92 protein-coding genes (2 of these 92 cut by a window edge) are annotated in these 115,343 nt (G+C 35.2%); 32 read left to right on the top strand and 60 right to left on the bottom strand.

Annotated elements, in window-relative coordinates; translation table 11 throughout:
* The 16 genes in view from J7604_RS10285 to J7604_RS10210 are tightly spaced (at most 51 nt apart) and all read right to left on the bottom strand, a layout consistent with a single transcriptional unit that may run on beyond the window.
* Window positions 1-2,215 carry the 5' portion of a contractile injection system tape measure protein gene (locus J7604_RS10285; RefSeq protein WP_293895118.1) on the bottom strand. The gene continues 545 nt to the left of window position 1, outside the view, so only the first 2,215 of its 2,760 coding nucleotides appear in the window; its start codon is at window positions 2,213-2,215; the stop codon falls past the left edge of the window.
* 6 nt (window positions 2,216-2,221) lie between these two features.
* On the bottom strand, window positions 2,222-5,080 hold the full coding sequence (locus J7604_RS10280) for a hypothetical protein (RefSeq protein WP_293895115.1): 2,859 nt from the start codon (window positions 5,078-5,080) through the stop codon (window positions 2,222-2,224).
* Between the two features lie 6 nt (window positions 5,081-5,086).
* Entirely contained in the window at window positions 5,087-5,308 is a 222-nt protein-coding gene (locus J7604_RS10275; protein ID WP_293895112.1) for a hypothetical protein, read from the bottom strand.
* A 12-nt stretch (window positions 5,309-5,320) separates the two neighbouring features.
* On the bottom strand, window positions 5,321-6,055 hold the full coding sequence (locus J7604_RS10270; RefSeq protein ID WP_028978416.1) for a hypothetical protein: 735 nt from the start codon (window positions 6,053-6,055) through the stop codon (window positions 5,321-5,323).
* Window positions 6,056-6,087: 32 nt separating this feature from the next.
* A complete protein-coding gene (locus J7604_RS10265; RefSeq protein ID WP_293895108.1) occupies window positions 6,088-9,837 on the bottom strand; it encodes a baseplate J/gp47 family protein in 3,750 nt (1,249 codons plus the stop codon).
* Between the two features lie 17 nt (window positions 9,838-9,854).
* Window positions 9,855-10,289: a GPW/gp25 family protein gene (locus J7604_RS10260; RefSeq protein ID WP_028978418.1), complete on the bottom strand. Its 435-nt coding sequence runs from the start codon at window positions 10,287-10,289 to the stop codon at window positions 9,855-9,857.
* A 1-nt stretch (window position 10,290) separates the two neighbouring features.
* A complete protein-coding gene (locus J7604_RS10255) occupies window positions 10,291-10,590 on the bottom strand; it encodes a PAAR domain-containing protein (RefSeq protein ID WP_293895104.1) in 300 nt (99 codons plus the stop codon).
* A gap of 29 nt (window positions 10,591-10,619) precedes the next feature.
* A complete protein-coding gene (gene vgrG / locus J7604_RS10250) occupies window positions 10,620-12,407 on the bottom strand; it encodes a type VI secretion system tip protein VgrG (protein WP_293895102.1) in 1,788 nt (595 codons plus the stop codon).
* Complete coding sequence (locus tag J7604_RS10245) at window positions 12,404-13,090, bottom strand: hypothetical protein (protein ID WP_293895100.1); 687 nt, start codon at window positions 13,088-13,090, stop codon at window positions 12,404-12,406. Before J7604_RS10245 ends, vgrG begins: the two co-directional genes overlap by 4 nt.
* A gap of 1 nt (window position 13,091) precedes the next feature.
* Entirely contained in the window at window positions 13,092-13,256 is a 165-nt protein-coding gene (locus tag J7604_RS10240; RefSeq protein ID WP_293895098.1) for a DUF5908 family protein, read from the bottom strand.
* Between the two features lie 3 nt (window positions 13,257-13,259).
* A complete protein-coding gene (locus J7604_RS10235) occupies window positions 13,260-13,769 on the bottom strand; it encodes a phage tail protein (RefSeq protein ID WP_293895096.1) in 510 nt (169 codons plus the stop codon).
* A 27-nt stretch (window positions 13,770-13,796) separates the two neighbouring features.
* Window positions 13,797-14,234, bottom strand: coding sequence for a phage tail protein (locus J7604_RS10230; protein WP_293895094.1), 438 nt, complete (start codon window positions 14,232-14,234; stop codon window positions 13,797-13,799).
* A 51-nt stretch (window positions 14,235-14,285) separates the two neighbouring features.
* Window positions 14,286-15,845, bottom strand: a complete 1,560-nt coding sequence (locus tag J7604_RS10225) for a phage tail sheath C-terminal domain-containing protein (RefSeq protein WP_293895092.1) — start codon at window positions 15,843-15,845, stop codon at window positions 14,286-14,288.
* Between the two features lie 18 nt (window positions 15,846-15,863).
* On the bottom strand, window positions 15,864-16,919 hold the full coding sequence (locus tag J7604_RS10220) for a hypothetical protein (RefSeq protein ID WP_293895090.1): 1,056 nt from the start codon (window positions 16,917-16,919) through the stop codon (window positions 15,864-15,866).
* 25 nt (window positions 16,920-16,944) lie between these two features.
* Entirely contained in the window at window positions 16,945-17,490 is a 546-nt protein-coding gene (locus J7604_RS10215; RefSeq protein WP_293895088.1) for a DUF4255 domain-containing protein, read from the bottom strand.
* 17 nt (window positions 17,491-17,507) lie between these two features.
* On the bottom strand, window positions 17,508-19,202 hold the full coding sequence (locus tag J7604_RS10210) for a glycosyl hydrolase family 18 protein (protein ID WP_293895086.1): 1,695 nt from the start codon (window positions 19,200-19,202) through the stop codon (window positions 17,508-17,510).
* Between the two features lie 288 nt (window positions 19,203-19,490).
* Between J7604_RS10210 and J7604_RS10205 the strand changes: the two genes are divergently transcribed.
* Window positions 19,491-20,033, top strand: coding sequence for a hypothetical protein (locus J7604_RS10205; protein ID WP_293895084.1), 543 nt, complete (start codon window positions 19,491-19,493; stop codon window positions 20,031-20,033).
* Window positions 20,034-20,089: 56 nt separating this feature from the next.
* Here J7604_RS10205 and J7604_RS10200 read toward each other — a convergent pair whose 3' ends face one another.
* The 5 genes from J7604_RS10200 to J7604_RS10180 form a co-directional block, all read right to left on the bottom strand.
* A complete protein-coding gene (locus J7604_RS10200; protein WP_293895081.1) occupies window positions 20,090-21,166 on the bottom strand; it encodes a porin family protein in 1,077 nt (358 codons plus the stop codon).
* Window positions 21,163-24,249, bottom strand: a complete 3,087-nt coding sequence (locus J7604_RS10195) for a High-affnity carbon uptake protein Hat/HatR (RefSeq protein ID WP_293895078.1) — start codon at window positions 24,247-24,249, stop codon at window positions 21,163-21,165. Before J7604_RS10195 ends, J7604_RS10200 begins: the two co-directional genes overlap by 4 nt.
* A gap of 9 nt (window positions 24,250-24,258) precedes the next feature.
* Window positions 24,259-25,632 (bottom strand): hypothetical protein, encoded by a 1,374-nt coding sequence (locus J7604_RS10190; protein WP_293895075.1) that lies wholly within the window; start codon window positions 25,630-25,632, stop codon window positions 24,259-24,261.
* A 28-nt stretch (window positions 25,633-25,660) separates the two neighbouring features.
* Window positions 25,661-28,933: a hypothetical protein gene (locus J7604_RS10185; protein WP_293895072.1), complete on the bottom strand. Its 3,273-nt coding sequence runs from the start codon at window positions 28,931-28,933 to the stop codon at window positions 25,661-25,663.
* Between the two features lie 179 nt (window positions 28,934-29,112).
* A complete protein-coding gene (locus tag J7604_RS10180) occupies window positions 29,113-31,689 on the bottom strand; it encodes a phosphoenolpyruvate carboxylase (protein WP_293895069.1) in 2,577 nt (858 codons plus the stop codon).
* Between the two features lie 320 nt (window positions 31,690-32,009).
* Here J7604_RS10180 and J7604_RS10175 point away from each other — a divergent pair, with 320 nt between their 5' ends.
* On the top strand, window positions 32,010-33,848 hold the full coding sequence (locus J7604_RS10175; RefSeq protein WP_293895066.1) for a 7TM diverse intracellular signaling domain-containing protein: 1,839 nt from the start codon (window positions 32,010-32,012) through the stop codon (window positions 33,846-33,848).
* 109 nt (window positions 33,849-33,957) lie between these two features.
* On the opposite strand, the gene J7604_RS10170 is transcribed toward J7604_RS10175, so the two are convergent.
* From J7604_RS10170 to J7604_RS10160, 3 genes are all read right to left on the bottom strand, one after another.
* Window positions 33,958-35,280 carry a DEAD/DEAH box helicase gene (locus tag J7604_RS10170; RefSeq protein ID WP_293895063.1) on the bottom strand — a complete coding sequence of 441 codons (1,323 nt, stop codon included), beginning with the start codon at window positions 35,278-35,280 and terminating at the stop codon, window positions 33,958-33,960.
* Between the two features lie 114 nt (window positions 35,281-35,394).
* The gene (gene nhaA, locus J7604_RS10165) at window positions 35,395-36,561 is read right to left on the bottom strand and encodes a Na+/H+ antiporter NhaA (RefSeq protein WP_293895060.1); all 1,167 of its coding nucleotides are present in this window, start codon (window positions 36,559-36,561) and stop codon (window positions 35,395-35,397) included.
* Window positions 36,562-37,063: 502 nt separating this feature from the next.
* Window positions 37,064-37,906: a DUF4412 domain-containing protein gene (locus tag J7604_RS10160; protein WP_293895057.1), complete on the bottom strand. Its 843-nt coding sequence runs from the start codon at window positions 37,904-37,906 to the stop codon at window positions 37,064-37,066.
* Between the two features lie 257 nt (window positions 37,907-38,163).
* Between J7604_RS10160 and J7604_RS10155 the strand changes: the two genes are divergently transcribed.
* Together J7604_RS10155 and J7604_RS10150 are read left to right on the top strand one after the other, a co-directional pair.
* The gene (locus tag J7604_RS10155; RefSeq protein WP_293895054.1) at window positions 38,164-51,087 is read left to right on the top strand and encodes a gliding motility-associated C-terminal domain-containing protein; all 12,924 of its coding nucleotides are present in this window, start codon (window positions 38,164-38,166) and stop codon (window positions 51,085-51,087) included.
* A gap of 70 nt (window positions 51,088-51,157) precedes the next feature.
* Window positions 51,158-53,386 carry a gliding motility-associated C-terminal domain-containing protein gene (locus tag J7604_RS10150; protein WP_293895051.1) on the top strand — a complete coding sequence of 743 codons (2,229 nt, stop codon included), beginning with the start codon at window positions 51,158-51,160 and terminating at the stop codon, window positions 53,384-53,386.
* Here J7604_RS10150 and J7604_RS10145 read toward each other — a convergent pair.
* The 3 genes from J7604_RS10145 to J7604_RS10135 form a co-directional block, all read right to left on the bottom strand.
* Window positions 53,376-54,995 (bottom strand): PAS domain-containing sensor histidine kinase, encoded by a 1,620-nt coding sequence (locus J7604_RS10145; protein ID WP_293895048.1) that lies wholly within the window; start codon window positions 54,993-54,995, stop codon window positions 53,376-53,378. The two genes, J7604_RS10150 and J7604_RS10145, sit on opposite strands and share 11 nt — an antisense overlap.
* A gap of 35 nt (window positions 54,996-55,030) precedes the next feature.
* Window positions 55,031-55,948: a hypothetical protein gene (locus J7604_RS10140; protein WP_293895045.1), complete on the bottom strand. Its 918-nt coding sequence runs from the start codon at window positions 55,946-55,948 to the stop codon at window positions 55,031-55,033.
* A gap of 200 nt (window positions 55,949-56,148) precedes the next feature.
* Entirely contained in the window at window positions 56,149-58,059 is a 1,911-nt protein-coding gene (locus J7604_RS10135) for an OmpA family protein (RefSeq protein ID WP_293895042.1), read from the bottom strand.
* A 126-nt stretch (window positions 58,060-58,185) separates the two neighbouring features.
* On the opposite strand from J7604_RS10135, the gene J7604_RS10130 reads away from it, so the two are divergent.
* The 4 genes from J7604_RS10130 (at window position 58,186) to efp (ending at window position 62,055) form a co-directional block, all read left to right on the top strand.
* Entirely contained in the window at window positions 58,186-60,171 is a 1,986-nt protein-coding gene (locus J7604_RS10130; protein ID WP_293895039.1) for a cation:proton antiporter, read from the top strand.
* Window positions 60,172-60,232: 61 nt separating this feature from the next.
* Window positions 60,233-61,204: a hypothetical protein gene (locus tag J7604_RS10125; RefSeq protein WP_293895036.1), complete on the top strand. Its 972-nt coding sequence runs from the start codon at window positions 60,233-60,235 to the stop codon at window positions 61,202-61,204.
* 68 nt (window positions 61,205-61,272) lie between these two features.
* The gene (locus tag J7604_RS10120) at window positions 61,273-61,410 is read left to right on the top strand and encodes a hypothetical protein (RefSeq protein WP_156026825.1); all 138 of its coding nucleotides are present in this window, start codon (window positions 61,273-61,275) and stop codon (window positions 61,408-61,410) included.
* 81 nt (window positions 61,411-61,491) lie between these two features.
* Entirely contained in the window at window positions 61,492-62,055 is a 564-nt protein-coding gene (gene efp / locus J7604_RS10115; RefSeq protein ID WP_293895031.1) for an elongation factor P, read from the top strand.
* Between the two features lie 244 nt (window positions 62,056-62,299).
* Here the strand turns inward: efp and J7604_RS10110 are convergent, their stop codons facing one another.
* Window positions 62,300-62,734, bottom strand: coding sequence for a PH domain-containing protein (locus J7604_RS10110; protein WP_293895028.1), 435 nt, complete (start codon window positions 62,732-62,734; stop codon window positions 62,300-62,302).
* Between the two features lie 154 nt (window positions 62,735-62,888).
* On the opposite strand from J7604_RS10110, the gene J7604_RS10105 reads away from it, so the two are divergent.
* A complete protein-coding gene (locus J7604_RS10105; protein ID WP_293895025.1) occupies window positions 62,889-63,167 on the top strand; it encodes a hypothetical protein in 279 nt (92 codons plus the stop codon).
* A gap of 50 nt (window positions 63,168-63,217) precedes the next feature.
* Here the strand turns inward: J7604_RS10105 and J7604_RS10100 are convergent, their stop codons facing one another.
* On the bottom strand, window positions 63,218-65,800 hold the full coding sequence (locus J7604_RS10100) for a DNA gyrase/topoisomerase IV subunit A (RefSeq protein WP_293895022.1): 2,583 nt from the start codon (window positions 65,798-65,800) through the stop codon (window positions 63,218-63,220).
* A gap of 135 nt (window positions 65,801-65,935) precedes the next feature.
* Between J7604_RS10100 and J7604_RS10095 the strand changes: the two genes are divergently transcribed.
* The gene (locus J7604_RS10095) at window positions 65,936-66,307 is read left to right on the top strand and encodes a hypothetical protein (RefSeq protein WP_293895019.1); all 372 of its coding nucleotides are present in this window, start codon (window positions 65,936-65,938) and stop codon (window positions 66,305-66,307) included.
* A gap of 434 nt (window positions 66,308-66,741) precedes the next feature.
* Here the strand turns inward: J7604_RS10095 and J7604_RS10090 are convergent, their stop codons facing one another.
* Window positions 66,742-68,640: a DNA topoisomerase IV subunit B gene (locus J7604_RS10090; RefSeq protein ID WP_293895016.1), complete on the bottom strand. Its 1,899-nt coding sequence runs from the start codon at window positions 68,638-68,640 to the stop codon at window positions 66,742-66,744.
* A 329-nt stretch (window positions 68,641-68,969) separates the two neighbouring features.
* On the opposite strand from J7604_RS10090, the gene J7604_RS10085 reads away from it, so the two are divergent.
* Complete coding sequence (locus tag J7604_RS10085) at window positions 68,970-70,529, top strand: leucine-rich repeat domain-containing protein (protein ID WP_293895013.1); 1,560 nt, start codon at window positions 68,970-68,972, stop codon at window positions 70,527-70,529.
* A 7-nt stretch (window positions 70,530-70,536) separates the two neighbouring features.
* Here J7604_RS10085 and J7604_RS10080 read toward each other — a convergent pair whose 3' ends face one another.
* Window positions 70,537-71,310, bottom strand: a complete 774-nt coding sequence (locus J7604_RS10080) for a murein L,D-transpeptidase catalytic domain family protein (protein WP_293895010.1) — start codon at window positions 71,308-71,310, stop codon at window positions 70,537-70,539.
* Window positions 71,311-71,411: 101 nt separating this feature from the next.
* Here J7604_RS10080 and J7604_RS10075 point away from each other — a divergent pair, with 101 nt between their 5' ends.
* Window positions 71,412-71,639, top strand: coding sequence for a hypothetical protein (locus tag J7604_RS10075; protein WP_293895007.1), 228 nt, complete (start codon window positions 71,412-71,414; stop codon window positions 71,637-71,639).
* Between the two features lie 71 nt (window positions 71,640-71,710).
* Here J7604_RS10075 and J7604_RS10070 read toward each other — a convergent pair whose 3' ends face one another.
* Entirely contained in the window at window positions 71,711-72,148 is a 438-nt protein-coding gene (locus tag J7604_RS10070; RefSeq protein WP_293895004.1) for a peptidylprolyl isomerase, read from the bottom strand.
* Between the two features lie 165 nt (window positions 72,149-72,313).
* Here J7604_RS10070 and J7604_RS10065 point away from each other — a divergent pair, with 165 nt between their 5' ends.
* Window positions 72,314-72,865, top strand: a complete 552-nt coding sequence (locus J7604_RS10065) for a hypothetical protein (RefSeq protein WP_293895001.1) — start codon at window positions 72,314-72,316, stop codon at window positions 72,863-72,865.
* 38 nt (window positions 72,866-72,903) lie between these two features.
* Here the strand turns inward: J7604_RS10065 and J7604_RS10060 are convergent, their stop codons facing one another.
* Both J7604_RS10060 and J7604_RS10055 read right to left on the bottom strand, forming a co-directional pair.
* Window positions 72,904-73,257: a hypothetical protein gene (locus J7604_RS10060; protein WP_293894998.1), complete on the bottom strand. Its 354-nt coding sequence runs from the start codon at window positions 73,255-73,257 to the stop codon at window positions 72,904-72,906.
* Between the two features lie 68 nt (window positions 73,258-73,325).
* Entirely contained in the window at window positions 73,326-73,532 is a 207-nt protein-coding gene (locus J7604_RS10055) for a hypothetical protein (protein ID WP_293894996.1), read from the bottom strand.
* A 103-nt stretch (window positions 73,533-73,635) separates the two neighbouring features.
* On the opposite strand from J7604_RS10055, the gene J7604_RS10050 reads away from it, so the two are divergent.
* Complete coding sequence (locus tag J7604_RS10050; RefSeq protein ID WP_293894992.1) at window positions 73,636-74,307, top strand: RluA family pseudouridine synthase; 672 nt, start codon at window positions 73,636-73,638, stop codon at window positions 74,305-74,307.
* Here the strand turns inward: J7604_RS10050 and J7604_RS10045 are convergent.
* Window positions 74,270-74,689, bottom strand: coding sequence for a DUF3224 domain-containing protein (locus tag J7604_RS10045; protein ID WP_293894989.1), 420 nt, complete (start codon window positions 74,687-74,689; stop codon window positions 74,270-74,272). The genes J7604_RS10050 and J7604_RS10045 overlap by 38 nt on opposite strands.
* 226 nt (window positions 74,690-74,915) lie before the next feature.
* On the opposite strand from J7604_RS10045, the gene J7604_RS10040 reads away from it, so the two are divergent.
* Together J7604_RS10040 and J7604_RS10035 are read left to right on the top strand one after the other, a co-directional pair.
* Window positions 74,916-75,374: a hypothetical protein gene (locus J7604_RS10040; RefSeq protein WP_293894986.1), complete on the top strand. Its 459-nt coding sequence runs from the start codon at window positions 74,916-74,918 to the stop codon at window positions 75,372-75,374.
* 311 nt (window positions 75,375-75,685) lie between these two features.
* Window positions 75,686-76,303, top strand: a complete 618-nt coding sequence (locus tag J7604_RS10035) for an RNA polymerase sigma factor (protein WP_293894983.1) — start codon at window positions 75,686-75,688, stop codon at window positions 76,301-76,303.
* Here the strand turns inward: J7604_RS10035 and J7604_RS10030 are convergent.
* The 8 genes from J7604_RS10030 to J7604_RS09995 are packed head-to-tail and all read right to left on the bottom strand — an operon-like array spanning window position 76,294 to window position 80,921.
* A complete protein-coding gene (locus J7604_RS10030; RefSeq protein WP_293894980.1) occupies window positions 76,294-76,710 on the bottom strand; it encodes a hypothetical protein in 417 nt (138 codons plus the stop codon). The genes J7604_RS10035 and J7604_RS10030 overlap by 10 nt on opposite strands.
* A gap of 12 nt (window positions 76,711-76,722) precedes the next feature.
* Window positions 76,723-77,118, bottom strand: a complete 396-nt coding sequence (locus tag J7604_RS10025; protein ID WP_293894976.1) for a hypothetical protein — start codon at window positions 77,116-77,118, stop codon at window positions 76,723-76,725.
* Window positions 77,102-77,863, bottom strand: coding sequence for a methyltransferase (locus J7604_RS10020; protein ID WP_293894973.1), 762 nt, complete (start codon window positions 77,861-77,863; stop codon window positions 77,102-77,104). The genes J7604_RS10025 and J7604_RS10020 overlap by 17 nt, the downstream gene beginning before the upstream one ends.
* A complete protein-coding gene (locus J7604_RS10015) occupies window positions 77,848-78,585 on the bottom strand; it encodes a DUF2071 domain-containing protein (protein ID WP_293894970.1) in 738 nt (245 codons plus the stop codon). The genes J7604_RS10020 and J7604_RS10015 overlap by 16 nt, the downstream gene beginning before the upstream one ends.
* Window positions 78,572-78,985 carry a DoxX-like family protein gene (locus tag J7604_RS10010; RefSeq protein WP_293894967.1) on the bottom strand — a complete coding sequence of 138 codons (414 nt, stop codon included), beginning with the start codon at window positions 78,983-78,985 and terminating at the stop codon, window positions 78,572-78,574. Before J7604_RS10010 ends, J7604_RS10015 begins: the two co-directional genes overlap by 14 nt.
* Window positions 78,986-78,999: 14 nt before the next feature.
* Entirely contained in the window at window positions 79,000-79,458 is a 459-nt protein-coding gene (locus J7604_RS10005) for a DUF2310 family Zn-ribbon-containing protein (protein ID WP_293895146.1), read from the bottom strand.
* Window positions 79,452-79,787, bottom strand: a complete 336-nt coding sequence (locus J7604_RS10000) for a hypothetical protein (protein ID WP_293894964.1) — start codon at window positions 79,785-79,787, stop codon at window positions 79,452-79,454. The genes J7604_RS10005 and J7604_RS10000 overlap by 7 nt, the downstream gene beginning before the upstream one ends.
* A 12-nt stretch (window positions 79,788-79,799) precedes the next feature.
* The gene (locus tag J7604_RS09995; protein ID WP_293894961.1) at window positions 79,800-80,921 is read right to left on the bottom strand and encodes a hypothetical protein; all 1,122 of its coding nucleotides are present in this window, start codon (window positions 80,919-80,921) and stop codon (window positions 79,800-79,802) included.
* A 264-nt stretch (window positions 80,922-81,185) separates the two neighbouring features.
* Here J7604_RS09995 and J7604_RS09990 point away from each other — a divergent pair, with 264 nt between their 5' ends.
* Together J7604_RS09990 and J7604_RS09985 are read left to right on the top strand one after the other, a co-directional pair.
* Window positions 81,186-82,637: an RNase adapter RapZ gene (locus J7604_RS09990; protein ID WP_293894958.1), complete on the top strand. Its 1,452-nt coding sequence runs from the start codon at window positions 81,186-81,188 to the stop codon at window positions 82,635-82,637.
* A 20-nt stretch (window positions 82,638-82,657) separates the two neighbouring features.
* A complete protein-coding gene (locus tag J7604_RS09985; protein ID WP_293894955.1) occupies window positions 82,658-83,374 on the top strand; it encodes a nucleotidyltransferase family protein in 717 nt (238 codons plus the stop codon).
* 50 nt (window positions 83,375-83,424) lie between these two features.
* Here the strand turns inward: J7604_RS09985 and J7604_RS09980 are convergent, their stop codons facing one another.
* Window positions 83,425-84,225 (bottom strand): SDR family oxidoreductase, encoded by an 801-nt coding sequence (locus J7604_RS09980; RefSeq protein WP_293894952.1) that lies wholly within the window; start codon window positions 84,223-84,225, stop codon window positions 83,425-83,427.
* A gap of 141 nt (window positions 84,226-84,366) precedes the next feature.
* Between J7604_RS09980 and J7604_RS09975 the strand changes: the two genes are divergently transcribed.
* On the top strand, window positions 84,367-84,756 hold the full coding sequence (locus tag J7604_RS09975; protein ID WP_293894949.1) for a tautomerase family protein: 390 nt from the start codon (window positions 84,367-84,369) through the stop codon (window positions 84,754-84,756).
* Window positions 84,757-84,819: 63 nt separating this feature from the next.
* Here J7604_RS09975 and J7604_RS09970 read toward each other — a convergent pair whose 3' ends face one another.
* Entirely contained in the window at window positions 84,820-86,142 is a 1,323-nt protein-coding gene (locus J7604_RS09970) for a DEAD/DEAH box helicase (protein ID WP_293894946.1), read from the bottom strand.
* A 666-nt stretch (window positions 86,143-86,808) separates the two neighbouring features.
* On the opposite strand from J7604_RS09970, the gene J7604_RS09965 reads away from it, so the two are divergent.
* Entirely contained in the window at window positions 86,809-87,720 is a 912-nt protein-coding gene (locus J7604_RS09965) for a hypothetical protein (protein ID WP_293894943.1), read from the top strand.
* A gap of 68 nt (window positions 87,721-87,788) precedes the next feature.
* Here J7604_RS09965 and J7604_RS09960 read toward each other — a convergent pair whose 3' ends face one another.
* The 3 genes from J7604_RS09960 to J7604_RS09950 all read right to left on the bottom strand — a co-directional run bounded on the left by J7604_RS09960 (window position 87,789) and on the right by J7604_RS09950 (window position 89,951).
* The gene (locus tag J7604_RS09960; RefSeq protein ID WP_293894940.1) at window positions 87,789-88,355 is read right to left on the bottom strand and encodes an RNA 2'-phosphotransferase; all 567 of its coding nucleotides are present in this window, start codon (window positions 88,353-88,355) and stop codon (window positions 87,789-87,791) included.
* Between the two features lie 20 nt (window positions 88,356-88,375).
* A complete protein-coding gene (locus J7604_RS09955; RefSeq protein WP_293894937.1) occupies window positions 88,376-88,879 on the bottom strand; it encodes an endonuclease V in 504 nt (167 codons plus the stop codon).
* A gap of 556 nt (window positions 88,880-89,435) precedes the next feature.
* Window positions 89,436-89,951 carry an HAD family hydrolase gene (locus tag J7604_RS09950; protein WP_293894934.1) on the bottom strand — a complete coding sequence of 172 codons (516 nt, stop codon included), beginning with the start codon at window positions 89,949-89,951 and terminating at the stop codon, window positions 89,436-89,438.
* A gap of 51 nt (window positions 89,952-90,002) precedes the next feature.
* Here J7604_RS09950 and hemG point away from each other — a divergent pair, with 51 nt between their 5' ends.
* Window positions 90,003-91,370, top strand: a complete 1,368-nt coding sequence (hemG, locus tag J7604_RS09945; RefSeq protein WP_293894931.1) for a protoporphyrinogen oxidase — start codon at window positions 90,003-90,005, stop codon at window positions 91,368-91,370.
* Window positions 91,371-91,392: 22 nt separating this feature from the next.
* The gene (locus J7604_RS09940) at window positions 91,393-92,127 is read left to right on the top strand and encodes a polyprenol monophosphomannose synthase (protein ID WP_293894928.1); all 735 of its coding nucleotides are present in this window, start codon (window positions 91,393-91,395) and stop codon (window positions 92,125-92,127) included.
* Between the two features lie 32 nt (window positions 92,128-92,159).
* Here the strand turns inward: J7604_RS09940 and J7604_RS09935 are convergent, their stop codons facing one another.
* On the bottom strand, window positions 92,160-93,377 hold the full coding sequence (locus tag J7604_RS09935) for an FtsX-like permease family protein (RefSeq protein ID WP_293894926.1): 1,218 nt from the start codon (window positions 93,375-93,377) through the stop codon (window positions 92,160-92,162).
* A 158-nt stretch (window positions 93,378-93,535) separates the two neighbouring features.
* Between J7604_RS09935 and J7604_RS09930 the strand changes: the two genes are divergently transcribed.
* From J7604_RS09930 to J7604_RS09920, 3 genes are read left to right on the top strand one after another with little or no spacing between them, the layout of a single operon-like run.
* On the top strand, window positions 93,536-94,750 hold the full coding sequence (locus J7604_RS09930; protein WP_293894923.1) for a DUF1343 domain-containing protein: 1,215 nt from the start codon (window positions 93,536-93,538) through the stop codon (window positions 94,748-94,750).
* Between the two features lie 30 nt (window positions 94,751-94,780).
* Window positions 94,781-95,710 carry a methionyl-tRNA formyltransferase gene (gene fmt, locus J7604_RS09925; protein WP_293894920.1) on the top strand — a complete coding sequence of 310 codons (930 nt, stop codon included), beginning with the start codon at window positions 94,781-94,783 and terminating at the stop codon, window positions 95,708-95,710.
* On the top strand, window positions 95,704-96,192 hold the full coding sequence (locus J7604_RS09920) for a dihydrofolate reductase (RefSeq protein ID WP_293894917.1): 489 nt from the start codon (window positions 95,704-95,706) through the stop codon (window positions 96,190-96,192). Before fmt ends, J7604_RS09920 begins: the two co-directional genes overlap by 7 nt.
* A gap of 22 nt (window positions 96,193-96,214) precedes the next feature.
* Here J7604_RS09920 and J7604_RS09915 read toward each other — a convergent pair whose 3' ends face one another.
* Both J7604_RS09915 and J7604_RS09910 read right to left on the bottom strand, forming a co-directional pair.
* Entirely contained in the window at window positions 96,215-101,233 is a 5,019-nt protein-coding gene (locus tag J7604_RS09915) for a C25 family cysteine peptidase (RefSeq protein WP_293894914.1), read from the bottom strand.
* Window positions 101,234-101,239: 6 nt separating this feature from the next.
* Window positions 101,240-102,316 carry a hypothetical protein gene (locus tag J7604_RS09910; RefSeq protein ID WP_293894911.1) on the bottom strand — a complete coding sequence of 359 codons (1,077 nt, stop codon included), beginning with the start codon at window positions 102,314-102,316 and terminating at the stop codon, window positions 101,240-101,242.
* A 306-nt stretch (window positions 102,317-102,622) separates the two neighbouring features.
* Here J7604_RS09910 and J7604_RS09905 point away from each other — a divergent pair, with 306 nt between their 5' ends.
* On the top strand, window positions 102,623-103,231 hold the full coding sequence (locus J7604_RS09905; RefSeq protein ID WP_293894908.1) for a hypothetical protein: 609 nt from the start codon (window positions 102,623-102,625) through the stop codon (window positions 103,229-103,231).
* Window positions 103,232-103,250: 19 nt separating this feature from the next.
* Window positions 103,251-103,814 carry a hypothetical protein gene (locus J7604_RS09900; RefSeq protein ID WP_293894905.1) on the top strand — a complete coding sequence of 188 codons (564 nt, stop codon included), beginning with the start codon at window positions 103,251-103,253 and terminating at the stop codon, window positions 103,812-103,814.
* 2 nt (window positions 103,815-103,816) lie between these two features.
* Here J7604_RS09900 and J7604_RS09895 read toward each other — a convergent pair whose 3' ends face one another.
* Together J7604_RS09895 and J7604_RS09890 are read right to left on the bottom strand one after the other, a co-directional pair.
* Window positions 103,817-105,520 (bottom strand): M3 family oligoendopeptidase, encoded by a 1,704-nt coding sequence (locus J7604_RS09895; RefSeq protein WP_293894902.1) that lies wholly within the window; start codon window positions 105,518-105,520, stop codon window positions 103,817-103,819.
* A 4-nt stretch (window positions 105,521-105,524) separates the two neighbouring features.
* On the bottom strand, window positions 105,525-106,583 hold the full coding sequence (locus J7604_RS09890; protein WP_293894899.1) for a ferredoxin--NADP reductase: 1,059 nt from the start codon (window positions 106,581-106,583) through the stop codon (window positions 105,525-105,527).
* A 475-nt stretch (window positions 106,584-107,058) separates the two neighbouring features.
* Between J7604_RS09890 and J7604_RS09885 the strand changes: the two genes are divergently transcribed.
* Window positions 107,059-107,661 (top strand): HAD-IA family hydrolase, encoded by a 603-nt coding sequence (locus J7604_RS09885; RefSeq protein ID WP_293894896.1) that lies wholly within the window; start codon window positions 107,059-107,061, stop codon window positions 107,659-107,661.
* A 15-nt stretch (window positions 107,662-107,676) separates the two neighbouring features.
* On the opposite strand, the gene J7604_RS09880 is transcribed toward J7604_RS09885, so the two are convergent.
* Window positions 107,677-108,615 carry a hydrogen peroxide-inducible genes activator gene (locus tag J7604_RS09880; RefSeq protein WP_293894893.1) on the bottom strand — a complete coding sequence of 313 codons (939 nt, stop codon included), beginning with the start codon at window positions 108,613-108,615 and terminating at the stop codon, window positions 107,677-107,679.
* Between the two features lie 102 nt (window positions 108,616-108,717).
* Here J7604_RS09880 and J7604_RS09875 point away from each other — a divergent pair, with 102 nt between their 5' ends.
* From J7604_RS09875 to J7604_RS09860, 4 genes are all read left to right on the top strand, one after another.
* Window positions 108,718-109,272, top strand: a complete 555-nt coding sequence (locus J7604_RS09875; RefSeq protein ID WP_293894891.1) for a peroxiredoxin — start codon at window positions 108,718-108,720, stop codon at window positions 109,270-109,272.
* A 16-nt stretch (window positions 109,273-109,288) separates the two neighbouring features.
* Window positions 109,289-109,870: a carboxymuconolactone decarboxylase family protein gene (locus tag J7604_RS09870; RefSeq protein ID WP_293894888.1), complete on the top strand. Its 582-nt coding sequence runs from the start codon at window positions 109,289-109,291 to the stop codon at window positions 109,868-109,870.
* Window positions 109,871-110,131: 261 nt separating this feature from the next.
* Window positions 110,132-111,433 carry an erythromycin esterase family protein gene (locus J7604_RS09865; RefSeq protein WP_293894885.1) on the top strand — a complete coding sequence of 434 codons (1,302 nt, stop codon included), beginning with the start codon at window positions 110,132-110,134 and terminating at the stop codon, window positions 111,431-111,433.
* Window positions 111,434-111,564: 131 nt separating this feature from the next.
* Window positions 111,565-111,942 carry a hypothetical protein gene (locus J7604_RS09860; protein ID WP_293894882.1) on the top strand — a complete coding sequence of 126 codons (378 nt, stop codon included), beginning with the start codon at window positions 111,565-111,567 and terminating at the stop codon, window positions 111,940-111,942.
* 56 nt (window positions 111,943-111,998) lie between these two features.
* On the opposite strand, the gene J7604_RS09855 is transcribed toward J7604_RS09860, so the two are convergent.
* From J7604_RS09855 to thrS, 6 genes are all read right to left on the bottom strand, one after another.
* Window positions 111,999-112,340, bottom strand: coding sequence for a heavy-metal-associated domain-containing protein (locus tag J7604_RS09855; RefSeq protein ID WP_293894879.1), 342 nt, complete (start codon window positions 112,338-112,340; stop codon window positions 111,999-112,001).
* Window positions 112,341-112,385: 45 nt separating this feature from the next.
* Window positions 112,386-112,787 carry a response regulator gene (locus tag J7604_RS09850; protein WP_293894876.1) on the bottom strand — a complete coding sequence of 134 codons (402 nt, stop codon included), beginning with the start codon at window positions 112,785-112,787 and terminating at the stop codon, window positions 112,386-112,388.
* 196 nt (window positions 112,788-112,983) lie between these two features.
* Window positions 112,984-113,328 carry a 50S ribosomal protein L20 gene (gene rplT, locus J7604_RS09845; RefSeq protein WP_028978497.1) on the bottom strand — a complete coding sequence of 115 codons (345 nt, stop codon included), beginning with the start codon at window positions 113,326-113,328 and terminating at the stop codon, window positions 112,984-112,986.
* Between the two features lie 105 nt (window positions 113,329-113,433).
* A complete protein-coding gene (gene rpmI / locus J7604_RS09840; protein WP_293894868.1) occupies window positions 113,434-113,628 on the bottom strand; it encodes a 50S ribosomal protein L35 in 195 nt (64 codons plus the stop codon).
* Window positions 113,629-113,654: 26 nt separating this feature from the next.
* Window positions 113,655-114,209: a translation initiation factor IF-3 gene (gene infC, locus J7604_RS09835; RefSeq protein ID WP_293894865.1), complete on the bottom strand. Its 555-nt coding sequence runs from the start codon at window positions 114,207-114,209 to the stop codon at window positions 113,655-113,657.
* Between the two features lie 80 nt (window positions 114,210-114,289).
* Window positions 114,290-115,343, bottom strand: partial view of a threonine--tRNA ligase gene (thrS, locus tag J7604_RS09830; RefSeq protein WP_293894862.1) — the 3' portion only. 887 nt of this gene lie beyond the right edge of the window; 1,054 of the gene's 1,941 nt are visible here — the last part of the coding sequence; its start codon lies off the right edge, out of view — the gene reads right to left on this strand; it ends in the stop codon at window positions 114,290-114,292.

Below are 115,343 nucleotides of genomic sequence, written 5' to 3'. Positions count from 1 at the left end.
CCATCCCATTGTCTTCTCCAACCTTTGTTACAGATTTTTGATCTGTATTATCAATGCTCTTATTTTCGCCTCTTATTTCTTTTATAAGCTCTACCAAAGCTCTGTCATGACCTTTGATCAGGCTCTCGACACGTTCCAGCTTCTCACCTTTCAAGGTTTTTAGTGCAGACTTTTGCTCTCTTACAGACAATGATTTAAAATAAGAAACGGCAACCGATGAGTATTTTTCAAAGAACAGAGGAATCAGGCTCTCAAGCTTTACCTCGCTGCTAGTGATATTATTGGAATCCCTTTTCTTTTTGCCTTGAGCACTATCAGTTTCTGTGGTTTTGCCTTTCCTGGTTGGTTTAGGAGATGATTTTTTGAGCAAAACATTTAAATGATAGACTGCACTTTCAGGTGAATTAATCTCTGAAAGTCTTGTTACAAAGTAGGTATCCAAATCCTCATCTGAAGTAGTTCCGGGGCTTTCTTCAACAGGTTGATTCTTCGGACTGCTCTCTGTACTTTTAAACGTCAAATCACCATTATCCAGATCTTTAGATTTTGGAGGCTTACCTTTTCTCGATTGAGCTTCCAGCCTATTGATAAAAGGTCGTAATTCAGCTTCTTGTCTTGCCAATCTGAAAATACTTTTCACCACATCTACAGTAAAGATTTCCATCAATAAAGATATCTTTATATCCTTATCTGAACTCTCGACAACTGCACGTTTAAAAATTGCGGCAAACCATTCCGGATTATTTTCCGCTGTTTTCAAAAGGATGGTCTGAAATGCCTTTAAATCCTTGGTAAAAGGTTTACTATATAATACGGGAATATGACCTATTTCAAAGAATCTTTGAACCAGGTTTTTCTCCTGATCTATTACACTTTGTTCAAATTCAGACTCCGTTTTCTTTAGAATATTTAAAATGATCTGCTTTCTAATTTCTTCGGAAAATAGTTCCAGATATTTTATTGTAGTTGGTTCTTCTAATGTCCAGCCAGCTATTGCAAAGCTCTTCTTTAAAAAATCAGGACTAGAAAAACTAAAGGTTTTTATAATCTTCTCTACTCTTGAAATAATTTCATTCAAAGAGCTTTTCGTAACTGCAAATATCTCGTTTCTTAAAGATAAAAACTTCGTTAAAATAAGCTCATCTTCCTTTTGCTGAAGTGCTCTGTTTCTGCTTTCAAATGAATCTTTCGTAGTTACTGACTCCGGATCTCTATTGTCTCGCTTTTTACTTTCTTCGCTCGTTTTATTCTCTTTATTACCCTTCTCGCCGAAAAGCTTTTCTAGATCATTAGATTCGGATATTTTCTTCTTCAATGTTGAAAAACTATCCTTTAACAAAATAGCTTTTATACTTTCAGTAAACTCTGGTGCGACATGCTTTAATGAATTACTGATGGCATCATCAATAGAATTATAAAAGGCCAGAACTACGTTATAATATTCTGTCTTTGTTTCTTCAGAAACAAAGTTCATGAGATTCTCTGTAAACTGAATAGTCTCAAAATTGACCTTTCGCTCAATAATTACTTCATTCAAAATGAAAGGCCAGACAAGATCTCTGAATTCCGAAAAAGTATTTCTTATGATTGGTTTTCGTTTATATAAAGTGACAATTTCTTTATAAAACCTTTTGAGAAAAACCGGTTCCCCAATCCAAAGCGCTATAATTTTCCACAAAACTTCATCTTCAAATTGGCGAATAAGTCTTGTTGTCAAGACCTCATCAGCAGTAACCTTTTCTATATATTTCTTGATTGTGGGAGGATTATTCTCAATCAGTTCAATCAACAACTTCTTTACAGAATATGAAGTGTATTCCTGATGGATATTCCATGGAAGAAATCCATTTTGAAGAAAGAAATCAAAAATCTGAAGGTCTGAAAGTTCTTTAGATAGAAAAATAACGTTTTCCTGAGTATCGCCGGTAAAATGCCCGGACAATAGTAAGGCTATCTTGTCAGAGAGTTGAGATTTTATTTTGGCATAAATCTCATTCTCATAATTATCAAAAGAAATTTCTCCTAAATCCAGCGTTAATTTATCTGTACTTAGGAGAAATCCTTCAGTAGCTTTGCTTAAAACCTCATCGGTAAGAGCTACTATTTTTTCTTTTATAAAATCCGCAAGGTGAGTCTGAAATTTATAAGCATTTTCTTCAGAATCATAATTAACATCAAAGATATACTTCTGCACAAAGTGCTTACTCTCAGCCATTACGCTTTACTCATTTTTATAAGTCATCAGCAATTCGCTCAACTGATTGCTGTATTCATCAAGTAGATCTTTATCCGGATTCTCTTGACGAAGTTCTTCCATCCAAAGATAATAAACAGTTTCGAACTCCTGCATTTGTGATGGATGAAGCCAGAAGCAGTTGAAAGAAATATTTGCAGGCTTGTTTTCATGGATGGTATCTTCAATGATAGCCCTGAATTCCTTATTGCCGAATCTTGCAGTCCAATTAGGCAAAATTATGCTCGCTCTATAGCTGAAGAAATCTTCCGGAATAATTCTGTCTGTATGAATATTTTTGATATATAAGCCAATCTTTCTCTCAAATGGAGTAATTTCTTCCTGATCTGAGATAAACCTGAACAACCTTTCCATTTTCTCGTGAGTAGCTTCCACAGATATATCTGCTTCCATACTTACAAAATGGTATTTGTCGTCCGGAGTTTTAAAGTGAACTTCAAAGTCCTTATCAACAGTAGTCTCTACAGAATAGTTGGCAAATTCATACAAGTGATTCTTGATATCTTTCAGAATATTATCCCTCTCTCTGAATGAATACTGCTCTGCACTTCTTAAAACAGGTTTTCTATTTTCGTCATAAATCAATACTCCGTGATTCTGATCTTTCAAATCTGGTCTTAACAGGATATGTTCAATTATATGAAGACCTTCACTTTGAATGTTTAGCTTTTTCACATGAGCAATAAGCTCCATAACAGCAGCTATGGCATCTTTTTCATCAACAAAGTTTCCAATGTTCTGCCATTTTTTATTGGCCCCTCTATAAGCTATATAAAAGCTTTCGTCCCCTTCATTGGAGAAGTGTCCAAGCCTGTAATTATTCAAAATAATACCTTCCTTCAGAAATTCAGATGGAATCAATTTACTTTTGACAGGTAAAGTCTGAGACAGAAGTGATTTTCTTTTATTGTCTGAAAAATCTGTAATTACAATTTCGTCAGTATCTATAAAATCGAAATAATCCTCTATATATTCTTCATTCAAACCATTAGGAAACACACCTTCTTTATACCAGGATTCTTTTTCACTATCATCCGCATCGTCATTTAATAATTTAGCTCCAAAACTCCTGTAATGATCCACCAAAGAGTGTGCTTTATATTCAGATACCTGATCAGAATGACTACCACCAAGTCCTAGTAAAATGGAAATTTTAGCTTCCATCCCTGTTATGTTATCTGTATCTACACTCGACTCGAGATAGTTGAAGCCTCTCGCTCTGTTCTTATTAATAGTTGGTAGTGATTTCAAAAGCCTGGTCTTATTCTGAATAAGATGTCTTTCAAATTCACTTTCGTTGAAATAATAATTAAACTGAGAAAGGGAATATTGTGTATACGATTCCCCGTGAATAGCTAGCAAGTAATCAAGAAATCTGTTTCTTCTGTCTGTATAGTTGTCTTTAACTTTTACAAGCTCAGGTAAACCCAGATAATAATTTAATGAAGTAGAAAAATGAAGATCGGTTTCATCAATAAACTCATGTTTCCTTTCTTTAAGTAATGGCTTTACATCCGGCACGGAATCAAGAGTTTGATAAAAATAGGTCTCCTTTAAATCTTCTTTTAATGAGAATAACTTTTTAACATTTGCCAGCTGTGACAGGTAATTGGCAAGTATTTGTTCATAAATTAAAAGAAAACCTTTTAGCTGTTTTGCCTGAGCTTTTCTTTTAGTATCTGCCGAACTAGGCAATCCATACTGCCCAATGCCATAAACAAGAGGAAACTGATTCTGAATAGAAAAATAAGGCTCGACATTCAGTTTTTTTCCTAATGGAATTGAGATAGTTTCTTCGCTTAATCTATAAACCCTTTTATTCGCAGACTGAAGTTCGTTTAGCTTTCTTTTAACTATGTTAAAATCAATAGTTGTATAATTAACTGCTCCTCTGAAAAACTGAATGCTGGAATTTCCCCGAGCATCAGTAAGCATAGTCAAGAGCTTTGGAAGCTCATCTTCGCTTATCTCTATCTGATTTTCGTAAATCTTTTCTCCAACTTTAAGGTGAAGATTCTTTACACTGACAACCCCTGGCACCTGCATGATAAATTTTATCACCTCAGATATAAGTATTTTATTCGACTTAGGTTGTAATTCCGAAGTTTTAATAAAACCATGCTTCAACAAAGGTCCATTGAATATTTCATTTAATGTAAACCCTTCCTGCAACAATTCACTTAAAGAGTAAAACCTTATCTCAGGACTTAAATATTCATCTACTTTAAAGTAAATATATGCAAGTATGCTTTCAAGGTCTCTGATTCCATCTACTTCGATATCTGCATATATACCTACATCAATTTGATCAAGAATTTTAATATGCTCAAGGTCTTCGCAAATGTTTCGATTGTCACAGAAAACCTTTCTGGTCTTTTCAGAAACAGCAAGTCTGTCCTCGTCAGCCTTAATAGCCGGATCTATATCGATAAGAATTTTATAAAGTCCGCGGAAAGAACTGCCATCATCCAGAATCGGCAATACCCAAACATTTTTGAGTTCAAATACTTTATCAAAAATAAGTTTCCTGTAATCATTTAATGTTAATGCATTACAAGGAAGAATTGAATGAGCCTTTAAAAAAGTATCGTCTTCAGGATCGTTGTATAAATGATCCTGTATATCAAACTGAGTGCGATAAGAAAGATCTGTTATTGCATAGCAAAGCAGTTCGAGAATAGTAACACCGGGATCATGCTCATTATAGTCTGTCCAGAAAGCTCCCGTTAGTTTTTGAATTATATTAACACCTTCTGCTCTAAGCAAACCATAATCCAGACCAGGATTGGTTTCCTTCTCAGAAGAAATAAAAGCAGGTTTTTCCATAACCGGTTATTTTAGCAATTGGTCAATATCGAATGAAGCGTCAGAAATGAGCGATTCCGAATTCCCTCTTTTTTTAGATAATTGAGAGTTCGCCTGCTCATTGAGCTTACCTATGAGTTCATAGACTTCAACAAAAGGTAGATTTCCCAATGCCTTGAATATTTTATTGGCTTCATCAATTGATACTGAAAAATTGATATTCCCTGTATTTTCGTTCTCTAATTTCATGATGCAGATAAATTATTTTCCGACACTATTATCCATAAACTGGTCAAACCAAAGTTTGGAAATGAAATATTGAATATAAAACTCTCCATCGTAAGTATTACGAGTTCTCATTTCCAGACTGAAATTATAAGTTGTACCCGTCCAGCGTAACTCAATTCTGTTACTTCTTACTCCATAATAAGCCTGACGGATATCTATCTTATTCTTTGACTTTCCAAAAGCACTCAATGCAAAAGCATGAATAAGCGCATATCTACCCGTTTTCTTTTTTCCGATACCTGCAACTATTTCGAGTGCATGACAACCGTTCAATTCTGTAAGCACAGGATGCCATTTCCCGTCAGCAAGAATTTTTCCTTTGTAAGCATTTCCCTGTCTTCCCGCCATGGCTATAGCGCCATTCACATCCAGTTCAAATTCCGGAGCAGGATTGTTAATACCAACTTTACCAGTGTTAGCCAATGTCAATACACTGTCTCCAACATGGTTATTGAAATTAATATTTCCATTTCCCTGATCAATTTCAAGTCCCCAGGCAGGACTTTTTTCCTCAATACTCTTATAAAAACTGATCAATTTCTTTGACCCGCCGATAGGAGAAAGCATTAAGCCGTCTTCCAACGTCTTAGACATCCCATCGTCAACTTTATTTATCATTGAATCAATAAGGTCAAAGAAGTTACCCTCCGAAGGCAATTGACCTTTCTTGAAAAAGGTTTTTAAAGAATTTCGATTTTGTAAAGACATAAAATGATGTATTCCTTAATAATTTAATGTGTTTATTCTATAATGAAATCATGACCCAGCTCAAGAGAATCAATACCAGCCTGAAGCGACCTTTCTTCATATTTGTCATTTAGTACTGTAATCTGATGTTCTAATGCAGGAACAAGCACTGACCATGGTTTTGTAGCCTGCAAAAAGGATTTGGCTTCTCCATCTCTTGCAGTGTCAATCAGTATCCAATTACCGGCAAAATCACGTGCTGCCTGAACCATCGAGAACTTCGTTATAAAGTCTACATAAGGCAGCGTTCTCATAAAGCTTAGGATATCTGAGGTATTGATTTTTCCACCTAAATGTAATCTTGAATATCCTTCCTCATTGCTTTTGCTAAGGTATTTTTTTAACTCCTCATTCAGCTTTTGAAGGAAAAAGCCATAATTATATCCATCTGTAAATTTAACACCGCAAATAATTTTTATCCTTTCATAATTAGGATTTCTGATCTCTAATTTCACAAATGGACTAACGAATTGCGTTATGTAATTTTTTATCTGGTATAACAACTCACTACTAGCCATTGGCTCATTGCCTTCCAGATTATTACTGTTTTTAAATGGAGAAATCACAAGCAGTACACTTCCCGGCGCATCAAGATTACTGCTTGTCATATTGGGCAAGCATGCAACTTTATATACTGATGGAAATTTCTCAAGAATAATTCTCTCATAATCCCAAGCCATGATGGCTCTGGATTTATGTCTCAAGCGCTCTCCTACTCTTGTATAAAACTCTTTATTACCTTCTTTTGGCAAACCATTATATGACTCTAATGGTTGAATGATCGACTCCACACCTTCAATATTTTCCACAGATCTTTTTACTGTGAATGCAGGCAATGGCTTTTTAAGATGATTGCCATCTAAATCATAAGAATCTGAAAGTGTAGCAGAAATAGCCTGAGTATATACACTTATAGTTTTTGAAGCTACTTCAATATTATTAAGAGCACTTGCCCTTACCCAAAATAAATTAGAATCAAGAATAGTGTTATTCCTGTTTATTTCATAAGGTAAATCGATTTGAATAATACCAGTTTTGATAAAACTGCTTGTATCATCTCTCAGTATTTTTGAAGGCTTCAGTAAATGCCACTTGTTGTTTGCAAGATAGCTCCATTCTATAACCGGAGGATCCTCCTCCGAAGAAATGGTAAATTCATCAAACATCTCAAACAGCATTGAAACTGATTGAGGTGGATTGATATTGGAGAATCCGATTAATAATGATCCATCATGAGCATACTCTGGCAAAAGATAAGTCACTTGAGAAGAATTATCAGGATATACCAACTCCTCACCAAAAGGATGAATATGGTAAATTGCACCTCTTAAATCATTTCCATCTGACCTGTTAGATCTATCTTTTAGAGAAATGACAGAAGCAGAGCTATAATCAAGCGATAAAGATTTAATCTGAGGAGAATATGGAGGATTAGGCATCTTATCCATTTTCTTCTCTACCAGCTGCACCAGACTTGATCTTGAATTTTTAATTGCTGTTTCTGAAAGGACAGCAGGATAAATTGTATGAGCAAACGCAGTTTCCGGCGATGATAGTTCAATTTTCAAAAATCCCCTCTGTGAAGTGCTGGTGTAAAGAGAATTTAACTCTATTCCGGCAAAATCAGGAGATTGTTTGATTCTGTTTATTTCTACAGAATGAATTAATGTTTGTTCATCCAGTTCTGATTTTGCGTTAATTATTTCCCCTATGGGATCACCTTCAGATCTGAATAGTTTAAAGGACTGTTGTTCTTTAGCTGATGGTCTCCACCTTCCATTTTCCAGAATTGAAATTTTGGCTTCAAAAGAAGTATTATCAATATTTATCCCGTAATCTTCATAGTGTCCAAAAAATCCACTTTTATTTCTAGGAAGATCAAACCACTCGATATTGACATTCAAAGAGTCAAGGCTCTTCCTGAAAATCTCATTATTCCCTACAACCAGATAAGAACCAACGTTTGGCATTGGCCCAAATGGGTAAAAAGGATTATCAGGACTTAGCTGCCCCATATTGTTATATAAAACAAGATCCTTTACACCCGTTACATTTACTTTAATATCAACTTCTTCAAGTATAAGATCTTTAAGAAGCGAATAGGGATAAATATAGGTTTCACTGTTTAAGCCAATTTTTATCAGAGGAGCTTTAGATGAAAATATTCCCTTATGAACAGTTGAATTATACTTAACAATAGCAGGATCTGATTCATCAAGATCAAACCTTATGACTAATGAAGAAGAATCAACCTCTCTTGAAATCACGTATTTCCTGACTCTGAACCAACCATCCGGAGCAGTGATGTCCAACTGAAATGCTTCTAAAAAGCTTTTGATGAAAATTTCACTTTCCGTACTTCTTTCAACATGAGCAATGTCTTCAAGCTTCTGAATCAATCCCTGAAACTTTTCTGGAAGAAACTGAAGCTTTAATGAAATTTCTCTATACCCTTCTTTCAAAAACAATACAGGAGATGCAATGACAAAACCTATGTTAGCATTTCCCATTGTTTTCTCCAGCTCTCCTTTTCCATCCTGGCTTTCACCAAATGTTGCAAATGATTTGCGGGGAAAATTATCTTCAGCTTTTCTAGTTAAAGCTTTTATGTCAGAGTCTGCAGCAAGAATATTTTTGAATAATACTTTCTCTACCCCTCTTATATTCAAAGCTTTTTTCTCTATAAAAATTGAACGTAGACGCTCTATTTTGGCCTTATTTACCAGCAATGGATAATCTGCTGTATATAAAACTTCCTTGCCATTATCATCTTCTTTACCAATGAATGCAGTACCTTTTTTAACATGTGCTACGACAGATGTATCATATGTTTTAAAGGAAAGGTAAACTTTATCTTTTATCGCATTTTTAGGTGATTGCTGAAGACCCACATTATAATAAAAATCAAGATGCCGTTTTGAAATATTATTGATTTCACCTTGAGCATGTTGAAATAGTTTTAAGAATGCCAGGAATAAAGAAACCTCCGGATAATGAGTATCTGTTCTGAGTGATTCCTGCAGATAATCTGGCGCCTTTATCTTAAGATATAACAGAGTTTCATAAAATGCCTGGAAGCTTAATTGAAGTTGTTCTGAAATTACTAAACTATTTTCTTTAAATGAACTTATATCCTTTTTCAGGCCATCATCCTGTAATGAATCTTTGATGCCCCATAAATCATCAAATCTATGGTAATTAAAAACCATAGTTTCATCTTGACTTAAAAAGCTATTAAGATTACGCTGTTGTTCAACTAGAATTTTTAAAGACAAGTTCAACTTACTTGAAATAGCACTTGAAATTTCATTTCTGATTTTCAATTCCTCACCAGAAAAAGCCTCAACTGCTTTAAGCCTGCCTAACCAGATTTGGAATCGAAGCGCGAGATCAAAGACCTCTTTAAAGCATTTTTTAAAGTAAAAGAACTTCTTCTCAGGTCTTTTAAAAAGGATTGCTTTATTAAGATTATTCTTAAAGTTAATTTCTATTCCAGATGGATTAGAATCTATAATGGTAGCCAGAATCACTGTTTCGTCCGTCAAAAATTCGGACCAATCACCTTCTACCTTATTTTTTAAATTATAAAAATTAATAAGCCTTGAAAAACCTGAAGAAAACACCAACAGATCTTCAAACGAGCGCTCATCAATCTTCACATAATTAAAATCCAACGCAGGAAACGCCCTGCTTTCCTGTGATGTACCGGCACTTGTAAGTCTTATAAATTTATTACCTTCCATGCTTTGGTTTGGTCAGATCAAAAAGTATTCACTGCCCTGAAGCGGGCTTCATTTCCTTCAAGAATATAATATGGATATACCATGTTACTTCTCTTATTTGTTTTTCTAATGGTATACTGTACATCAATCAACAATAATCCATCATTTGTTTTATCCTGACTGATATCAATTTCATTAAGTATAATTCTCGGCTCAAAATAAAGAATGGCGTTTTCAATCATTCCTTTCATTTCAGTAATCAGGGAGCTATCAATAGATTCGAAAATCATCTTATTCAAATCACACCCATATTCTGGCAACATTGTTCTTTCGCCTGGTTTGGTGGAAAGTAGAATAAAAAGACTTTCTCTGATATCCTCTTCTTCTGACACCAACATTACACTTCCAGAGGTTTTGTCAAACGTAGGAGGAAACTTCCATCCGACACCTAAAAATGTTTTTTTATGCTTCATATTAACCTCCAATCATTACAGTAGGACAACCTAAAACTATAGACCCGCCATGTGCTGTGGTATCACCCATTCTTGCTGCTGGCATACCTCCAATTAAGACAGTAGCAGACCCCTTTACGATACTATCAGGGGGCCCAACACAAGTGCACATGTCTCCTAATCTGGCAGCCGGCATTCCACCAATTAAAACAGTCATACACCCAGGTGGCATTATCGGACCTCCTACATGTGGTATAGGAGGAGTACCTGGCGTCATCATGGGACAAGTATGCATATCTCCTGCTCTGGCAGCTAATGGCATTCTATTTGTATTAAATTAAAACTTCAAAATTAATTAATCATTACCACTCCGCCTTTTATGACTGTCTGACCGGATCCCTTAACCTCAGCCATCGCTGCTTCTGCGGCAAATTTAGTACTCCCTTTTAGTTCTACAGCCATTCCTTCTCCCTTAAGATTTCCGGTAGCTTTAGCCTGAATATCTTGCTGTGCTTCAATAATAACTTTCCCTTGGGCTTTAATAGTAAAATCCTTCACACAATCAAAGGTTATTCCAGCATCAGTCATCTCCATTTTATTGTTATTCTTGTCTGTTGCTGTTATGGCTCCTTTATCATCGTCCAACACAATGCTATTGTTCCCGGGAGTAATAATGGTAATAATTTTCTTTTCTTCATCAAAAGTCAATTTCATTTTACTTCTGGTAACAAAAGATTTTGTATTATTTTTTTCTTCAGAAGTGAAGGCTGGAACATTCTTAGCGCTGTATACAGAACCAAGAATTATAGGCTGTTCTGGATCTTCATTTAGAAAACCGATAACAACTTCATCATTAATTTCAGGAATAAAAAATGTTCCTGATCCATTTGTCGCATAAAAAGTGGAAAGTCTGGCCCAAATACCCATGTTATCCTGTTTCAATGTCGGATAACTGATTTGTATTCTGTGCTGACCAGCAGGATCAGCATCTATTTTCTTTACTATCGCAGTTTGAAGTCCTTTGATCCCAGCGGTTATTCCACTAACTGAGGGCGCTACGATATCGTTGTTAGATTCGGAATAAGATTTGAATGAAATTCCAAAACTAGCCTGTGTGAGCCACTCTCCGTCTTCAAGAACATGGTTCACTGCACTTACATAAACATCGCCATTAAAATGATCACTAAGACCTTTCAATGTTAAAACAACATCCGGCTTGACCAAGGCGCTACCTATAAATTTAGCATGACCTTGCAACATAGACAGCTTCGATCTTGTCAATTTACCGGTTGCCCATGCCTGCAGTACGTTATTGGGTAGATTTGCGGGCGTTTGAAGGTGATATTCTGCTATTCCATGTACACTGCTTAATTTATCAGGAGTAATACCAACGGCCGGTACTGTTACACTACCTGAATTCGCATCCAGAATCTTTTGAGTAGCTACATCCCATGCAGTGCTTGTTACTTTAGGAAATTGATTTCTTGCATCTATTTCGACATCTATTTCCATTAAAGTCTGTCCATTCACTACTTCAACAACCGGAGCGGACGAAACATCAGGTTTACCGACTTTAATTTTGCTCCCCTCTGTAACAACAATATGCCCATTAAAATCGGCTCTCATCAGCATATAATCCCAATCAGAGCAAAAATATTGAACAAGTTCCGGATGTGTGGCTTCTGTAGAAGTTACAGTTGCCTGAAGACCGCTTTTACCTATTAGATCTGAAATAACCTGACTATCTGTTTTATCAAGGAATATAGCATTGTTTCTAGCAAGAGCCATTTTATAAGCTTCCTCTTTACAATCAATAATCAACTTACGACTGTCATGTGACAGACTTAATCCCTGTTTTACGATAATGCCTTCAAAAATTATTTCGTTTTTGGCATGATAACCTGCCTTGATTGTTATTTTCTTTCCAGGATCAAATAATCCTGAATTAGAAGAGGGAAAATCTTCAGCTAATCCGGAAAATCCTCCATCAACAATAGTTACAGTTGCTGTACCAATTCTATTTACTGCCCTTGAAACATTAATTGAGACAATCTGATGTTCACCAGGAATAAGAGCACCATCAGTAAGAATGTCATAGGTTACTAAACTGGTATCATTTGCAATCAGGGATGTACTCATACTATTGGAGGAAAAATAATCTCTGTACCTGGTTCCAGATTACGAAAATCTACCAGGTTGTTAAACTTAGCTACTTTTAAGTAGAGAGAACAATCATTATAAATTTCATTACACATTAACGGTAATGTATCTCCAAATTTTACTGTTCTTAAATGTGTTAAATCAGGAGATTGTAGATCATGCTCCTTAGCTTGTTTCGAGGCTTCTTTTGAACTTTCAAATGAAGCTTCTAAAGTACTTCTAAGCGGGTCACCATTTGACTTAAACATATTGTGGGTAACGGTCAAATTTCTCAATCTTCCCTGGAATGTATTCACCCCCCAAATGATCTTTACAAATGGTATATCGTGTGTTGAGCCAATAAAATCATATGTCGCTTTTTTAAAGGCTTTAATTTCTTCAATTATATCTACTGTTTTACTTCCATTTGTTCCGGCTTGTCCTGTTACTCCTGTAGCATCAAGAGTAAGAGTAATATTCAACTTTTTTGAAGGAGCTTTTTTCAGCTTCTGCGGACTGTCAGTAGAACCAGGAGGCGCATCTTCTACGAATTCAACAGCATATTCCTGTTTGAAAGTAGTTGGGTTAAACTGCACCTTAAATCTGGCATGCTCATCTTCAAAGGTCGACTTTTTATAGCCGATTATCTCCATCTTAGTCAATCCACTTGAATTTGCAGCCATACTATCTATCTATCTTTGATTGTAATTTTTGCATAACTTTTTCCACACATTCCTTCACAATTCTGTTCTTAACTGAAGAAGGCACCTCCATCTGTACGGCTTTCTTCTCCCCATTTGAAGAAGAAACAGTCATTTTAATAATTAATTCTTTAATTTCTATTGCCATAATTTAAACCTTTACCTGCTCAAATCGCTTATAGGTTAATTCCAGGCTTTCAATAACAATATCATTATTCTGGGCATTAAAATTTGATACACTCCACTTAGTGGGATAAGCATCTATAAATTTCCAAGACATGAGCGGCTCATTTTCTTCATCCAACAAACTTACCACAACATCCTTGGTAACTATAGGCTGGTCAAAGCCATTAATCAATGTTGTTTTACACCATTCACCTAAAGCTGAAAGAGAGGACACTAAGCCTCTCTTTAGCTGTAAAGGTGAATATTTCATTGTTTTAGGAAGCTTATAAGTAAATGAATTTACTCCACCTTCATAAAAATCTTCAGTCGGTATCTCAGCAGAAATACCAGACACCTCCTGAAAATTTGAGTCTAAACCAGAGCTGTCATTGGTATTAACAATTCTAACCCTGAAGTGAAACCCAACAGGTGGATAGTACTTAGACGCTCCACCGGCAGAAGGTTTTTTCTTGGAAGTTGAAGTTCCAGTTGCCATTATATACTTCCGTAAAAATTATTTTAATTAAGCAAGAGTCTGCACTATACCTTCGTGAGCAAGCTCAAGAGTTTCTATTGCAACCTCGTTTGCATCTGATTTAAGATCAGGCGCAGAGAACTTAACTGGGAATGCATTGTTGATAGTCCATGTAAAAAGAGGATTACCTTCTTCATCTAGCAAGTTTATGATTACAGTTTCTCTTCTTTCTTTATTTACCTGAACATCATTCCACCAATGCCAGAAAGTCTCGTCTCCTTGGAACATACCTTTTTTCAAGGTGATGTTTCCGTTCTTTTTAAGTCCTGGTATTTTCTGAGTTAAAAATGTTGAATCATTTCCTGCTCGGTACTCAATAAATTGAGTTTCCATGCTTAATCCAGAAACCTCCTGGAATCCAACTTGAGTTCCTCCTATTTCTACTGAAAAGTGGAACTTAGGAATGGGCCATTGTGTATCTGCCATATTTATATTTTTTAATAATTATCAGTTTAAGTAAAAATTTAAATTAATCAATTATGATTCCTGCATTTTTTGCTGGAATGTGATCACGATAAATTCGGCAGGTCTTGAGATTGCTACTTTCACAGAAATTCTCATAACACCATCAAGTATATCGTTTGGAGTCATTGTTGCGCCAAGACCAATCTCAACCTGATAAGCCTGCTCAGGAGATGCACCAACCAAACCTCCAAGTTTCCAAAGATCATTCAGGAATGAAGAGATCATACTTTTAACCAATACCCAAGTATTAGAAGTGTTTGGCTCATATACATAAGCTTTAGCTGCATATTTAATAGACTGCTCTATAAATATCAACGTTCTTCTTACGTTTATATATCTCCAATCCTGACTATTCCCGTCAAGAGTTCTTGCACCCCAAACTATTGTACCCTGACCGATGAATGATCTGATAGCATTTACTGATTTACCTGTTACAGTAAGGTTCAGGTCTTCCTGATCATCATGAGTAAGTTTTACAACAGGAGAAATAACAGAAGCAATACTAGTATTAGCAGGAGCTTTCCATACACCTCTAGAATTGTCAATAGCAGTATATATACCAGCCATTGCAGGACTTGGAGGAAGTACGTTCAAAAGGTTTCTTACTTTTGTTAAAATTGATTTAAATACAGGGCTAACAACTTTTAAAGTTTGATTAACGCCTTCAACATCAGCATCTGGGTTAGAGATTTTTTTGATCTCAGTTTTTATTTCGTCTGATTTCTTTTTATCATCAGTAGAACGATCAACCTCTTTAGTAAGTAGGCTCTCTAAAACATCAAGATTTGAAATGTTTTTATAACTTACTTCTTCATTCTGTACAATTGAAGTATTCAAGAAGGGGTAATAAGCAGATCCGTAAGCAAGGAAGTTGCTACCAACACCTTCTCTGAATCTTGTAATTACGTCATTTCTGTCATAAGTTCTTGCCGCTGTACCTTTAAATACATCAAGGATGGCAAATCTGTTCTTCATTTTGTAACCACAATGAGAAATCATTGCTTGCTGAAGTGCAAAGCAGTCACCTTCTTCTAGTTCAACTGCTTCAGGAATTACTACCATTGTTGGCTCTTCTTCACTGATCAAAGCTATAAGACCATCTTCTAAAGCTTTTTTAGAAACTGAATTTAGCTTTGGACCTGAGCTTGAGCTAGAACCGTAGTAGTCATCATCTGACTGGCTAGAATCTGATTTATAATAAGTACCAACAGAAACGATGTAGCAAGTTCCACCTCCGTTTGCAAAGAACAATCTCAGAGAATCATAGAAAAGAAATCTTGATTCGCTGTCCTGAACCAGCTTGTAAGATGCACCGTCTACCTGGAAATCAAATGATGATCCCTGACTTTGCTGAATACTAAATGTGGTTTTTACTCCTGCACCAAAAATGCTGTGGTATTCCGCAAGAGATGTGATTCTTACCGGCTGGTTGATTAAAGACTCTCCCTCTCTTATTGCTTTTTCGGTATATCCAATGAATGCCGGAATGGCAGTAGGAATACCAGCAACAGAATTAGGAAAGGCATTTTTCTCTTCAATATAAACGCCGGGGGTTGCTAAAGTTTGCGCCATAGTTATTAATTGTAAAAATTATATGTGAATAATTATTTCAGAAAAAATTTTGGATTTTTCATCCCGTGATTCAGGTTTAACCATTTCAAATGAAGCAAATGGTAATTTATCCATTATTACCTTCCCTCCTGAACTTCCATTCTTTACGTTCTTCAATTGAAACCTGTAATCATACATTTGCTTTAATGGCAAAGGTTGATCCGAGACAAACATTATCGCATTAGCTCCGTTATTCAGCTTTACCTCCTGAGGACCGGAAAATTTTAAATCACCTGAACCGCTATCTATGATTGTATTCTTTAATCCAGTATTGTACTTACTTATTAGTAAATACTTCCAGTACGTAGCCCTGGAGTTAAATACTATTTTATAACTAAAAAATGGAATATCAAAGCTCTTTATCCCATCTATGAGTTCATCCTTAACACTTCCTGTCAATGAAATATCAATAATTCCAACAGGTTTTAAAATTGGAGCATTAGTATATAAAACAAACGAATCCTTTAAAGCTCCATTTTCATATAGGAAATAAAGACCTAATGGCAATTGTGCATTACTAATGGCTATACTCCCGCCCGGAGCAACTTCTTTAGATAAGACAATCTGATTAAAATCATTTTTAAATTCAAATTTACTTCCTTTATCTCCACCAAGAAGAATAACTTCCTTTTTTAAGGTATATCTCTCTTTGTCTCCTGCATATTGTCCCTGATGCAATAAAAGAGCTTCATTTTCTTTGGTTACCCGATTGTTGGAAAAGTAAAAAATTTTCGAGTTATTTTCTAATGAAACATCAGTAAAGTTAGAAAAATATTGATTCTTAGTATATAATAAGTAAGTTAATTTTAGTTCTTTTCTCTCAATCAGATTTAATAAGCCCTCTACTTTTTCTGGAGCATAAAGAAAAAAACACTCACCAGCATCTTCTTTGGTAATAAGGTCAAGCTTACGTAGCAGACCTGTACTTTCAGATGCTAAAACAATCTTCAAATCCTCACCTGGCTTATCAGCATAAAAATTATGCCCAACTGCTAATTTAAAAAGTGTTTTATAATTAAAACTTATATCAAGCATTGTTCAGCCTTTTATATTTTATATTTTATATTATACTGCTAAAACCTGTAACTCTTGTATAGTCATCTTCAAAATTACCTTCCTGAATAGTCACCATTCGGACTTTATATAAAATTGAAGGTAGATATTTTCCTCCCAAAGTTCCCCACAAATGACTTTGATTTTGTAAATCCTGATTCACTATTTCAAAAGTCAGCTTTTCAATATTCCTATTTAAATCAGGAGTATTGCTATGGGTAAACACACAATTGGACTGAAAAAAACTTAAAGTAGCTGATAAAAATTTTAAAGCTTCTGGATAGTTTTTATCTGTAAAGTAAGCAGAACACATGACATAAATATTTAGGTTAATAGGTCGGGCCATATTAACACTGGAATTTAGTCTGCTTGATACTGTTTCCTCCTGAATATTGACTAAAGTGATTACAACTTTATCTGATTCAGTAATAGCAAGGCTTCCATCCTGATTCACTATATTAGATAAAATAACCTTATCCTCACCTAAAGCAAATCTATTCTTTAGGTAAAAATTGAGTCTTTCTCCAATTATATTTAGTACCGAATATATCATTTATAAAAATAATAGTTTTAAGGCAAATCTCTTTCAACCAAAAACTGTCTACTAAAAATAAGAAATAAAATTCCTGCAATTATAAATCCACCTAGCAAAAATGCGACCTCACGTAACCCTGCATATCTTAATGTAAAAAATATAAGACCGAGCAGTATAAGTAATACTAATGAAATCCCACCTTGTAAAATAATTTTCCAGTATCGCTTAAAACGATAACCATACCTGAATAGTACTAGGAATCCAGCAATACTGATTCCCATTAATGAACCGAATACGATAAATAAGGGTCTTGGGTTCGTGACAAGTACCCTTGGATTTTGAAGTATTCTCATTGCATAAGATAACATCATCTGCCATGAGAATGATGGTTTCTTTACAGAGGCTTTCAATACTTTGGGTTTAACAACAGAATCTTCTTTTAATGAAAATTTATCTGCAAGCAACTCCCATAATTCAGTATGACCATTATCATAACCAAGAGCCCAAATACCTATACCTCCAATTTTTTTCTCTTTTATCCAATCATACTTTTTACCCAAAGAGACTTTATCCTCGAACCAGATTTGTCTATACCGATTCTGATCATCTCTGTAAACATGAAATTTACTGCCACTAACCTCATCGTCGCAGCATAAAAGTTCGCCATGTGTATTTTTAATACTTCTATACATGGAGTATCCAACAAAAGCCTCTACTTTACTAGGAAACTTGAGATCTTTAGTCTGCCATTCTGCCCCATAATATGGTAAACCCAGAAGCAATTTACCAGGTGGAACTCCAGCTACCAAATATTCATCAACTGCCCTTTCCAGGTTATAAGGCCACCAAACATTACCACTTTGAATGGGCGCTACGGGGCCTGCCACCTTGCTATTAGCTCCATAAAACTCATAACCCATGATTACAAATAAATCAACATACTTTGACAGCTGTTGCATTTCATAAACATTATCAAAGTCAACCGCCGGTAAAGCAATTGTTATAAGATAATCCTTTTTGGAAGCTCTTAAACTTGAGGATAAATCTATGATAAAGTTAGTCAGATCTGCCCTATTAGATGAAGAAATCGCTTCAAAGTCTATATTGACACCATCTGCATTCTTCTCTCTTAATAAGGTAATAAGTGTATTAATAAATGTTTTCTGTGCACTTATATTAGATAAAAACTTACCGTTATTTCCAGTTCCAAAGTTCGTTACACTTAATACAACCTTACAACCATGGGCATGGGCAGAGTCAATCAAAGATGTTGTTTTCCATTCATGAATATTAAAATAAGATCCAGTATTTGGGTCCAGTTCATAGCTGAAATAAGCAATTACTGATAACAAAGAAAAGTTATAACTTTTGTATGCATTTCCCATCCAATATGGATGCCAGCCAAACACATGTTTAGTTGAGTCTAACTGGTGGTTTTTCTTATATACTTTATTATTAGTAATCAAGAATTCTTTTTGCCAGCCTTCCTCACTCGTCAAGTTAAAATTAGGCTTTCTTGATTTAACAGAAAAGTTTCTTTTCTTAAATTCAGTAGTATCGAACTGAACAGCTACATCCAGAATCTTAGGATCATCCTGCTTGAGAGAGTCTCTTTTGGCAATAAGTTTTTGTAAAGAATCTTTGAGAATCTTAACTGTCTCTTCTTTCTTTTTCTCTTCAGCTACTTCACCTTGTTTTTTGTCAACAGTGTTATCTATGAGATCCCTCAAAACTTTTTGACCAAAAGAATCTACCTGCTGTAATAAAAGGACTGAACAAACAAACCAAAAAATTAAACTTTTATTGAGCATAATTGCTTATAAAACTATGATTCTAAAATTAAAACTTACTTTATGCATTCTTAAAAATGGAGATTGCTGGCCATTATACAAAGTTTAAATACTTCTTGTAAGCAGATACAAAGATATTTTTTTTTCTAAAAAAAGCGAGCTTTTTCTAATGAAACTTACTTAGAAAGAAAAAATATTTTTTTTAATATTGTAACTTTAGAATCTTCTATGAAAAAATACTTTTTGACTTGTATATTTTCCCTTCCTTTATTCTCTTTTGCTATGGCTGGAGGTAATAAATATGAGGTCTCTTTGGAACAGGAAAATCCGCTGGATTCTTCACGTCTATTACGTGAGGAGCACATTAATGCATTAAAAACATTACAACCTAGCATGACTGGCAAAACACCACGAGGCAATAAATACGACCTTTTCGGAATAAGAAAAGGAAAAGAATGGACGTTTCTGATACTTGACAGTACAGATTTCTACTCTATAAGAAAGGTTAAAGGTAAAGATGAAATGGAGGAGAAAGATCAGTCCTATACAGACATGATTTGTCTCATGGTTGAAAGCAAGCTGATCAGACAAAAGAGGAAGCCTAGAAATGTCGATGGTCTGACATTTGCTTGCTACTATAAGTTTAAACCTAATGCTAAAAAAATGTATAGAAATTACAACAAGATCTCGAAAGATGCTAAATTCTATCTAAAAAATGCAAAAGGAGGAAAAGAGGGAAGAATAAAAATTCTAGATAAAGCATTAAAATAAAAAGGAGGAATTAATAAATCCTCCTTTTTTATTTTACCCTTTTCTAAATCTTAAATTCATTCATACTTTTCCTTTGTCTTTCTCTTTAACTTTGGTTTATACAAAGGATATGAATAGCCTAATGAATACTGAAAAGAATTTACTTTAAAATCGCTGTCAGTATAAAAATACTTATACATAAGGTCATTATTAGAATACCTTTTATCCGGATCGTTGAGTTTATTCAACCCACGACAATATCTGACATCAAGAAAAATATAACCTCTGCCAATAATATTCTTAACTTTAATACCTGCACCTAAAATGAGGTTATAGTTCAATCTTTGCCTTAAGTCTGTAACATCTATTTCCCCTTCTTTAACTTCACGTCCGCCTCCTACATATAAAGAATCTTTCCGTAAGGGTGACATTTTTGATTTTGTCAAATATGAAATTGAAACACCAGCATTTACATAAGGCACCCATTTTTCTCTCCCAAAATTGAAATTAACAAGTACTGGAACTTCTAAATACTTTTGTGTTTCCGGTAATTCTATTGTTGAATAGTTAAAAAGTTTTTCTTTAAAAACAAATCTCTTTTGGGTGTACAGTACTTCTGTTAATAATGAAACCCTTTTGTATATAGGAATCTGGACAAATACTCCGCCTTGGATACCTGCTTTTGAATTATAATCCCCAATATTTACCTGAGAATTTTCATAGCTAAAATTCTTTTTGATATCAATATCGGAAATATTTACTCCAAACTTTCCTCCAATCAATAAATATGGAGTAGTTCTGAAACTATTATAAAGTTGAACAAACTCATTAGGGTCTGTAGGTCTCAATTTATACTCAGGTCCACTTTTCAATAAAAGTGTCATGGATTTTTCAGCTTTTTCTCTCTCATTAAAATAAAGGTTGGACAATGTTAAAAGTCTATATGCTTCTACTTTCTCCTGTTTTGTAAAACCTTCATTTAAGCATGGATCCAGCAATTCGGCGATTTCAGAAATTCTACCTTCTTTATACAAATCCTGGGCTTTTGAAAGCACCTGCCCACAATCACTGGTCTGGGCAGAAACCTGACATATCATTGCGGATATGAAAACTAAAAAAGTAGTTAATAAAAATTTGGATGCTAATAAATTCATTTTCCGTTTCCTTTCGGTTTATCTAAACAAGTTTTTTCATATTCGATATCATCTCCTACAAATTGCTCCCACTCCTTATTATTCATATTTCTACTCACTTTGTCACAAACAATGTCTTTCATCAATTCAATTTTTGTAGGCCAAACTTTTATTTTATTATCCTTACAGCCTGCAAGAAGTTTATTACCATCAGGACTAAATTCAATTGACCAAACCCAGTCATCATGATCTTTGAGGACGATAGGAGCATCATAAATATTCAGCATATTCCAGATCCGGACAGTTTTGTCAAAACTACCTGTTGCTAACTTCTCCCCATCGTTGCTAAATCTGATATTATTGATCCTTGCTGTGTGTCCTGAAAGTGTCGCAAGAATAGTTTTGGTTTGCATATTCCAAATCCTTACAATTCCTTTTTCATCTCCAGCGGCAAGCAACAGACCATTTTTACTGAATACAATAGACACTACTGGTACATTATCATGGAACAGCAGTGATTCCTGATTTTTCTTATCCAAATCGATTAGAATAATATCACCATTTCCTTTAGCTGCTGCAACAATATTAGATGTTGGATTGGTTGCAATAGCATTAATTTTAGAATCGCTGATGATAACTTCCTGAGAAGTGGCCGATTCAACATTCCATTGGTATATCTTTTTATCATTACCTGCGGAAATTATACTTTTAGAATCTTTAGTAAATCCGAGGAACCAGGTCTCAGTTGTTTTTGACTTAAAAATTTTAGGTTTAGAACCTATCTGAGATAAGTCAAACAGCTGTAAGTAGGCATAATCACCACCAGCAACCAGAAATTTATTATCCGGACTCAATGCAATTGATTTATGTATATGAGTTGGAGATTCACTGATTAACTGTCTGGAGCCATCTTCTTTTTTAGGATCCCAGCGATTTATTTTCCCATCACTTCCTGCTGAATAAATCATCTTTCCTGTTATAGTTGTAGAAAGAGCACGAACGTTCTGAGTGTGTCCTTTTAAGGGCTTAAATGTAGAATCTCCAAGAGATTTTATAGCATTGTACATTGCATCAAAGATATCCGGATCATTATCTTTTCCTCCATGTTCTTTATTAAACAAAAAAGCTTGTTGTGCTACAATTCCCTTTTGCTCTTTATCCACAAGGCTTACAGATTTTATTGCCATTGATTTTGCAATTGAAAGCATTCTTAAGTTAAATGCTTTTCTTTCCTCTGTTAAAGCTATCTGATGTGCTTTTTCTGCCTTAGCCTTTTCGATAAGTGCATTTTTGGTTGCCAGTTCTGCAAGTAGTTTCTGTTCTTTAGCTAACTGTGCATTCTTCAAAGCCTTTTCGGTTTCACTTAAAGCTATTTTCTTCTGCTCCAAAGCCTCTCTTTCACTTGCCCTGGCTTTTTCACTTTCCTTTTGTGCAATTTTGGCTTGCTCTTCTGCGACTTTAGACTGTCTTCTTGCTTCAGCTTTTTGTTTCTCTGCTTCTCTTCTTTGTTGCTCTCCATATATGAAGAACAAGAAGGCAACAATAGCACCTAAGCCAAGAATAAGGGCAGTTATCCTTGCAGCGATCAACCTTCTTCGCTGCATTTTCTCTTTCATTATCTGCTCTCTCTCGAATTCCTTTTTACTGAAATCAAGAAAAAGCATCGTTCTTTCATATGCTTTGTGGTAACGAAGTCCCCAAATCTTAGATGGATTTTGTTCTGCTTGCCAGTTAAGTGCTATTTGTAAATCTGGCGGCCTCCAGAGTCCCGATTTCCCTTGCTGATGCATCTCAGCTGCTTCAGCTAATCGTAGATACATTTTCACTGATTCCGCTTCTTCCTCAACCCACTTGGTAAGCATTACCCATATTCTCATGAGACTTTCATGAGAAATATCAATAACACTATTTTCCTCCAGTTTCACATTTGAAGGAGGCATCAACAATGTATTTCCCGTTTTCCTAAAATGGTCTACAACCTCTACCACTTCTGCAACAGGAGCATTTGCTATTACTGCTATATCCGAAAGTTTAGCAGGTCTTCTCACTCCTCTTCCTTCATCCCCTTTTTCAGTTATAGACTTGAAAATCTTTTCACATATCTTTTTCTGATTTTCATTAAGTTCATTGAAAGCCTCATTTGCATGGACTGACAGAGCTTTTTGCATACCTCCAACTGCCTCATAATGGGCAATTTCCATGAAATCAGAATCTCCATTTCTTTGCCAATAATCCCATGTTCTCATCAATGCGTGCTGCATAATTGGCAGAGCATCTGCATTGTCCCCCACATCATTTAATAGTTGTTGAACGAGACGATCATCGATCTTGCCCCCCATCACAGAAACAGGTCCCAAAATAGCCTGCTTCTTTTCCTCTCTCGTCATTTGAGGGATTAGAAACTGACTGTCATTAATCAGCCTTGTCAATTTGGGAAATTGAGAACAGTCACCAACAAAATCCGATCTCATTGTAATTACAACATAGATTGGAATTTCCCGCTGACTGACAGCCTCTGTAATAATTTTTATAAATGCCGAGGCCTCGTCCACTGCATGATCATCGGTACTTTTAAATCTGAAAAGTTCTTCAAACTGGTCAATAAAAATAAGATGGTTCTTTTTTTCTTTTCTTATTTTAGATTTTACAAGTTCAACCAAACCATACGAACTACCTTTGAGAGTTAAGAAATTCATGTTCGACATGATTTCTCTTTTCTCTGGATCCGCTTCGTTTTTAATGTCGATATCTATAAGAGCATCAGAAAGGTTTTTGATAGGTGCAATTCCAGGTCTGCAGATAGATACCTCCCATTGTGATGAATCTTCGGTTCTATAATCTCCATAAATTACGGGTAATAGACCGCAATACATAAAAGAAGACTTTCCTATACCGGAAGTACCTATAACCCCTACAAATCTATGATCTACAAGTTTTTTAAGCACTTCGTCTATTTGTCCCTCTCTTCCAAAAAACAAATGACTTTCCTCATACCTAAATGGCCTGAGACCGGGAAACGGATTAGGTTTTTCTTCCTGGAGATTTCTCACCTGAGAAACCTTTTTTCCCGGTTTTACTTTTCCTGATGTTTTTGTTGAAAGCATCTTTTTTATTTAAAAAGCTGTATTAAAAAATGATATTAAAACTTCTTTATCAATTTGGCCATCTGCCTTTACATGGTATACATTTTTGAAAATTTCATCGCCAGGCAATTCTTCATTTTCAAAATTAATAACACCTCGTCTGAATGAAGTACTGGTATATTCCCAGGACTTAAGTTTATAAAGCTCGCACATTTTACTCCTCAACCAACTTGACTTTTCATTGTGATAATAAAACAGAATTGAATCGCTTCGCTCTATTTTCTCTTTATCTATCGTTATTTTATTTAAAAAAACTTCATATCCAAACTCTTCAAGCATGAACTTTACCGATTCTGCTCCTTCTTTATTCTTCTCACTATTTACAATATAAACAGCCTTTTGTCCACCTCCTGATCCACTTGTCTGGCCTGATGAGGAAACACTATTATTAGAGGTCAGTTTCTCAATAATAATATCTTTCAATTCTTCAACTGTACTCTTTATTATATCAGCTCCCGCATAATGTCTCTTTTCTTTATGAACCTGGCTGATAAATTTTTTCTGATTTTCATTTTGGATAACAAGGTTATCCGGAATCCATATAATTCTTTTAAAATCCTGAGATTTGCCTTCAACCTTGTCAATATAATATTGGGCGGCAACCTGATTTTCCAGACTATAATTAGGAATATTGCCTTCTGAGGTTTCTTCAAATATTTTTCCTAAAAGATGAACCGATAACGCACAATTCTTTATCTGTTCATTAATTATCTTTTCCTTATCCTTACCTGATCCCAAAATCGGAATATTGGGATAAACCTTGTATCCTAATTGAAGAAGCTCCCGTCTTATTTCTTCTCTAACCGGAATTAAATCTCTGGTCACTTCAGCTAAATATAAAGACTTTGACTTGTCATGAGAAGCCACATCAACAATTTTACTGTTACATTCACGCTCCAATTCTGCACATAAATCATAAATTTTAAAAAGGAAAAAATTTAAGAATTCTCTTTTAAAAATATCCTTTTCTTGAATTTCATTTCCTGTATCTGGATCAAGGAGAAAAAGTTTTGACAGTTTAAGATTCGGATACGACTTTGCTGCAGGGTTTAATGCTTTTTCTTCTTTTACTAGTCCACATTTCAATATAGATGGAGTCGCAATGATCTTTTCAAGACGCTCTTTAAAATCATTCGAAGAAAGAGAATATAAAGAAAATACTGGAAGATAAACAACTGTTCCGTTTTCCTCAAATGGATCATTAAAATCCTTTAATACCTTTACATTAAATCCCTTCTGAGAAAGACCAAATGAAAGGTATTTTATAAGATAATCAATCCAAAGGTTTTCACCTGGGTTTATGGATGGGTAGTCAGGCAATAAATACAAATTCGAATCTTCCATAAAGTTTCCTTTAAAAATTAAAATCTTATTATACCTTGGGATTTTTCTTATTTTTAACGATTGATGTTGGAATGTCTTCAAAGAATGACATTACTTCATTGAACTCCTCCTGTTTCACTTTATAAACAGAACAGTCTGTATGTGCGATAAGATCAACTTTGAAATCTGCTGAACTTAAGTATGTAAAATTATTAACAAAACCATTCTCAGATAAGACTTCGGTATTTCTATCCGCACTATTCACCATTATTTTTCCTGAACGGATAAAATAATAATCAATATTCTCAGGTCGTTCAAATATTGCGATTGTTTCCCCCTTTTTGAATTCATAGAATGAAGTTACTTTGGCAACCTCCATCAAAATAATACCTGGAACAAATCTAAAATCATCAACCCCCTTTAAAAATCTGATAATTTCAAATTTTAAATTAGGAGAAGTAAAATATTCCTTTGCATCCGCCTGATTTATTAACTCTTTATTTTCGCTTACTTCAAGTTTGCCTTCTTCTAGCATCACATATTCATGATCCCCGGAAACATTTGAAATAAGGATTTTACTTACTACATCTTTGCTAAAATTTGCTCCCAATTCTCTTCTGAATCTTTCAAAAGCAACAGGAAACAAATGAGGTGCTTTAATATAAAGAGCAACCGATGCTGTTTCCTTTAGCAGAGGATCAGGATTGATAATGTTGGCTACAAATATATCTGTATTAATTTCTTCTTTCTGTTCAGCTAACTCCTTCAGCGCACAGGCTTTCGTCCATCTGTTTACATACTTGTAATCCCGCTGAACCAGGTCATATAAAATCTCCAAGACATCCAATGGTTCGGATGGAAAGTATTCCTGCATTCTTTCAAGTTTGTCCTCATATGAAGCAGTATTTAATATAGGAAGCAGAAATGGCTTCATTTCTTCTCCTAATGTCACTTCGAGTAAGCCGAAAGCATACTCACTTTTCTCTGCATCTTTTGAAAATATATTTTCTTTGATAAGAGCAATTGTCTTAGGATCGTAAAGAAGAGAAAGCAATTTAAAGATGCTGTCATAATTACTTTCGATTTCAGAAAGCATTGCCTGAATTATCACATCAGAAGCCTTAAAACTTATCAGATCAAGGTAAACTGACATATTCCAAACTAACACACTTGTATATTCTTCAAGCTCTGCTTTGAACTGAATTACTCTGTCTCCTGTAATATTATAACCTGATTGGCTTAATGCTTCAAAAGCAGCTCTGGCAACATTATGATTTCTATATGAAAGTTTCTTCAAGAGTAATTGAACAGCATTATCAGTCCCCATTCTTCCATACCCTTGCACAATCCTTAACTGAATTTTCTCTTCCTGACCTGTAAGATAAAAAGCATTTTCAGCAGCAGGTAAAATTTTCTCTCCGGTAGCTACGAGCGCTGCTAAGGCTCCATTACTGTAAAAAGGTTCTGATAGCTTTTCAATAAGGTTTTTCTGAAGATCAGAGTTAGCTGAATTGGCAGAAGATACAACGGCATTATAACGCACTTTTCCATCAACATCCCTGAACAATTTATTTAAAAGCCTTGGTTTAATTGCATCGTCAGAATAGGCTGACAAAAGGGCTCCATAAACTCTCTCTCTTCTTAATTTTGAAAGTGTTAGCTGTTCTATGTATTTAACCTTTTCAAGACGAAACTCCGCAGCGTTCAATTGAGCGAACACTCTATCAAGCAAGTCTCTACACCTAAGCACGGGATAAAATCTTGAATTTTTAATAGCAGACAACACTGGAATTGCTGGCAAAAGACATAATTCTGAGGCCTCATTCAATGCAATTTTCAAAATCTCTTCATCTTCATTTTTCAACAATTCCAAGACAATATCCTTATGAACATGAGGGTCTAAAATCTTCAAAAGATTAAGATATACCTGAAGGTTCTTACCAGGAATATTTAAAATAGTAAATGAAAGTTCATCAATAATGCCAGATGCCGCCCTGTCTTTTTTTTCAATTTCTTCAGGCATATCAAGGCTTACCACAAGCTTTTCCCTATAGGCATTATTCATTCTTACAGCTACATAAGCCCATACTCCTAATATAACGAGAAGAATTATCGGAATAAATTCAACTTTAATATATCTTAATGCAATAATTAATAATAACCCGGCAACAGCCTTGCCTGATTCTCTTACAACTCTCTCTATTTTTGACTGCACGTCTGACCTGAGTAAATGGTCAAGTGGCATAAAGAAAAATTTAAAGGTAGAAAATTCAAGAGATTTGAAAAGACTCACTGAAAGAAGCTTTGAAATACAAACCAGCATGAAAAGGAAAAAGAAAACTGATTTAGTGGGATCAAATCCTTCTACAATACCCAATACCAGAAATATCATCGTGAACAAGGCTAAAAATCCTGGAAGAATTAAAAGACTTGTCAAATATCCATACTTGGCATTTACCCATCTTGCAGCAAAGAGTTGTAAAAGAAAACCTAATCCAATAATAGCTGCAGAAAAACCTGAAAGAAAATCAATAGTTTTTCCAGCACCAGCATATTGATCTTCTACAAAAACCAAATAAAAGTATTCCGTGAAATAAAAAGTAAGTCCGGAAAGCAGTGCAAATAATATTAGCAACAGAGTATAATTCTGCTTTATTAGTTTATTATAGTTATTATAAGCTTTTATGTATTGAACGTTGATCTCAATTTTCGTAAGGAAAGTTTTGCGGATAGAAATGGCAATAAAAATAAAAAAAGTTATTCCGAAGCTGATACAGGAGATCAGATAAAGATTTGAAATTTTATTAAAAAAACTATGTTCAGATAATGCAATCACTGATAAAATACTTACCATAGCAACCACCATACCGCTCTCTGCACTCATTGAAAGACGGCGTCCCTGAGCAAGGTCAAATAGCCTTTCAAATAATCCCCAGAATAATAATAAAGCCAGGGCAGTTAAAGGCCCAGTAAGCACAAATGCAATATATGTAATCGCTAGGCCTGCTGCGTAGTGAGTTATTAGTAAAATTGAAAATGGAATTACCAATAGCACCAGAGAAGCTATAAGGCTTACTTTTGAAAAAGATATCCAATTATAAATACTAATAAAAGTATTTGAAACAAACACCGTGAGGAGACCAGAACAAATCATTGCTCCCGGTAAATAAGTTTTGTTAAAATGTTCCAGAAACACGGATACAGAAGCAAGGTCAAATAGAGAAATCGCAATTCCTATGAAAACACCTAAACAAATTATCCATAAAAGAGATGAAGTTTCACTTTCTTCAACCCTGAGGACTTTTCTTAAGAATCTTGACATAAACTGGGAAATAAAAAATGATCATCAAAAGCTTTCTTTATCATACAAATATAACATTAGGAGCTGAAAATGAAAGAATGTGGAGAAAAAAACAATGATAAAAAAAATGATCCTCAAGATAATTTGAGGATCATTAATAAAAACTTAAAATATTACAAAACCAATATTCCGATTTAAAATTAGGCCGAATTCCTTTCAGCATTAATAATACCAAAAGAGCAACGCATTACCATATTCTCATAAGTTTTTTTCAATGGCCCATCCACGCCCTTCTCTTCCATTTCACGAATTTTAGTTAAAGCATGTTGCTGAATGGTGATCAAAGGCAATTCGATTCTTTGTCTCATCTGAATAGACAATAAGTCCATGGGTTTATCACCCATTAGTTCTTTAGTTCCTGAAAGTTTTAAAAGGTATTTGGACGTCCTTTCAAACTCATCATGGATCATATTCCAGAGACTTCCATATTTAGGATGCTTAGACAGGTACGCCGTTAATGGGAAAAAACACTTTTTCATAGCCATTTCGCAATTACCCAACAGAGTTTTGAAGAATAGAGAATTATCGTACAGATTTTTCACTTCTTTCCATCTTCCAGCTTTTTCCATTTTTTCAAATGCAGTTCCCACTCCGTAATATCCTGGTAAATTCTGTTTCAACTGGCTCCATGCTCCAACGTATGGTACAGCTCTTAAATCATTCAGATTTAGTTTTCCTGCTTTTCTTTTTGAAGGCCTACTTCCAATATTTGTTTCAGCGTAATAACGAAGAGGACTTGCAAAATTCAAATATTCAAGAAAATTAGGATCATTTTTCAGTGCACTATATGCCTTAAAACTCTCATCTGATAAAAGCTGCATCAATCCGTCTTCCTGTTCTGTAAATGTTTCATCCATGGTTGAAAATAATGCATTGCTGATTCCTGCATGCATTAACTGTTCCATGTTAAACAGGGCAGAATCAGTAGTTCCAAAATTTGAACTGATTGTTTGCCCCTGAACGGTAAGTTGTATTTCCTTGTTAGCAATATTTTTACCCATAGAGGCATAAAACTGATGAGTTTTTCCTCCACCTCTTGCCGGAGGCCCTCCCCTCCCATCAAAAAATGCAACCTGAATACCGTATTCTTTAGCCATCATTGTTAACTCCTCTTTGGCTTTATAAATACTCCAGTTTGCCATCATATAGCCTCCGTCTTTTGTACCATCGGAGAAGCCCAACATGATGGTTTGCATTTTATTTCTTTGCTCAAGATGTTTACGATAGGATTTATTTTCATAAAGATCCTTCATCACATCAGCAGCATTTCTAAGGTCTTCAATTGTTTCAAACAACGGTACAATATCTATTGTCATAGATTTTGCTTTCCATCCTGAAAGAGTCAGTAATGCATACACTTCCATGACATTGAGCGCACTGGTGCTATGGCTGATAATATATCTATGACATCCTTCCTCTCCATTGATTTTTTGAATAGTCTTGATTGAAGACATTGTATCCAATGTATCCCTCAACAAATCATTATCAATAATTGATGAATCCACAGTACCTTTAACCTGCATCAGAGCACTGATTTTATCATCGTCTGACATTTTTTTATACCCTTCTGGCAAAAGATCAGTTTGTTCCGAGATAGCATCTAGCAATTGTCCGTGAACAGAGCTATCCTGACGAATATCCAGCGAAGCGAAGAATAGACCAAACACATGGACTTTACTTAAAAAGTTCTCTACCAGATTTACAAAAAGACCGTTATGTTCTTTGATTAACGTGTCCTTTATTTTATACATTGCTTCTAATATCCCCTCTTTATTGAGGTCGGCTTTATGTCCTGGTATAAAAAGATTGTTATAAAGCTTTTTCTCAAGATCCGCCAGTACATTTTCAACACCTTTGAATGTAAGTCTTCTTTTAAGACGACGAACATCCATATAATAACATCTAATTATTCCTTCTCTTAGTGTTTCCGCAACTTTTAGTGACGTTTCCGACTTAACAAACGGGTTTCCATCTCTATCACCTCCTGGCCAAAAGCCCATTCTTATCAAAGAATTATCTTCAGAAACTAAAGTCGGAAATTCTCCTTTTATGAAAGAAAGTATCTTTCCGGCCGAATGATAAAATACATTTTCCAAAAACCAAATCAGGTTTACAGCTTCATCATACGGTGTTGGTTTTTCTTTTTTAAAAAATGAAGTTTTACCAAGCTGCTGCAGATACATGTTTACAAGAGCAGTGTCATCTGAAACAAGGGCTTTTGCAAGGTCATGAATAATCCCAAGGACTTCACTAGGATAAAACTGTGTAGGATGAGCAGTCAGTACTAAACGAACTGAGAAATCCTTCAGTTTGTCTTTTAACTCAGCCTGACTTTGGGTATGGACAACCTGAGCCTGTAAATTCTTTAATGTTCCAGGGCCGCTCATGTCGTGCACACATGGAAATGCTGCATCTTCAAGAGCGTCAAATAAAACAACCTGACGCTCCGCATACTGTACAAATCTGAAAAGTAAATCTGTTTGTTCATCTTCCGTCCGGTATGAAGTATATTGCTTCAGGAAAGATTCAATAATTGCTGAAGGGCTTTTTCCTTTCGTAAAACCCTCTTCGCATAGCAGCAGGAAAAGAGACAACAGTACTCCAGTCTTTTCGACCTTATGAAAAGGTAGAGAGCTGAAAAGGCTGTTGTACATTTCATACTTAGTACCAACCAGATTTTTAAAAACTTGTAAAGTGCCGTTTGCAGAAGAATTCATTCTGTTAAAAAAAGATAAATAGGATTCTAAACTCAATTCAGATGTTGGGTTCAAGCTACAACAAAAATTGATTTTTTCCCAGTTTTCCTAGCTTTATCTGCTTAATATTTTTTTCACTAAAATTTCATTTTTCTTTTTATAACCCTAGATCCATTTTCTCCATCAACACTAAAATTACACATCCCACCTATTGTCAACTGGTAATCAAACAAATAAACCTGCATCATATTTAAAAAAGTAAAAAAATGAAGATAAAAAGGATGCCTACATAAAATACTTTTGTATTTTTAAAGACTCAAAAGACTACTTTTGTATTAAACATGAGGTATTTACTTTTTTTTATAATCCTAATATCCTCTCCTGCATTTTCCGATAACTCTTATCTTTTATTGGACAAAACCAATACTATTTTCGATCCTTCCATTAGAGATCATATAGAATTTTACAAAGACGAAACAAATAAATTATCCGCTCGAGAAGTTCAGTTTAAAAATTTTGAGTCTCTCCAAAAGTATCTCAATACTCCTTATGAACCTGATGCAACATATTGGTTCAAGCTTAAAATTTTAAATAATTCCAGACACACACTTTGGTATTTGGAAATCCTGGATCCTTTTATTGAAAGAATTAATTTTAGTGAGAAAAAGGATACACTTTTCAACTATAAATCTACCGGTTCTGCTGAGCAGTTTGACACAAGGCCATTGGCCCATAAAAACTTTTTATTTCCCATAAATTTGCAGAGAAACGAATCCACAACTGTATATTTTTCTTACAAAACACCAACTAAAAATGGCTTAAGAATTACCCTCAGAAAAGCCGAAAACTTATTTGAATATGCAACCAATGAATACTACTTTCTGGGTATATTCTATGGCATACTTTTAATTATGGCTCTGTATAATCTCTTTATTTATTTCTCAACCAAAGAATCAATTTATATTTTCTATGTGTTATATGTTTTAACCTACTGCATCAATTCCTATAGGATTGACGGCATGGGTTTTAAATATGTTTGGGGGAATTTTCCTGAGATAAACATATTTATCGTTACAACTTCCAGGCTACTATTAATTTTGGGCTTTTATTTCTACTCAAATAAATTTTTATCCATAAAACAGATTTCTCTAAAACTAAATAGGTATTTAATCATTAGTCTGATATTATACACATTGTTGTTTACAATCAACAGCTTATTAATTAATTCTCATATACTTGACTATTTTTACCTTGTACCGTTTTCGCTTATCTATGTTGCTGGAGTATTAGCATATAAAAAAGGAAATGCAGGAGCTAAATATTTCCTGATAGCTTTAAACTTCTTTTTACTTTGCTATACTATATATTTATTAAGAGGAGAACATCTGATCCCCACTTCTATATTCACTATCTATTCTCTTAATTTCGGGTTTCTGGTAGAAGTTGTAATTTTTTCATACGGAATGGCTCAAAGACTCCGCATTGAACAGGAGAGAAAAGAAAGATTGCAAGAAGAGCATATCAAACAACTTCAAGAAAATGACAGACTAAAAAATGATTACAATAAAACTCTTGAAGCTAAAATAGAACAAAGGACAGAAGAATTAAGACTTAAAAACATTGAATTATCTGATACTCTTCAAGTACTCAAAGAAAAAAACCTTCAAATAGAAAACTTCAATAAACACCTGGAGATTGACAATAAAGCTTTAAGCAATAACATCCAGGAAATAAATAAAGCAAGGTTTCAACTGAAGGACTTAACACTAGAGGAATTCCAGAAAATATATCCTGATGAAGAAGCTTGCTTTAAATACCTGGCTGACCTGAAATGGTCAAAAGGTTATTGCTGTAAAAAATGTAATGGAGTCAGCTCATTTGCTGGAAAAACACCTCATTCAAAAAGATGCTCAAAATGCAATTATGACGAGTCTGCAACTGCCTTTACTATTTTTCACAATTCTAAAATGGCTGTTACAAGTTCGTTCTACCTGATATACTTGATTCTTGCCAATAAAAATATTTCATCTCATGAATTAAGCAATCAGCTTGGAATACGACAAAAAACCTGTTGGGCGTATAAAAAGAGAATACTAGAAAGACTGGAAGCAAAAGGAGCTTCAAAGATCACTTCAAAGGATTGGGGAAAACTGTTTACTATAGAAGCCCCCAAGGTTTAACCTGAATTCAGGATTTAAAAATATCCTTGTATTTATTTTAGAAGTTATAATACAGTGAGTGATTGTAATGATTTGAAAGAATTTTTCAATGGATAGTGATTAAGTTAATTTAACGACACAATTCTATTTTCACCGATTTCTTTTTGAGCTTTTCATTTCTCAAGAGTTTTATAGTTGTTTTCGCTTTATCTCTTTTAACAGCCACAAAGGAAACAAAATCATAAACTTCTATAATTCCTATTTCTGTTTTTGTAAGTTCACCTTTTTGAATTAATAGCCCTACAATATCACCTTTACTGATCTTATCCTTTTTACCGGCTCCGATATATAGAGTTGTCCAATTTGATTTTTCAGGCAGACATAATTCAGAAGGTAACTCAAAACGACTTGGCTCTTCAGTTAGATAATCTGGAAAATAATCAGTTTCGGAAAGCAATAAAAAAACATTGCCATCAGCAAACATACGGGCTGTACGACCATTCCTATGAACAAAAACCTCTTCAGTTGTTGCCAACTGATAGTGTATTACATTGCGTATCTCTGGTATGTCCAGTCCTCTTGATGCCAGATCGGTCGTAAGTAGAATTTTACAAGTCCCATTACGCAGTGTTACCAATGCTTTTTCTCTTTCCTCTTGTTTTAAGCCACCATGAAATATAGAATGATCAATGCCTTCTTCATACAGTAAATTGCCTATACGCTCAACCGTATCTCTATGATTACAGAAGATCAATGTTGATTCATTACCGATGGCACACAACAATTGAAATAAAGTAAGAAGCTTGTCCGTCCCTTCTGATCGCAGGTATTTTAATTGAAGTTTATTCGATGCTTTATTACTTAAAAAGTTAATTTTATGAAAATCTACTTTATATCTAAATATATTCAGATCATCTTTGGCCTCTGTAGCTGAGGTAAGCCAGATCTTTTTCAAAGAAATAATTTCAGAAGCTATAAATCTCATATCCTCTTCAAATCCGAACTCCAGAGATTTATCAAACTCATCAAGTACAAGCGTTGTAAGTACTTCCGATGAAATACTTTTTCTCCTGAAATGATCTGCAAGCCTTCCCGGGGTCCCTATTATCAATGATGGAGATTCAACTAAACTGTTTCTTTCAACTTTGATAGGATGTCCACCATAACAACAAACTACCTTAAATCCCGATCCCAAAGACTTGAAGACTTGCTCAATTTGCAAAGCCAGTTCTCTTGCAGGCACTATAATCATAGCCTGTGTCCCCTTTACATCACTTTTTAAGTTTTCTAAAAGAGGTAATAAAAAAGCAAGTGTTTTGCCAGAACCAGTGGGAGAAAGCAAAAGAATATTTTTATGATTTTTTCCCGCTTTGATTGCTGCGGACTGCATTTCATTAAGTTCAATATTTAATTTCTTAATGGCTGTTTCTATGGGCAAGGATATATCTGACATTAGTATGTGGGAGATCAGGACCTCAAAGATAGAAATAAGCCATGGTTAATTTACATTTTCTGTAAGATTAAAAACCATCTAACTTTAAATCAAAACATTAACTTTACCCTAAATCTAATCTGAGTCTTTGGTAGACTGGGACAATATAAAAAAACCTGTTAATCCTGATAAAAGCGAAGCAACAAGGATAGCAATCTTAGAAAACCCTTGAATATCAGTATCTGTAAATGCAAGAAGTGAAATAAAAATTGACATTGTAAAACCTATTCCCCCAAGAAAACCGGCACCAAGTAAATGATTCCATCCAGCTTTTGCCGGAAGGTCTGTCCATTTCATTTTTATAGCCAACCATGAGGCAAGAAAAATCCCAAGAGGTTTTCCTAAATAAAGCCCCGCCAAAACTCCCAAGCTAACCAACGAAGTTGCCACTTCCTCAAAATTAGCGTGAATGATAAATCCAGTATTGGCAAGAGCAAAAACCGGCATAATAAAGAAACTAACTGGCTTGTGAATAAAATGTATCAATTTTTCAGCGGCTGAATCTGTTTCGCCTTTTCCAAGAGGAATTGAAAAAGCCAGCAATACACCTGATATAGAAGCATGTATCCCAGATTTTAAAGTAAAATACCACAAAAAAAGCCCTGTAAATAAATACACTATTACAGACTTTACTCCGAACTTATTCATTAGCAGAAGTATTCCGAAAACTCCTGCTGCTGCCAATAAAAAAGTAGCGGATATATCTTCCGAATAAAATAGACCAATTACTACAATTGAACCTAGGTCATCCACAATGGCAAGGGCTGTAAGCATTATTTTAATAGAGAAGGGAATTCTATTGCCAAGTAAACTCAATACTCCAAGAGCAAACGCAATATCAGTTGCCATTGGAATTGCCCATCCATTAATGGTCTCAGCGTGGATATTAATAATGGAATAAATAACAGCAGGTGCTATCATTCCACCACAAGCCGCAAAGATAGGCAACATTGATTTTTTGAAGGAAGATAACTCACCCTCAACGATTTCCCTTTTAATTTCCAGCCCTACAAGAAGAAAAAACATAGCCATTAGTCCGTCGTTTACCCAATGGAGCAGATTTTTATATAAGCCTAATTGGATAAATCCAAATTCAAATTCCCAGAAATTAAACCAGGAATGACTTAATGATGTATTGGAAAATATTAATGCCACTATAGCGCAACATATCAGAACGATACCACCACTTTGCTCCGTTTCAACAAAATCCTTAATCGCCTTAGTAATACTTGATTTCTTCATCTGCCCTGAAATAAAAAAATCCTTTGATCTAATCAAAGGATTTTTAATATCTAAATCTAAAAGAAAATTATTTGCAATTTAACAACAACAATTCTTGTGCCAGAAGCCAAATTTTTCATTTTATTTTCACCAGCACATTTAATCATTCACTATAACAAATTAAATATCAACATCTAATACTTTCTGGACAAGGATTTTAACTTTAATTACAACCTTCATAAATTAATACCAGATTCCAATTCTTCTGTTAAAAGAATAATTTCTCGGATGAGAAGATGGAATTTCTATTTTCCGTATTTCTCACATTAATATTTAAAGTATGAATAAGAGTCATGCAGATAAACATGCTTGATATCGGAAATTTATTTGAATCGTATTGTCAATCATATATAAATGAAAGATACAACTGAAAAGAAGTCATTTAAGCCCGAAAAATAAAAATTGCTGGGTATCTCCAGCAATCATTAAAATGTATAAACCTATTTCTGAACTTTTCATCAGATTAAAACCCTATGCCTTTAACTAATTTATAGTCCGAAGGAATTAAAAATAAAGAGCCATCAAGTGGTGTTTTTTTTAACTCAGTAACTTCCATAACCATCTTCATTTCACCGTTATCGCTTTCAATTTTTAAAGGTACTCCTTCAACTCCACTCAGGTAGAACTTCGCTTCTTTACTTCCGGACGAATTCATTTTTGATAAAGCATTTGGATCAAAATCTTTGATTTCCTTGGTAGTCCAGGCAGCCTGATTAATTGTTTTTCCATGGTCTGTCACCTGAATAATATATTTGGTACAAGTATATCCTATAATTTTAACTGTTTCGCTGGTTTTCGTCACTTTTACTACCGGTTCTTTCTCTTTTGATTCAGGGGCTTTTGGCAATACAGAATAGGTTTTATTTTTTCTCCTTATTGAATAGCTTTGATCTTTATCTTTAATGTATAAGATTTCTCCCATCATATCAGACATTCCTCCTTCCATTTTAATAAGGTTGTTTCCGTCTTTAATTTTGATCAAAACACTAGTAGGCATAAAACTCCCTGCACCAGCGCCAGATGCAGCCTGCATAGATTTTAGCCTGTTTAAGTTTTCTTCCATTAAAGATTTAAGTTGAGGATTAGCTTCCATTTGCTTCTTAAATTCAGGTTCATTCATCTGATCCTCAAGCTTTTTTATTTCCACATCCATTTGAGGAGCCGAACCATTTCCCTTATTAGCATCCTTAAGCTGAGCATTTTTGAGATCGATCTTCATTGCCCATTTTATAGTACCTTCAAAATTTTGAGAAAATGTGGTGCCAGCAATAAAAATAAAAAGGATTAATAGAAGTTCTTTTTTCATGTAAACAATGTATTTATTCTATCAAATATAACAAAATCGGTACCATATTGAAATACGACCTTGAACACAATCACTTCAATAAAATCAAGTTTTACTTTTTTTATTTTTAAACGTTCAATTTAATTTACTCTACAGATTTATTCGTCGAATGATCTTAGATTTTTACAACTGCCCCCCCTCTAAAACGTAATAAATACAAGCCAAGACATTGAAAAAATTCAATTACCCTGAAATACAATTACATAGTTTTTAAAGATATGGACTTCTTCCTACTTCGAATCAGGAGCACCTACTTATCTCAAATAAGTACAAGGCTTTTTGTCTTAATCTTTTTAATTTCAACGTATATACCAACGCCTTATCTTTTTGGAGAAGGTACCAAACAATTGCAGCCAACGTCTTCAGACAATGGTTTTATCCAGATATTTGACAATAACACAACGACCAGGCCATTTGCAACTTATAATTGTCCTGAAGCTAACAGATTAAATATCCGAATATGTAATTCTGGTGAAAAAATATACATGGGATTCAGACAAACTGATAATGACGTTTATTTTCAGTTAAAAGATCCTAATGGAGTAGTGGTAATGGGTCCTAGTAAAATTCCTAATGCAGCAGGACCAGGATATATAGCCAGTTATGCAGAAGCTGTTGCTGGTCCCAGAGCGATTGTCGGTGCAACCGGATACAATGCTTTAACATATACCTCCACTATGGCAGGAGATTACTACATTGAATTCAATCCAAGTGCCTCCCAAACTCTTAATCCGGTTAAAAGAGTTTTCACCTATTTTGACATTAGTGTAGCCACTGCAGCAAACGTAATAAAGTTAGGTCGTCTATGGTCTAAATCCTGGGACTTTCAATGTAATAGCGCCACTAATCAATTTAAAGCAAAACTATATATATATGCTGATGATGGTATAGTGACCTCGCTCGATTTTAATGGAATGCAACCGTTCGGCTTTGTCATCGCAGCAAATAATGCAGGTTGCACCAATACAGGTACATTTGCAACAGACCGACAATCAGTTTCAGGGAATATTAACTACCCTCAATATAAAGTATTTCTAAATGACCCCGATATCAACTGTTTTCCAACTGGTGTTTATGGAACTGTAAACTCCGTTTCTCTGAGTGGTTGTGTGGGTAGCAATTTCTGTATAGATATAAATGTTGATAAGCCAGGTAAAACTGAAATACTATTTGAACTAAACGGAACAGCAGGTTATCAGGCAAATACTACAGACAGACTTATAACGGCTGATCTTGTTGCCGGTAATAACTGCGTCACCTGGGATGGTAAAGACGGAAAAGGTAATATTGTGACAGGTGGAGTTAATATAACTACTAAGGTCGACTATTATAATGGTCTTACCCACTTACCATTGTTTGATGTTGAGAATAATACAAAAGGGTATATTGTTGATCTTGTAAGGCCTACAGGACCTCGACCTTCCCTATTCTGGGATGACTCAAAAATAGGCGGAGGCACGAATCTTACAGGTTGCAATAGTGCTACAGGATGTCATACGTGGAGCGGTGATTTTGGAGATGCTAAAACAATCAATACATGGTGGTATGTAAATTCAACCACTAAAACTGTAACTAATTTTGTACCTCCATCTGTAATTACAGATGCGAATGCTGATAAGCCTGGCACAGGTTCTTCCAATGATTCAACTTTATGTTCAACAATCACCTCATTTAAGCTTAATGGAAAAGTAACTAATGCAGGCGGTGGCATTTGGAGCTCATCCGGAAGCGGTACCTTTACACCAAGCAACACCAGTCTGCAAGGCACATATACACCATCAGCGGCTGATATTGCAAACGGATCAGTAAAATTAATTCTTTCATCTACAGGTAATGGGGTTTGCTCTCCAAAAAAAGATAGCATTACATACACTTTCGCTAAACAACCTGCCATAAGCGCAGGACCTGATAAATCTGCCTGTGCCAATAATCCAAAGTTAAGTTTATCAGCTACAATGAGTGGAGCTACAGGCCTTACCTGGAGCGGAGGAGCTGGAACCTATACTCCTAATAAAACATCAGCTAACATAACTTATACTCCAACTGCTGCAGAAATATCTGCAGGCTCTGTTGTATTAAATTTGGCAACAACAGGAAATGGTGTTTGTACTATCGGGTCTGGAAGTATTAAACTTACTTATACCCCTATTCCAACAGCTGATGCAGGAGTTGATCAGTCTATATGTAAAAACAACAACAAAGTAAATTTAAATGGGGCAGTTAATTATGCTTCGGGTGGAACATGGACCGGAGGTGCAGGTTCCTTTAATCCTGATGCTAATACCTTGAATGCCACGTATACGCCAACTGCTGCTGAACTAACTGCGGGATCTGTTAACTTAACTCTTACAACTACAGGTATGGGAAGTTGCCTTGCAGTAAATGATGCTGTTGCAATCAAATTCACTCCAATCCCAGTTGTTAATGCAGGGAATAATCAATCTATCTGTAAAAACAATACTGCTATTCCATTAAATGGATCCGTAACGGGAGCAACAACTACCGGAACATGGAGCGGAGGTACAGGAACCTATAGCCCAAATGCCAATACTCTGAATGCAACCTATATACCAACAACTGCAGAAGTTAATACAGGAAATATAACACTTACTTTAACATCAACAAATAATGGGAACTGCACAGCGGTAACCTCTAATACTTCAATTACATTTACCGCAATTCCCGTAGTGTCTGTTGGTTCGAATATTATTATATGCGAAAATAATCCTGTAACAGTTTTAAATGGTAGTGTTACTGGTGCGACCGGCGGAAATTGGATAACAGGCGGTGGAACTTATTCACCAGGAAGAACGGCTTTGACAACAACCTATACTGCAAGTGCAAGTGAAGTAGCTGCTGGTTTCTTTACACTTACTCTTGAGTCCACAGGTAATGGTAATTGCAATCCTGTATCAAAAACACTAAATGTCCTTGTCGATCCTAAACCGACAGTGAATGCAGGAACAGATGATACACTTTGTACTAATAATCCGGCAATAAAACTTTCAGGATCAGTGAAAGATGCTACAAGTTATGCATGGAGCGGAGGTGCTGGTATTTTCACACCAGACAATTCAACATTGAACGCAACCTATACACCTACAGCATCTGAGATATCTTCTGGCATTGTCACGCTGACATTAACAGCAACCAAACCATCTTGTAATTCAGTTTCAGATCAGGTTGTATACAGATTCTCTCCAACTCCTACGGTAAATGCAGGAACTGATCAGTCAAAATGTAAAAATAATGGAGCAACAAGTCTTAACGGAACTGTTACAATTTCCAAGGGTGGAATATGGTCTGGAGGTGCAGGCACATTTGCACCAGATAATATCTCTCTGAATGCAACTTACACACCAACTGCTTCAGAAATTACAACAGGAGCTGTTACTCTTACCCTAACAACAACTGGAAACGGAAAGTGTCTGGCTGTAAAGGACGATATTCTCATTAACTTCACGAATCCTCCTACTATAACTGCTACTAATTCTGGGCCTGTTTGTGGCAATAATGCTTTAGTAAAACTTAACGCAGTTATAAGCAGCCCTGCAACTGGCGTATTGTGGGCAGGAAATGGAGCTTTTACTCCTTCAGCATCCGATATAAATGCCAATTACACGCCAACTGCTTCGGAAATTTCAGCAGGACAAGCTGTTGTGAATATCAGTACCACTGGTAATGGAAACTGTCTTGCAGTTACAGGACAAACGACTATTTCCATTACTCCAGCTCCCACAGCAAATGCAGGGGCCGATAAAGATGTATGTGCAGACAATCCTTCAGTAGTGCTTTCAGGTAATGTAACAATAGCAACTGGCGGAACCTGGACAGGAGGCAAGGGAACATATGCTCCAAATTCAACTACCTTAAATGCAACCTATACTCCATCTACTGATGAAATAACCTCAGGAAGTGTTACTCTGACACTCACAACTTCAGGAAATGGGAATTGCGTGGCTGTTTCTGATCAAGTTCTCATTACAATAAAACCATCACCAATAACAGATGCAGGATCAGACCAGACAGTATGTGGTGATGCATCAACCATTCCATTGAATGGTTCTATACAAAATGCAACAGGAGGAAAATGGACCACCAATGGAACAGGTACATTCTCTCCAAATGATAATGTACTTAATGCAAGTTATAATCCATCTGCAGCTGATAAAGCAAAAGGTGGCGTAACTTTAACTCTTACCTCTCAAGGAAATGGTTTATGTAGCGCAGTTAAGGACAATATGAAAATAGATTTCACAGTTGCACCTTCAATAAATGCAGGGCCTGATCAAATTGTATGTCCAAATGACTTTCCGGTTAAATTAAATGCATTTGGCTCTAATGCCGCATGGTCAGGTGGTTCAGGATCATTTAATCCTTCAGTCAATTCATTAAGTGCAAACTATATTCCTAGCGCATCAGAAATAGCATCCGGCTCAGTGACTTTAACAATAACAACAATCGTCAATGGAGTTTGTAAAGCAGTGTCTGATGATATAAAAATCACTATTCCTCCTGCACCTGTTGTTGATGCAGGAACTGACCTCGATATGTGTGGTAATGCAATTACAATTGGATTAAATGGCACTATCAACAATGCCTCGGGAGCTTTCTGGACAAGTTCTGGTACTGGCTCTTTCCTTCCTGATGCTTTCTCTAAATCAACAACCTATAAACCATCGGCAACAGACAAGACATCAGGTAAAGTAAAACTCACATTAACAAGTACCGGAAATGGAGCTTGTACTGCAATCTCTGATTCTATGATTATTACTATTCATCCGGCAGTGACAGTCTCAGCAGGCCCTGATCAGACAGTTTGTGCAGATGCTTCAGGAATAACTTTGAACGGAAGTTCGAATACTCTAACCGGCTTAACCTGGTCTAATGGCTCAGGATCATTTTCACCAAATGCTACTACTTTAAATGCTACTTATGTTCCGACTTCAACAGAAAGGACAAATGGTACAGTTAAGCTTATATTAACAACATCTCCAACAACCTATTGTCCAGCTCAGAAGGATACAGTAGTATTTACAATTACTCCAGCACCTACAGTAGATGCAGGAACTGACATTTCCATATGTGGCGATTCTTCTTTTGTAAAACTAAACGGATCTATAAATACTATTCCAACAGGAGCAATATGGACAAGTACTGGTTCTGGAACTTTCAGCCTGTCAGCCACTGATCTGAATGCAAGTTATGTTCTTTCAAACAATGATAAAACAGCTGGAACAATTACATTGACACTGACAACTACTGGAAACGGAACTTGTAATCCGGTTTCTTCACAAATAAAACTAAACATAGCGAAGGTACCAGTAGTAGATGCAGGACCAGATCAAACTTTATGTGCTGACGTCTCATCTATAGCCTTAAATGCAACTGTTACAAATGCGAGTGGAGGAACATGGAAAACAACAGGTAATGGGACTTTTAACCCAAATGCCAATATTGTTAATGCATCTTATATACCATCTTCTGCAGATCTGACAAATGGAATCGTTTCTTTAACTTTAACAAGCACAGGAAACGGCTTATGTAAATCCGTTTCTGACATAACCGTTATCACCTTCACTCCTGCCCCTAAAGTTAATGCAGGTTCGGATTTGAATATCTGTGCAAACAACACTAAAGTTTCACTGAATGGAGATGTAACAATAGCTACAGGAGGAACATGGTCAGGTGGTGCAGGAACTTTCACCCCTTCAAACAATCAACTTACTGTAACCTATGTACCATCTGCATCAGAAATCAGCTCAGGTACTGTCACATTAAAACTAACTTCTACCGGTAATGGAATTTGTAAGCCGGTTGAGGATGATATAATTATAACTATACTTCCCGCACCAGTTGTAAACGCAGGAAATGATATTGCTATTTGTGCTGACAGTTTTGCAATCAAACTTAACGGACAAGTATTGAACGCTCCAGGAGGACAATGGATAAGCAGCGGAACTGGATCATTTCTTCCGGATAATACAACCTTAGGCGCAAACTATGTACCTTCAGCTGCTGATCGTGCATCAGGAAACATTACATTAAAACTCACCAGTTCAGCCATAAGTAATTGTATAACGGTAAGTGATGACTTAAATTTAATAATATCCCCTGCACCAACTGTAAATGCTGGAACAGATAAAATCGTTTGTGCCAATAATGCTATAGTGAACCTAAGTGCTACTACGACTGTAACAAGTGACGGACAATGGACCAGTTCTGGAACTGGTACCTTTACAAATCCAAACAGTTTAGTTACTGATTATATACCTTCTGCTCTAGATATAAATGCAGGCAATGTAAATTTAACATTAACTACATTAAACAATGGACTTTGTAAGCCTGTAAAAGATCAACTTAATGTACAGATAACACCAGCACCTACTTCAGATGCAGGATTGGATCAAACTGTTTGTAGTGACACCTCAGGCGTTCGTTTAAATGGTAAAATAACTATAGCAACCGGAGCATTATGGACGACTTCAGGAGATGGAACATTCAGTCCGAATGCAACAACTTTAAATGCTATTTATAAGCCCTCTGTAAATGACATGATTGCAAAATCAGTCATCTTAACCTTAACAACAACAGGCAACGGATTGTGTATACCGGTTAGTGATTCAGTAAAAATTAACATCACTCCTAAGCCTATAGTAGATGCCGGTACAGATTTGACTATATGCTCAGATGCCAGCGGAGTGAGTCTTAACGGATCTATATTAAATGCAACAGGTAGCAGATGGAGGACCCTGGGAACAGGAAGTTTTTCACCTAATTCCACTACCCTGAATGCTACCTATGTCCCCAACTCAGTAGATAAATCAACAGGAAAAGTCACCTTAACCTTATCATCAACAGGTTCAGGAGTTTGCGCAACAGTAAGAGATACATTACAAATATTAATAACACCAGCTCCAACAATAAATGCTGGTCCCTCACAGACTTTGTGCGCTGATTTTGAAGGAGCAGCCCTTAACGGAACTACTACAGTTGCAACTGGAGGCACTTGGATAAGCTCAGGATCAGGTACATTTTCAGATGCTAATTCATTAGTTACAACTTACTATGCATCAAGTTCTGATCTTGCTTCAGGTTCTGTTCTTCTGACTTTAACAAGCACTGGGAACGGAACATGTAAAGCAGTTTCATCCAAGCTGACATTAACCATCAATCCCATACCAACTGTAGAAGCTGGATCAGACAAAACATATTGCGGAGACATTTCTAATATTCCGTTAAACGGATCATATACAAAAGCTACAGGCGGATATTGGTCAACAAATGGTTCTGGAATATTTACTCCTGATGAGTTCACTGCTAATGCGACATATACACCTTCAGTATCAGAAAAAACTTCCGGTCAATCAATCCTGACATTTACGACAACAGGAAACGGTGCATGTAACTTTGTTTCAGACAATGTAACATACACTTTCACTCCTGTCCCTACATCTGATGCAGGCCCTGACCAAACTGTATGTGCTGATATTACCAGTGTAAATCTTTCCGGAAATGTCACTATTGCTTCAGGGGGAATATGGAAAAGCTCAGGTAGCGGAACATTTAGCCCGAGTATAAATGACCTAAATGCAAAATATACACCAAGCGCCTCAGACAAATCAAATGGATCTGTTACATTAACATTAACAACAGCAGGTAACGGAACTTGCAGCGCAGTAAGCAATGATATGATTATCACCATTACACCTGCTCCAATAGTCAATGCTGGCTTAGATCAGACAGTCTGTGCCGACGTTACAGGTGTAGTTCTTGATGGAACTTTCAGTGTAGCTTCAGGTATTAAGTGGACAACTTCATCTGGGACAGGAACATTCATTCCAGATGATACAACACCTAATGCAACATTTATACCTTCTTCACTTCAAATAGGAAATGGAAAAGCCACAATAACATTAACAACAACAGGAAATGGAACTTGTAATGCTGTAAAGGATGCTGTGATTATTTCTCTCTCTCCTGTACCTCAAGCTAATGCTGGAAATGATGTAACAGTTTGTGCTGGTGTTATAGACATTCCATTAAACGGAACTGTTGTAAATGCAAGCGGAGGAACATGGACAAGCTCAGGTACAGGAACATTCCTTCCAGATGAAAATGCTTTAAATGCAAGTTATGTTCCATCAGCTTCAGAAAACGTAAATGGCCAAACGGTAACCATAACCCTTACTACAACCGGAAATGGATCATGTAGCCCAGTGGCAGACCAGATAACTATTTCTTTCAACACTGTTCCTGTTTTTGCAGGTCCTCCACAAAGTATATGTACTAATGGATTTCCCGTTAAATTAAATGGATCTGGAAATGGTTCATGGACCTCTCCAACTGGTGGAAGTTTTTCACCGAACCCGAATTCTTTAAATGCATCTTATAGTCCAACTGCTGCTGACATTGCTGCAGGGTATGCAGATATAATTCTTACAGGCAGTTCAGTAGGAACATGCCTTCCTGGTAAAGATACTGTTAGGATCTCTATCAGTCAGGGACCTGTTGTCAATGCTGGTTCAGACCTTTTAATCTGTGAAAATAATTCAGTAGTAAGTTTAAGTGCTTCAGTTTCACAAGCTGCAGATATTAAGTGGTCTACTTCGGGTGCTGGTTCATTCAGCTCAGCCACTGGACTGACTACTATCTATACGCCAACATCACAAGAGCTTTCTGACGGAAATGTAACATTGATAGCTGAAACTACAGGTAACGGAATCTGTGCTGCAGATACAGATCAGGTTGTAATCACTTTCACTCCTGCTCCTACTGCCAAAGCAGGATCAGATGAAGATCTTTGCGCCGATATATCTTCAATCGATTTAAATGGTTCTATTACAATTGCCGCAGGATCTGCTTGGTCAAGTGATGGAAACGGAAGTATTGCCTCTGCTGCGTCTTTAACCACAACCTACACTCCTACTCCTGCGGATAAATCTAAAGGATTTATAATCTTTACTTTAACAACTTCAGGAAGTGGTAATTGCACGGAAGTAACAGATCAGAAAATTGTAAGGTTTACAGCTGGACCAATCGCATACCCTGGCACAGATACTTCATTATGCGCGGATATCAGTGAGCTGCCATTAAAAGGTAGTGTATCAGGAGCAACGGGTGGAATTTGGAGTACAAATGGCACGGGGACCTTTAGTCCAAATGCAAATACATTAAATGCTAGTTATATTCCTTCAGTAGATGATTTATCTAAAACTTCAATTACCTTAACACTGTTGACAACAGGAACCGGAATATGTACACCTACCTCAAACAACAGAATTGTATCGTTCACCACAATTCCGACAGTAAATCCTGGAACTGGCGATTCATACTGTTCAGATGTTTTAAGTATACCTGTCAATGCCTTGGTTACAGTTGCTTCAGGTGTATCGTGGAAAACATCAACAGGAGGAAGCTTTGGTGATGAGAATCTTCAGGCAACAGACTACTTCCCAACTAATGCGGAAAAAGCTTCAGGCAAAGTTACCTTAAATGTAATAACAACAGGAAATGGAAAATGTAAAGCGGTAGCAGCCAATGTTGATTATTTCTTTACACCTGCACCAACTGTAGAAGCTGGATTTGATATTATAAGATGTTCAGATGCCACAACAATAGATCTTGAAGGAAATGTGACTATTGCCACTGGAGGAGTCTGGACAACTTCAGGAAACGGTACATTCTCAAACGACTCCAATTTACAAACAATCTATCAACCATCAGTAACCGATAAATCAAATGGTTCGGTAATATTAACACTTTCTACAACAGGAATGGGAAAATGTCTTGCAGTAACAGATGCACTAAAGATTGACTTTACACCTGTACCAGTTGTATCTGTGGGATCTGATCAAAATGTATGTGCTGATACAGCAGGGGTATCATTATCATCAACCTATTCGGTTGCGGGAGGAATAAACTGGAAGACTTCAGGGAGCGGAACTTTTCTAACATCTTTTGCTGAACCAAATGTTAAATATATACCTTCACAAAGTGATACAGCTTCAGGTTCTGTACAAATTATTGCAACTACGATAGACAATGGTGATTGCCAGTCGGTTTCTGATACAATGTATATTACAATTAACAAGCAACCGGTTATCAATGCAGGGATTGACAGAACAATGTGTACAGATGAAAAAACAATAACGCTTGGAGGTTACTTTAGTAATACTGGTGGAATATTATGGACCAGTACAGGAACAGGTGTATTTTCAGATCCGACTTTAACCTCCCCTGTTTATACTCCATCTATTGCGGACAAGATAAATGGAGGAGTAATATTTACTGCGACAACAACTGGTACCGGTCTATGTAAAATATATACAGATATTAGTTCATTAAGCATCTATTCAGCACCAGTTGCTACTGTAAATGCTGGTTTGGATCAATCATTATGTAAAGATATAATGACTGTAAAACTTACCGGGTTCATTGCTAATGCAGGAGGCGGAATCTGGTCTTCAACTAATGGTGGAACATTTTCAGATGTTAAAGATCTTGAAGGTACATTTTATCCCGTAGCTGCTGAAAAAGCAGCCGGTAAAGCAGATATAGTATTAACAACAACTAATAACGGATTTTGTAATGCACAGTCAGATACTATGACCATTACATTTACTGCACCTCCTACTGTGACTGCCGGAGCCGATACAACAATATGCGGAGACTTATATGCAATCAAACTTCCGGGAAATTTCACTGTATCATCCGGAATTGAATGGAAAACAGGAGGATCAGGTACATTTGTCCCTGATGCCACTACGCCAAATGCTTCATATATTCCAAGCAAATCTGATATAACTGCTGGAAAAGTAGGCCTTACCATTACTACTACCGGAAACGGTACTTGTAATGCAGTAAGCGCTTCTAAAAAGATTCAGATACTTCCTATACCAACTGCAAATGCAGGTCAGGACCAGACTGTTTGTGCAGATTTAACAAAAATTGCCATCAAAGGAAATGTATCAGGAGCAACCGGGGGAACTTGGAAAACTACTGGAACAGGAACATTCAGTCCTAATGCTAACAGCCTTAATGCATCATATATCCCTTCACCAGAAGACATTCAATCATCCGCAGTCAATCTGATATTGACGACAACAGGAACAGGTATTTGTAATCAGGTCACTTCTAAAATTACAATTACAATTACCCCTAAACCAATAATAAATGCTGGACCAGACATATTGACCTGTGCAAATGTCCCTTCGGTTCAGCTAAATGGTAATGTTACAGTTGCAGGTGGAATGATCTGGATTACTTCAGGATCCGGTATATTTATGCCATCAGCAGCTTCTTTGAATCCAAGTTATACCCCTTCTGAAGCAGATCAAACAGCTGGGAAGGTAATATTAACTGCATATTCAACAAATAATGGAAAATGTAACATTGTAAATGACTCGATTGAAGTTACAATTAACAAAGCACCAATAGTAACAGCAACCTCAGGAAATCCATGTGTTTATAAAGATGGTGTAGCGTTATCAGGAACTGTGGTCAATGCATCAGGAATTGAGTGGAAAACATCAGGAACGGGAACATTTTCATTAAGTTCATATGATCTTAATCCATCATACTTCCCGTCAGAAAATGATATAGCTGCTAATGGGACTGTTATTATTACTGCATATTCTACAGGAAATGGAGTATGCAATGCAGAATCCGCTAATACATCATTGCTGGTATCACCTTTACCAATTGCAGATGCGGGAAGTGATCAATATGTGTGTACATCAAGCAATGCTACATTGAATGCATTTACTTATCCTGGGAACAGCTATTCATGGAAATCCTTGTCAGGCATAACATATGGAAATGATGCGACCATCACAATAAGTGCACCTGCAAATCAGACCGTTGTCTTAACGGTTACCGATTCTAAGAAATGCCCTAACTATGATACTGTTAGTGTATTTACAATAACTCCACCTAGCTGGAACTTAATTTCTGAGAACTGTTATAACGATACTTTGGTATTAAGATCCAATCCCTATAATTTACCGTCAGTACCTGGCTCATTTGCTTGGTATAAAGATGGAGTAATATTACAGAATAAGAATCAGGATTTCTTAGCAACCAGAGATCCGGGACAATATACTGTTCAATATTATTATGGTAATTGTAAAACTGAAGCATCAGCAACCATTAATGCCCTACCTGAGTTCAATATTCCAGCTGAAAGGTTATTATGTAATCAAAGCACAGGAACATTAGTTGCGAATATCAATACTATTCCCAATCCCCCTGAAGTGTATTCATGGACGACAGGATCTAATTTTGTTGGCAATACTAATCCTGTTGATTTCAATGTACTTCCTGATTCAAATTTCTATAAGCTGAAAATTACTGATGTAAAATGCTCAGCGGAAGACAGTGTGCGCATAATAGGCATTGATTCACCAATAACAGGCAATCTGAAAGATGTTGCATCTTGTGAAGGTCAAACAGTTGTGCTGGTTGGAACCCCAACAAACTTCAGTGATTTGGCAAAGTATAATCCAATATACCAATGGACACCATCAAGCCTGGGCACTAATGATACAGTAGAAGTTAAAACAACAGGTACCTACGGAGTCACAGTAACACTTGGAGAGTGCGCTGCTTCTTATCAGGTTAATGTTCAGATGAATAAACTTCCTGAACCGTTTATGCCTGAGCGTCAAATCTATTGTTTCGACAATAATAAATATATGATGCTTGATGCAGGACCAGGCGAAAGGTTCAAATGGGAAAATTCAAGTGATACATTAAGGCAAAAAGCTATTATAGAACCAGGAATTTATATAGTGACTGTAACTAATAGTTTTAACTGCTCATTAACCGACAGTACAGAAATAGTTCAGGTCTGCGCACCAACAGTTTATATACCTAATGCAATAGAGCCAGAGGGTGAGATAAGCAGAAATCAGGACTTACATATCTTTGGTAAGTATTTTACCAACTTCAAAATGACTATTTATAATAGATGGGGAGAAATAATATTCTATACAGAAGATAGAAATAAAACATGGGATGGAACTTACCTAGGCAAATTAATGCCCGAAGGATCATATAATTATATAGTTACTTATGAAGGATTAGAGGGAGAATATATAGGACCATATAAAAAAGAAGGTAAGATCACTCTAATGCGATAATTATTATTACTTAAATTCATTAAACCCGAAAATTATCATAATTTAGTTTTCGGGTTTTGTTTTGGCACTTGTGAAAAAAGTTATTTTCATCTTATTTATATATTTATTTTATATATCATCAGGATTAAAAGCTCAGACTGACAAAGAGTTTTGGTTTGCTGCACCTGAGGTTTCTGAAAGACATGGTAACAGTCCTGTTTATCTTAGATTTGCATCATTTGATAACCCTGTTATTATAGAAATCTCTATACCTGCCAATAAGAGTTTTAAACCGATAAAATTTTTATTAAACTCATTTTCATCAAAATCAATAGATCTTTCAGCTTATCTTGGCATACTGGAATGTACACCAGATCAAAGTATAATAAACAAAGGACTACATATTACCTCTAATGAAATTATCACGGCCTACTATGAAGTAATGGGCAGTAATAATGGAAATGTAGTAAACTCAGACATTTTTACACTTAAAGGCAATTACGGTTTAGGCACTCATTTTATAACACCTTTTCAGACTCACTGGGATAACCAGAGCATAGTAGATGGGTGGTCTTCAATAGATATAGTTGCAACGGAGGATAATACCAACGTAACTGTAAACCTTACTCAAGATGCATTTGGTCATAAAGCAGGTATTCCATTCACTATTACACTTAATAAGGGTCAGTGTTATTCTATAAAAGCAGCTTCACGATTAGGCTCTCTGCATATGGCAGGATCAGAGATAAATTCTGATAAACCGATAGCTGTAACATTGAAAGATGATTCCATTACTGAGGGGAGCTCTTATGATCTGGCGGGAGACCAGATAGTTTCAGCAGACAAAACTGGCAAGGAGTATGTAATTGTCAAAGGTAGTGGAGAATATTCAACAGACAGAGCTTACATCAGCGCTACAGAAAATAATACAAAAGTATCTTATGGCTCTGACAGCCTACTTGCAACTTTGAATAAAGGTGAGACATTAGAATTTCAATTAATTGATTCTGCTGCCTATATAAAATCAGATAAACCTGTGTATATATTTCATATTACTGGTTTTGATCAGGAACTGGCAGGAGCCTTACTTCCATCTTTAAAATGTTCCGGATCTAAAAGAATTGTATTTACAAGGACGAATGATGAAAGGTTGGTGTTAAATTTGGTCACAAGAAAAGGAAATGAAAATTCATTTAAATTAAATGGTAAAAACTGGATAAAAGGAAGTGATTTTAAACCAGTAGTAGGAACAGACAGCACTTGGCTATATTATTCTGGAGATGTGGACATTACCATTGTTCCTCCAGATCTGCCAGCATATATAGAAAACTCGAAAGGTGATTTTCATCTTGCAACATTAAATGGAACAGAAACAGGAACCGGATTTCGCTATGGGTATTTTTCCGATTATGGCTTCCTGGAACTTGGCGCAGATAAAGAAATTTGTCCTGGTACCCAGGTATCACTTGATGCAGGATATGGAAATAGTCAGTTTAACTGGACATTTAATAATAATCCATTAAGCGATAAACAAAGGATCGTAATTGCTGACTCTGGAACATATAAGGTTGAAGTAAACAAAGGTCTGGATTGCAAAATGAAAGATTCTGTAGATATTAAATTCTTTCCTGAAATAACTTCACTGATCTTACCAGAAGATACTTCCTATTGCCTCAATTCCAAGATAAAGATCTCTACCCTAAATACCTTCTCTTCCTACACTTGGCAAGATAACAGCACTGGCAATACTTTAAGTGTACCAAGCCCAGGCAAATATTGGATTGAAGTATCGAATGAATTTGGATGTAAAAAAATTGATTCAATAAATATTTCAGGTCTTAAAATACCTGAAGTAAAAATCTTCCATCCTATTAATGAATTAAATTACTGTAGACAAGATACTATTACCTTATCTGCATCAAATGAATTTGCGACCTACTTGTGGAATACAGGCGATACCATATCAACAATCATTACACCTCACAATGAAGAAGAAAAATACTGGTTACATGTAAGAGGATATAATGGTTGCCAGAATACTGATACACTTATAGTAGATTGCTCTCCATATATACAAGATCCACCAAACCTCATCACACCCAATGGAGATGATAAAAATGAGTTCTTCAAAATTGATTACCTGAAAAAAGGGAAATGGGACCTGGAAATTTATAACAGGTGGGGAAGCAGAGTGTATTACAAAAAAGGCTATTTCAATGAGTTTAAAGGAGAGAATCTTGAAGACGGGATATATTACTACTTCCTGAGACAAGTTGAAAATAAACGCATGCTAAAAGGCTGGCTTGAGATTATAAGGTAATTTCTTTTCTTAAGGGCAATTGAATAGAAAAAGTAGTTCCAATATTTACAGTACTGTTAAGTGTAATTTTACCACCTGCATTTTCTACAATTCGCTTTACAATATAAAGTCCTACGCCTGTACCGTCAACATGTGTATGCACCCTTTTAAACATCCCGAATACTTTGTCGATCTGTTTGGATTCTATTCCAAGTCCGTTATCAGATACAGACAATATTAAGATATCATTAATCACTTCACTGGTTACATCAATCTCTGGCCTTCTCAATGGAGACCTGTATTTAATGGCATTGGTAATCAGATTTGTAATCAAACTTCTAAGATTCTTTCTTGAAAAACTTACTTGTGTTGATTTCAGATTTATGTTTATCTGGGTTTTAGCAGCTATAATAGTATCATGATGAACAAGTAGTACTTCATCAAGTAGTTCCCTGATATCTACGAGATCAATATCTTCTTCTGTATCCTTTTGAATTTTGCTGATATCAGAAAGCTCACTTATAGTAGTTTTAAATCTTAGGATAGAGTTTTTCATCATATTGAGATATAAATCAAACTCCTGGGGATAGCTATTGCTCTGCAATTCCTGGGATAGTGAATTGACAAGACCTTCCAGATTAGAGATAGGTGCTTTTAAGTCATGGGATGCTGTATAGACAAAATTATCCAGATCAGTATTGATTCTTTTAAGTTCCTTATTAGTCCTTTCCAGTTCTTTTCTATATAATTTTTCATCGTTTACATCAGTACAAGTTCCAAACCACTTCACGACCTTTCCAAAAGCATCTTTCATAGGATTGGCTTCTATTAAGTGCCATCGGTATTCTTCTGAAGCTTTATCTTTCAGCCTACCTGAACATCTGAAAACTGTACCTTCCTGTAAAGCCTGTCTCCAGAAAGATGATAATTCTTCAAGATCTTCAGGATGGATAATCTCAAACAAACCTCTTTGAAAAGATCGCTTGGAATCAAGACCACTGTATTCGTACCAATTAAGATTAAAATAATCAAACTCTCCCCTTTCATTGACAGTAAAGACTAATTGAGAAATTGAATCAGTCATGAATTTAAACTGTAGAATACTTGCTTCCAGTTCTTCCGTTCTATACTTCACTCTTTCTTCCAGTTCCGAATTTATTTTTCTCAAAACCTCATCAGCCTTTAATAGTTCTTCATTGCTTTCCTTTAACTTTTCATTGGAATTCTTAAGTTCAGAATGTAACCTTCTCCATTCGTAAGCAGAAGGTATCTGAAGAATCTGTGGTGTCTTTTTAATCAGAATTACTGCAGTAGCAATAGAAGCAATAGCTGTTATTATTTTTAGAAGAGCATCGAATCTATAAACAGGATTCCAGATTGTGATGACAGATACTAAATGAGTAGCACCACAACCAAGAATAAAGAATGCGAATAAAAGCATTAACCTTCCATATACAAAGTCTCTTCTTAATCTAAAAATATTATAAAGGCTGAATGGAATTGAAAAATAAGCCAAAGCGATTACAGCATCAGCAATAGCATGAGACCAAAGGATTTCGGGCTTCCAAAAATAGCAGTGCCCGTGGGGCATAAAGTCCCCCTCAAATATATTCTTCAGAAACTCAAGCATAGCTTTAAAAAGACAGGTTTCCACCTGCGACGAAATTATTTCTTGTAGAGAGAAATAGCCAGATTTAAAGTAAAATACGAAGCCTTAAAATCATTTATATTCTTACCTGTGGTCAGATTTATATGCTCAACTCCAGTCTTTGAAAAGATTGAACCATTGCCAGAATTATCCAGAAAAGCCTTATCGGTGGTATTAATTTGAGTTTTTGTCAGTGGGAAATAATACCTTACATCAACCATTACATCACGGCCATATCTACCAAAGTTTCTTCCCAAACCTACAAATACCTGAGCCCCAAAATTCTTAAAATTATCAGCCTTTGCTTTGTATCTATGCTTCTCCAAATCATTATTTTCAAGGCTCCAGCCAACATACCTATCAGTTACAACAGTTTCCTTATCAATTATTTTCGGATTAAAATTAATATTCAGGGCTAAACCACCAATAGCATAATATTTTTTAACTTCCGTAAATTGGTATCTAACATAAAGCGGGATATTTATAGATGGGTATCTGATATATACATCTGATGCTATTCTTTGTTTTTTACCAGTACCAAGAGAATCAAAATCAGTAAAGTATTTATTTATATAATATTTTGTCCCCACATATTGAAAATTAAGTTCAGCTCCTAAAAAGAGATTATAACTTGCTTTATATTCTGCATACCCTCCTAATCCCCCTGTGAAGCGGAATTTGGATTCAGAATAAAAATTCCAGAAACCTTCCTGTGATCCGATTGTACCTATTGCTTCTTTAAGTTTTTTAGAATTTACCCTTGAAAAACCAAGATTCCCTTTAGCCCCAAAAGTAAGTTTCTGAGCATTAACATTTAAAACGCCCAGGACTAAACAACTTAATATGGTTAATGAAAAAATCTTCACGTTTGTTAAAAATTGATTCTTAGTTTCAAACGTAAAGGCAGCTTTTAGGTTAGGCATTTTTTGCATCATTTGTAACCGTTTGATCTTAATAATATTCAGTGGATTCCCTTATTAAACATTACAGAATCCAATAAAGGCGGCCGATTAAATTAGTATTAAAATTCAGGAGACTTCATAAACTCTGTCTCAAAAAAACAATGATCCCTTTAAATTGTTTCGATTATAAGGAATACTTAAAAAGAAAAAGCCCCTATAAACGGGGCCTTAATCTATTCAATAATTTCAGCTTCTGTCCTTCTGTTTAATTGTTTATTCTCAGGAGTATCGTTAGGAGCGATTGGCTGTTCTTTACCAAATCCCTTAAACGCAAGCTGTTCTTTAGGTATTCCTTTTGATATCAGATAATCATAAACACTTTTAGCGCGACTTTCCGATAGTTTAAGGTTATGATCATCATTTCCATCATTGTCTGTATATCCACCAATCTGAATTTTAACATTCTGATTTACTTTTAACATTTCCATTAATCTGTCCAGCTCTGGCATAGATTCATTTCTTAATGTTGCTTTATTCACATCAAAAAATACATTTCGCAATACCATCTTCTTACCTTTCTTAACTCCTTCCAAACAAATAGAGTCATTGATTTCAAGGTATTCATTCAATGATGGAATGTCTATATTTTTTGAATAAAATAAATATCCAGGTGCTTCAACAGATACACCATAGTTTTTACCTGCAGGTAATACAACAGTATATTTACCACTACTACTATTAGAGTTATAAGCTCCAAGAATTTTCTGAGTAGTTAAATCGGTAACGACAATAGTTGCAGCTACTGGTGCTTTATTTTCACAACTCTTTATCATCCCTTTAAATACAACGAGAGAAGCATTGGCATCTCTTTCCAGCATGTAGATGTCTTTCTTTCCAAAACCACCTTCTCTCTCGGAACTGAAATAGGCTCTCTTGTTATCTGCAGACCAAACGAAAAATACATCATCGGCAGCCGTATTAATTGGATATCCAACATTTACAGGATCCGTAAGTACTTCACCTGTTTCTGTATTGATTGTAACAGAAAATATATCAAAGCCTCCCATTGAATTATGACCTTTGGAGCTGAAGTAGAGTGTCTTTCCATCTGCATGAATAAAGGGACTCTCTTCATCAAGGGCTGTATTAATTTTAGGGCCAAGTAATATAGGCTTTCCCCAATCTCCGTTTATCTGCCTTTTGGTCATATAGATATCTGTTCCTCCAACACCTTTTCTTGTACTTGTAAAAAACAAAGTTTTCTCATCAGATGAGATACTTGCACTCGTTTCCCAAAAAGATGAATTAATATGATTACCTAATGTTTTAGGAGTCTTCCATTCACTACCATTCAGTTCACTTGCAAACAAATCGCCTCCATTATCCACCTTATAAATAAAGAGATCCTGACCGTCCGGAGAAATACCAACACAAGCATCATGTGTAGGTGTATTAATACCATTTCCTAAAGGGACTGCAGTTCCCCACTCATTATCTTTCTTATGAGCAATATAAATATCTTCATAGTACTGGTTATCCTGAGGATCCTTTAAACCTCCTGTTGAATTATCTCTTCTTGAAGTGAATACAAGTACTGTTTCATCAGCAGACACAGCAGGCACATAGTCTGAATATTTTGAATTGATGCCAGGACCAAGATTGGTTATTTTAACTTTTTGAGGAGATTTTACAAGTTCCAATCCGTTCTTACAGAAAGCTATTTTCTGATTTACCAGATTTAACTTTTCTTTATCTTTAGGTTTTAGAGTTGCTTTATAACTTTCATAAGCACTGATAGCCTCTTCCAGCTTGTGGGACAAGTGGTAGCTTCCACCCAAATAAAAATTCAGATCTCCGGCTTTAGCCCCCCCATTTCTGGCCTTTTCAAGATAAGGCAATGCTTTTATTTCTTCTTTTAAATTAAAATAAACAAGTCCTGTTTTATAAGCGATTTCAGGATCATCAGGCTTCAAAGATGACAATTTTAACACTGGCGCTAAGGCATCTTCATATTCTTCTTCTTTAATCAGTTCATCTGCCTGACTTAGAACCTTCGCTAAATCCTTATCCTGCGCATTAGCATTAAAAGTGGATTGAAGTGAAAGAAAAAAAAGCAGGCAATAAATACTTGAAATTCTTTTCATTTAGACATTAATTTTAGTATGTTACTTGGCTTTTGAGAAAAGCAATAAGGAAAAACACCAGAGTATATTTCTTATTTAGCTTTAGGCTCATACGCATTTCAAATAAAATAGGTTAAATAACGAGTAATGACCCCTCTTTTTCAGGACATTGTAGTAATATTAGGTATTGCAGTAATAGTTACACTTCTATTCGAGAAGCTGAAATTCCCAACAATTATTGGTTTTCTTTTAACAGGTACCATAGCAGGTCCTCACGGTTTGAGTCTTGTAACTGCTTCTCATGAAGTTGAGCTCTTAGCCGAGGTTGGAGTAATTCTCCTTCTTTTTATAATTGGTATTGAATTTTCTTTAGGTGACCTTGCCAAGATAAAAAAATCAGTATTGCTCGGAGGGGCCTCACAGGTCTTTCTCACAATTGCAGCAGTAGTAGCTATACTGACCTCATTAGACTGGGAAACTGGTCATGCTATTTTTGCTGGATGTCTCCTGGCTTTGAGTAGCACTGCAATAGTATTAAAGCTTCTCCAGGAAAAAGGAGAAGTAAACAGTCCCCACGGAAAAACCATTTTAGGCATTTTAATTTTTCAGGATATCATAGTTGTTCCGATGATGTTGTCTGTGCCATTTCTAACGGGAAAGCAACCTGTTACGTTTCTTCCTTTTGTACTCCTTACTTTAAAGGTAGTACTAATCATAATATTCGTTCTTGTAGCAGCCAGATATATAGTTCCAAACTTGCTATATCAAATTGCAAAAACAAAAAACAAAGAATTATTCATTCTTTCTATAGTCGTTATTTGTTTCTCGGTCGCTTGGCTTACATCTTCCATTGGCTTATCACTGGCACTTGGAGCATTTATGGCTGGGCTAATCATTTCAGAATCTGAATACAGTCATCAGGCTTTAGGAAATATCTTACCATTTAGAGAAATCTTCGCAAGTTTTTTCTTCGTGTCTATTGGAATGCTTCTCAATGTAAGGTTTGTAATAGATCATATCTTTTACATCCTGGCATTAACTTTTATTGTTATAGGACTCAAATTTATTATATCTGCCTTCTCTGGACGGTTATTAAAAATGCCAATAAGAAGTTCTATTCTTGTAGGACTGGGACTCGCACAAGTGGGAGAATTTGCATTCATACTATCTAATGTAGGTGTTTCCAATGGGTTGTTAACTTCTGATTATTACCAGTACTTTCTGGCGATATCCATTCTTACCATGTCTATCTCCCCTTTTATCATAAAGTCAGGAAATGAAATATCATTATGGGTTCAAAGATTTCTATTACCTAACAACATTTCAGACCGGTACACAGGAATGAAAGATTATCTTTCAAAGAAAAAAATTGACCATTTTGAAGACCATCTGATCATAATAGGCTATGGATTAAATGGTAAGAATGTAGCTAAAGCAGCCAAAGCAGCAAGTATTCCATATGTTATACTTGAACTCAACGCCGATACTGTAAAAAAAGAAAAACAAAAGGGGGAACATATATTATTCGGAGATGCTGTACATGCGCCGGTACTGGAGCATTTGAATATACATAAAGCCAGAGTTGCAGTCGTTGCAGTATCAGACCCTGTAGCAACCAAACAGATTGTAGTTAATATCAGAAACGCAAGTAAAAATATTCACCTCATTGTTCGTACAAGATTTATCCAGGATACCGAGCTTCTATTCAGTCTTGGAGCCAATGAAGTGATTCCAGAAGAGTTTGAGACTTCTATAGAAATATTTACAAGAGTATTAACATCTTACCTGGTACCGAGACAGGAAATCGAAGAGTTTATTCAGGAAATTAGAGAAGACAACTATGAAATGCTAAGACTTTTGCCGGGATCAACAGCAAGAAAAAATTTATCACTGGCTATACCGGATATAGAAATAGCTGCCATTTCTGTTCAGAATGAAACATTCGAAATTGTAAATAAAAAAATTGCAGATTCAGGAATAAGAAAAAAATTCGGAATAACAATCATTGCTATCAAAAGAAAAACTCAATTGATTACTTCAATTGGTCCGGATGAGCAAATCTATATGAATGATACAATTTACATATTGGGAAAACCTGAAGACATATATAGATTCAGTAAAAAATTAAAATAATAAGGTAACTCATTTTTTCAGTTCAGTAATTCTTACTAATTTTCTATGAGATAACAAGCTCATGCAAAGACTTCTATTTGTTTTATTATTCCTTTTTACATTTTCATTTAATTCTGCTTATTCTATTTCACTGAAGAAGGAAGGGGCTGCGGACACTGTTCATATAGGAGCTTACGTGCTTAGTCTTCATGATATAAATTTCAAAGATAAAGAGTATACTATGCGACTATGGCTTTGGATGCTGTATAAGAATCCAGAGTTTGATTTCACTACTCAGGTAGAGGTTCCTAATGCTAAAAATATTGAAAAACCAGATGTAATGGTTGACACGATTGATGGGAAAATATGGGTATTGATGAAAATGAAATGTGTTATGAAACAAAACTGGAAAGTACATGACTACCCATTTGACAGACAGCACATTAAAGTTCATATTGAAAACACAATGTTTGATGCCAGCAATCTGGTGTTTGTCCCGGATACTCTGGGTAGTAAATTTGATAAAGACTTTGCTATAGATGGCTGGAACATTTCGAATTTCAAAGTAAGCTCAGGTGTAAATGAATACTCAACGGCATTCGGAGATGTTACTCTTGACAAACAACACTCAGAATATGGAGCATTTTTTATATCTCTTGATCTGGAAAGAAATGCATGGGGCCTATTTTTCAAGCTGTTTCTAGGAATGTATATTGCATTTTTCATTGCCTCAATAAGCTTTGTAATAGATCCAGAGGATATAGATCCGAAATTCGGACTTCCTGTGGGTGGTCTATTTGCGTCAGTAGGTAATAAATATATTATAGATTCAATACTTCCAGAAACTACGTCTTTCACCCTCGTAGATTCTCTACATTCACTTACATTCCTATTTATTCTTTTCATCATAGCATCGAATGCCTATTCATTAATTCTTGACAGAAGAGGAAGAAGAAATAATGCTCGCAGTTTTAATAAATCAGCCGGTAAGGTCATTTTAATTACTTATTTCTTTGTGAATATCTTCATGGTTATCCTTGCCATTTATAAATAATTGGAAAAAGGTGGAATGAATTTTCACCCGATTATGTTTGTAAAACTTCAACGTATAGTCTCAAACATATGAAATTACTGGATTTACTGGTATTGAGCTTTATCCTTGGAGTTACCTTTTCCATAGGATATGTTTTTACCACAGCATCAATGATTCTTTTATACTCATTTATTTATGCTTCCATTGACAGTATCAATTTTGACTGACAAGGATTTAAAATGTATTCTTTAAAGTTTTATTTGTTTTTTAAGTAATACTTCCATTAAATTTGAGCCAAATTTCTATTTATGGCTAATACTTCAGACATTTCAAAAGGGTGTTTTTTAAGATTTAACAATGAATTAGTTCAGGTTTTGGAATACGAACATCGTACTCCTGGAAACTTACGTGCATTTTATCAGGTGAAAATGAGAAACATTAAAACTGGTAAACTTGTAGAACACAGGTTTCGTGCCGGCGAAGATGTTGAACTTGTAAGGGTTGATACAAATGATTATTCCTACCTGTATGATGAGGGACCCAGCCTGGTTCTTATGGACAGTGAAACATACGAGCAAATCTCTGTAGATAAATTGCTTTTTGGAGACAGCCTCAAATTCCTTAAGGAAGGAATGGTTATTAAAGTTTCTTTTGACGGCGATACTCCTATTTATGCAGAACCTCCTACTTCTGTGGAACTTGAAGTTACATATACAGAACCAGGTATAAGAGGCGATACTGCAACCAAAACATTAAAACCTGCGACTCTTGAAACAGGAGCCGAAATACGAGTTCCTTTATTTATAGAGATAGGTGAAAAAATTAAAGTAGATACCCGTACCGGTGACTACATGGAAAGAGTGAAAAGCTAATATTCCGATTTAACTCATAATAAAAAAGGGGCGCTAAAAACGTCCCTTTTTTTCTGTCCTTTTGACAATTTCATTATGGTCAGTATTTACTAACCAAAGATTAATACCATAAGCAGAAAAGTGATAATGAAAGATAAATACATTATCGCATCTACCACATAGTATTTTTTATATTTTTTAATTAACTCAAGCAGGCTTTTCATGCTTCAAATTATATACTTTTTTCTTAACTAGACAATTTATTTCAGGAATTTTCACGAATAAGTAAATTTATTAGTTCCACCATTTCTGCAGCCCTTTCAGGATCACAGCCCTTTAACCTGATTTCTTTTTTACTTTTTGTATGAACGATTAATTCAACAGAAACAAACATGCTTTTAGTAACCTCAATCCCAACAATATCATCATAAATAAGCTGTTCCAATACCGGCTGGTGGTGTTTATTTACCCCGACATAAAAAACCCTTGTATCTGTAGCAATTGCGACTCCAAGAGTATTAGATATTGCCCCCTCCACAACATTTAAAATGGTCTCATCTGACCGGAGGCTTTTGGCCAGGTCATTAAATGCAATTTTTCCCAGATTGGGCTGATAGCCTATTTCTGAAAACCTGGTATTGATATTGACAATCGTCTGCATAAAAAAGTTATGAGTTACACGTAAAAATACGATGGCCACATTCCCTGAGTTTTGCCATTTCGGCCAATGTGGACAAATTTCTTCTAACTATAAAAGTCTTTCTTTAAATATCAATAATTTAAGCTAATTCAATTCGTTTTAATTTGTCTGGCTCGAAACTTCTTTTTCGATTAAATTTACCAAAAGTACCGATATGAACGCTAATATAAATTTTGATCTTATAAAAACTGAGGCTCCAACTGCTTGGAAAGATTTTGAAGGATTTTACTCTCAAAATTTCAATAAGTTACAATTTTTGAATGGAATTTCCTTTGAAATACTTCCTTTCGAAATGCAATTGGGGATTTTGTTAAAATACTTTACTGAAAATGCTGTGGAAGTAGATATTTGCAATAATGACTTTGATGCGCTCCCTGAAACATTTTTTGATACATTCAGGACTTATGAAAAAGTAATTGCTCATTATTCTTAAAAGTACATATAAAAAACGGCGGTCCATTTTGAACAGCCGTTTTTTTATTTTTAAAATAAGCCTAACTGATCATCTTTAGGCTTTTTTCTTGAGGGAATATCACCTTCTTCTGAATCTTCAAGTAATAGTATCTTATTTATTTTATTAGTACTAATCTTATTCCCGACAGCTTTCCAGCCTTTCACCTCAACAAAATCATTAAGGCTAATTTTTTCAGATGGAACAGAGACAAATTTACCTTTGGCATAATCCACTTGGATTACGGGGTTCTTTTCCGTGCTTATAACTACCAGTTTTGAATCCGCATTTTCAGAGATAAATCCAAACTTCTTTGCAGCAGTATTTGTCTCCATTTTGAATCTTTTTGCAAAATAGTTCTTTGATGATCCATCATAATAAACTGCAGAAATTAGTCTTTCAGGATCAAATTTCTCCATATGCAATAATTCTTCTGTATTATACCTGTTGGTCAATTCATAGGTCGTAAGTTCATAAGTACCTTCTTTATAGAAAACAAGAATCTTATCTTCTCCTTCAAAATTACCAATGTATTTTCCTTTTTTATCATTATTCAGACGCCCTACAGTTTCATCAAAATAAACTTCTTTACCGCCAAGAGTTGATTTTCCGGCAGCTTTAAACTGAATTTTCTTAACAGGATATTTGGTCAGGATGTTACCTAAAACGTTTCTTGCCTTTATTTCAAGTTCAGAAAAGTCAAATTCAAACTCTTTAATCTTTGCTTTGGCTGTCGGAGCAAGAGTAACATTAACAGTCTCTGCTTCTCCATTCGGATTAGCGCTAAAATAAAGGATCTTAGAACCTTTACTTCCTTTGGTCAGATCATATTCCTTATCTCTGGTAATTCCCAACACTTGGAATCTCTTAACAAATACAGTCCCTGATGCAGCATCCAGATAGGCCATATTGTAAACCATGCGATCATCACCTTTTCTGAAAATTCCAGCATACAGGATATCTTTACCAACAAAGACCTTCTCTCCTATCTTCTTGATTACACAAACCCCGTCTTTCCTGAAAACTATGACATCATCTATATCAGAACAGTCACAGATATATTCGTCTTTCTTCAAACCATGCCCAATAAAACCTTCAGCTCTGTTGATATATAACTTTGCATTGATTGCCGCAACAACAGTTGCAGAAATGGTTTCAAAAGTTTTGATCTGGGTTTTACGCTCTCTGCCCTGACCATATTTTTTAAGGAGGTTCTGGAAATAAGCTATAGCATATTCTATCAAATGTGCCAGATTATGCTCAACCTCTTTCAGTTCTTCTCCAAGATTTCTCATCAATTCATCCGCTTTAAAAGCATCAAATTTTGAGATTCTCTTGATCTTAATTTCAGTAAGTCTAACCAGATCGTCTTGAGTAATTTCCCTGTAAAACTGTTTCTTATAAGGCTTTAAACCTTTGTCTATCGTCTCAAGTACAGCTTCCCAGGTTTCACACTCTTCAATATTTCTGTATATTCTCTTTTCTATGAATATTTTCTCAAGAGAAGAGAATAACAGTTTTTCCTGCAGGTGATTCTTTTTGATTTCCAACTCCTGCCTAAGAAGTTCTACAGTTTTGTCAGTAGATATTCTCAGTATTTCATGAATACTTATGAAATGAGGCTTTTCATCTATAATTACACAGGCATTCGGAGAGATACTTATTTCGCACTCTGTAAATGCATATAAAGCATCAATAGTAATATCGGAAGAAACTCCTGGAACAAGTTGAATTAGTATTTCAACATCCTTTGCAGTGTTATCAATTACCTTTTTAATCTTGATCTTTCCATTATCATTGGCTTTGATAATGCTTTCTATTAAAGAAGTTGTTGTAGTACCAAAAGGTATATCCTTGATAACCAGAGTTTTTTTATCAATCTCTTCAATCTTAGCTCTAACCCTTACTTTTCCACCTCTCTGACCTTCATTGTAATTGGCGACATCAATCAAACCTCCAGTAGCAAAATCAGGATAAAGGGTAAATTTCTTGTTCTTCAAATGAAGAATAGAAGCTTCTATCAATTCACAAAAATTGTGGGGAAGAATTTTGGTAGAAAGTCCGACCGCAATACCTTCGACACCGTGGGCTAATAGTAAAGGAAACTTAACAGGAAGTGTAACAGGCTCATTTTTTCTTCCATCATATGAAATTTGCCACTCAGTAGTCTCAGGATTAAAAACGATTTCAAGAGCAAGTTTTGAAAGACGGGCCTCAATGTATCTCGGAGCAGCAGCAGAATCACCTGTTCTGACATCCCCCCAGTTCCCCTGAGTTTCAAGAAGAAGATCTTTCTGGCCTATATTAACGATAGCTTCACCAATGGATGCATCACCATGTGGGTGATACTGCATGGTTTGTCCGATGACATTTGCTACCTTATTAAATCGACCGTCGTCCATTTCCTTCATAGAGTGAAGGATTCTTCTCTGAACAGGCTTTAATCCATCTTCAATAGCAGGAACTGCACGTTCCAGTATTACATAGGAAGCATATTCCAGAAACCAGTTTTCATACATACCGGAAACAGGCAGTACATCATGAATGATATCCCCCCCATTACCAGCTCCCTGATCCTGTATGTTATTTTCGTTATTATCTCTATCGTCAGCCATTCAAATTTAAAGTTCCTGATCCAAACAAAAGGTTTAACCGGTAAAATTCCGGATCCTTCAAATATATTATAAAATTCTTTTTTCCCGAAAAGGAAAATTTACACATTCCTGCCTAATTATTAACTTTGCCTTATTATGAACAAAATAAAATTATTTTTACTGTCTCTTTCTGTTGGTTTTTATTCTTGTGGATCAAAAGATAAATTTCCCGAAGTAGATAAAAATGTATGGCTTCAGGATAAAAAAGCTTGCCAAAATAAAAGAGAGGGAATGGCAACAACACTGATAACAAATAAAGAACAAATCCTGGGACTTAAGGAAGAAATACTTCTGGAAAAGTTGGGAAGACCAGATAAGCATGATTATCAGAAAAGAGGAAGAAAAATTTACTCTTACTATATAACTCCAGGCAAACAATGCTCCTTACAATATCCTGAAGAAGGTAAAAGAATTGTATTTGAAATGAATGCCCTTGGACTTATCGCTTTGATTACAATTCAAAACTGAAAAACAATCAACTGTTTACTTAATAAAGAAAGCCTGTTTTTTTATATAAAAAACAGGCTTCCAGGAAAATATTAAAACTTGGTACACCAAATCCCTCTTGCCAATACCCAATTATTGGCCCAAATATACAATTTTATAAAAGTATTAATAACCTTCTTGCTACAATTTTCATAAAGTGCCGTCCCTTCTTTTTAAGTTTCTTTTTATTGTTATTGGACTTTTTCTCATTACCTGACTCGGAATCTTTTTTTGAATTCCTGGGTGATTCAGGTTGAAAGATTTCTCTCATCAAAACATAGTGGTCTAGCATAGCGGCTAAAGTTTAATTGTAGACGAATATACTCTACATTATGTCAAAACTCAAGCTTTTTTAGACAACTACAATTTACGATTAAAGAATTTAATGTAATAGACTAGCTGATTTTTTACAGATTTTAAATTTCCATAACATTAGCTTCTTTCCTTAGTGCATCTTTTTCATCACTTTCTACCAAATCCTTTTCAACTTTGAGGTTTTCTATAATAAACTGCTGTCTTTCAGGAGTATTTTTTCCCATGTAGTAATTAAGCAGTTTTTGTATTGAAGTTTCTTTTTGTAATAAGATGGGTTCAAGTCTGATATCCTCACCAATAAATCCTCCAAACTCATCTGGAGAGATTTCACCCAATCCTTTAAATCGGGTTATCTCTGGTTTTCCCCCTAATTTCTTTGTTGCAGCTCTTTTCTCTTCTTCACTGTAGCAATAAATTGTTTCTTTCTTATTTCTAACTCGAAACAGAGGAGTCTCCAAAATAAACAGGTGACCATTTCTTACTAAATCTGGAAAGAATTGCAAAAAAAATGTCAACATAAGCAAACGGATGTGCATACCGTCCACGTCGGCATCTGTTGCTATAACTATTCTATTATATCTAAGATTTTCAAGTCCATCTTCAATATTCAGAGCATGTTGCAATAAATTGAACTCTTCATTTTCATAAACAATCTTCTTAGTAAGCCCAAAACAGTTCAGTGGCTTACCTCTAAGACTGAAAACAGCCTGCAACTCTACGCTCCTGGACTTTGTAATCGAACCACTAGCAGAGTCTCCCTCGGTTATAAATAAGGTAGAATCATGTCTCTTTTCATTGTTCAGATCGTCAAAATGGAAGCGGCAGTCTCTGAGTTTTTTATTATGAAGATTTGCTTTCTTCGCACGCTCGTTAGCAAGTTTCTTTATACCTGCAATGTCTTTTCTTTCTCTTTCAGATTGTAAGATTCTTTTTAATAATGCATCTGCAACTGCTGAATTTTTATGAAGATAATTATCAAGCTCTTTTTTAACGAACTCATTCACCCAGGTTCTGATTGCCGGACCATCTGGGCCTGCATTAATAGATCCTAATTTAGTTTTAGTCTGGGATTCAAACACAGGTTCCTGAACTCTTACTGCAATTGCACCTACTATAGATGCACGGATATCAGAAGCATCAAAATCTTTCTTAAAAAACTCCCTGACTGTTTTTACAACTGCTTCTTTTAATGCAGCAAGGTGTGTTCCTCCCTGAGTTGTATACTGACCATTAACAAATGAATAATACTCTTCACCATACTGATTTGCGTGAGTTAGAGCAATTTCAATATCATGACCTTTAAGATGAATAATTGGATATCTTAAACTTTCTTCATCTGTTTTTCTCTTTAATAGGTCCAGTAAGCCATTCTGAGAATAATATTTTTTCCCGTTATAGTTTATTGACAAACCAGCATTAAGAAACGCATAGTTCCAAAGCTGATCTTCTAGATATTCCGGAATAAATCTGAAATGCTTGAAAATAGTATCATCCGGAATAAATGACATAAGTGTACCATTCTTCTGGTCACACTTGGTTTCTTTATGATCATTTACCAGAACTCCCTTTTCAAATTCAGCTACTTTTGTCCTTCCTTCACGAATAGATTGAACTCTAAAATAACTGGACAGTGCGTTAACCGCCTTTGTACCAACTCCGTTCAGACCCACAGACTTCTGGAAAGCACCTGAATCGTATTTTCCTCCGGTATTGATTTTAGATACGCAATCAATTACTTTTCCAAGCGGAATACCACGTCCATAATCTCTGACCTCCACCCTATTATCGGAAATAGTTATATCTATAACATTTCCATTTCCCATCATATGCTCATCAATGGAGTTGTCAATAATCTCTTTGACCAAAACATAAATACCATCATCCTGTCCTGATCCGTCTCCAAGTTTTCCGATATACATTCCGGGACGAAGTCTGATATGCTCTCTCCAGTCCAGCGACCTAATGCTATCTTCAGTATATTCAGTTTTGGTTTTTGCCATAATATTGTTATTGACCTGATTTACAATTCTATAAAAGACAAGATATATTCATTTTCAGGAAATCAAATCCGAAATCCTGTCCATTCTTACTGCGAAATTACTTTAATAGTTCAAATTTTACTTACTTTTTGAACAAGGAAATGATTGATAATCGTAATATGTGGAAAAATTAAAACTTAAGTATATATTTTTTAGGGATTTTGGAATAAAAGCATTTTTTTGAATCTAATTGAATCCTAGACGTCATTAGAAAAATTACAAAAAATAATTTAAACGTACTAAACGGAACTTTTTTTGGTTAAATTACCGGGCCAAACCTTGTGACAATTATGAAAAAAATCCTTTTTGCCTTACTTCTTATAACTATCTCATTGAAAATGAATGCCCAGACTGACATTCTGCTTCCAATGAATGATATTGAAAAGAAGGAAGTTATTCGACTTCTCACCTCATATGACGGTTTTCTGAATTTTGTAGCTCAGAAACCTTCGGATGCTGATCAGAAAAAGGAGTCTGTCACATTTTTGAAAACAACTGTTAGCAATGCAAATGTTTCGGTCTATAATGACCTTGATTCGGCAGCTAAGAATGATGACTATGAAAATGTATTCAAATACTGTCAACGGGTTCCAAAGACCTTTCCTGCAACAGTCAAAATAAAAACTACTCCTAAAAATCTAATAGTCGAAAAAGTAAAGTATGACAAGATCAGAAGATACTACTTTGTAGAAATAAAAGGTGATAAAGATTTTACATGGAAAGAGGTAGTTCAAAAGACAGATTCTGTTTCTGCATCTGCTGATTCAATTACAGTAAGCGATACAATCGTCCACTCTATAAAAAAAGGTATATCCGTTTTCATAAAATTTGACAGAGAAAACAATGTCTCCAAAAACTTTAAAATTTTTGCTATAAGCAAAACGGGGGTTGCTCCAAAGCTGGAGCCTCTTCCTCCACTTATCTCATGGTGGCTCACGCTTGAGCCTGACTGGAAAGCAATGCTGAGGAAAAAGAGAAACCTGGAAGAGTACCCAAGAGAGTTTGATCTTGAAAAAGCGACAGGAATATTTGAATTTGACTGCTCAAATTCAAATATTAAAAATCTTGAACCATTAAAGAAATTTACATCACTTGAGAAGCTAAATGTTTCAGGTAATCCGATCACGGATGCCTCGGCAATATTTGCTGTGAGTTCTCTCCTGGAGCTAGACTTAACTAGAACTCAAATTACCACTTTGGACGGTATTGAAAATCTAAAAAACCTTCAGGTTTTAAAAGTTTCAAATTTAAAACTTAAAAGTATAGAACCATTGAAAAATTTGGTTCAGATGGTGGAGCTAGACTGTTCTAACAATGAAATAGAAGACCTTACTCCTCTTACTAATCTTGTAAACCTTAAAGAGTTGAATGTCGGCTTAAATATTAAAGTGAAAGACATTTCAATGATGAAAAACTTAGTGCTTCTTGAGAAACTAAGCATACAGAAAATTGACATTAAATCTCTTGCTCCATTGAGCGGGCTTGTGAATCTCGTTTTACTTGATTGTTTCAATACAGATATCACAACATTGGAACCTATCCGAAATCTGGTAAAGTTGTTTCATCTAAATATTGACCACACAAAGGTTTCCAGTCTGGATCCTATCAAACACTTTAAATTCATTGCGAATCTTTATTTAGCATCGAGCAGTGTTAAGGATCTATCTGCAATCAATAACTTTTATGCCATACGCGAGCTAGATATCTCTAATACTGAGTTAACCGATCTTGGCCCTATTCATAAACTGGAGTACATAAAAGTTTTAAAATGCTTTTATACCAAAATTGATAAAAACGAAGTACAGCGATTTAAGAAAAATCACCCAGGCTGTCAGATCACTTACTATTGATAATTAATTAAAGCATATTGCCCAGCTTTGAATAATACTTGATAGCAGCAGCTTCATTTAAATATTCAGAGCGGGCAGTTTTTAAATCAGGGTGGTATATAAACAAACACGAGCCCCCTTCAAGTAGCTGTATTATCTTATCACTTTCTTCAGGAGATACGGCAGGACAACCATGGCTCCTTCCCAGACGACCATTGGTTTTAATAAAATCCTCACAAACATAGTCAGCAGCATGAATAACCACGGATCTACCTTCTGCATTGGAATTATAGTTTTTATCCAGGCCATGAAGCACTAAGGACTTTCCATGTTTACCAAAATAAATCTTACCGGTTTTATAAAAACCCAAGGAGCTCATATTTGAGTTGAGTTTATTTGAAAAATTAATTGCAAGATTGTCTCCACTTTTTCTTCCATGTGCTACAAGAGAATGAAACAATACCTTTTTTTCCTTCAAATCTATAACCCAAAGTCTTTTCTCTGTTGAAGCTTTAGAATAGTCTATAACTGAAAGTATCGAATTATCCTGAAGAAGTTGTTTGTTTTTAATATTCAGATACCCTACAAGAGCTTTTCTAAAAATGGCTTTCTTCATGCCTGAATGCTCTAGTTGGCAAGCCAAAAATAATTGGTCTACAAAATTATCAAATGTAACTCCGACATTAGATTTTATCGATTTTCTTATAGTAAAATCATTTACGGCATTTGTGACCTTTCCTGAACCAGCTGTGCAAATCACAAAAAGAAGTGTAAAAATAGGAATGAGTATTCTGTTCTTCATTTCTGACAAACCTGAATATCCGGCAGTTCGTTCCTTTATTCAAGAAATTTTATTTCTCTATATAATGTTTTATTTATAGACCAGTTCTTGGAGGAAATTTTATGAAAACGTTACTATACAATCCCAGCACACTGGAAGTGAAATTTGCGAAAGTTATTGAGAATTTGACCAAAAGCTTTGAAGAAAAAATAAAGCCAAACAAGATTGTAGCCGTAGATAAAAGATTAAAAGAGGACAATCCTAAGGTCATTTTTAAAATTGAAGATAAAGAAGGAGACAATCACGAGATTGTCATTCAGATTATTCAAAGAATTGATGAGGATTATTAAATTATGAGGTATAAAAAAGAAAGCTAAAAACCTTTAGTTCTTAGCTTTCAGAATTACCTCAATTAAAGTGATTAACCTTCTATAATTACCACCTTTACAATCTTATCACCTTGTTTGATCTGATCAACGATATCTACGCCTTCAGTAACTTTTCCGAAACAGGTATGGTTTCTGTCCAGGTGTTTAGTATTAGCTCTGCTGTGGCATATAAAGAACTGAGAACCGCCTGTGTTTCTTCCTGCATGGGCCATTGAAAGTACACCACGGTCATGGAATTGGTTCTCACCTTCTAATTCACATTTAATGTGGTATCCAGGACCACCTCTGCCATCTCCGTTAGGGCAACCTCCCTGAATTACAAAATTTGGAATAACTCTGTGAAAAGAAAGTCCGTCGTAGAATCCCATTTGAGATAATTTCACAAAATTCTTTACAGTGTTCGGAGCGTCTTTTTCGTAAAACTCAATTTTCATTACACCTTTGCTGGTGTGCATTTCTGCCTTTAACATGCTTATATAGGATTTTTGATTTCAAACAATGAAACAAATTAATCATTAAGACAGTTTGATGCCAATAAAAAAAGCATATAAATTATCGGAATAGGAAAATATGGATATTTTTTTTTCTTTTTTCGATTTTTTTACCATTTTCAAATGAAAATTCACGAAAAATTTATGTTACGAAACAGTTTAAAAACGCTTGTTATTTTATTGTTTATTGCCTTTACTTCAAAGGGCCAAACTTTGCCTGTTGATCAGAATACAGGTAAAATAACTTTTATCAATATTGTTGAATCCGCTCCTTTAACAGAGAAAGATGTATTCATTATAGCACAGGATTTTGGGAAAGCTAAAAACTGGCCAGTAAAAAGTCAGGATGATGCCGCTTATACTATTGTATTTAATGCTCAAATACCAGTGGAATATGAGGCAGTAAAACCAGGAAAAAAAGATAAAGGAATTGTAAAATTTACTTTTTCAGTTTTTTGTAAAGCAGGAAAATACAGATATATCTTAACTGACTTTGTGCATGAAGGGCAAAATGGAGCTGGCTCTGGTGGCAAACTTGAAAACACCACGGCAGATTGCGGAAAGGATGCAATGCTTGCGAAAAGCTGGGTATATATCAAAAATTCTACACAAGTTCAAGTGAACGCTCTGATTGAAGAGTTCAAGAAAAAAGTAAAAGAAGCACAAAACGATCCGGCAAAGAAAAGTGATTGGTAACAAAAGCCCCCGAAAACCGGGGGCTTTTTTATCTACTATTAATTACTCTGTTCACTTAACTCCTCTTCTACCATCGCTTTGTAAGAGTCTTTTAGCTTTTCGTAAAACATCTCTGCCTCTTTGTTCCCTTTTTCAGCCTCAAGTTTTGCATTAATAAATATGTCCTTACTAGTTTGAAGCAGGCTGTTCTGTAAAGCATAAGTATAAGACTCAATAATGGGTTGAATCAATTCCCACATTTCCTTTAGACCTTTTATTTCTTCCAACTCTTGCTCACTAGGGAAATCGATTTCTCGCAGGTAATTGTATTTGGGAATTATATCTTCCTGCAACATACGCACCAAATCGCTGATGTCATCTTTACTTTTGGGTGATAAATTGAAATTTTTCATAGCTGATTAATCATTTAAATTTCAGGCAATTTAAGAGAATAATTTAAATATTAAAATTCCGCATAAATCTAAACCTTTCGACTTATAAACTTCCTCAACAAATGACCTTTCCACATGTAGATGCCAGAAAGAATCACAATTGGTACAAAAACAAAACGGGTAGCAAAAGCAGCTTCGGGTATATCAGCTACCGGACCATATATAAAACCAATTATTGGAATGCTTAGAATGAGATGCAACCATCTCATGATTTTTCTTTCTGTAGCAGCTTTCATATTTTTCTTTTGAAAGACGGATTAGGCAGAATAATATTTTATTAGTTTTTTAACCTTCCCCATATTTATTAGCTTTGAGTTGCTGAATTATTTATTTGCCTCCATGTCTATCAAAATCAATGTTCCAGATCATATTCTATTTGAAGACTCCAGTATTCTTGTAATAAATAAGCCCTGTAGTTTAATGGTTGAGCCGGATAGAAATGGGCATCCCAATTTACTTCAGCAAGTGCAGAAATATGAGCGGAGTCTGCGCCCAAAATCTAAAGAAATATATGTTCAGCATGTACATCGTCTTGACAGGCCTGTAAGTGGCATTGTGCTATTTGCCAGAAAAAAATCAGTTTTAAAAAATCTTAGCGAGCAATTTGCAAATAGGCAAGTGAAGAAATATTACCAGGCTATAACTGAAACAGCTCCAACAATCAAAGAAGGAAAGCTTGAAAATTATTTATGGAAAGATAAAAAAAACAAGCAAGCGGTAATTGTGGATCCTTTACATGCAGAAGCCGAAAAAGTTTTACTTGATTATAAAATAACTCCCTATAAAAATAATTTTCATTTATGGGATATTCGTTTGCATACCGGTAAATTTCACCAGATCAGAGCTCAATTGGCAGCCTCAGGTTGTCCTATTCTTGGAGATGCTTTATATGGATCTAAATTTGAATATGCTCCTAATTCCATTGCCCTCCATGCATCTTCATTGTACTTTAACCATCCTCAAACTGGTGATCCTATTCAGATAAAGGCTGATCCTCTTTGGTTAATTTAGATTCAAATTCGCAAATAAATGCTAATTCAATTTTTTTATCATTTACTGAAACTAAAGTCATAGCTCCTGTAATTCCTACAAAGTCTTTAGTACCTGAATCAGAAACTATTGTCTTTATCCTCTTACCCTCTCCACGCCCTTCGATTCCGTAGCTTTCTAGGACAAAAGTCCCTGACATTTCTCCAATGGTTCCTGAAAATCTTTCAATGCCATAGATCTGTTCCTCATTTCCAAAGGGCACTGTAGCAACTATGCCTATCCCATGCATTTCTCCTTCATATAGACATATATAACTAGCCTGTAAACACTCCTGTCCATCAATCATTAATGATTTCACTACTTCACTTTTAATAGTTAACATAACAGACAAAGTAGATTGCATATATTTCCTTTTAATGATTAGACGTCAAATAAATTAATTGTTGCAACACTATTATCAAGGTATTAGAAGAAGAGTTAAATTTACTAATATTCAAACACTTAACTATAAAACCTAAAAAAACGGGGATAAATTATTAGATTTAAATAAACAAAATGCCATTTTTTACCTTTTTATTACTATTTTATCATATATTATTACCTTCAAATTCAACAAATTCTATTAACTTATGAGAAACTATTTAATTATACTCTTCATGATGGTAATGTTTATACCACTTGAAGCTAGCATTAGTCAGGTGACTAAAGCACAAACAAAACAATTTCTTACCAGGACCAACAAAGCTATTACTACTGCTCACTCGGCAATTAAAAGAGGGAAGGTTTACAACGGCGATTATGTTAATGCTCTAAGACACCAACAGTTTGCCAAGAAAATGTATATTAGAAACCAGTATCAAAAAGCAATTTATCATTCTAAAAAAGCACGCTCATTAGCTTTCAAAACTATCACAGATAATAGCGCTCACATTCCTTCTGATTGTGGAATTACTAAAGAAGAAAAAGGCCTGATAGGCACGGCTGTCCCATCAGACAGAGTTTTGGCAGAAGAAATAGCTCTTGACGGTCAACACAATTTGAAAGATGCAGATGTAATTGATAAGACTGTAGATCTCACACTGCCTTAAAATAAAAGGAGAGGAATTGTTCCTCTCCTAATTGGATTTAGTCTGAAATATTTCAGACCAAACAGCTCTGCAATAAGCTATCCAATTCCTCCCCAGGTATATGGTGCAGAGCAAAAAAAATTTTACCTAATTAATTCCCTATTAATAATCAGATAATTAACCTTTATCTAAAAGACTCAGGTCTGCTTTCTATATATTAGATAACAGTTCAGGTAAAAGGTTACAGAAAATTGTTCAATTTTTTTTTATAGAAAAAAAACTTATCCTTACATCCTTATTTCTGAATCATACAACCTGCGTATTAATAAATTATGGAAGAAGATGAAATTATTGATCAAATTAAAAGCGGCAATAAAAGTCTATATGGCCTGTTGATCCAGAAATACAACCAAAGACTTTATAGAATAGCAAGATCAATCGTCGGCAAAGATGCTGACCTGGAAGACATCATTCAGGAAACCTATCTAAAGGCTTATCAAAATCTGGCTCAATTCAGAAAAGAAGCTCAGTTTTCTACCTGGCTTACCAGAATCCTGATTAATAATGCCAATGCTACACTTTTAAAAAAACGTAACCTCACTCCTCTTTCAACAGATACTGAAGACATTATAGACCATCAAAAAAGTCTGGATTCTGAATTAAATAATGAAGAGTTAAAATATATCCTTGAAAATGCAATAGATAATTTACCTGACAATCTTAGAAGCGTATATGTGATGAGGGAAATAGAACTATTAAGTGTTCATGAAACCGCCATGCAACTTGACATCTCAGAAGAAAATGTAAAAACCAGATTGCACAGAGCTAAATCTTTTTTAAAAGAAGAATTATATTCAAAATTTAAAGTAGATGTAGACCTCTTCAGATTCGCGGGTTCCAGATGCGAAGGAGTATACAAATCTGTTATGTCCCGAATTGATTATTTGTAATTGTTTCCGGTTTCATTTTTTAAAAACGAATCAATTTGTTTTACAATAGATTTTCTGTGTTCATAAAATGATTTAGGGAAATCAATATCGATATCGGCATGTATATTTTCTTTAAATCCAAAGTCAAAAAAATTTCTAAGAGCGATAAAGTTACCTCTGGATCTGGCGACCAGTAAGCGATTTCCTACTTTAATGTGATAAAAATACATTAAATCCTTCAATAAAAATTTTTTATTCATTCCGCATGCAGGACAGGTGAAGATTCCATAAGGACCTGGCTTAACCACATAAGTATTAGCTAACTCGAAGGCCTTATATCTTGCCTTTGAACTGCAGGAAGGGCAAATAACATCAACTTCCTTAATCAGGGATGAATCATAAAGTTCTTCTGCAAATCCCAGTCTCATCAAATTAAATTCTCAAAAGAGATAAGCCATTAAAAATACAACAGTAAAATAAGTCCAGATGACAGAGAAGATTATATGAACAAAAGTCTCTAATGCCTTTCCTCTCCAGAGCCTGGGTGAGTATACAAAAAACTGAAACAGCAACCTGAGCCCCCAGAAAACCGTCAATGCAAGCACCACTTGTTTTCCTAGTTTTGTATTCAACAACTCATTTGCACTGAAAAAACAAAACATTCCAAACAGCAATACGACGAGAGCAATAAAAAATGTATGGACATACATAAGTTGTTTATTGATCAGGCTAACAGACTGCAATTCATTTTCCCAGTCAAAATATTTTGGGAAAATAACATGAATGACAGCAAGTATCATGGAAATAATACCGATGATTTTAAGATGCAGTTCCATACTTTTTAAGTGCAAAGCCAGATATAAACGGTGTAATTTTTATTTCTTTCGAAACTTCCAAACCAGCTTCAGTAAAGACTTTAAGCCAATTATTCTTAGAATAAAAATGAAAGAAACCGATATTATAAGCAACAAAATTTATAAGGTCTCTTTGATGTTCAACCACTATGATCATTCCCTGGATTGTTATCGCTTTCCTCAACTGTTCAAAGAAAAATGTCCTTTCTCCTTCATTTCTTATTTCATGAGCAGCGAACATAAGTAGTATTACATCAACACTACCTTCTTCTAATGGAACTGCCTTAGTATTGATTACCTGTGTGTCCTGATAGGGTTTGTACAGCTTTCTTGCCCTTTCAATGGAAATTTCTGTATGCAGTAAGGGATCATAAAAATCAAAAACAGAAAATTTTGAGTTCGGATATTTCTTTTTTACCACTTCACTTATTTCATCAAATCCTGCATTAATATTAACAAGTGATGCAGGCTTTAATGTAATAAGTTTATCAAGAAAACTGAGCTTATACAAGTCTGTTAAATCATAAACATAAAGTGATGTAACAAGAGAAATCACAATACTGAGCAATGTAGCAAAGATAGTGGCAGTGATAATAATATTATCCAGAAAACAATACTTTCCGATTGTCAATAATAATACAAATACCAAAGCTATGACAAAGGTATGCCAGTTAAACAGAATGATATTGGTTACTCCTTGAAATGGTTTTCTTAATGTCTTGTCCATTTTTCTAGCACTCCTTTTTTCCAATAGTAAGGGATATTCTGTATTAAAAAGGCATTTGCCAGCTGTATTCCTTCAAAACCTTTTTGATTTAAAAACCCTACATTTTCTTTAATAACTTCTACAGGCTTCGGTATCCATGATTCCCTTACGCCTTCTATGATTAAGACTTCTGAAGTAAAAGCATTATAGGTAAAGGTATATGGTAACGGCCCTGCGTATCTTCTGGCTTCTTTCCAGTCGTTAAAAGGTGAACCATAAGGGAGCGTAGCATTTTCAGTTAAACTTACTTCAATATCAAATGCTGATTTAACAGATGATACAGAAATAGATTCTTTATTGCTCTTTAGTATAATGTCTGTTGTAGTATATTTGTAATGAGTAAAAATATTTCCAAAGAAAGACATCTTTCTTTTATTAGTTTCTGACTTTAATATATATAGGCCTCTGAGCCTCTTTCCTCTATCATTATTAAATTTCACAAATATTCGAAATCCGGCAAGAAAAAAATCGTTACCCATAAACTTAGGAGCGCCTTTAGGTCTAAGGTCTTTAGTCTGCACGAGCGCAACCGCCACGAATCCCCATTTATCTTTAAAAGTATCTAATTCAAGACATGGAGGAATAAGGCTTTGAAGTTGTTCCTTAGGTACAGCGTAAGTAAGGACGAGAGAACTTTCAAAAAAAGTCTCTACGGCAAACGGATGATTTTTAAGAGACAGCATTTTCTGATGTTGTATTAATTCCTACTAGTAAAAATTCATTGATATAAACTGCAATAACAAATAGCAATGCGATAAATAAATTTCCCCGACCAAACAGAAGCAGGTCAGGAGCCAGAATGGCTTCGATAATGTTCATTGTAACTACAAGTCCAATTTGAGCGATTGAGCACCATTTGGATTTTATTCGGCTGAATATCCAGACTACCATAAACAACTCTCCTACCCCAATAGCCTTTGTAATCAGAAAAGCATGATTCTCACCCAGAATTCGTCCGACAATTTCCTGGTGACGAGGCACCATATTTAAAAGCTTGCAGAACAACCCATTAATAAACCAGACTAACGCCATGCTTACCCGCAATATAATTTTAAGATAATCTTGATTTATTTTAAAGTTCATACTTATACTTAACATTAAAAACTCATAGTAGACACAAGTCTGCACTGATCACATTTACAGTTGTGAAGATTAAAGTAAGATTGCTCTTCTAAAGTCCAGTCACCTTTACAACTAGGACAAGTTCTCACGATAACATCTTCTGTACCTGAAATTTGTGCATTATAAAACAGGTAATAATATGTAGGTACTCCGGTAATTTTTTCAAGATTAGCACAACAATTTCTACCCTTTTTATTCAATTCACTGTTTGGGTTGCTTAATTGATCAGAGGTCCATACCTCGCCTCCATATCCACTATACCAAAGTCCTTCAATATGGTCATAGTCCCTGTTCCAATCAATGATATCAATAAAAGATTCTCCTTTGTAGGTATACGGTAATTTGTATAATGGGATCTGGTCCATTGAATCTCCGTCATAGATCGGGGAAATACGGTTAGACTTTAAGATTAAAAATTTTGGTTTTTCTAGAATGATTGTTCTTCAAATTCAGGATCAAGGCCTATATAAACAAAATCAAAGGAGCATTGAAATTCTGTAAATATTTTGTTTTTAGTATCCTTAGTTAACTTGGTAGAGTACTTGTCTTTATAAGAATCTTTTTCGGGACAGAACAAGTTTAATTCCAGGCCATCATTTATTGATTCATACTGCCATTCAAGGTTAATAATTTGACTACTTTTAAATAATCCATTTAAGTAATACCCCATTTGTTCGAAAAAATTATACCGATTGAATACATCATTAAAGAATTCCTTATCCGCAATTTTTCCGCCCCTGATCTTAAGTTTAATTATATGCATCTCAAAAATTTGTCATAAACTTTGATTGATTGAATATATTATTTTCTTCTTTATCCTCCTATCCAGCTGCCACATAATGATCCAATAGACAGGCATTATCAAAGGATAAAAAATTATAACCAGAAATGTATAGCCATGATAACGGCTAGCCTCCGGTCCAATAACTGCATCAATTATTTCATATGTAAATATATACCAAATGAGTATAATAAATGGAAGAACTATACTTCCTGCAATTACAACCCATGAATATTTTTTTTCATGTTCTTTTACTCTATAGTCTTTGATCCGTCGATAATGCCATATAGATATGAAAATTGAAAATAGAATTGTCATTCCTAACGGATCAACTAGTATTAAAGCTCTTCCGAAAAGATTGATCTGGGGTTTATATGAAAGCTCTATTTCATCAGCCGGGAGTTTATCAAACTTCCAGATTGCTGCTGAATCAAAGGTACCTAAAGTAGGATTGCCCAGATTAGTTTTCAGGTCCGAGTCATCATTTGAAATTTTCACAGCTATTTCGATAGAGTTGAAAGACCGCCAGAATTTCGCGGGATACAAGAAATATTTGAAAGAATATTTTTTTTCCCATTCCAATAATTCTATTGAGGCATTAGCAGTATATTCTACATGTATATGATGTGCCCCTTTAAAAAGGTCTGTTTCAAAATACTTGAAATCATTAAAGACAATCATTTCCTCACTTAATTCCTGATTCCGATAAGGTTTAAAATAATCCTTGGAACCTGGTCCAACTAAGGACATATAAATCTTATTCAGTGGCTTGTTGCTATTAGGTATATAAGATTCGGGAATAGCTTCAACTTTGATTTCCGCATCATCTAACCATACTCTGAAATTATCCTTGTACTCGACAGCATAAAAAAGTAAAGGAATCTGCATTCCCGAAGAGTCACATTTTATATAGTAATCAACTTTATATAGAGCCGTATGGTCTTCTATATTGATCAGGATAAAGATTTTCTCCTTTAGAATATCAATACCATTGCTTGTCATGGCAGTGCCAGTTAATGTACCTTTTCTATATGGAGAAGCCATATTTGCCAGGCAGATATGGTCAAACATGAACCCCAGAATAAAGACTGAGAAAATAATTTTTCTAATACTCATATTTCATTAAAAAAACTTCCCTGGTATACGTGATTTTTATTGAATGGAGTTATTATACCTTTCTCCACCCATCCTTTAAAAAATCCTTGAAAATCAACAACTTAAATCTATGATTTCACTTTACCAAAAATAACTTTTTTATAAAAATGAATTACTGACAACTATTTATTGTTTTATTTACTTTGTAATAAAAAAAGAATATAGAATATTCAAATCCAAATTTAAAAACAGGAGATTTTACCTCCTTTAGAAATCAGAAGCAACATGTCTACAATTATTATAGAACAAGTAAAAGCATTTTTTGAAAGCTGGAAACCTGAAATACCCGTGGAGGAAGTCAGACAACTGGCTCAGGCAGGAAGTGACAGACAATATTTCAGGGTCAAAACGGCTCCTCGATCATATATCGTCACCTATAATAACAACACTCCGGAAAACTCAGCATTTCTGGAATTTTCAAGGCATTTTGCCAGCAAGCAACTTGCTGTTCCGGAAGTTTTCCACTCCAGTGCTGATAAGCAATTCTATATTCAGGCAGATCTCGGGGATACCTCTTTGTTTGATATAGTTCAGAATGAGGGTTATACAGACCGTACTTTTGAATTGTATCAGAAAACCTTTGCTCAACTAGCTCAGCTTCAGATTCAGGGTGGAACAGGCTTGAACTACGACTACTGTATTGCTACCCGATCATTTGACAGACAGGCGATCTATTCCGATTTGCTCTATTTTAAATATTACTTCCTGAGAGCACTTAAGCTTAATTACGACAAGAATCTTTTGTTGAATGACTTCGAAATGCTCAGCTATTACCTAATGCAAGAGCGCAACAAGTATTTCATGCATAGGGATTGTCAGAGCAGAAATGTAATGGTAAAAGATGATAAAGTATACTTTATCGATTATCAGGGAGGCATGCAAGGCGCTCTTCAGTATGATGTAGCTTCAATGCTATGGCAGGCCAAAGCCGCTTTACCATTCGAATGGAGAGATGAACTTGTTCTTTATTATTTTGACAGAGTAAATGATCTATTGGGAAATCAGCTAAACAAAAAAGATTTCTTAGATATATACCGTGGCTTTGTTCTTATTAGAATGCTTCAAACTCTTGGAGCATATGGTTTCCGTGGACTCTTTGAACGCAAACCTCATTTTATAAGCAGTATTCCATTCGCATTAAGAAACTTAAGGTGGTTTCTTGAAAACAAAGGAATTCCAATCCGTCTGCCGGAGCTGGAGAAGGTGCTGAATGCTATGGTGGAAGAAGACATCGTTAAACGTTTTGAAAACATAAAGGCAGAAAAGGATAGTAAGTTAGTTGTTAAAATCTGCAGCTTCTCCTATAAAACCGGCCATCCTGAAGATCTATCAGGAAATGGCGGAGGCTTTGTATTTGATTGCAGAGGTATTCTGAATCCCGGAAGATATGAGGCTTATAAAAAACTTACAGGAAGAGATAAACCTGTTCAGGATTTCCTGCTTTATCAAACAGAAATGCCAGTTTTCCTGCAACATGTATATAGTCTTGTCGATATTAGTGTAACAGATTATCTGAAGCGAGACTTTGATAGTCTGATGGTAAGTTTTGGTTGTACTGGCGGACAACACAGAAGTGTGTTTGCGGCAGACAGTCTTGCTAAGCATCTTCAGCAAAAGTTTGGAGTTAAAGTTGAATTACAACACTGCATTCAGGACGCAAAAAACTGGGTTAACTAAATAAATCAGATTCTATTTTTATGAAGGCAATGATTTTTGCTGCAGGTTTAGGAACCCGCTTAAAACCCTTTACGGAAAACCATCCTAAAGCGCTGGCCGTTGTGAATAACAAGCCTTTGTTACAAAGGAATATCGAATATCTTAAAGGATATGGAATAAAGGAATTTGTCATAAATGTTCACCATTTTCCGGATCAGATCATCTCTTTCTTAAAAGAGCATAATAACTTCGGCTGCAAAATCAGTATTTCCGATGAAACGGATTCCCTGCTTGAAACAGGCGGCGGTCTAAAAAAGGCCTCTTCTTTTCTAAAAGGCACCACTCCCTTTCTAGTGATGAATGTGGATATGCTCACCAATCTTGCAATAGACAAAATGATAGCATTTCACAATGCCGGAAAAGCTCTTGCAACCCTTGCCGTGACAAGACGTGAGACTTCCAGATATTTTCTATTCAATAAGAAAAATGAACTATGTGGGTGGAAGAATACCAAAACAGGTGAAGAGAAAATAAAGAAGACAGGAGCTGATTTAACGCAAAAGGCTTTCAGTGGAATCCATATTATTGAGCCGGAAATATTTGATCTGATAAAACAGGAAGGTAAATTTTCAATGGTTGATGTATACCTTGATTTATGCAGTAAACACACTATCATGGGATTTGACCATACTTCAGACATCTTATTGGATGTAGGAAAACCAGAATCTATACAACAGGCGGAAGCCTTGTTTTTATAATAAAAAAATCCCTGCAGAACAGGGATTTTTTTATTTAAAATTCATCAGTATCAAATCTTGTAAAATCCTGCAATGATACGTTCAAACATATGATCAGGTACAATCTTTTTAATAATCACCGAGAGCTTTTCAGTTACTTTACCAACTCTGTAAATCCTCTTAACCTTATCGGCTTTCATGATCGATTCAATAAGCGGCCCGAATACTTCCGGCTCCAGACCTTTACTTACACTTTTATTAATAGCATCATAAGCCCTTTCAAAACTGTCCTTATATGGACTACCTTCCGGAACAGGAGTAAATAGCCTATTAGCACTGATGTCTGTCTTAATCCCCCCTGGCTGAATGCAACATGCCTTGATTCCAAATTTCTTTGTTTCTACTCTTAAAGCTTCCGTATAACGATCTACTGCGGCTTTGCTCGAGCTATAAACACTTCTATAAGGCAACCCCATTTCAGATGCAATAGAGCTTATATTAATGATCAAACCTGATTTATTATTTCTCATAGAAGGCAAAACTGCCTGACACACTCTGATTACTCCGATAAAATTTGTACTCATTACCTTCTCTGCATCAGATAATGACAAGTATTCACAGCCTCCAGCAATTCCAATGCCTGCATTATTTATTACAACATCTATTTTGCCATTCTCTTTTATAATATGGTCTATCGCAGCTTTTACACTGTTGTTGTCACATACATCCATTGGAAGAGCTTTAAACTTTAAACCTTCTTGTTTTATAGACCTGGAAGTACCATATACAACATGGCCTTGAGAAGCCAGATAGTCCGCGATCACTTTTCCTATACCTGAAGAAGCGCCGGTTACAAGTACAATTTTTGACATTACTGATAATAAATAATTTTTACGAATATATACATAGTTCTATGCAGGAGCAATAATGGTGGTCTGTTTGCCTTTAATTTTCAGGAAGAAGGGTTCAGTATTAATTTTTTATTTTTATTTTGTAATAAAAATAAAAAAGCAATGTCACAGGTAAAAATATATGGTTTAAAAGAAAAACTGGATCTTGTAAAAAAAGGTCTGTCGGATGTAATTCATGAATGTGTTGTTGAAGCTTTGGAATTCCCAAAAGATAAGCGCGCTCACAGATTCATAGGTTTAGCAAAAGATGATTTTTATTATCCGGATGGACGTACAGAAGCTTATACCATTATTGAATTTATAATGATCGAAGGAAGAACAGTTGAAACTAAAAAGAAACTAGTCAGATTGTTATTTGAAAGGATAAAAGAAAAAATCGGTATATCGGAAATCGATATTGAAATCTGCATAATGGAAGCTCCTGCTCACAACTGGGGCTTCAGAGGTTTTCACGGTGACGAAGTAAAGCTTAACTATAGAGTATCTATTTAAATTTAAAAAGCCCTTCAGAGTATTACTCCGAAGGGCTTTAAATTCTATATTCTATTGCTCCATTTATAGGGCACCTTTAGAAGTGTTGTTATTGTTACTCTGTTTATTATTGCCATTGGACTTTTTTCTACCGAACCATTTAGGCTTGCCCGAACCTGAAGGTTTACTATTCTGCTTTGCACCACCTGACGGGTTTTGCCTCGCACCAGTTGACTGACGAGAGTTGTTAGACTGGGGAACTTCAATACCAGGCCCATCAAAAGGATGCTCTTTAATTACAGGTATTTCCTTTGCTATTAATTTATTGATAGCTCTGAGATAAACACGTTCTTCTGTATCACAGAAAGCAATCGCAATACCATTAGCTCCTGCCCTTCCTGTTCTGCCTATTCTGTGCACATAGGTTTCGGGCTCGTTTGGCAGCTCAAAGTTAATTACGTGAGAAAGCTTTTCAATATCAATCCCCCTGGCAGCAATGTCTGTAGCAACGAGTACCCTTATTTTCTTTAGCTTGAAATTTTCCAATGCTCTTTGTCTTGCATTCTGAGACTTATTGCCATGAATGGCTTCTGCTGTTATACCTGCTTTGGTCAGGTCCTTGCTGATTCTGTCCGCGCCATGTTTGGTTCTCGTAAATATCAAAGCCTCCGGAATAGCAGGATCTTTTAGCAAATGAATCAACAACCCTTTTTTGTTGGATTTCTCAACATAGTATACAGATTGATTCACTGTTTCAGCAGCAGATGAAACAGGAGCTACTTCTACTTTTTTCGGATTTACAAGAATTGATTCTGCCAGATTTTTTATTTCCGGAGCCATCGTAGCTGAAAAGAACAATGACTGTTTCTTAGCCGGAAGCTTGGTCAAAATCTTTTTGATATCATGAATAAAGCCCATATCCAGCATTCTGTCAGCTTCATCCAGAACAAATATCTCAATATGATCCAGTCTGATAAATCCCTGGTTCATAAGATCCAAAAGCCTTCCAGGAGTCGCTACTAGTATATCTACTCCTCTTTTTAGAGCTTCAACCTGGGGATTCTGAGATACCCCTCCAAAAATAACAGCATGATTTACTCTTGTATTTCTTCCATAGGCTGAGAAACTATCTCCTATCTGAATCGCTAGTTCTCTCGTCGGAGTAAGTATTAAAGACTTTACAGTTCTTTTCCCTCTGTTATCTGTAATTTTATTTTCAAGCAATTGCAATATCGGCAAAGCGAAAGCAGCAGTTTTTCCTGTTCCCGTCTGAGCACAACCAAGCAAATCTTTCTTTTCAAGAATAAAAGGAATTGCCTGAGACTGAATAGACGTAGGCTGAGTATATCCCTCTTGTTCCAGAGCCTCAAGGATTGGGGATATAAGATTTAAATTTTTAAAAGACATGTATTAAATTGTTTTACGAGGGGCTCCACTTGAATTCTTCTATTACGAGAAGAATTTACATCTACCTATTTTGACATTACCAGGGAAGTATATGTCTTTATTTGTGAATTCCCTTTCTGTGTGAATAATTTTTGGAAAAAATTTCTCTCTGAGTCCCTGGAAATTTTATTACTTTAAACTTGAATGTGTAACTTAAAAGAAACTAAATGAGGTAGTTATTAGTTCAATTTGCCGCATAACGAAGGGCCGAAGGAAAACTCTGCAATCAATCCGCAAGTGCTACAACAGATCAAAGCTAGACAATTAATCTTGTAAAACCTAAAGATTGTGAAGGATGCCCCCCAAACGATCAGACTTCGAATTCAATATTTTTTCCTGTTAAAACTTTTTTCTTTAAAATTCAGTAAACAGCCAAATCAATTGATCTAAGGGATAAACATCAATTTTAAAGGAAACAAGCTGGATCTTGATGCGACAAATGATTTTATTCGCATAATTTTTCGATTTTTTCCCCGTTTTTTCCCCAATGAAAGACAATGGATGATTAATTCTCTAATTTTCAAATTACAAGAAGACTAAAAAATACCCATTGACCTGAATTTAAATTTGCTAAACCATATAAAATCCTTTTAATTTACAACCTCGAAAAATTGAACAAAACAACTTATGGAACAAAAAAGCAACAAGACTGTAAAAATTCTCCTTGCTCTTTCACTGGTAGTGAATATTGCCTTAATCATTTTTGTGATTACACTGAATAGCCAAAATGATGAAAAAGCTCAAAAAATTGATGAGTTGACAGGTGTAGTAAGCACTAAAGACAGCGAAATCGTAGCTAAAACACAGGAACTGGAAACTATGAGCCAGGATCTTGAAAGAATCAGACAAGAAAGAGAAAACCTTGGTTTACAAAACGACTCTCTTGATAAGCAAATCGCTGACCTGAATTCCTTCATCACTCAGTTGAAAAAATCAAGCAAACTTGATTCTAAAAAACGTAAAGAGCTTGAAGAGCTAGTTGCTAAACTTAGAGAAGAAATCACGGCTAAAGATTATGAAATCGCTCAGTTAAAAACGGCTAACGATTCTTTGAATACAAGTGTAAGCAACCTTACATCTGAGAAGAGAAAACTTGGTGATTCACTTGATCTTACTTCAAAGGAACTTGCTTATGCATCTATCCTAAAAGCTGAAGGGGTTAAAGTAACAGCGCTTAAAGAAAACGGAAAAGAAATGGATCAGGAAGAGTACAAACACAGCAAAATCGACAGAATAAAAATCACTTTTGTTCTTGCTGATAACAAAGCTGCTAAGAAAAACCTGAAAAAATTCTATGTAACACTTGTTCCTCCATCTGGAACTCCGTTCTCTGACCCAATCAACGGTGGTGGTGTTCTAAACCTTGCTGACGGAACTGAGGCTCAGTACACACTTAGCCAAGACCTAAGCTTTGACAACTCTAATCAAAAACTTTCTTTCCTTCTTTCTAAAGGATTCAACTATCTTCCTGGACAATACAAAATTCATGTATACTCTGAAGGACATAAAATCGGAGAAGGCGGATTCAATGTAAAATAAGCTTTTATCAAGCTGTATATAAAAAACCTCAGATTATAAGTCTGAGGTTTTTTTTATGATAATCCTTTTTATCCTTTAATCCCTGTAAATCCCAATTTCAAATACTTAACAGGAACATGATCTGTAAGCCATACTTTATTCTCTGATAGATAAAAGACAAAACCATCGGCAAACATCGTTTCTGACGCTACCTCAAAAATCACAGGCTTACCATGCCTCTTACCGACAGATATAGCAATATCTATATCTAAACTTAAATGCACATGTTGACGACTTTGCTTATCAAGACCAGTCTTTAATATTGATTCTGAAAAACGTTCTGCTGTTCCATGATAAAGTATTGCAGGAGGCTTTTGCGGCTCATAACCTAATTCAATATTAACAGAATGTCCCTGACTCGCTCTTATCTGAGTTTTACTTTCATTATAAGCAAATCTTTTTTTATTATTGGTAGCTACAACATGATCAAGTATTTCCATACTTAAGTTAAATCCATGTTTATTCATCTTAAAAATTAATAACTCAGGATCAACCCAACCATTCTCATCAAGCCTTATACCAATGGATTCAGGTTGATGCCTTAATACTAAACTTAAAAATTTACTTATTCTTTGATTTTCTTTTTCACTTATCATACTATTAAAAAACTAACTAATTACTTTACTTTGGTCATACTGTCCAGCTGTTTCAAAAGATCTGGAATTCTGTATTGCCCATACATGGACTCAACATATGTAGAAGCTTCATCTATATTTATTCCCACAGAAGTAATGTACAGAGGCTTTCTACTTTCACCTCTATACACCTCTCTCTTAATATTATTTATTTGAGCGAAATTGGTTTTAGCAACACCAATAATAGGAATACGCTGTTCTAATGAATTGAATAGGTGAGCTCCCAGACCTGGCTTATATTCATCATCAAGAAAGACAAAGCCATCCACTACAATCATAGAAACTTCATCAAGATTTATTTTATTCAATAAACTTAAAATGCATGGTAGCTCACGTTTATAAAAAGCTCCAGATTCATATTCACTCACATCTTCTTTTATTTCTGAAAATATCTGTACCGGAATTTTATCATTCCAGTTAGCAAACTGAAGACAGACTGTTTTGGCTTTGTTTTCAAAATAATAAGTGTCAAAAGCTAAAATCATAAATGGATATCAGATTTTTCATTTTACCAAAACCTTGATAGTAACCCGATCAATACATGGCCTTCATTAAACTAAAAAATAAGACACAAAAACTAATTTTAAAATTAATCAAAATCGATAGTTTAAAATAATCTTACTGATGCATTCCTTCACATTTTAATGAAAAACATCAGAAAAAAAGGATTTACTCAAAATTCTTAAAAAAAAAAGAATTGGATAAATTAAAGATTTTAATCCGGCATTTTAGTGCCTCAACTCCCTAAATTTTCAGTGAATATTGCTTAAAAAATCAAAAAGTTAAGCAAAAAACAAACGGCACCAAAGTGCCTTAAATAATATAAATATAACCTGATTTACAATAATTTACAGTTTGAAAAGATGAAACAATCTTTAATATTTACGTATAATCGATTGAACAAGAGTAAAAAAGTGGCTTAAACACGCTACTAATTACGTTTAAACTATTTTTTCATATTTTTTTAATTATCTTTTTTATCTAAAAAAATTGGCCCTCGAAAATTTTTCGGGGCCTTTTTTTTTAATTGCTTGTTAAATCTTATGCCTGCAAAATTAATTCTGAAGCATTTTTAAGGTCATCCGCTTTAATGTTTACTTCAACCGGATTAGGTTCTTCATGGCCCACCAGAACTGTTTTAATTCCAAGTTTTTTTGCAGGTACTAAATCTCTGTTCTTGTCTCCAATCATCCAAGAAGATTTAATATCGATATCAAATTTCGCAATTGCTTTTTCAAACATCAGAGAATCCGGCTTTCTGGAAATTGATTCTGATATAGTTTGATGGTATGGACTGTAGTAATATCTATCTATAAGATTTCCACATTTTTCCTGGAAAAAATCATGACAGATCTTTACATCTTCATGACCATAAATGCCTTTGGCAATCCCAGATTGGTTTGTAATTACAACCAACAGATAACCAGCCTTTTTAAATGCCTTCAAAGCCTCTATTACTCCTGGTATAATTTTAAAATCTTCCAAAGTATATGTATAATCAACTTTGTCAACATTAATCACACCATCGCGATCAAGAAAGATACATTTAGCGCCCATTAAATTTCCTTTAATTTTTTTGGCAAAAATAATCCTTTTATATGCATTGGAATGTATTTTCGCAAGCAGGAACTTACACCAGATATTATGGTTGGAATAATCGGAGCAGGAATTTCAGGATTAACATTAGCTTATCGACTTCAGGAAAATAACATCCCTTACCTTTTGCTGGAAGAAAATGACCTTACGGGAGGGTATATAAAAACTGAAATTACTAATAATTATACATTGGACATAGGTCCGAACAGTATCTTGGCTGACGAAGAAATTACAAATTTCTTTAAAGCAATAGGCATTGAAAATGAACTTATTGAAGCAAATCCAAATAGTAAGGATCGTTATATTTTTAAAGCTGGTAAATATCAAGTATTACCCGATTCCCCGCCAAAATTGCTCAAAAGCAATTTCTTTTCTTTCAAGACTAAAATTTCAATCTTAACAGAATTTTTCAAAAAAACTGAGAAGATTGAAAACGAAACTTTGGCTCATTTTATAACGAGAAGATTTAATAAAGAAGTTACTGATTACGTACTAAATCCATTTGTAACAGGTATTTACGCTGGAAATCCTGAAAAACTGCTAGTAAAACTTACTTTTCCAATTTTAAATGATCTGGAAAATAAATATGGTTCTGTTTTAAAAGGAATGATAAAATCTGGTGGAAGCAGTAGGAGAAAATCTTTTAATTTTAAAAAAGGCATGGCTACATTGCCAAAAGCTATTGCTGAAAAACTTAAGAATCTTCAGGTAAATACAAAAGTAGAAAAGGTCGAATATCAAAATGGTCAATTCAGGGTATCTGCTCTTTCAAACGGACAAATACTTTCGTACAATTTCAGCCAATTAGTTATAGCAACTCCAGCATATGCAGCATCTGTAATTATGGAAAATATATCTCCTGAAGTTGCAAAGGCTTTGAGTCATGTTGAATATCCGCCCATGGCATTGGTTCATACAATTTATACAAAGGAAAATGCCAATGTTCAATTGAATGGTTTTGGAGGCCTGAACCCTAAGATTGAAAATAAATTTGCTGCTGGCTCCATATGGACTTCCTCTGTATTTTCAAACAGAGTCTCCAATGATCAAATCCTACTAACATCCTTTGTCGGTGGCGGCCAGTATTCAGAACAATACAAAAGTGACGATCGTCAAATCAAGGAAAACATCATCCAGGATTTTCAAAAAGATTTGAAGATTAAAGGAAAACCGGTAATGCAAAAGGTTCACAGATGGGAAAAAGCAATACCACAATATGATAAGAACCTTCAAGCGGCTTATTCGGAAATTGAAAAGCTCCAGATTAAAAGCTTATATTTCTGTGCCGGCTGGTATAAAGGAGTATCACTTTCAGATTGTATAAAAAATGCGAGTCAACTAGCAAAAAATATTTCCACCTTAAAGGATATTCATTCTTAAATTTGTTTTTTATTTTTAACACGTGGAAAAGGCGATTGTCATTATACCTACTTACAACGAGAAGGAAAACATTGAAACTGTAATCAGGAAGGTTTTTACATTAAGTATCCCTTTTGATATTCTTATTATAGATGATGGATCGCCCGACGGAACTGCAAATATTGTTAAAGAGCTTCAACTAGAATATCCAGGCAGACTTTTTCTGGAACAAAGAAAGGGAAAGCTAGGCCTTGGTACCGCTTATATACATGGTTTCAGATATGCTATTGCTAGAAACTATGAGTATATCTGCGAGATGGATGCAGATATGTCTCACAATCCCGAAGATCTTGTTAAACTATATAATTCGTGCGCGGAACAAGGCTATGATCTAGCCATTGGTTCCCGTTATGTAAATGGAATAACAGTGATCAACTGGCCGATGAGTAGAGTTTTAATGTCCTATTATGCCAGCACGTATGTTCGTTTTATTACTGGTATGCAAATTCAGGATACCACAGCTGGTTTTAAGTGTTACAGGAAAAAGGTTCTTGAAACAATTAACCTGGATGATATTAAGTTTACAGGGTATGCCTTTCAGATTAAAATGAAATTTTTAACCTGGAAATACGGTTTCAAAATAATAGAAGTGCCTATCATATTCACCGATCGTACACTTGGCCAGTCGAAAATGTCCTCAGGGATTTTTAAAGAAGCTGTATTTGGAGTACTTCAGATGAAGATTGAAAGTCTGTTCAAACATTATATTCCAGAATAATATAATTAAAAATCATTATTCTGATTTTTCTTCTAGCTAAACTTAATTGATTTAACCGGTTTTATTTTTGAAATCACAAACACCGGAATAAACATAACCAGAGCTATCAGGGTAAATGTCATCACATTTATTAATGCCAATACTTCAAAATTCCACTCAATCGGAACTGAACTCATGTAATAGTTTTCTGGGTCCAGTGGTATAATCTTAAAGTAGTACTGCAAAAGGCAAAAACCAATACCGGCAATATTTCCCCAAAGCATACCCCTCAGAATTATAAAAATACCATTATACCAAAATACTCCGCGAATTTGGCCATCAGTAGCTCCGAAAGCTTTTAATATCCCGATCATCCTGGTTCGTTCCATGATCATGATAAAAAGTGTTGAAACCATATTGAAGCTGGCAACAAAAAGAATAAGGACCAGAAATATGGCAACGTTTCGATTTAGCAAAGCTAGCCAGTCAAAAATCTGAATATATCTGTCGGTTATCTTTTCCAGCTGCATGTCATAATCCATCGCTTCAAATACCTTTTCTGAAGCGGTTGTCAGAGTTGAAAAATCTTTCAGAAAGATTTCATAACCACCAACTAATTCCTCATTCCAGTTATTTATTTTCTGCAGAAGCCTGATGTCTCCAAGTATAATCAGGTCATCAAATTCTTCAAGGCCAGTTTCATATATTCCTTTAATCAGAAGTTTTCTATAGCGCGGGGGATTTTGAACAAAAAAGATCATAACACTGTCTCCAATGCTAAGCCTCATTTTATTGGCAATCCTTTTACTGATCATGATTTCCCTTGAATATCCACTATCAGGCAAAGTCAAAAATCTTCCTTCTACTATATTATTTTTAAACCTGGAAAAACTAAAATCTTTTCCTATTCCTTTCACAATTACCCCGTTTACTTCCTCTTCAGTTTTAAGCAAACCTGCCTTTTTACTATAAACCTGAATATGAGCAATCTCCCCAATCTTTGAAGGATGGTCATATAAATCTGTATGTTTGGGGAAAGGAGATTCCTCATAAGAGCGACTGATATCATGTCTGCTTACCTGAATATGCGCTCCAAAACTAAAAATCTTCTCTTTGATTCTTTTTTTAAAGCCTTCCAGTATTCCAAAAGACACTATGATAAAGGCAAGCCCAATGGCAATGCTTGCGATTGCTATATTCCTGACCAGATATGTAAAAGAATCTTTCCTGACGTGACGAATTCTGCTGGAAATAAATTGGTATATATTCATGAACCGATCTAGCGGAAAATAACTTTCAATTTATAGAACTGATTATTATAAAAACGACCTTAATAAAAGAAGGAAAATTATAAACCATCTGAAAAATCGTTTTAATTTTAACCCTTAAATATACTTACATATTTGTTTATCATTCAAAAAATTTAAAAATGGACAAAATGTTTTTGGCTTTTTTTCTATCATTCAGCTTGTTGATGAATGTTTCATCCTGCCATTCAATGGATAAACAAACAGATTCTGCAAAAAAAGATAATACTTCTCAGGTGACAGCTTCCCCAATACTTCCGGGAGCTTATCAGACTGGGGAATATTTACCTTACCTAAAAGATAAAAATGTAGCTTTGGTTGTAAACCAAACAAGTCTGATCAATAACACCCACCTGGCTGACACTTTACTAAGTCTTGGTGTAAAGATTAAAAAAATATTTGCCCCTGAGCATGGTTTCCGGGGAGAAGCAGATGCTGGTGAAACAGTAAAAAATGATCTTGATAAAAAGACAGGTTTACCACTTGTTTCTCTCTATGGCAACAACAAAAAGCCTTCTGCGGAGCAACTTAAAGACATTGATGTAGTAATATTTGACATTCAGGATGTTGGTGCAAGATTTTATACCTACATAAGCACCATGCATTATTTAATGCAAGCCTGCGCGGAAAACAACAAGACACTTTTAATACTCGACAGACCTAATCCCAATGGTTTTTACATTGATGGGCCAGTACTTGAACCAAAGTATAAATCCTTTGTAGGGATGCACCCCATTCCTATTGTTCATGGTTTGACAGTTGCCGAGCTCGCACAAATGATTAACGGAGAGCATTGGCTGGACAGCAATAGAACATGCAATCTTAAAATTGTAAAGGTAAAGAACTACGAACATAAGGATCGATATGTCCTGCCAGTAAAGCCTTCACCTAACTTACCCAATGACTTGTCAATCATGCTTTATCCGTCTCTGGGACTATTTGAAGGTACTGTAATGTCTGTGGGAAGAGGCACAGACAAAGCTTTTCAGGTTATTGGTGCACCGGATAGTGTATATGGAAAAGACAAATTTACTCCAGTTCCAACATTGGGAGCAAAAAATCCTCCTTATGAAAACAAAGTTTGTTACGGTGTTGATCTGACGAAACTATATCCTGAGCCAGGCCTCAAGCTGAAATATGTAATTGACATGTACAAAAAAGCGCCGGACAAAGAAAAATACTTTAATAACTTTTTCAATAAACTTGCAGGAAACAGTAGCTTGCAGGATCAAATAAAAAAAGGGATGAGCGAGGTTGCAATAAGGGAAAGCTGGCAGGCTAATCTTGATAAATACAAGCTCATGAGGAAAAAATATCTTTTATACAAAGACTTTTAAACTCATATTATTCCCAGTTAACATCATTTTATGCCAAAGGACTTAAGAATCATTTATATGGGAACACCTGATTTTGCTGTTCCCAGCTTGAAAATTCTAGTAAAAAACTCTTATAACGTAGTAGCTGTAGTAACTGCTCCTGACAAACCTGCTGGCCGTGGCTTAAAACTAAAAGCTTCACCAGTAAAGGAGTATGCTGAATCTGAAAACATTCCTGTCCTACAGCCTGTAAGTCTTAAAGATCCTGCATTTCTGGAAGAGCTAAAAAGTTATAACGCAAACCTTCAAATAGTTGTAGCTTTCCGTATGCTTCCCGAATCTGTTTGGAATATGCCTGAATTAGGCACATTTAATCTGCATGCTTCTCTCCTGCCCCAATACCGCGGTGCAGCGCCAATCAACTGGGCTATTATCAACGGGGAAACAGAAACAGGTATTACCACATTTTTTCTTAAGCATGAAATCGACACGGGAGATATAATATTTCAGGAAAAAGAACCAATTTACACGGAAGACAATTTTGAAACATTGTATGGGAGATTGATGAACCTTGGTGCTGAGCTTGTACTGAACACTGTTCATGCGATTAAAAATGATGCAATAGTCCCTAAACCTCAGGTTATGTCTCAGGAGTTAAAACCTGCGCCTAAAATTTCAAAAGAAACAGGAAAGATAGACTGGTCAAAACCATCTGCTGACATATTAAATCTGATAAGAGGCTTATCTCCTATCCCTTCTGCTTGGACAATTTTAAATGATAAGGTTTTGAAAATATACAAGGCTTCTATTGTAAACTCCATTAATGTAGAAAATCCTGAACAAAAATCATTTTTATGTGATAATAAAACTTACCTGTATTTCAGAACAGGCAATGGATATCTTAGCCTTGAGGAAATTCAGCTTGAAGGAAAGAAAAGAATGATGATTGACGAATTTTTAAGGGGATATAAACCATGCTAAAATCCATAATAGTAGCTGTATCAGCCAATGATGTTATCGGTTATGAAAACAAGCTTCCTTGGCATCTTCCTGCGGACTTAAAATATTTTAAAAACCTAACAATGGGCCATCATGTGATCATGGGTAGAAAAACCTATGAGTCCATTGGAAAGATATTACCTGGAAGAATATTTATAATTGTAACCAGGGATAAAAACTATATGGTACCAGGAGCTACTGTAGTTCATTCTATAGAAAATGCTTTTGAATACTGTAGCAAGAATAACGAATCTGAAGCCTTTATAATTGGTGGAGCAGATATCATTAATCAATCTGAAAGATTTGCAGATAAGCTTTACCTTACAAGAATTCATGAGGATTTTGTAGGTGATGTATATCTTCAATTTAATATGGCTCTGTGGAAGGAAGAATCAAAACAGGATTTCACTTCTGATGAAAAGAATAAATATCCTTATTCATTCCTGGTATACAATAAAAAATGAGCCCTATATTTCAATCACTTATCTATCTTAAAATATAAAGTTTTCCATAATCTTTTTTAAATGCTTTATCACCCGCAGTAGATCTTCTTTTAAAATTGTCTCCCGCATTCTTAATTACGACACGATATAAATAAACACCATTTGCAAGCTTATCACCAAACTCATCAGTGCCATTCCATGCGTATTCAGATTTATTGTGTCCAATTCTAATACTTCCAAGCTCTGCTTTGGTGATTTCCCTTACTACTTTTCCAGTCACAGTCATGATTTGAATCTTAAGATCTTCTGGTATTTCAGAACCGGTAAGAGTAAAAACAAATCTGGTACTAGTAGAGAATGGATTAGGATAAGGATAAAAATGACTAATAGTTGATTCATTAATCACTTCAAATGATATTTCATAGAAATTACTACCAGCCCTGTTATTAGATGCATCTGTTCCCTGGACAATTAATTTGTACATTCCATCGGGAAGATTTTTGGGGTTATAGTCAACACTAAATCTGTTTGTCCCTTTTTCACCATTTTGCCCCCATCTTAAAACATCAGGATTGTTGAAATAAATAGGTTCTGGTTGTCCGTTCCCCCGCTGAAGAAAGATCAAAACACCAGTAGTATCTTTTTTCAAAAGGTATTTATTTTCATCATTAATAACTACATTGATAAGCGGGCTTGGTGAAACAATATCTCCATCCATAATATGCGCTCCATCAAATAGAACATCTAACAATGGATTAGTTTTGTCCTTATCAACTGAATAGTTTAATTCAAGAATATTATTGGTGTAATATTGTTCCTTTTGAAGTTTCGGATTTACATATACCTGAAATTGATTTCTCCCTGAAAACCCAGCAGTGTTTACTTTTTGATTAAACGAGATCGTTCCAAAAGGATCAAGTTTTCCAATATTCACAAGAGTGGTATCTGCTTTTCCAGTCTCTAAACTTCTTTGGATATATCTAACTTTTAGGGAATCCTTAAAAGGTAAATTTGTGATGTTATCAAAGACAAATTTGAGGTTTACATTTTCACCTTCATACTTATTCTTTATAGAATATTGATCAGCGCCTGCTGCTTGTATATTCAATGTTCCTTCAGGAATTGGACTATAAATAACTTGCCATTTTCCAAAATCAGGAGGTACAAGATTTACCGAATCTTCCAGATTTACACTTAACTTGATATATGGATAAATATCTGAATCAATTATTTTACTTAAATCAAGACTGTCTTTATCTTCAATCGCAATAGTGTCACTAAGACCATCAAATTTATATGCTATAATTTTCAGGTTATATTTTTTACCATCGTCTTTTGAAATATCCCTGAACAAAGTTCCCCATTGATCTGCAGGTCCTATAAGCGTAGATGTCATTACTCCTTGATAAAAACTTCCAAGGATATTAGTTGTAATCTCTACTTTCTTAGTTGAATATTCTTCAAAAATAGGAGCAGATTCTCCTTTTTTTGCAAGCAATATATATCCGTATTTATTCTTTAAACTATCTAAATATTTTGCTCCGGTATATTGTTTTATCAAGGCCTTGAGAGATGCAGGCCATTCTTCGTACTTAACAATTCCAAAGTTAAATAGTAAAATATAATCGCCATCTTTTATAGCATTAAGATATTTTCTTATTGACAGACTATCAGGAAGTCGGGCAAACAACCTGTTATTCCTGCCACAATAAGTGATTTCCTGATTGCTCATTGCAAAATATGGAAGTCCGGTTATTTTATCAACTGAAAGACAATACATCACATCCTGATAGCAGTAAGCACCTGACCTCCCATTGAAAACCTGAGCTACTCCATTTATATTGGCCCAAGCTTGACGAAATTGCTCCGGAGTAAACTCAGTGTTAATGGTATCATAATCCGGTCCATCTGTTTTTATATTCAATGTAGTTGATACATTTTCAAACTTCAATTTCCCAGTCAAATCATCAATCATGAGGTGATCCAGGTCATTTTTGTTCAACTGGCCTATTTGTGATTGGGACCAACCTTCCGGACTTTCTTTTATATAAATAAATGAACTGTTGGCCCAAATTTCACTTTCACCCGGATGAAGAATTGCCTTCCTTACACGCCAATAATAAACTATGCTGTCGTTCTGGGGCAAATTATCCATCAACTTTACATTCTCCCACTTTATTAGTGAGCCAGAATTTACAGTTATAGATTTCTTAAAAGGGCTATTAAAGACCTTTGATGTATCAAGTTCTATTAAGTAATTTTCTGATTCTTGCAGCAAATCTGTTGTTTGAGCAATGAATGTTACAGGTTGCTGATTGACAACACTAAACTCTCTTGGAAAGAGACACTGAACCCCACTCAATGGCATAAAATAATCCAAAGACAATTTATTATTTACTACATCATCGACCTCCGGAACTTTATTTTCGCAATCAATGGTCACTTCAAAAGTATTAGGCCCATAAGTTGAAACATCTTTAGAGCTTATAACATAATAAAGTGTGTCTTCATAATAAATCGGAGGATAGAAAACCGGAGGATAATTAATTACTTTTGTTCCGACTTCTCTTTTAATACAAATGCTAAAAGAATCCGAATTGGTTATACCTAAATTACTAATAGGAATACCGATAGAAAATGAGTCAGATAAAGCATTTACATTATTTCCGTCAAAAGATTTAATAAATATCCCGGTACTATTTATAGAATAATCGGTCCTGTCCTTTTTATACTGAGAATATCCTGGAGCATAAACTCGCAAAGCAGGGTCACCTACAAGAATCATTTGTTCTGAATTGGCAATAGCAACTTCATTATTGGGTCCTTTAAGATATGCTTCAATAACATCACGTTGAATTTGCCCTATAGGCCTTTGCATTCCTATGGTATCCTTGAACATCTTATCGTAGAATATTGAAGAGTATCTTCTCATCTCTGTTGGGTATCCGGAATCTGTATGCCCAACAAATATTACAGCTCCTTTATTGGGAGTTAAAAGCCAATCTTCAGCAAATGAATATCCAAAATATATATTGGAAGAAGCACATCCATTCATCAATATCATTGGATATCTGCCTTTATTGTTGTACCCGTAAACATTAAGTGATGCAAAACCAATATCAATTTCAGAATAAGTTGAGGATGAATGTCCCAAAAAAGTAATTAAACCAATTCCGCTATTCACTTCTGCTGATACATTCATAAATTCAGTAGGATTGGTAGAACTCTTTGCAAAACTCTTAACCCTTCCTCCCCAAAAAGGACCTTCTGCTATTGTCTTGAATCCTTTTAGATAGTCTCTGAACGTTATGATCTGAGATTCATTTGCACCTCCGCTTAAATGCAATATATTCTTCCTCCACAAAGCATTTGGATTGAGAGCAGAATTTTCATGCTCTTTAATTTTATTTAAATAATTATTCAACCTGTCAGAATTTGTGGCAGGTATCCTCCCAATTGGAATAGCAGGCACATATTTATCTTTTCCTCCAAGGCCAATAACATACGTCCAATCACTTCCAGGACTTCCTCCTGCAGGAATCAAGTCTTGCACTCGTTCCTGAGCAACAGGACCATTAATAAATGATTGAGGATTATTTCTATAATAGTTTCCTGGAGACCCATGGGCAGGATCCAATCCTTTACCAAGAATTAGTGCATATTCTGGCTTACCTTTATCAATATAATAACTTAAAAATTTCCTGACAGCTGCAGGGGTCTTCTCCCCATATGTAAATAAATCATAGAGTTTCAATACATCTACAACTAGAGGTTTATGACCTCCACCCTCAATTGACTGTCTGTAAGTTGCATATTCATTGGCCTTTGCCCATAACAAACGATGCGTAATGATCAGATAATCCATATTTAAAGGATACGGAGTAAGATCTGTTTCATTAATCTTTAACACTCTGTTATAGCTAGAGATTCCTGTTATCAGATATTTTGATCCCGACTGATTATTTACAGGTAATTGAAGCTTACCTCCTGTTAATTGTCCTTTAATAAGCTTTAGATTATTTCTGTCATATAAATCATATACAACAGGAATAGATGGAACAGAAAATATCCCGGACAAGGAAACTAATTTTGCTGAAGGTAAAAGATTTAACACCACCTCTGTCCTTCCTGACATATCTGTTAACTGCGGATATTTAAGTTTAATATATGCAACTGACACTGCATCTGCATCCGGAGGAACTCCCAATATTCTTATGGTAACTTTTAGCTGTCCGCCCGAAAATGCTAATGGATTTACATCAACCTCAAACTTCTTATTAGTATGATTTGAAAAGCCATTTACAATGTAAGAGTATGGACTAGAGGATGCGTCATTTCCCAGAATAACCTGAATATTATGATTGAGATCATTTCTTCCTGAAAAAAGTATTTCAAGCTTAGGCAATTGCCCAGAACTGTAGTAATTATTAGTATTTAATAAATATTCACTACTTTGACCATTATATATTAAATAACCAGTCCAACCTTCGCCATAGTCCCAGGAAGACTTTGCTGTTTCAATAGAATAGTTCACTCCCCTGTCATATTCATCAGTAAAGACATTTAAAATTTCTTCCAGATGATAGGGTTCAGGTGATCCGGAAAAATCACCAGCGAACTCCTGCATTCTCTTTCCATTAATAGAACCGGAGATTGTAAGAAAATATGCAGTCGTATCGGAATATAAATTATAATATTTATGGGGCTGGCTATAATAAGGGTCGTAAAGAAGGCTGTCTAATTCACCATTGTTTCTTATTCCATAAAAAATCAAGGAATCACTCTGATCAAAATGCGTATCTTCCTCTCCTTGTATACGAATTGCCTGCTCTTTTCCACGATGAAAGAGTTGTATCTTCCGAGCATCAGAACTACTTAATGGAACACCTGCACTTACAAGATCATTGTAGGTTAATACATACATTCCACTCTTTGACACTGGTATTCTAAAATATCGTTGTCCTGAAACTATCCATTCATTTCCATATATCTGGGCAAAGGAACAATGAAAGAATAAAATGAAAGAAAGAAGGACGCAATATTTAAGAAAACTCTTTACCATAAACCTCTACTTAAGAGCAAGCTTTAAAGAAAAAATGTTGGAATATAGGTTAGCATTAGCTCCAACACCTGTAAGTGCATAGTCTATAGATACCCTGTTTATTTTTATTCCAACTCCGAAATTAGCCTGGACATCTGTTTTAGATTTACCGTCAAAATCTTTAATCTGCTGAGTATTTCCGACACCAGCGCGAAGAAAGACTAATTTTTTATAATCAAACTCCAGACCTAAATGAGGATCAATAGATGCAAAATTAGATCTCACTAGTACGTTTCTTTTTCTGTCAAATGTAAAATCAAAATCCGCACCAGCTAGTAAGCCAAACTTATCCTTATTAAATCTTTTGGACCTTCCTACACCAAATATCAATCTTGGCACTGTTACTTCTATCGAATTCTGAGGTATTTCATTACCTGTTTGAGCAAAAGTTTTTTCAAACAATGCTGTGTTAAAAGACCAGGCATTGTAAGTACCAGTTACATCTCTTGCCATAAGTCCAAACTGCCAGTTTTTTCTTACATACTGAGCTCCGGCATCCAAACCAAACCCCCAGGCATTACCAAACGGACCAACCGTGCGGTGAATTACTTTCATTGTAGCTCCCAGACTTAATCCGGGTAATAAATTATTGGTACGTGCAAAAGAAACGAGGAAGGCATAATCTGCTGAAGAAAAATACTTTATTTTACTATAATCCGGCGTATTGTTTCCCTGATTATCAAATATATTTAAAGTATTAGGAATCTCATCTGTCCCGAATCTGATGGCATTGATTGCCAAGACAGAGTTGCTGTCAAGTCTAACTGCAGCACCCAGGTAGTCATATTTAGCCATACCAGCAAAATATTCTGCGTGCATACCCGCAAGCTCATATTTAGACTGAATCTTTAATAAACCAGCAGGATTCCAGAAACCTGCTGTTACATCCCCTACTGTGGCAGCCTGAACATTGAACATGCCTAGAGCCCTAGAGCCTACACCAATACTCAAAAATTCGTTACTGTATTTGGGAGCTTTTAATTGTCCGAAAGCAAAATGAACAGAGCAAAAAATAATAATAAAAAGAACAGTACCTTTTTTCATGCCAAATTTTTATTCCTTACAACGGTTATTATCTTAATTTTAATGTATCCAGAATGTGAAATTACATCTGTTTTAATGCTTTTCATAACTTAATCCATATTAAAATGAAAAGGTAAGCACTAAATTCTACATTTTTCATATTTGAAAAATCCTAAAATAAACTTCAAAGGACTTCGTTTGAGGGTGTTTTTTATAAAAAACTTAAAAAAAGAAAGCGCATCGACAGATCATAAATTTCATTCAATCGTTTCTGAATTTATAAGAAAAATATAATTTTGACTTTATTGATATTTCTTAACTTAATTTATGAGAATCGTTTCTATTTTATTTTCAGTTGTTTTTGCTTTTTACCTGATTGGTTGTAAAAATGAAAAACCGGAGACTGCACAGAATGGCCAGGTTGAAAAGGACAGTATACTAATCAGTGCTGATATTATTTCTGATAGCCTTCAAACCAATTGGAACACAATGATTAAATCGGATGATCAAAAGTTTGAAAATATTAAACGTCTTCTACAGGAAATATCATATACTTCTGGATATAATCACCTTCTTCATGATTCTCTTGTTAAAGCTTGTGACCAGGTTAAAAATACCCGTTATACTCAGGAAACAATGGACGCTCAAGCTATTGATAACTATGACGCACTTACAGACAAATATATAGCTCGGGTAATGGCACTTGCAGGCAGCACTCCGGAATTACCTCAGCATCCACTAGCGGAAGAATTGATAAGTGAAATAAATGAAGCAAACACAAACACTCTTATCAAATTGAGGGTTAACTACGGAAGGTGGGTCATGATAAACAACAGTTTTGTCAAAGCTTATCAGAAAGAACTGACAGCAGCTGGCCCTCCATATAGCGAAATGAAAGAGAAAATTGAATTCATGAGATCTTCCAATGTTCAATAAACTACAAGCAAAACTAATTATGGCTATCATCGGGATAGCCATCTTTTATTCGTGTTCAAAGAAAACTTCTTCTACTTCTTCTTCTCAGCCAGATTTCAAGTCAAATCTTAGCTTAGTTGTAGACAGCATGAATACATACTGGTCATCCATGGATGCATCTGAAAAGGATAAGCTACAATCCATTGACAGATTGCTGGATGAACTCTCATATATTAATGGCTCAAATGCTGTTAAAATAGATAGTCTGAAATCTTCTGTCAAAATTGTAAAAGCCGCCATGCTTCGTGCTGAAAGCATGACAAGCCAGGAGATTGATGAATATGATATCAAGACCGACAATTTGATTCGAGCTACCCTAGCTTTGATTGCTTCAACACCATCTACAGAAGAACATCCATTGATCGCAAAGCTTGAAAGCTCCATTTCATCTGCAGATGGCAATCTGATTGTGTTCAGATACAAGTATGATAGATGGGCAATTCAGTTCAATGAAATTGTCACAAATAATAAAGGACGCCTTACTAAAATGGGCGCCCCTTATTCGGAATATAAAATCCGTCCGTTATTTCAAATTCAGCCCTGATTTCAGGGCTTTAGTTTTGACAATTCAGATTGAACAAATCCGATCAGATTCTTTATATTTTCTTTAGAAAAATCAAACTTTATACCGGCTGTCTCATAAATAGCTCCAATAGGTTTGGTGTATCCAAGTTTTAAGGCTTCTGTATATGCTTTATACCCCTTTTCCGCATTCTCTTTATAATTCTTCCAAACAGCAATAGCTCCAAGCTGCGCCATTCCATATTCAATGTAATAAAATGGCACTTCAAAAATATGTAGTTGTTTCTGCCACATATACTCAAGACTCTCTTCAAGGCCAGTCCAATCAGTAATACTATTACTGAATTCAATTACAATATTTTTCCATACATCCTTTCTTTGCTCGGCACTATGTTGAGGATGCAGGTACATCCAATGTTGAAACTTATCTATTGTAGCAACCCAAGGCAATGTAGATATAATACTTTCCAAATGCTCTCTTTTAGCTCTGATAAGATCTTCCGAATTCGGAAAAAAAATATCCCAATACTCCATACTGATTAATTCCATTGACATTGAAGCTAGTTCCGCTACTTCAGACGGGACTTGTTTAAACGCATTCAACGGTAGATCTTTTGTAAGAAATGAATGTAATGCATGTCCCCCTTCATGAACCATTGTGACAAGATCTCTCAATGAGGAAGTCGCATTCATAAAGATAAAAGGAACCCCAGTTTCATCAAGTGGATAGTTATATCCTCCTGGCGCTTTACCTTTTCTTGAAACTAAATCCAGGTGTCCCATCTTTTTCATTATTGATATACAATCTCCAAGATATGGATCTATTTGCGTAAAGCAATTAATAGTCTTTTCTTCAAGCTCCTCCCCTGTTTCAAAAGGTTTTAAAGGTACAGTACCTAGATAATTTATATTGCTATCCCATGGCTTTAACTGGTCTACTTTCAAGGCATTTTTTCTTTCTGTTGCAAGTTCATTCAAAAGAGGAACGACTTCTGATTTGACAGCTTCATGAAATGAATAACAATCATCCACCGTATAGTCAAAGCGTCCCATAGAGCGGAACATATAGTCCCGAAAATTGGAAAAATCAGCATTTAAAGCAACCTCGTTTCTTTTCTTGATTAACCTGTCTAATAAACCATCTAGCTTATCTTTATCCTTTAATCTCCTTGAAGCTATTTCCCTGTATGTATGTTCTCTTACACTTCTATCTGAAGACTGAAGAAAGTCTGACGCTTGCTGAAGCGTCAATTCTTTACCTTCTATCGTAACCGTCATAGCTCCAGAAATTGCACCAAACTGTTGAGCCTCTTGATCAAGCTCTGTAAAAAGTGGAATATTATTCTCCCTGAAAATTTCAAAGTCCTTTTTAAGGGTTCTCCTTAGAATATCAAACCCTTGCTCCTGAAGCTCTCCAATGTATGGGCATTCGATAGCTTTCTTATTTAAAGCATTTGTATATGGCGCAACATGTGGTTGTATCTCTGAAATAAAGAAGTTGAACCGTTCAACAAATTCCCTATTTGCAGTATCACCTGTCATTCTTATGTATCGCCATGCAAGGTCTTCAGAAAGTATAGATTCTAATTCGCTTCTGTCCAAAAACCATTGTTTCAGCTCTTGCGCATTATTGATCTTCCTTGCTTCTAATCTTTGAAAAAAAGGTTTTACTGAATTCCAGTTTTCTACTTTAAAGTCCTCCTTTAAAAATTTTCTTTTGCTTTCCACAACGTTAATCTATTTCAATCACTACATTAGGAGTTACAGGGTGTCCAACGCAGGTCAGTACATACCCCTTCTCTAGCTCTTTATCAGAGAGTGCGTCGCTATCATCAAGATGTACTTTTCCGCTGATACACTTACCCATACAAGCAGTGCACATACCACTCTGACAAGAATATGGCAAATCAATATTTTGCTTTAATGCGATCTCAAGTATTGATTTATTAGGAGGAACTGTGATTTTATACTCGCTTCCCTGATAAATGATAGTAACGTCCTGAGGCGAATCCGGGCTGTCTGCAACGACCTTGCCATTACTTAATGAATTGGCATCAGCAGGAAGAAAACTTTCTTTTTTAATCTGGCTTTTTGAAACTTTTAAAAGTTCAAGTGCACTTATTGCTTCCTGCATCATTCCGTCCGGACCGCAAACATAATATTCAGCTTTTTCAATCTTGAGTTTATTAAAAGTTTCCAGAAGTTTTATTACTTCAGATCTGTTTAACCTGCCCGCAGGCAATGATTTATCTTGAGGTTGACTAAGTCTATGTACTACCGTAAAACGTTCTTTAAATCCTGATTGCAATGCTTCAAGCTTCTGTTTAAAGATAATGGAAGCTTCATTCCTGTTACCATAAATCAGATATACATTACTTTTAGTCTCTTTTTCAAGAGCTGACTTTGCAATGGAAATCAATGGGGTTATACCACTTCCTGCTCCAATAAGAACGATATCTGCAGCCCTCGAAGGATCTGGAGTGAAATTAAACGTTCCCGCCGGCTCCATTACTTCCAGTGTATCACCTTGTTTTAAATTATCCGGAAGGTAATTGGATACTACACCATTTGCAATTCTCTTTACAGTAACCGCTAACTCACTGTCAGTATAAGGAGAAGAGCAAAGTGAATATGATCGGCGCAATTTGTCACCTTTTACAGGAACTATTAATGTTAAAAACTGACCAGACTTATAGGATATTGGTATTGATCCGTTTTCGAAGACTACAGTGATAGTGTCTGATGTTTCTTTTATTATTTCCTTAACTTTTAGTTGATGGTACTGGCTCATAAGTTCTTTAGGTCCAAAAGATTTTTGCAAAGAAAACAAATTCATGGAATAAATTCATCATAAGGGAAAGTAGATTACCTGAGAATATAAGTGGATCTATTTCACAAAGACAATATTTAAACTTTTCTGTAAATCGCTATTTTGCAACTTATATAAAATTCCGACAACGAAAATCCCGATCAGGTCAGATTAACAAAACTCTGTTGGTTTATAAAAAGTTAAATCTTTACAAAATTCCTGAATTACAAGGTTTGGGCTATTAAAAGGTGTAAGAAATATTATTTAAAGGTTCAAAATCACTATTATGCTCATGCCATTATCTGAATGTAATAAAAACGAAAAGTCGGTTTGATTCTTTTAACATAAAAATTGAACGAGTTTTAATGCAATACTTGTCACTAAGCTTTTATTAATTACGGTTGTTTTCATAGAATTTTCTCCTACTTACTTTATGTTTGCTTTTTAAATTATAATCATGATTGAGATTCCGATTTCCCCTAATACTAAAGGTTTGATATTTGACATAGATGGTACCCTTGTAGATACCATGTCTCTTCATTATAAAGCTAGTCAGATCGCTTGTAATGAATATGGCTTTGATTTTCCTTTAGATTTCTTTAAAGCTTATGCAGGGGTTCCCACACTCACAGTTTTTGAGCTTTTAGTTAAACATCTGGGTCTTAATTTTAATGGTCGCGAAATTGGCCTTAAAAAGGAAAATCTATACCTCGAACTGGTTCATGAGGTCAAACCACTTCAACCAGTTTATGATATAGTTCTTAAATATGAAGGCAAGCTTCCTATCGCACTAGGAACAGGAGCTACACGTGAGATTGCTGAGATGACTTTGAAAGCAGCAGGAATACTGGACAAATTTGAACACATCGTAACATGTGATGATGTTATAAACCCCAAGCCCGCACCTGATACTTTTTTACAATGTGCATCACTGATTGGCATTGAGCCTCAATACTGTCAGGTATTTGAAGATGGGGATGCAGGAATCAAAGCTGCGATTGACGGAGGTATGATACCCACAGACATTCGACAATATGTGGATGTAAATATTCAGCTATAGTTGCTGAATATTTACTTATAGTTCAATATTAATAATATGTGGATTGTCTTTTTTCATTTTTTGCGGCACAGTCGAGATGATCTCTTTTGCCAATACTTCATTCAGCCTTTGCTTTACGATATTCCGATGCGTTACGAGTACTACCTCTCTTACGGGTTCAGGCTCATAAAAATACCTCACCATCCCTCTTTGTCCTGCATTTAAATCAGCTAATGCCAACTCCGGCAAAAGTGTCACTCCCTGATTCAATTCTACAAGCTTTTTCAACGTCTCAATACTACCGGCTTCATATATTACCTGATTATCTTCGTTCCCTCTTCCTTTAGCTTTGCACATTTTCAATACCTGACTTCTCATACAATGACCTTCCTGCAAAAGCCATAAGTCATTTACCTCCAGATCTTCTTCTTTTAAAATCTTTTTCTTATAAAGTGAATGTTTTTTAGAAACATAAGCGACAAATGGTTCATAGAACAATTTCTTCTCATTTATTTGAGGATCACCTAATGGCCCTACTAATATTCCAGTATCAAGCAGGTCATTTTTTAATCGGTATAAAATATCTTCTGTTTTCAGCTCTTCGAGGATTACTTTGACAGAAGGATATTTCTTTATAAAAGAGGGAAGAAATAATGGTATGAGGTAAGGAGCAAGTGTCGGGATTATCCCAATTTTTATCTCTCCTTCTAAAAGACCTTTTTTAGAATTAATGATCTCTTTTATTTTAGCCGATTCTTTCAGAACTCTACGAGCCTGCTCAATTACATCTTTCCCGGCATCTGTTGGTATTACAGGCTGCTTTCCCCGATCAAATAACAGAATTCCAAGCTCTTCTTCCAACTTTTGGATCTGCATACTTAGAGTAGGTTGTGTTACAAAACTCTTCTCAGCCGCAATCCCAAAGTGCCTGAAAGTATCAAGGGCAATTATATATTCTAACTGAACCAAAGTCATAGTTTTTATCTATTTGTATATAAAAATAATCAATTTGTTCTATCAAAGCAAGTACACCATATTTGCATCAGTTCAAATTCAAACAACAAAAACTTTAAACTTATGAAAAACTATATTTTGTCAGTAGGGTCTGCATTTCCTGAATTCAGAAAAAAAACTGTGGTATCACTGGAAAAAGGTAAAGAATTTTCTGAGATCAGTTCTGAGGATTATAAAGCCAATAATCAATGGTTGGTTATGTTTTGGTGGCCAAAAGATTTCACCTTTGTTTGTCCAACAGAAATAGCTGAATTCAACAAAAGAGCTCAGGACTTTGCTGATCGTGATGCAATATTAATAGGAGCTTCAACTGATTCAGAATTTGTTCATCATGCTTGGAGAAACAATCATAACGATTTAAGAGATTTAAAATTCCCTATGCTAGCAGATACTAACAGGTCACTTGCAGAAGAACTAGGAATATTGGAAGCTGAAGAAAAAGTGGCATACAGGGCAACATATATAGTAGATCCAACGGGAATTGTGAGATGGGTCAGTCTTAATGATCTAAGTGTAGGAAGAAATGTAAATGAGGTATTAAGAGTGCTTGATGCTTTGCAGACCGATGAGCTTTGTCCTTGCAACTGGACCAAGGGAGAAGCAACCCTAGCTGTTTAACTAAAATAATTCCAAAATGACGACTATAACTTCAGATACATTGACAACACTTCTAAGAGAAGTTGGCGTTGAATCCCTTGATAGTGGCATATTAACAACCATAGGAGAAAAATATCCGAAATATCTAAAAGATTTAAGGATAAATATCAGCAATGGATTTAATTCTCCAAATCTCTCTAAAAAAGAGTCTTACTTAATAGCATATGGTGTAGCCATCAACGAGAAAAATCAGGCACTTATCAAAGGACTTGAATCAAGGAGTAAAGAGGAAGGAGCATCAGACGAAGAAATTGCAGAAATCGCATCATGTGTGTCTTTGCTGAATGCAAACAATGTTTATTATCGTTTCAGACATTTCACACAGAAAGATTTTTATACTCAGACACCGGCAGGTATAAAAATGAGTATTATGGCTTCTCCTGTTACAGGTAAAGAATTTTTCGAACTTGTAAGCCTTGTGATCAGTGCTCTAAACGGCTGTGAAATGTGTGTGAATGCTCACGAAGAATCACTATTAAAACTAAATACCTCCCAATCGAGAATTCTTGATTCGATTAGGTTAGGGGCAGTGTTAAAAAGTCTTGCGTCTGTTCTGTAATGTGTTTTGTGGAGACAGGTTCTGTAAAGAATCTGTCTCTTTTTTTATTATCACATAAAAACTAAACAACTCCCAGTCAAGAATTCATATTCAATATGGTTTGGAACAGTATTAAAAATTTTGAGTCTATCCTATAATGTGTTTTGTGGAGACAGGTTGCGCAAGAACCTGTCTCTTTTTTATTATTTCAAATACTTTTCTGCTTTTATAAATCCACAACAAAAAAGGTTAGGTCGGGTTGACTTCAGAACTCTATCCATTATGAAACAGACCAAGACTTCTGAAAAAATTAAACACAAAGAATCTTTTACTATCCATAGTCCCCTCTCTTCACCAGCAGATTTGGATCCTTTAATTCAATTAATCGGCGACTCAAGATACGTTCTCCTTGGAGAAGCATCGCATGGGACACATGAGTATTATATATGGAGGACTGCAATAAGCAAAAGACTAATAGAGGAGAAGGGGTTTTCTTTTATTGCGGTTGAAGGAGATTGGCCTGATTGTTACCAAGTGAACAGATTTGTCAAAAACTATCCGGATAGTCCAGCTAAGGTTACGGACTTATTAAAGAAATTTAACCGCTGGCCAACTTGGATGTGGTCTAATTGGGAAATTGCAGCCCTCGCAGAATGGTTGAAAAATCATAACCTACACAAGGAAGACCATCATAAAGCAGGATTCTATGGACTCGATGTTTACAGTCTTTATGAATCTCTTGATAATATGCTCAAATATCTTTCAACAGAAGATCCTGAAGCCGCTGAATATGTAAAATCGGCCATTCATTGCTTTGAACCTTTTCACGGAGATGATCATAAGCATCCTGGGAACATTTCAAAAATATGCAAAGAAAAGGTAAAGTCATTATTAGTTCAGGTAAAAGCCAAATTACCCAATTACGATAAAGATCGAGAAGCTCCATTAAATGCAGAGCAGAATGCCTATGTAGCCCTTAATGCTGAAAGATATTATAGTGAAATGCTTTCATTTGGCTCCAGCTCCTGGAACATCCGAGATATACATATGGCCGACACCTTGGAACGTTTAATGAAATTTCACGGTGAAAATGCGAAGGCTATCATTTGGGAACACAATACTCATATAGGAGATGCTCGCGCAACTGATATGAAAGACGATGGTTTACTGAATATTGGACAAATTTTGCGAGAAAAGCATCTATCTGATGGGGTTGTATTGGTAGGTTTGGGATCATATAAAGGAACAGTTATTGCCGGATCTAAATGGGGAGCTCCGATGAAAGTTATGGAGGTGCCAGAAGCCAAAGCGGATAGCATTGAAGCAATGCTCCATAATGAGTCTGCCAATAACCGATTAATTATTTCGGAAAAACAAAAAGGAATTTATAGAAAATCTATTCCTCATAGAGCCATTGGAGTTGTTTACAATCCTGAAAGAGAACATTGGGGAAATTATGTCCCTTCAATAATGGCAGAACGGTACGATGCTTTTTTGTTTTTTGATGAGACGAAAGCCCTCCACCCTTTACACATAACGCCTAATAAATCTGATATGCCAGAGACTTACCCCTTCGGATTGTAGAAACTTTAAAAAAATTGTAAAGGTTAAAAATATAGAAGAAGAAGGATGATTATTTAAGTTTTCCATCTTAAATCTTAATAAGATCCTTCGTAAATAGACATCGTTGGATCTCAAAATTTAAACCAATACTTATGAATAATTTTGTGATAATATATAGGTTTCGAAGTCCTGAATCAGGTAATGTGTTTTTAGAATCTATTGAAAAAACATTTCCCAGGCATTTGAACTACAACTTTGGGGGAATTCAGTATTTTCTCCTCAGTTCCAAACTTATTGCTGAAGTGCAGGATAAAATCAATGACATATTTGATAATCTTGATATTCGTGATGATGATTATGTAGCAATCTATTATAGCCGGGAAGAAGATCCTGATGACATCAAAAGGCTTATGATGCTGGGTCATGCAGACTTGATTGATGAAGATTTGAAAAATGGAGGAACTATTCTTGATAGGACCTTAAGTGAACTATTGGAATACGACTTCAATAAACAGAAAGCTGAACTTTGATTTAAGAATAGATAGAAAAGTAATAGGGAGGTAATATATCATAACCTCCCTGTAATTTATTCAATCTCTTTACAACAACCAGGAAGTTTTTCATGAGCAGTTGCACTCATAGGAACAAGCTTGGTACCATGCCCGACATTTGCAATAGCCTTGTGTATCTCCAATTCAGAAATCTTAGTTGAATCATAGGTAACAGAAAGTTGATGACTTTCAAGATTAAAATCAGCACTTTCAACACCTGTGAGCTGTGTTGCTGCAGCTTCAATCCTTTCTTCACACATTTCACAATTTGCTCTTACATAAAATTCAGCAGTTTTTTGCTGATTCTTAGATTGACACCCCCAAACTAAAACTATCAGAATAGTGATAAAAAAATGCTTGGCAAAACCAGAATACATAATTTTTTTTTTATTGATTAACTATCAGAAAACGTTTCCACAAAGTTAATCAATATTTTTTGAAAGTAGATTCTTGAGTTTAGCTTCCGTAAGAGGTTTATTAATATATTCAAAATCCCCTAAATTTTTCACCTTATCTACGTCTTTCTGATTGGAGGAAGTGGTTAATATTGCAACTTTGACATTCTCCTTATTATTGAAATCCATTTTATTAAAAATGGAAAGGAACTCTATGCCATCCATAACAGGCATATTGATGTCTAATAGGATAAGTTCAGGACAAGTCTTGTCTGTAGAATTGCAGTTATCCTTGATATAATCAATACCTTCTTCACCATTAAGGGCTACTTCTATCTTTGGATTTTCCAAATGTTTCGAAATAAGCCTTTTGTTAATGAAGTTAGTGATATTGTCATCATCTACTAAAAGAATTGAATTTAATCCCATTCATTAAGCTTTTATTGACTTCTAAATTTTAACAAATTAAAAGTTAGGAATGTTTGCATTCACCTACAAAAGCATTGAGAATCAAAAAATAACAAAAAAATACCAAACAGGAAGCCGGGGATTAAAAAGTAAGAAAATGGGAACAAAAAAAGTCCCTCATAATTGAGGGACTTCTTATATTCAAAGTGATAAATTCTTACTTAACTTTTTGAAGAATTGCTTTAAAAGCAGCAGGATCGTTCAAAGCTAAATCTGCAAGAACTTTTCTGTTGATTTTAGATCCTGAAGCATTCAATTTACCCATGAATTTTGAGTAAGAAAGGCCCTGCTCTCTCGCAGCTGCATTTATTCTCATAATCCAAAGACTTCTAAAGTGTCTCTTCTTCTGTTTTCTGCCGATATAAGCATAAACAAGACCTTTTTCAACTGCGTTTTTCGCAACAGTGTGAACATTTTTTCTTCTGCCGAAATAACCTTTCGCAGCTTTTAATACTTTTTTTCTTCTTTCGCGGGAAGCAACCGATGGTACCGACCTTGGCATAATTAATTTGTTTTTTGGATTTTGGTGACCCTTTCGGGTACTTTATACCGCATCCTGGTTTAACATTGATTTTAACCTAATCACAAATCAGAAAATGATTTGCAATTATAGCTGAAGCATTGCTTTTACGTTGTTGATATCAGCGTTGCTTACAAGAGTAGCGTGAGTAAGCCCTCTTTTTCTCTTAGTAGATTTTTTGGTTAGGATGTGGCTTTTAAAAGCGTGTTTTCTTTTAATTTTACCAGTTCCAGTAACCTTAAATCTCTTTTTTGCTCCAGATTTAACTTTTACTTTCGGCATTTTTATGTTTACTTTTAAATTAAAGCTTATTTTTTCAACTTGGGAGTAAGCATGATAATCATCCTTTTCCCTTCAAGTTTTGGCATATCTTCAACTTTTCCAACTTCTTCCAGCGCATTGGCAAACTTCAAAAGCAAATGTTCCCCTCTTTCTTTATAGACAATTGTTCTACCTACGAAATGTACATATGCCTTCACTTTTGAACCTTCTTTCAAAAAGTTCAGAGCATGTTTTAACTTAAAGTCGAAATCATGATCATCGGTATTAGGACCAAATCTGATCTCTTTAACTACAACTTTATGAGTTTTAGCTTTAAGTTCTTTTTGCTTTTTCTTTTGCTCGTATTTAAACTTGGAGTAATCTGTGACTTTACAAACCGGAGGATCTGCATTCGGAGATATTTCTACCAGGTCTAACCCTACATTCTTGGCAATCTGAATCGCTTCTTGAATTGGATAAATTCCCTGTTCAATATTTTCTCCAACTACACGTACCTTAGAAGCGCGAATTTTCTCATTTATGTTATAGGGCTCTTCTTTTTGTCTTGGACCCCTATCTCTCGGACCTTTTTGTAATGACATTTATTTAGTAAAACCTCCTTGTTATTCTTTTATATAAAGTGCGAATTTCGTAAACTTTTGAATTATAATGAAATATTTCTTTAATTTTTATTAAGTTCTAAAGCTACCTCTTTCTTAAAAATATCAATAAACTCTGACAATGAGAAACTTCCAAGATCTCCTTGACCGTGTTTTCTTACTGCTATTTTTCCTTCCTCCTGCTCTTTTTCACCCATAATCAGCATAAACGGAATCTTTTTCACTTCCGCATCTCTGATTTTTCTTCCAATTTTCTCATCTCTATGGTCGATAAAACCTCTTATGTCATTTTCTTCTAGCTCTGAAAAAATTTGAGAGGCGTAATCAGCATATTTTTCTGAAATTGGCAATACTGCAATCTGATCCGGTGACAACCATAAAGGAAAATTTCCCGCACAATGCTCGATTAATACAGCTACAAATCTTTCCATAGAGCCAAATGGCGCCCTATGAATCATTACAGGCCTGTGTTTTTGGTTATCAGAACCGATATATTCCAACTTAAAACGTTCCGGTAACTGATAATCCACCTGAATTGTTCCAAGCTGCCACTGTCTTCCCAATGCATCTTTTACCATAAAGTCAAGCTTTGGACCATAAAAAGCCGCTTCCCCTAATTCGGTTACAGTATTTAGTCCTTTCTCTTCTGCTGCTTCTTTTATAGCAAGTTCTGCAAGATCCCAATGAGCGTCATCTCCTATATATTTAGTTTTATTACAAGGATCTCGAAGTGAAATCTGAGCAGTGTAATTTTTAAAACCTAAGGCATTGAATACATAAAGCACCAGGTCAATTACTTTTTTAAATTCATCCTTTACCTGGTCTGGTCTGCAGAAAATATGTGCATCATCTTGAGTAAATCCTCTTACTCTTGTCAGACCATGAAGCTCTCCACTCTGCTCATATCTATAAACTGTTCCAAATTCCGCAAGACGAATTGGTAGCTCCTTATATGACCTAGGTTTTGTTCTGTAAATTTCGATATGGTGAGGACAATTCATTGGTTTCAGCAAAAACTCCTCTCCTTCATGAGGTGTTTTTATAGGCTGAAATGAATCCGCTCCATATTTTTCATAGTGACCCGAAGTTAAATATAACTCTTTACTTCCGATATGA

This window comes from Sporocytophaga sp. (assembly GCF_017745095.1).
In the GTDB taxonomy this organism is placed as follows: domain Bacteria; phylum Bacteroidota; class Bacteroidia; order Cytophagales; family Cytophagaceae; genus Sporocytophaga.
This window is presented reverse-complemented; position numbering and strand designations above follow the sequence as displayed.

What these genes read in the sequence shown, in the direction of transcription:
- J7604_RS10265 (WP_293895108.1), bottom strand. Translation starts at nt 9,837, where the DNA reads ATGGAAGGTAATAAATTTATAAGACTTACAAGTGCCGGTACATCACAG.
- J7604_RS10240 (WP_293895098.1), bottom strand. Translation starts at nt 13,256, where the DNA reads ATGGCAATAGAAATTAAAGAATTAATTATTAAAATGACTGTTTCTTCT.
- J7604_RS10205 (WP_293895084.1), top strand. Translation starts at nt 19,491, where the DNA reads ATGAAAAAATACTTTTTGACTTGTATATTTTCCCTTCCTTTATTCTCT.
- J7604_RS09890 (WP_293894899.1), bottom strand. Translation starts at nt 106,583, where the DNA reads ATGAGCCAGTACCATCAACTAAAAGTTAAGGAAATAATAAAAGAAACA.
- J7604_RS09860 (WP_293894882.1), top strand. Translation starts at nt 111,565, where the DNA reads ATGAATAATTTTGTGATAATATATAGGTTTCGAAGTCCTGAATCAGGT.
- J7604_RS10045 (WP_293894989.1), bottom strand. Translation starts at nt 74,689, where the DNA reads ATGCAATCTACTTTGTCTGTTATGTTAACTATTAAAAGTGAAGTAGTG.
- J7604_RS09900 (WP_293894905.1), top strand. Translation starts at nt 103,251, where the DNA reads ATGGCTATCATCGGGATAGCCATCTTTTATTCGTGTTCAAAGAAAACT.
- J7604_RS10035 (WP_293894983.1), top strand. Translation starts at nt 75,686, where the DNA reads ATGGAAGAAGATGAAATTATTGATCAAATTAAAAGCGGCAATAAAAGT.
- J7604_RS10085 (WP_293895013.1), top strand. Translation starts at nt 68,970, where the DNA reads ATGAAAAAAATCCTTTTTGCCTTACTTCTTATAACTATCTCATTGAAA.
- J7604_RS10095 (WP_293895019.1), top strand. Translation starts at nt 65,936, where the DNA reads ATGAACAAAATAAAATTATTTTTACTGTCTCTTTCTGTTGGTTTTTAT.
- J7604_RS09850 (WP_293894876.1), bottom strand. Translation starts at nt 112,787, where the DNA reads ATGGGATTAAATTCAATTCTTTTAGTAGATGATGACAATATCACTAAC.
- J7604_RS09935 (WP_293894926.1), bottom strand. Translation starts at nt 93,377, where the DNA reads ATGAATATATACCAATTTATTTCCAGCAGAATTCGTCACGTCAGGAAA.
- vgrG (WP_293895102.1), bottom strand. Translation starts at nt 12,407, where the DNA reads ATGAGTACATCCCTGATTGCAAATGATACCAGTTTAGTAACCTATGAC.
- J7604_RS10130 (WP_293895039.1), top strand. Translation starts at nt 58,186, where the DNA reads ATGACCCCTCTTTTTCAGGACATTGTAGTAATATTAGGTATTGCAGTA.
- J7604_RS10080 (WP_293895010.1), bottom strand. Translation starts at nt 71,310, where the DNA reads ATGAAGAACAGAATACTCATTCCTATTTTTACACTTCTTTTTGTGATT.
- J7604_RS10220 (WP_293895090.1), bottom strand. Translation starts at nt 16,919, where the DNA reads ATGCTTGATATAAGTTTTAATTATAAAACACTTTTTAAATTAGCAGTT.
- nhaA (WP_293895060.1), bottom strand. Translation starts at nt 36,561, where the DNA reads ATGAAGAAATCAAGTATTACTAAGGCGATTAAGGATTTTGTTGAAACG.
- J7604_RS10120 (WP_156026825.1), top strand. Translation starts at nt 61,273, where the DNA reads ATGAAATTACTGGATTTACTGGTATTGAGCTTTATCCTTGGAGTTACC.
- J7604_RS10225 (WP_293895092.1), bottom strand. Translation starts at nt 15,845, where the DNA reads ATGGCGCAAACTTTAGCAACCCCCGGCGTTTATATTGAAGAGAAAAAT.
- J7604_RS09985 (WP_293894955.1), top strand. Translation starts at nt 82,658, where the DNA reads ATGAAGGCAATGATTTTTGCTGCAGGTTTAGGAACCCGCTTAAAACCC.
- J7604_RS09930 (WP_293894923.1), top strand. Translation starts at nt 93,536, where the DNA reads ATGGACAAAATGTTTTTGGCTTTTTTTCTATCATTCAGCTTGTTGATG.
- J7604_RS10270 (WP_028978416.1), bottom strand. Translation starts at nt 6,055, where the DNA reads ATGTCTTTACAAAATCGAAATTCTTTAAAAACCTTTTTCAAGAAAGGT.
- J7604_RS10170 (WP_293895063.1), bottom strand. Translation starts at nt 35,280, where the DNA reads ATGTCAGATATATCCTTGCCCATAGAAACAGCCATTAAGAAATTAAAT.
- J7604_RS10280 (WP_293895115.1), bottom strand. Translation starts at nt 5,080, where the DNA reads ATGGAAAAACCTGCTTTTATTTCTTCTGAGAAGGAAACCAATCCTGGT.
- J7604_RS10070 (WP_293895004.1), bottom strand. Translation starts at nt 72,148, where the DNA reads ATGTTAAAGGCAGAAATGCACACCAGCAAAGGTGTAATGAAAATTGAG.
- J7604_RS10195 (WP_293895078.1), bottom strand. Translation starts at nt 24,249, where the DNA reads ATGCTTTCAACAAAAACATCAGGAAAAGTAAAACCGGGAAAAAAGGTT.
- fmt (WP_293894920.1), top strand. Translation starts at nt 94,781, where the DNA reads ATGCCAAAGGACTTAAGAATCATTTATATGGGAACACCTGATTTTGCT.
- J7604_RS09880 (WP_293894893.1), bottom strand. Translation starts at nt 108,615, where the DNA reads ATGACTTTGGTTCAGTTAGAATATATAATTGCCCTTGATACTTTCAGG.
- J7604_RS09960 (WP_293894940.1), bottom strand. Translation starts at nt 88,355, where the DNA reads ATGATAAGTGAAAAAGAAAATCAAAGAATAAGTAAATTTTTAAGTTTA.
- J7604_RS10100 (WP_293895022.1), bottom strand. Translation starts at nt 65,800, where the DNA reads ATGGCTGACGATAGAGATAATAACGAAAATAACATACAGGATCAGGGA.
- J7604_RS10065 (WP_293895001.1), top strand. Translation starts at nt 72,314, where the DNA reads ATGTTACGAAACAGTTTAAAAACGCTTGTTATTTTATTGTTTATTGCC.
- J7604_RS10180 (WP_293895069.1), bottom strand. Translation starts at nt 31,689, where the DNA reads ATGAATTCTTCTGCAAACGGCACTTTACAAGTTTTTAAAAATCTGGTT.
- rplT (WP_028978497.1), bottom strand. Translation starts at nt 113,328, where the DNA reads ATGCCAAGGTCGGTACCATCGGTTGCTTCCCGCGAAAGAAGAAAAAAA.
- J7604_RS09990 (WP_293894958.1), top strand. Translation starts at nt 81,186, where the DNA reads ATGTCTACAATTATTATAGAACAAGTAAAAGCATTTTTTGAAAGCTGG.
- J7604_RS10075 (WP_293895007.1), top strand. Translation starts at nt 71,412, where the DNA reads ATGAAAACGTTACTATACAATCCCAGCACACTGGAAGTGAAATTTGCG.
- J7604_RS10020 (WP_293894973.1), bottom strand. Translation starts at nt 77,863, where the DNA reads ATGGACAAGACATTAAGAAAACCATTTCAAGGAGTAACCAATATCATT.
- J7604_RS09950 (WP_293894934.1), bottom strand. Translation starts at nt 89,951, where the DNA reads ATGGGCGCTAAATGTATCTTTCTTGATCGCGATGGTGTGATTAATGTT.
- J7604_RS09965 (WP_293894943.1), top strand. Translation starts at nt 86,809, where the DNA reads ATGGAACAAAAAAGCAACAAGACTGTAAAAATTCTCCTTGCTCTTTCA.
- J7604_RS09955 (WP_293894937.1), bottom strand. Translation starts at nt 88,879, where the DNA reads ATGATTTTAGCTTTTGACACTTATTATTTTGAAAACAAAGCCAAAACA.
- J7604_RS10175 (WP_293895066.1), top strand. Translation starts at nt 32,010, where the DNA reads ATGAGGTATTTACTTTTTTTTATAATCCTAATATCCTCTCCTGCATTT.
- J7604_RS10010 (WP_293894967.1), bottom strand. Translation starts at nt 78,985, where the DNA reads ATGAACTTTAAAATAAATCAAGATTATCTTAAAATTATATTGCGGGTA.
- J7604_RS09975 (WP_293894949.1), top strand. Translation starts at nt 84,367, where the DNA reads ATGTCACAGGTAAAAATATATGGTTTAAAAGAAAAACTGGATCTTGTA.
- J7604_RS10090 (WP_293895016.1), bottom strand. Translation starts at nt 68,640, where the DNA reads ATGGCAAAAACCAAAACTGAATATACTGAAGATAGCATTAGGTCGCTG.
- J7604_RS10125 (WP_293895036.1), top strand. Translation starts at nt 60,233, where the DNA reads ATGCAAAGACTTCTATTTGTTTTATTATTCCTTTTTACATTTTCATTT.
- J7604_RS10255 (WP_293895104.1), bottom strand. Translation starts at nt 10,590, where the DNA reads ATGCCATTAGCTGCCAGAGCAGGAGATATGCATACTTGTCCCATGATG.
- J7604_RS10260 (WP_028978418.1), bottom strand. Translation starts at nt 10,289, where the DNA reads ATGAAGCATAAAAAAACATTTTTAGGTGTCGGATGGAAGTTTCCTCCT.
- J7604_RS09970 (WP_293894946.1), bottom strand. Translation starts at nt 86,142, where the DNA reads ATGTCTTTTAAAAATTTAAATCTTATATCCCCAATCCTTGAGGCTCTG.
- J7604_RS09905 (WP_293894908.1), top strand. Translation starts at nt 102,623, where the DNA reads ATGAGAATCGTTTCTATTTTATTTTCAGTTGTTTTTGCTTTTTACCTG.
- J7604_RS10145 (WP_293895048.1), bottom strand. Translation starts at nt 54,995, where the DNA reads ATGCTTGAGTTTCTGAAGAATATATTTGAGGGGGACTTTATGCCCCAC.
- J7604_RS10235 (WP_293895096.1), bottom strand. Translation starts at nt 13,769, where the DNA reads ATGGCAACTGGAACTTCAACTTCCAAGAAAAAACCTTCTGCCGGTGGA.
- J7604_RS10060 (WP_293894998.1), bottom strand. Translation starts at nt 73,257, where the DNA reads ATGAAAAATTTCAATTTATCACCCAAAAGTAAAGATGACATCAGCGAT.
- J7604_RS09910 (WP_293894911.1), bottom strand. Translation starts at nt 102,316, where the DNA reads ATGAAAAAAGGTACTGTTCTTTTTATTATTATTTTTTGCTCTGTTCAT.
- J7604_RS09885 (WP_293894896.1), top strand. Translation starts at nt 107,059, where the DNA reads ATGATTGAGATTCCGATTTCCCCTAATACTAAAGGTTTGATATTTGAC.
- J7604_RS10200 (WP_293895081.1), bottom strand. Translation starts at nt 21,166, where the DNA reads ATGAATTTATTAGCATCCAAATTTTTATTAACTACTTTTTTAGTTTTC.
- J7604_RS10030 (WP_293894980.1), bottom strand. Translation starts at nt 76,710, where the DNA reads ATGAGACTGGGATTTGCAGAAGAACTTTATGATTCATCCCTGATTAAG.
- J7604_RS09870 (WP_293894888.1), top strand. Translation starts at nt 109,289, where the DNA reads ATGACGACTATAACTTCAGATACATTGACAACACTTCTAAGAGAAGTT.
- J7604_RS10155 (WP_293895054.1), top strand. Translation starts at nt 38,164, where the DNA reads ATGGACTTCTTCCTACTTCGAATCAGGAGCACCTACTTATCTCAAATA.
- J7604_RS09915 (WP_293894914.1), bottom strand. Translation starts at nt 101,233, where the DNA reads ATGGTAAAGAGTTTTCTTAAATATTGCGTCCTTCTTTCTTTCATTTTA.
- J7604_RS09920 (WP_293894917.1), top strand. Translation starts at nt 95,704, where the DNA reads ATGCTAAAATCCATAATAGTAGCTGTATCAGCCAATGATGTTATCGGT.
- J7604_RS10040 (WP_293894986.1), top strand. Translation starts at nt 74,916, where the DNA reads ATGAGAAACTATTTAATTATACTCTTCATGATGGTAATGTTTATACCA.
- J7604_RS10000 (WP_293894964.1), bottom strand. Translation starts at nt 79,787, where the DNA reads ATGCATATAATTAAACTTAAGATCAGGGGCGGAAAAATTGCGGATAAG.
- hemG (WP_293894931.1), top strand. Translation starts at nt 90,003, where the DNA reads ATGTATTTTCGCAAGCAGGAACTTACACCAGATATTATGGTTGGAATA.
- J7604_RS10015 (WP_293894970.1), bottom strand. Translation starts at nt 78,585, where the DNA reads ATGCTGTCTCTTAAAAATCATCCGTTTGCCGTAGAGACTTTTTTTGAA.
- J7604_RS10105 (WP_293895025.1), top strand. Translation starts at nt 62,889, where the DNA reads ATGAACGCTAATATAAATTTTGATCTTATAAAAACTGAGGCTCCAACT.
- J7604_RS09875 (WP_293894891.1), top strand. Translation starts at nt 108,718, where the DNA reads ATGAAAAACTATATTTTGTCAGTAGGGTCTGCATTTCCTGAATTCAGA.
- efp (WP_293895031.1), top strand. Translation starts at nt 61,492, where the DNA reads ATGGCTAATACTTCAGACATTTCAAAAGGGTGTTTTTTAAGATTTAAC.
- J7604_RS10190 (WP_293895075.1), bottom strand. Translation starts at nt 25,632, where the DNA reads ATGGAAGATTCGAATTTGTATTTATTGCCTGACTACCCATCCATAAAC.
- J7604_RS10160 (WP_293895057.1), bottom strand. Translation starts at nt 37,906, where the DNA reads ATGAAAAAAGAACTTCTATTAATCCTTTTTATTTTTATTGCTGGCACC.
- J7604_RS10050 (WP_293894992.1), top strand. Translation starts at nt 73,636, where the DNA reads ATGTCTATCAAAATCAATGTTCCAGATCATATTCTATTTGAAGACTCC.
- infC (WP_293894865.1), bottom strand. Translation starts at nt 114,209, where the DNA reads ATGTCATTACAAAAAGGTCCGAGAGATAGGGGTCCAAGACAAAAAGAA.
- J7604_RS10025 (WP_293894976.1), bottom strand. Translation starts at nt 77,118, where the DNA reads ATGGAACTGCATCTTAAAATCATCGGTATTATTTCCATGATACTTGCT.
- J7604_RS09995 (WP_293894961.1), bottom strand. Translation starts at nt 80,921, where the DNA reads ATGAGTATTAGAAAAATTATTTTCTCAGTCTTTATTCTGGGGTTCATG.
- J7604_RS09865 (WP_293894885.1), top strand. Translation starts at nt 110,132, where the DNA reads ATGAAACAGACCAAGACTTCTGAAAAAATTAAACACAAAGAATCTTTT.
- J7604_RS10215 (WP_293895088.1), bottom strand. Translation starts at nt 17,490, where the DNA reads ATGATATATTCGGTACTAAATATAATTGGAGAAAGACTCAATTTTTAC.
- rpmI (WP_293894868.1), bottom strand. Translation starts at nt 113,628, where the DNA reads ATGCCGAAAGTAAAAGTTAAATCTGGAGCAAAAAAGAGATTTAAGGTT.
- J7604_RS10055 (WP_293894996.1), bottom strand. Translation starts at nt 73,532, where the DNA reads ATGAAAGCTGCTACAGAAAGAAAAATCATGAGATGGTTGCATCTCATT.
- J7604_RS10245 (WP_293895100.1), bottom strand. Translation starts at nt 13,090, where the DNA reads ATGGCTGCAAATTCAAGTGGATTGACTAAGATGGAGATAATCGGCTAT.
- J7604_RS10275 (WP_293895112.1), bottom strand. Translation starts at nt 5,308, where the DNA reads ATGAAATTAGAGAACGAAAATACAGGGAATATCAATTTTTCAGTATCA.
- J7604_RS10185 (WP_293895072.1), bottom strand. Translation starts at nt 28,933, where the DNA reads ATGTCAAGATTCTTAAGAAAAGTCCTCAGGGTTGAAGAAAGTGAAACT.
- J7604_RS10135 (WP_293895042.1), bottom strand. Translation starts at nt 58,059, where the DNA reads ATGAAAAGAATTTCAAGTATTTATTGCCTGCTTTTTTTTCTTTCACTT.
- J7604_RS09980 (WP_293894952.1), bottom strand. Translation starts at nt 84,225, where the DNA reads ATGTCAAAAATTGTACTTGTAACCGGCGCTTCTTCAGGTATAGGAAAA.
- J7604_RS09855 (WP_293894879.1), bottom strand. Translation starts at nt 112,340, where the DNA reads ATGTATTCTGGTTTTGCCAAGCATTTTTTTATCACTATTCTGATAGTT.
- J7604_RS10140 (WP_293895045.1), bottom strand. Translation starts at nt 55,948, where the DNA reads ATGATGCAAAAAATGCCTAACCTAAAAGCTGCCTTTACGTTTGAAACT.
- J7604_RS10230 (WP_293895094.1), bottom strand. Translation starts at nt 14,234, where the DNA reads ATGGCAGATACACAATGGCCCATTCCTAAGTTCCACTTTTCAGTAGAA.